An 86,944-nucleotide genomic window follows, 5' to 3' on the forward strand; every position below is an offset into this window, starting at 1 on the left:
GGTTATGCCATTCGGCGCGCGCAGCGCCGCCGGAAGGATGAGCGCCTTGTCACTACCTTTGAAGGTGCGAGGTGACAGACGCTCCGGAGCCATTCACCATTTACGTCGAGATGTGAACTGTGGCAGGCGCTGGCGGTTTGAGCGGCTTTCTTTGCCTACTTTCTTTGCCGCCGCCGCAAAGAAAGTAGGTGCCGCCCCGCACAGGGGCAACCCAGGCATACCGCCGCGAAAACAAGGAAAGGCCAAAGTGGCCAAAGCGGCCAAAGTGGCCAAAGAGGATCAAGCGACGACCCGCTTCCTAAGCCGAGCAGCAGCATGAAGCGCGGGCTTTTCGAAGATCCGATAGAACACCCAGGCAACGGGAATCACGGCCAGCGTGAAGCCGAACGAAGGCCATATCGAAGACTGCAGCTCCGAGCGGAACAATAGCGAGCCGAGCAATACGAAGAGCGGCAAGTGAATGAGATAGAGCGAGTAGCTGAAATCGCCGATCCTGGAGAACAGCGACTGCAGAAAGCCAGGGGAAGCGGGCGCAGGCCGCGCAAGCGCTTTGACGAAATAGCAGGCGAAAGCGCAGGCCCAAAGCTGAAACGCCCCAAACTGCCCGAAGTGAAACGCCACGCAACCGGCGACAGCAAAGAGCGCCGCAGCAGGATAGGCGAACCGAAAGCCAGAAGACCCGCGCAAACGCACTTCGGCGATCCACGCACCGAGCATCCACGAGAACCAGTACGAAGTGAAAACGATGATGTCATGCCGCTCGAGCGTCAACGCGGAAACGACATTGATGAGGGCCACGGCAACGAGCACGACGTTCAACCCAAACCGGCGGCGAGCAGCAAAGAGCAGCGGATACAGCAGGTAGAACTGCACCTCGAGCGAAAGAGTCCAGAGCGCGCCGTTCGAACCATACGTCTTACCAGCCACGCCTTGCAGCGAGAACAGGTTCACGAAGAAATCACGCACCCCGATCTCATTGATCTTGTGGCTCACAGGAAGCAGCGAGAGGCTGACCGAATCCACAGCCAGCGTGAGCAGCAATGCGGCGAGCAGCACCGGATAGATGCGCACGAAGCGGCGCAACCAGAACTGCCGCGCGTCGAGCCGGAAATCGGGGTTCGAGAAGAGCCGCGCGGCGCCGCTGCGGTGAATGCAATAGCCGCTGATGACGAAAAAAATCGGCACGCCCGCCGATCCCCACGCAATCGGGAACGTCAGCCACGCGGCCAGCGTCCCGGGGCTCGCGAGGCTGGCGTGCAGCTGGTGGAACGCGCCCATGCCGATCCAGGTGACCTGGCGGCAATGGAAATAGGCCACCAGCAAGGCCGCAAAGCCGCGCAGGGCTTCGATCAGATGCTCGCCGGCAAGCTCGCGGGCCGCAGCCACCGGCCGCGCTGCAGGAGCAGCAGCGGCGGGCAGGGCGGATGCAGGCGGCATGGCGGTTTGGAGTACGGGATCGCTCATCGGTGTCGGCCGGTCCTTGGGGAGAGTATCCGCCGATCTTAGGGGCGCGCGCGCGAGGGAAGTAAGCAAAAGATTTTCAAAATGTATTCATACGGAAGCGATAAATGGAGAAATAAATGGATTGAAAAACAAAGCGGTTTATTTATCGAATTTGGAATGCTAGTTTGAGCGTGATCGACTATGGTCGCTGGAGAATCCGATGAACCTGCACTTGCTGGCCGGCGTGGCCGTGCTGTTGATACTCGTGGGGGTGTCCGCGTATCGCGAGGCGTTGCGCAACGAGCCCATCCGGCGCGCACGCACGCGCTCCGGCGCATTGCCGCCCGTTGACGAAGCGGAGTAGCCTGCGCCCCGAACAAGACGCGTCATTGACAGAAGACCCGAGCAGGAAATTCATGCCGATCTGCCTGGAATTATCCAGGATGAATGGTAATAATTTCCGGTGTTATGCTGGAATCGCGTAATCCGAATTTATTGGCCTTTTTTTATTCCTTAAAGGGCGCTAAACAATCTTATTCAATACAAGAATCTGCCACGGCAGAACCTCGGGGAAGTCGGCTTGCCTCGCTGCGAGACCGAGACTCAAACGAACGATCTGGGAATGGACATCATGCTGAAAGTAACCAAAGCGGTATTTCCTGTTGCAGGCCTTGGGACGCGCTTCTTGCCCGCCACCAAGGCGAGCCCGAAGGAAATGCTGCCGATCGTCGACAAGCCGCTCATTCAGTACGCGGTGGAAGAGGCGATCGCTGCGGGGATTACCGAAATGATCTTCGTGACCGGTCGCAGCAAGCGCGCGATCGAAGACCATTTCGACAAGTCGTACGAGATCGAATGCGAACTCGAAGCCCGCAACAAGCAAAAGCTGCTCGACGTCGTTCGCAGCATCAAGCCAGCCAATGTGGACTGCTTCTACGTGCGCCAGGCCGAGGCGCTCGGTCTCGGCCACGCCGTGCTGTGCGCGGAAAAGCTCGTGGGCGGCGCGCCGTTCGCCGTGATTCTCGCGGACGACCTGCTCTACAGCCACACGCCGGTCATGAAGCAGCTCGTGAACACGTTCAATCACTATCACAGCTCGGTGGTGGGCGTCGAATCGATCGCGCGTGAAGACAGCGCGTCGTACGGCATCGTCGACGGCCGCGAGTGGGAAGAGGATGTGTTCAAGCTGTCGGGCATCGTCGAAAAGCCGGCGCCGGAAGTCGCGCCGTCGAATCTCGGCGTGGTGGGCCGCTACGTGCTGATGCCCACGATCTTCGAACATCTGCGCGCACTGAAGCCGGGCGCAGGCGGCGAGCTTCAACTCACCGATGGCTTGCAGTCGCTGCTCACCGAAGAACAGGTGCTCGCATACCGCTATATGGGCACGCGTTTCGACTGCGGCAGCAAGCTCGGCTACCTGAAGGCGACGGTGGAGTTCGCGCTGCGCCATCCGGAAGTCAAGGACGAGTTCGAAGCGTATCTGCAAGCGCATCTGCCGGCGGCGCTGCCCGCGGCGGCATAAAACTCCATAGCGGCACAACCACGCTACGGGGTACTTCATGCGCGCGGGCTCGACGCCCGCGCGCGTTTCGCCCATCTCGCATTACCTCCCCAACGTTCCTCCGCGACCTGGCCTTCCCGCGTCGCCGTGACAACTTTGCAATCGTCACCGGTGTATAACGGTTCTGGCGGGCATGCCGAATGCGCGCAGCGCGTCGTTTGCGTTCGTGCCGCGTGGTGGGCCGCTCGTGCGGCGGCCATGCTGCGTGAATATTCCAACGATTTCGTACGGCATTCCGGGCCGGTTTGGCGCGCGGAACTCCCGTCATTCAACGCGTGTCCGAAGACCAGAATCCAGGCACGCGCTTCAAGGAGGAGCAACCGGCCATGACCAGGCACCTACCCGTGGCAGGCAGTGAACATCCCGCGCCCGCCGGCGCGCAGTGCGTCGGCGCTTGCGACCCGGCGGAGCGCTTCAGGGTCGTGCTGATCCTGCGGCGTCAGGCGTCGGCAGAATTTCACGAGCTGGTGGACCGGCTCGCCGCGAACGACCCCGCCGCGCAGCCGGTTTCGCGCGAGGAATACGAGCGGCGCTTTGGCGCCAGCGCTGCCGACAGCGAGCGCGTCAAGCAGTTCGCGAGCGCGCATGGGCTCACCGTGGATCAGGCCGATGCCTCGGCGCGCCGCGTCGTGCTCTCGGGCACGGTGCAGCAGTACAACGCCGCCTTCGGCATCGACCTGCAGCGTTTCGAGCATCAGGTCGGCAAAACCACCCATCACTTTCACCAGCCGAGCGGCCCCCTGCATTTGCCGGAAGACATGCACGAGGTCGTCACCGCGGTGGTGGGGCTCGACAATCGTGCGAAGGCGCAGCCGCACTTTCGCATCATGCCGACGAGTCTGACCAATGCGCCGGCAGACGCGCCGGGCGCACCGGGTGCCTCTATCCGCCCGCCAATCCGCGCCGCGCGAGCGGTGACCAGATCGTTCACGCCGTTGCAGCTCGCGGAGCTATACAGCTTTCCCGCGGGCGACGGCGGCGGCCAATGCATTGCCCTGATCGAAATGGGCGGCGGCTATGACACGGCGGACCTCAGCGCCTATTTCAGCGAGCTGGGCGTGAGCGCGCCGCGCGTGGAAGACGTGTCCGTCGATCAGGCGACGAACGCGCCGACCGGCGACCCCAACGGCCCCGACGCCGAAGTCACGCTCGATGTGGAGATCGCCGGTGCGCTGGCACCCGGGGCGCTCATCGCCGTCTATTTCGCGCCGAACAGCGAGGCGGGCTTCGTCGATGCGGTGAGCGCCGCGCTGCACGACAGCCAGCGTAAGCCTTCAGTCATCTCGATCAGCTGGGGCGCGCCGGAGTCGGTGTGGTCGCAGCAAACGCTCGGCGCGCTGAACGACGCGTTGCAAACGGCCGTCGCGCTCGGCGTGACCGTGTGCACGGCCTCGGGCGACAGCGGCTCGTCGGACGGCGTGAGCGACGGCGCCGATCATGTGGACTTCCCCGCGTCGAGCCCTTACGCACTCGGTTGCGGCGGCACGCACATCGCGGCGTCGAACGGACGCATCTCGCAGGAAACCGTGTGGAGCGAAGGTGATAACGGCGCGACCGGCGGCGGCGTGAGCGCGACGTTCGCGTTGCCGGACTGGCAAAAGGGCCTGCGCGTCGTGCGTGGCAGCGGCGGGGCGGGGGCGCTGGTGCGGCGCGGCGTGCCCGACGTCTCAGCCGACGCCGATCCCGCCACGGGTTACGAAGTGCGCGTGGCGGGCGCGGATACGGTGGTGGGCGGCACGAGCGCCGTCGCGCCGCTGTGGGCGGCGCTGATCGCGCGCATCAACGCGGCGCGCGGCACGCCCGTCGGTTTCGCGAACGCGAAACTCTATGCGCAGCCCGGCGCCTTCAACGACGTGACGAGCGGCAGCAATGGCGACTTCTCGGCGGCGCCGGGCTGGGACGCCTGCACGGGCCTCGGCACGCCGGTGGGCAGCAAGGTGGCAACCGCGCTCGGCTCGGCGTAGGATGAGCGCGGCACGCCGCCGCGACGCGCGCTGAGCACGAGAGGCAAGCGGCGGGCGCGATGCGGGTTGCATGAGAGGTTGCATTCGAAGTCGCATTCACTGTCTCGAACGCGAACACACAGAATGTGGAGACGACATGAACGACGAAGCGCAGTCCACCAAGGGCAACGGCGGCGCTCAAGGGGCCAGCCCCGCGAGCGGCAACGGCAAGCATCGCTCCCAGGCCGATCAGCCTTGCTTCGATCCCACCGCTTACGGCAACGGTCCCGACGACTTCGTCACCGACATGACCGAGAACGCCGCGATCACGCATCACGCGATCCAGATCGGCAAGGAAGTCATCGCCTATACGGCCACGGCGGGTCACCTCGTGACGGTCGATCCGAGCAGTTCGCAGCCCGACGCCAAGATCTTCTACGTGGCGTTCACGAAGGACGGCGTGCAGGCGCAGGACCGTCCCGTCACGTTCTTCTACAACGGCGGCCCGGGCTCGTCTTCCGTGTTCGTGCTGCTCGGCTCGTTCGCGCCCAAGCGCATCAAGACCTCGATGCCGGGCTTCACGCCGCCCGCGCCCTATACGCTCGAAGACAATCCGGACAGCCTGCTCGACAAGAGCGACCTCATCTTCATCAATCCGGTGGGCACGGGCTATTCGGCCGCGATCGCGCCGCATCACAACCGCGACTTCTGGGGCGTGGATCAGGATGCGGATTCGCTCAAGCAGTTCATCAAGCGCTACCTCACGGCGAACGATCGCTGGAATTCGCCGAAGTTTCTCTATGGCGAGTCGTATGGCACGGCGCGCAGTTGCGTGCTGGCCTACCGGCTGCACGAGGACGGCGTGGATCTGAACGGCATCACGCTGCAGTCGTCGATTCTCGATTACACGCAAGCCGGCAATCCGGTGGGCGCGCTGCCCACGGCGGCCGCCGACGCGTGGTACCACAAGCGCCTCGGCATGACGCCCGCGCCGAAGGACTTGCAGGCGTTCGCCGCGCAGGTCGCGCAATTCGCGCGCACCGATTATTTGCAGGCGCTGTCGAAGTTTCCCGATCCGAACGACAAGAGCATTCCGGCCACGCTCAAGACCTTGTCGCAATACACGGGCATCGACACGCAAACGCTGGAGTCGTGGAATCTCGACATCGCCTCGTACGACAGCCATGGCAATTCGCTTTTTCTGATCTCCCTCCTGAAGGACAAGGGCGTGGCGCTCGGCTCGTACGACGGCCGCGTGACCGCCATCGACACGGGCATTGCCGGCAACATCGACCCCAACTCGGGCGGCAACGATCCCACCATGACGGCGGTGAGCGGAGTCTATACGGCGATGTGGAACAGCTATCTGAACGAGCAACTCAAGTTCCGCACGAACTCGTCGTTCACGGACCTGAACGATCAGGCATTCAAGAACTGGAACTTCGGCCATATCGACCCGACGGGTGCGCAAAAGGGCGTGGACGCGCAGGGCAATATCGTGCTTTACACGGCCGGCGATCTCGCGGCGGTGATGGCGCTGAATCCGGATTTGCGCGTGCTCTCGGCAAACGGCTACTACGACTTTGTCACTCCGTTCTACCAGACCGTGATCGACCTGCAGAAGATGCCGCTGCTCGACCAGAAGGTGCGCGATAACCTGAGCGCGCGCTTCTATCCATCGGGGCACATGGTGTATCTCGACGCCGGCTCACGCACGGCGCTCAAGGCCGATGTCGCGAAGCTCTATCAAGTCGCCGTGACGGACCGCCCCGCGGTGGCGCGCATTCGCGCGCTCCAGCGCATGAGCACGATGAGCACCATGCATCATTGAATTTTTTGCCGGCGCCGGCGCCGGCGCACGCATTTGCACGCGGTTATGGCGTGCGCCCCTGCGCCATGGCTTCGAGACACGCGCGCGCGTCGCCCTGCACGAGGCGCGCCGCGCACGCGATCATCAGGTTCTTCGCCAGGCCGAAATCTTCCACCAGATAGCCGCGTTCGCACACGCGCCCTTGCGCGTCGGGTACGGAGGGCACGCGTTCGATGAGCGTGCCTTCGTCGGATGAGTAAGCCCAGATTTCCTTGCCCAGCGCGGCCGCATAGCCGATCTCGAAGGCGGTGCCGGAGTCGGGCTCGCCGGGGCCACGAAAGTCGTTGACGTTTGCCATCACGATATCGGCGGCGCGGATCGATTCGACGTTCGCGCGATAGATCCACGCGGCCTGGCGCGGTCCGTCGAGGTCCGCGGGCGCTTGCGCGTCGAGCGGATAGACGCCTTCGAAGCCGAATTCCGCACACGCGGCGACGAGGCGTGCGCCGTGCTCGAGCGCGTCGCGCCGGAAGACGTCGAAGCCGGCGAGATACACGCGCGGGCGGCGGGGCAGCAGGGTCGAATTCATGGCGCGCGGTCCTCCAGTACAAGGGGGTCGTCGAGACCCCCGGTTCGACGATTCTAGCGCCGGGTCCCGGGCCGGTGAGGTTTCGTCTATCTTCCTGTTGCTTACAGACGATTGACAACATTTGTTGCCTCTCGCTACGATCATCTTCCTGATCGAAGCGCTGCCTTCGCTCGTACCCCTGGTATTTCCCGCATGTTGCGCGATGGTCGATTGTGGCGACAAATGGATGCTTCGACCGCGCAAGATGATCCCCGCAGACGAAGCGAACGACGAGGACCGACCCATGAACCGACTGAAGCGGCTGTCGCCGGCTTGCTGGGCCATCGTGCCGTGCCTCTGTCTGCTGCAGCCCGCGGCCGCGCAGGTCGCGCAGCCTACGCTCGAGAAGATCCGCTCGGCGAATATCATCGCCATTGGTCATCGCGAGACCTCGGTGCCGTTCTCGTACGTGGTCGGCGACCACCAGGTGATCGGCTTTTCGCAGGACATCTGCGACAAGGTCATCGACGCAGTCAAGCTCAGGACGAAGCGCCCGAACTTGCAGGTGCATTTCATTCCCGTCACTTCGCAAAACCGCATTCCGCTCGTGCAGAACGGCACCGTGGACCTCGAATGCGGCGTCACGACGAACCTGAAGGCGCGCCAGGCCCAGGTGAGTTTCTCCGATACGTTCTTCGTCGCGACCACGCGCCTGCTCACGCGCAAGGACTCGCGCATTCACGACTTCGCCGATCTCGCGGGCAAGACGGTGCTCACGAACCAGGGCACGACGTCCGAGCGTATCTTGCGGCGCATGAACATCGACAAGCAGATGAACATGCGCATCATCAGCGCGCGCGATTATGGCGAGGGGCGCGCCACGCTCGAGTCGGGCCGCGCAGTGGCCTACATGATGGACGACGTGCTGCTCGCCGGCACGCGCTCGCTCACGGCGAAGCCTTCCGAATGGGTGATCGTGGGCACGCCGCAATCGTCGGAGGCCTATGCCTTCATGATGCGCAACGGCGACCCTGAGTTCCGGCAGCTCGTGAACGACACCATGGCGGGGCTCATGAAGAATGGCGAAATCAATGCGATGTACGCGAAGTGGTTCGAGAAGCCGGTGCCACCCCAGCGCGTGAATTTCGAGTTTCCGATGAGCGAACAACTGCGCGCGCTCTATGCCGCGCCGAACGACCGCGCCTTCGACTGATTGCCTTGTGCAAGCGCGAACCATGAGATGATCTCGTTCCTGACGCGGCGGACGGCGCGGGCGGCCCATAGGCGCGAGGCTTCCAGCGCGCCTATGCGTCGCGGCCACCGCTGCGCGCAATGAATCAATTAACGGGTAGAAAGCGGAAAAAGGCGGGAGCGGACATGCAGGAAGACGGCAGCGCGGTGGTGATCGTTGGGGCAGGGCACGCGGGCGGCAATGCCGCGGCGCTGCTGCGGCAATATGGGTTTGGCGGCCGCGTGGTGCTGGTCGGCGAAGAACCGGTGCCGCCTTATCACCGGCCGCCGCTCAGCAAGGCGTATTTGAAGGGCGAGGCCGACGTCGAGCGCCTGTGGCTCAAACCGCGCGCGTTTTACGACGAGCAGCGCATCGAACTGAAGCTCGGCGCGAGCGCGCAGTCGCTCGACCGCGCGAGCCGCACGCTCACGCTCGCCGACGGCAGCCAGCTTCAATACGACCAGCTGATTTTCGCCACCGGCTCGACACCGCGCGCGTTGACGGTGCCGGGCCACGATCTCGCGGGCGTGATCGCGTTGCGCTCGCTCGCCGACGCCGACGTGCTGCGCGAGCGCGTGAAGCCGGGCGAGAAGCTCGTGGTGATCGGCGCCGGCTATATCGGCCTCGAAGCGGCCGCGGCGGCGCGCCAGCTCGGCCACGGGGTCACCGTGCTCGAAGCCGCGCCGCGCGTGCTGGGCCGCGTGACGGGCGAGACCGTTTCCACGTTCTATGCGAACGAGCATCGCGCGCAGGGCGTGGAACTGCGCCTGAACGCGAAGATCGAGGCGCTCGTGGGCGAGGGCGGCAAGCTCACCGGCGTGAAGCTGGCGGACGGCGAGATCGTCCCCGCCACGCTCGCGCTGGTCGGCATCGGCATCCTGCCGAACGAGGCGCTCGCGAAAGCGGCGGGCATCACATGCGCCAACGGTATTCAGGTGGACGACGACGCGCGCACGAGCGACCCGGAGGTCTTCGCGATCGGCGATTGCGCGCATCGGCCGCTTGCGCACTATGGCCGCGCGGGGCGACTGGAAAGCGTGCACAACGCGGTGGAGCAGGCGAAGCTCGCGGCCGCCGCGATCGTCGGCAAGCCGCGTCCCGCGTGCGACGCGCCGTGGTTCTGGTCCGATCAGTACGACCTCAAGCTGCAGACGGTGGGCCTGCTCGAAGGCTATGACGAGGCCATCGTGCGCGGCGACCCGGCAGCGCGGCGCTTCGCGGTGTACTACCTGAAGGACCGTGTGCTGCTCGCGGTCGACGCCGTCAATTCGATGCCCGATTTCCTGTGCGGCAAGAAGCTCGTTGGCAAGGGCGTAAAGCTCGATCTCGACGCGCGGCGCGATCCCGCCACCGACATGGGCAAATTCGCAGCGGCGGCACTCGCCTGAGCGGCGAGTCGAACGATGAAGTCAGGGGGCGGCGACGTCCCCGCTATTTTCGCGATCGGGAGACGCTGTGCGCCGGATCAACCTCCGCGCAGCCCGCTCGCCCCATACCTCCCCGCGTCAATCCCGCTCCCGGCGCCCGAGCGCGGCCTCCAGTCCCGTGCTTTCCCCCGCGCTTTGCCCCGCGCTTTGGCCCGCGCTTTGGCCCGTATTGTCACGAGTCTCGGCTAGAATGCGAACGCGGCGCCGCCCATGAAGCGGCTCAATTCGATCAACAAGCCGCTTCAACCGGTGTTCTCGGCCGTCCGAACGCCGCCACTCGAGGAGAGTGACGCAATGGAACAACGCTCCCGTTTTGGGGCGAGCCTGCTGCCGTACCTGCTCGTCGGGCCGCAACTGGCGGTGACCGTGATCTTTTTCCTGTGGCCGGCCGGGGTGGCGCTCCTGCAGTCCACCCAGGCCCAGGACGCCTTCGGCACGTCGTCGGTCTTCGTCGGCTTCGCCAACTTCACGCGGCTCCTGCACGATCCGCTCTATCTGGCCTCGGTCCAGACGACGCTCGTGTTCACGGCGCTCGTCACGTTCGGCGGCCTCGCCATTTCGCTGCTGCTGGCAGCCATGGCGCACCACGTGACGCGCGGCAAGCGCTTTTATCAAATGTTTCTGATCTGGCCGTATGCGGTCGCGCCGGTCATTGCCGCCGTGTTGTGGGGCTTTCTGTTCAACCCGAGCATCGGTCTCGTGACCTTCGCGCTCGCACGCTTCGGCGTGACGTGGAATCACGCGCTCAACCCCGGCCAGGCCATGACGCTCGTTGTGATCGCATCGGTCTGGCAGCAGATCAGCTATAACTTCCTGTTCTTCTATGCGGGCCTGCAGTCGATTCCGCAGTCCCTCTTCGAGGCGGCCGCCATCGACGGCGCGGGTCCCGTGCGGCGCTTCTTCGGCATTGCGTTCCCGCTGCTTTCGCCCACGAGCTTCTTTCTGCTCGTGGTGAACGTGGTCTACGCGCTCTTCGACACCTTCCCCGTGATCGACGCGGCAACGGGCGGCGGGCCTGGCCAAGCCACGCGCACGCTCGTCTACAAGATCTTCGACGAAGGTTTCCGGGGTCTCGACATCGGCAGTTCGGGCGCGCAGTCAGTCGTGCTGATGGTGATCGTGACCGCGCTCACGATCTTCCAGTTCCGCTTTATCGAACGACGGGTGCAGTACTGATGGTCGAGAACCGCAAATACTTCAACCTGTTCTGCCACGTCATGCTGCTGCTCGGTGTGGCGGTGGTGGCCTTTCCCGTGTACGTGGCTTTTTGCGCCGCCACGATGAACGAGAAAGAAGTCTTCTCGGTGCCGCTCTCGCTCGTGCCGGGCACGCATCTGTTCGCGAACATGGCCACCGTGTGGAACGTGGGCACGGGCAGCGCGGCGAGCCCGTTCGGCGTGATGCTCATGAACAGCGTCATCACGGCGCTCGTGATTTCGGTGGGCAAGATCGCCATATCGATCATCTCGGCCTATGCGATCGTGTTTTTCCGCTTTCCGTTCCGGCGTCTCGCGTTCTGGCTGATCTTCGTGACGCTCATGCTGCCCGTGGAAGTGCGCATTTTCCCCACGGTACAGGTCGCGGCCACACTGCATCTTACGAACACTTACGCGGGCCTCACGCTGCCGCTCATCGCTTCGGCCACGGCCACGTTTCTGTTCCGCCAGTTCTTCCTCACGCTGCCCAACGAGCTGATCGAGGCGGCGCGTATCGACGGCGCGGGGCCGCTGCGTTTCTTCTGGGACGTCGTGCTGCCGCTTTCCAAAACGAACATCGCGTCGCTGTTCGTCATTACGTTCATTTACGGCTGGAACCAGTATCTGTGGCCGATTCTCATGTCGAGCACGGCTTCGATGACGACCGCCGTGGTGGGCATCAAGAGCATGATTTCGAGCGGCGACGCAGCGACGCAATGGCATCTCGTGATGTGCGCGACGATGATCGCCATGCTGCCGCCGCTCGTGGTGGTGCTGGCCATGCAGCGCTGGTTCGTGCGCGGCCTCGTGGACGTGGAGAAATAAGCATGAAGGCAATTCGGGGGACGGCATGGCGGCATTGAGCATACGGGGCGTCACGAAGTCTTACGATGGCGCGCAACAGGTGTTGCACGGCATCGACGTGCAGGTGGCGGACGGCGAATTCATGGTGCTCGTCGGCCCGTCGGGCTGCGGGAAGTCCACGCTGCTGCGCATGGTCGCGGGGCTGGAAACGATCACGTCGGGCGAGATCGCCATCGGCGAGAAGGTGGTCAATCGCGTGGAGCCCAAGGATCGCGACATCGCCATGGTGTTCCAGAACTACGCGCTCTATCCGCACATGACGGTCGCGCGCAACATGGGCTACAGCCTCAAGCTGCAGGGGCTCGACCGCTCGACGATCGATTCGCGCGTGGCGGCGGCCGCCGAAATCCTCGAACTGGGCAAGCTGCTCGAGCGCAAGCCGCGCGAGCTTTCGGGCGGCCAGCGTCAGCGCGTGGCGATGGGCCGCGCGATCGTGCGCGAGCCTTCGGTGTTTCTGTTCGACGAACCGCTCTCGAACCTCGACGCGAAGCTGCGCGTGCAGATGCGCCTCGAGATCCAGCGTCTGCATGCGCGTTTGCGTACGACGAGCCTGTACGTCACGCACGACCAGATCGAGGCGATGACGCTTGCGCAGCGCGTGATGGTGCTCAACGGCGGACGCGCGGAGCAGATCGGCACGCCGAGCGAAGTGTACGACCGGCCCGCTTCGATGTTCGTGGCGAGCTTCATCGGCTCGCCGGCCATGAACCTGCTGCGCGGGCGCGTGAGCGACGACGGCCGGCGCTTCGAAGTCGCGGGCAACGGGCCGCATCTGCCGCTCGGCGATGCGCCGGCCTGGCTGCCGAAGGGCGCGGAATGCGTGCTGGGCGTGCGGCCCGAGCATATGCACGCGCGCGGCGCCAACGAGCCGGTCACGCTCGAAGTCGAGACCTGTGAATTGCTCGGCGCGGACAACCTCGCGCACGGCCGCTGGGGCAGCGCGGATGTGGTGGTGCGCCTGCCGCACGAAACGCGGCCCACGCCCGGCGAGCGGCTGGCCGTGCACCCGCCGCCGGCGCGCCTGCACTTCTTCGATCCGGCTACGGGCAAGCGTCTGGGCTAGGCCGCGCCTGCCGGTGCCAACGCCGCGGCCTGCGCGCGAAAGCGGCGCTCGCCACGGCCTCGATTGTCGTAAACTGTCGCATCGCGCGGGCGCAAATGCCGCCCGCGCCATTCGTATCGGCAAGTAACGGCGCGTACCGGCATGTAGCGGTATGTACCGGCACTAAACACGAACAGGCGACATGGCCGCAATTCCTTTTCTCCGCTTCCCCGCCCCATCTGCACAACCCGCGCGTAACCTGTGTCAGGCGCGCCGGAGCCGCGCTTGAGCGCGCGCGAACTGCCCACCGGGCTGATGCTCGTTCACGGCAATCAGCCCGAGCGCATGCGCGACCTGATCGTGAGCTGGATCGGCCAGAACCCGATCGCGCCGCTCGAAAAGGAAATGTTCCTCGTGCAGAGCAACGGCATCGCGCAGTGGCTCAAGCTCGCGTTTGCCGCCGATCCCGAGGAGGGCGGCTGCGGGATCGCGGCGGCGTTCGAAATGTCGCTGCCGTCGCGTTTCCTGTGGCAGGTGTATCGCGCCGTGCTCGGCAACGACGCGGTGCCCGCGGTCTCGCCGTTCGACAAGTCGCGCCTCGTCTGGCGTCTCATGCGCATGCTGCCGGCGCTGCTCGACGAGCCGGGCTACGCGCCACTCAAGCGCTTCATGGCCAACGACGAAGATCAGCGCAAGTGCTTCCAGCTCGCGCAGCGCGTGGCGGATTTGCTCGACCAGTATCAGGTCTACCGCGCGGACTGGCTCGCTGCGTGGGCCGCGAGCGAGGACGTGCTGATCGACGCGCGCAACGCGCGCACGCCGCTGCCCGAGGAGGCGCGCTGGCAGGCTGCGCTCTGGCGCGCGCTGCTCGCGGATGTGGGCGCGCAGGCGCAAGACGGCATCGGCCTGCGCGACACGGGGCGTGCCGCCGTGCACGAAGCGTTCATGGCGCGCGCGCAGTCGTGGCAGGCGGGCGACGCCCGGCCGAAAGGCCTGCCGCGCCGGCTGGTGGTGTTCGGCATTTCGAGCCTCGCACGCCAGTCGGTGGAAGTCCTCGCGGCGCTCGCGCGCTGGAGCCAGGTGTTGATGTGCGTGCATAACCCCTGCATGCACTACTGGGCCGACATCGTCGCCGATCAGGATCTGCTGCGCGCGCGCCACGCGCGCCAGCGCCGCCGCGCGGGTGCACCCGACCGGATCGATGAGGCGCAGTTGCATCTGCATTCGCAGCCGTTGCTCGCGGCCTGGGGCAAGCAGGGACGCGACTTCATCGGCCTGCTCGACGAATACGACAGCGACGAAGCGCGCGAGACTTACACGCCGCATTTCACGCGCATTGGTCAGCGTATCGATCTGTTCGACGGCGAAGACGCGCTCACACTGCTCTCGCAGTTGCAGGACGACATTCGCGATCTGCGTCCGCTTGGCGAGACGCGCGAGCACTGGGAGCCTGTCGATGTGCAGGCGGACGAATCCATTCGCTTTCACGTTGCGCACAGCGCGCAGCGCGAAGTGGAGATCCTGCACGACCGCCTGCTCGCCGCATTTGCGGCAGACCCCACGCTGCGTCCGCGCGACGTAATCGTGATGGTGCCGGACATCGAAGTCTATGCGCCGCATATCCAGGCGGTGTTCGGCCTGCTCGACGGCAGCGACCCGCGCAGCATTCCGTTCAGCGTGGCCGACCGCGCACAGCGCACGTTCGACCCGCTCATCGGCGCGCTGGAAATGCTGCTTTCGCTGCCGTATTCGCGCGTGACGGTGAGCGACGTGCTCGACCTGCTCGAAGTGCCGGCCGTGCGCGCGCGCTTTGGCATCGACGCCGAAGACGTGCCCACGCTGCGCAACTGGATCGACGGCGCGAATATCCGCTGGGGCCTGCATGCGGGCCAGCGTGCGAGCCTCGGGCTCCCCCAGGCCGACGAACTCAGCGCACCCAATAGCTGGGCGTTCGGTCTGCGGCGCATGCTGCTGGGCTACGCCGCGGGCGAGTGTGCGGGCGCCTGGCGCGGCATCGAGCCGTACAGCGAAATCGGTGGGCTCGACGCCGCGTTGCTGGGCCCGCTCACGCGCCTCGTGGATGCGCTCGATCACGCGTGGCGCACGCTGCGCGAAGCGGCCACGGTGGAAGTGTGGTGCGAGCGTCTGCGCGCGTTGAAGGCGGCGTTTTTCGCGGCGCAGGACGAAGACGCCTACACGCTCGACCGCCTCGACGGCGCGCTCGAAACGTGGCGCGAGGCCTGTGATGAAGCCGCGCTCACGCAGACCTTGCCGCTCGCCATCGTCGCGGAGAACTGGCTCGCGGCGCTCGAAGGCGGCGGCCTCTCGCAGCGCTTCTTCGCGGGCGCGGTGACCTTCGCCACGCTCATGCCGATGCGGGCGATTCCGTTCCGGCGCGTGTGCCTGCTCGGCATGAACGACGGCGACTATCCGCGCAGCCGCACGCCGCTCGACTTCGACCTCATGCGCCGCGACTATCGCCCCGGCGACCGCTCGCGCCGCGAAGACGACCGCTATCTGTTCCTCGAAGCGCTGCTTTCGGCGCGCGACCATCTGCATGTTTCGTGGATCGGGCGCAGCGTGACCGACAACACGCCGCGTCCGCCTTCGGTGCTGGTCGGACAGTTGCGCGATCATCTCAAGGCCGGCTGGCGGCTCGAAGGCGACGAAAACGACAACGGCGAAGCGCTGCTCGACGCGTTGACCATCGAGCATCGCCTGCAGCCGTTCAGCCCGGACTATTTTCCGCCGCGGCCGGAAGAGGCGACGCTGTATACGTATGCGCACGAGTGGGGCAAGCCCGCCCAGGTGCGGCCCGCGGCTGAAGCGAACGCCGACGTCCTCGCGCCGACTGAACGCGACGAGCCGCTGTCGATTCGCGAGCTCGGCGAATTTCTGCGCGAGCCGGTTCGCAGCTTCTTCCGGCAGCGTCTGCGCGTGGCTTTCGAAAGCGAGGACGCGGCGAGCGAAAATCACGAGCCCTTCGAGGTGGACGCGTTGCAGGCGTGGCAACTCCAGGGCGAGTTGATCCGCGCGCAGGTTCTGGCAATGGAACGCGGCGAAGACGATCTCGAACCGGCCGCGCTTGCGCGCCTCGAGCGCATGCATCGCAGCGGCGACCTCGCGACCGGCGGCTTTGGCGAGGTGATCGGCGAAGAACTGCTCGCGCCCATGGCCGAGCTGTTCGCCGAATATCGCAAGGCGCTCGCGCGCTGGCCGGAGCCGCTCGAACATCAATACGAAATCCGTCTCGATGCGACGCGGGAAGGCCGCATCGTCTCGCTTGACGACTGGCTCGACGATTTGCGCGCGGGCCCGGACGGCGCGCTCGGCCGCGTGATTCTGGAGCCGGGCACGCTCGTGAAGGACAGCCGCTATCGCAGCGACCGTCTCGTGCCTTATTGGGTCGCGCATGTGGCCGCGCAGATCGCGGCCGGGCCGGTGACCACGGTGATCGTGAGCAAGGTGGGCGTGGTGGAGTTCGCGCCGCTCGACGCGCAGGTTGCGCGCGACTATCTGGTGGCGCTGCTGGCCGCGTGGGACGACGGTGCGCGCCGGCCCTTGCCGCTCCCGGTGAAGACCGCGTTCGCATGGCTGCGCAAGCTGCCTGATCCATTCGACGGCACGCGCGCGATGGTGCCTGCCCAAGCGTGGGAAGCCGCACGCGCGGCCTACGAGGGCAATGGCCGCACGCCCGGCGAGCGCGAGACGAATGCGTATTTGCGCCGAGCCTTCCCCGATTTCGACGCGCTCGTTGCCCACGACGAGTTCATTACGCTCGCCACGACGCTGCTGCTGCCGGTGAGCCGCGCGCCGCTCGCGTCGTCGCGTGCGAAGCGGGCCTCGAGCGAGGCAGGAGAGACGGCATGAATCCGCTCGGGAACATGGACGCCCAAGTCCTGGAGCCACTGCGCTTCCCGCTTTACGGCAGCCGCCTGATCGAAGCGAGCGCAGGCACGGGCAAGACCTTCACGATCGCCATGCTGTACGTGCGCCTCGTGCTGGGGCACGGCGCGCTCAACGCAGCAAGCGACGAAGCGGATTTCGATGACGAGGCGCGCACGTCAGGCCGCGCGCTCACGCCGCCCGAAATTCTCGTCGTGACCTTCACCGACGCGGCCACGAAGGAGTTGCGCGAGCGCATTCGCGCGCGCCTCATCGAAGCCGCCGAATGCTTCCGCGTCGAGCCTGAAGACGTGCCCGAGCGTGAGCCGGGAGAAGACCTGTTGCACGATCTGCGCGAGGACTACGCGCCGGAGCAGTGGCCCGCGTGCGCGCGCCGCCTGCAACTGGCGGCCGAATGGATGGACGAGGCCGCGGTCTCGACGATTCACGGCTGGTGCAATCGCATGCTGAGCGAGCACGCGTTCGACAGCGACAGCCTCTTTTCGCAGACGCTCGAAACCGACCAGACGGAATTGCGCGCCGAAGTCGTGCGCGACTACTGGCGCACCTTCATGGCGCCCCTCGACGCGGCGAGCGCCGCCGAAGTGAGGGCATGGTTCGCGAGTCCCGACGAATTGCACGACGCAATACGCGGGCTGCTCGCGCACGCCGATCTTTTGCCCGACGCATGCGACCCCGGCGCGGCACTGGCAGACGCCCGCCGGCGCGCACGCGACGAACTCGAAACGCTGAAGGCGCCGTGGCGCATCTGGATCGACGAGGTCGAGGCGTTGCTCAACGCGGCGCGGGCCGCGAAACAGTTCGACGCCAGAAAGCTCAATTCGAAGCACAGCGAAACATGGATCGGCAAGCTGCGCGACTGGGCCAACGATCCCGAATCCGCGCATCCCGGTTTCGACGACAAGGCGGCCGTGTGGACGCGCCTCACGCCCGCGGGCCTCGCCGAGATCTGGGTGAAGGGCGATCCGCCCGGGCATGCGGCCTTCGTGGCGATGGAAAGCTTGCGCGAGTCGCTGGCTGCGCCGCCCGCCGCGAAGCAAGACCTGCTGTGCCATGCGGCACGCTGGGTGGCGAAGCGCTTCGAGGAAGAAGAGGCGCGCCGCTCGCAAATGGGCTTCGACGATCTGCTCACGCGGCTGCGCGCGGCGCTGCAGCGCGAGAACGGGCCACGTCTCGCGGAAATCATCCGCAAGCAGTATCCGGTCGCGCTGATCGACGAGTTTCAGGACACCGACCCGGTTCAGTACCAGATCTTCGATGCGGTCTATCGCATCGCCGAACACGACGCCGAAACGGCCATCGTCTTGATCGGCGACCCGAAACAGGCGATCTACGCGTTTCGCGGCGCGGACATCTACACCTACCTGCGTGCGCGTCGTGCCTGCGAGGGGCGGCTCTACACGCTCAAGAAGAATTTCCGCTCGACGCGCGCGATGGTCGAGGCGGTGAATCGTTGCTTCGAGGCGGCGGAATCGCGGCCAGAGGGTAGCGGCGCGTTTTTGTTTCGCAGCCCTGATGGACGCGAAAACGCACTGCCGTTCGTGGCTGCCGATGCGCATGGACGCCCCGAGAGGCTGGTTGCCGCCGGCGCGGCGCTGCCCGCGCTCAACGTCTGGTGGATGCCGCCTGCCGCAGATGGCAAGCCGCTCAGCAAGGGCGCGTATCTCGCGGGCATGGCCGGCAGCTGCGCGACCGAGATGGTGCGCCTGCTCAATCTCGGCCAGGAGCAGGCAGCGGGTTTCTCGGGCGAGCGCGGCATGCGGCCGTTGCAGCCCGCGGACATGGCGGTGCTCGTCAACAACCGCAGCGAGGCGCAGGCGATACGCGAAGCGCTGGCCGCGCGCGGCGTGCGCAGCGTCTATCTGTCGGATCGCGACTCGGTGTACCAGACGCCGCAGGCCGAAGAACTGCGCTTCTGGCTCGCGGCCTGTGCCGAGCCCGACGACGGCCGCCTCGTGCGCACGGCGCTCGCCACCCCCACCCTCGGGCTCGCGTGGGCAGAACTCGACCGGCTCGGGCACGACGAGATCGCGTGGGAGTCGCGCGTGCTGCAGTTCCGCGAGTACCGCGAATGCTGGCGCAGGAAGGGCGTGCTGCCGATGTTGCGCCGCTTGTTCAACGACTTTCACGTGCCGCAGCGCCTGCTTGGCGAAACCGCTGGTGCCGGGCTCAATGGCGAGCGCGCGCTCACGAACCTGCTGCATCTCGCCGAACTGCTGCAACAGGCGAGCACGCAGCTCGATGGCGAGCACGCGCTGATCCGCTATCTCGACGAGCAGCGCGAAGACGAAAGCGCGGGCGGCGGAGGCGACGCGCGCCAGTTGCGTCTGGAAAGCGATGCGGGACTCGTGCAGGTGGTCACGATCCACAAGTCGAAGGGCCTGGAATATCCGCTCGTGTTTTTGCCGTTCGCGTGCGCGCACCGCGCCGTCAAACCCGACGACGTGCCGTTCAAGTGGCACGACGACGAAGGCGAATTGCGCGTCACGCTCGAGGCCGACGCGCGCGTGCTGCGTCAGGCCGATCGCGAGCGCCTCGGCGAAGACCTGCGCAAGCTCTACGTCGCGCTGACGCGCGCGCGTTACGCCACGTGGGTCGGCTATGGGCCGGTGCAGGGCGTCGAGGCGAGCGCGTTCGGGTATCTGCTCGGCGGCGGCGCAGCCATTCCTGCTCAGGAAACCGAAGCATGGCTCGACATGTTGCGCGGCCAGTGCACGGACATTGCCGTCGCGCCCGCTCCCGTAGCGCGCCGCGATCTGCTCTCGCTGCGCGACACCGGCGCCGTGCGCGGTAAGGCGCGCACGCTCGCGCATCGCGAGCGCGAACGCTGGTGGATCGCGAGCTATTCGAGCCTGAAGACGCTCGAAACGTCGATCGGTTCGGGCGTGCCCGTCGAAGCGGACGATGCGCGCGGCGCGCCCGACACGCGCAGCGAGGACGTGTTCCTCGAACTGCTCGACGCGAGCGTGCCGCCTGAAGACGACGATGCATTCGCAAACGCCGGCCAGACGCTCGTCGCACCCGCGCTTGCGCCGATGCACGGGTTCGAACGCGGCGCGGACGCGGGCACGTTTCTGCACGAACTGATGGAATGGGCCGCCAACGAAGGCTTCGCCGAAATCGCGCAGGACGAAGCGCGCGTGCGCGACATGGTCGCGCGGCGCTGCAGCGTGCGCGGCTGGTCGCAGTGGATCGAGACGCTCACGGCGTGGATGCTCGAACTTGTGCGCACGCCGCTGCGTCTGCCCGACATCGACGGCGAGAGCGTGGCGCCCGTGGCGTTCGCGGCGTTCGAACCCGGCGCGTATATGGCCGAACTGGAGTTCTGGGTCACGGCGCATGCCGTCGATACGCTCGCAATCGACGCGCTTGTCACCGAATTCACGCTGGACGGCGAAGCGCGCCCCGCGCTCGACGCCGCGACGCTCAACGGCATGCTCAAGGGCTTCATGGATCTCGTGTTCGAACACGAAGGCCGCTATTACGTGGCCGACTACAAGTCGAACTGGCTCGGCCCCGACGATGCGTCCTACACGCCCGCGAAAATGCGCGCGCAGATCCTGCATTCGCGATACGAACTGCAATACGTGCTCTATCTGTTCGCGCTGCATCGGCTGCTCAAGTCGCGCCTGCCCGATTACGACTACGACCGCCACGTGGGCGGCGCCGTGTATCTGTTCCTGCGCGGCGGCCGCGCCCCGGGACAGGGACTGCATTGCGAGCGGCCGCCACGCGAGCTGATCGAACGACTCGACGCGCTCTTCGCGCGTCGCAACACGCTGGAGGATGTGGCATGACGAGGCGCCGCACGAAAGGGCAGGACGGCCTCACCGGCGATCTGTTCGAGCATCTGGAGATGCCGGACGCCGCGCCGGAACCGAGGCCCGGCGCCGCGCGCGAAACGGCCGGGCAAATGCTCGGCGTGCTCGACAATTGGGTCGAGCGCGGCTGGCTCCGCACGCTCGATGCCGCCTTCGCACGCTTTTTGTGGACGGAAACGCCGCACAGTCCGCCGTTGCTGCTGCTGGCGGCCGCGCTTGCGAGCCATCAGCTTGGGCGTGGTCATGTGTGTCTCGACCTGAAGGCCACGCTGGAAGATCCGGCGTTCGCGTTGTCCCTGCCACCCGACGGGCCGCAAATGCTGGCTGCAGTGCCGGCGCAGCCGCCTGCCGAAGTGCTCGCCGGCGTGACACTCGCGCAATGGCGCGCGGCGCTCGCGTTGCCCGATCTCGTGAGCGAGGAGACACCGATTGCCGACGTGGCACAAGGCAATGCGCCGCTCGTGCTGGCGGGCACACGGCTTTATTTGCGGCGCTACTGGCAATACGAGCAGGACGTGCGCGAGGGCATCGAGCGCCGGCTCACACGCGCGGCACAGCTCGAAGCCGCGTTGCCGCTCGACATCGCACGCGCGGCGCTCGATGCGCTGTTCGCGCCGCGTAACGGCGAGGCACGCGCCAGCCAGGCCGCGCGCGCCGACTGGCAGAAGCTCGCCTGCGCGCTCGCCGCGCGCAGCGCGTTCAGCATCGTCACGGGCGGGCCGGGCACGGGCAAGACGACGACGGTGGTGAGATTGTTGGCACTCCTGCAGACACTCGCGCTCGGCCGTGCAGGGCAGGGAGCGCAAGCCGCGCGGCCCTTGCGCATCCGGCTTGCCGCGCCCACCGGCAAGGCCGCGGCGCGTTTGAACGAATCGATTGCAGGCGCGGTCGAGCGGCTGCCGTTCGATGCGCTGCAGGCGCATGTCGACGCCGTGGCGCTGCGCAACGCGATTCCGACCGTCGTGACGACGCTGCATCGCGTGCTCGGCACGCGGCCCGGCAGCCGGCGTTTCAGGCACGACGCCGCAAATCCGCTGCCCGTGGACGTGCTCGTGATCGACGAGGCCTCGATGGTCGACCTCGAAATGATGGCCGCCGTGCTCGACGCGCTGCCGCCCTCCGCGCGGCTCATCCTGCTGGGCGACAAGGACCAGCTTGCTTCGGTCGAGGCCGGGGCGGTGCTGGGCGAGTTGTGCGACCGCGCGCGGGAGGGGCACTACACGCAGGCGTCGCGCGCGTGGCTCGAAGCGGCCACGGGCGAGCGCATCGACGCGGCCATGCTCGACGCGCACGGTCTGCCGCTCGACCAGGCCATCGCGATGCTGCGCGAGAGCCATCGTTTCGCATCGGAGAGCGGCATCGGCGCGCTGGCCGAACTCGTCAATCTGGGCGATGCAGTGGGAGTCGCGAAGATCTGGTCGCGCGGTTACGAGGATCTCGCGCGCCTCGTGTGTCCCGCCGACGATGACGGCCCGTTGCGCTCGCTGATCGTCGATGGCCGCGTGGGCGAACACGGCGACGCGCATGCGCAGCGCCAGGGCTACCGCCACTACCTCGAAACGATGCGCACGACCCGGCCCGAGCCCGGCGCGACGCCCGAGGCGCTTGCCGGCTGGGCCGCTGGCGTGCTGAAGGCGCACGGCGCGTTTCAGCTGCTATGCGCGCTGCGGCGCGGTCCGTGGGGCGTCGAAGGCCTTAACCGGCGCGTCGCGCGTCTGCTGCACGAAGAAGGGCTCATCGATCCGCACGGCGACTGGTACGCGGGCCGGCCCGTACTCGTCATGCACAACGACTACGAGCTTGGGCTCATGAACGGCGATATCGGCATCGCGCTGGAGCTGCCCGTTGCGGCGGGGGAGCCGCCCGTGTTGCGCGTGGCCTTCCCGGCCGGCGACGGCTCGGGCGGCGTGAAGTGGGTCTCGCCGAGCCGGTTGCAGGGCGTGGAGACGGTGTTCGCGCTCACCGTCCACAAATCGCAGGGCTCGGAGTTCACCCACGCCGCGCTCGTGCTGCCCGACACATACAGCCCCATTCTCACGCGCGAACTCGTCTACACCGGCATTACGCGTGCGCGCTCGTTTCTCACGCTCGCGGTGCCCGAGGGGCGCTCCGTGCTCGATCGCGCCGTGCTCGCCAAAGTGCAGCGCGCCAGCGGCCTCATGGCGGGACTCGCGCGCGACGCTCAGGCTGCGTGAACCTGCGTGAGCGGCCGGCACATAGGCCGAGGGCCGCTTTTGGCGGCCCTCGGCGCGTGCTGCATGCGGCTCGCGGCTTAGACGATCGTGAGCGTCACGTCGATGTTGCCGCGCGTGGCGTTCGAGTACGGGCACACGATATGGGCCTTGTCGACGAGCGCCTGGGCGGCTGCGCGATCCATGCCGGGCAACGAAATCTTCAGTTCGACTTCGATGCCGAAGCCATTCGGAATCTGGCCGATGCCGACATTGCCGGTGATCGAGACATCGGCGGGCAGGGCAATCTTGTCGCGCGCCGAGACGAACTTCATTGCGCCGATGAAGCATGCGCTGTAGCCCGCGGCGAACAGCTGCTCGGGGTTCGTGCCGTCGCCGCCCGCGCCGCCGAGTTCGCGCGGCGTGGTGAGCTTGAGGTCCAGGTTGCTGGCGGGAATGACGGCACGGCCGTCGCGGCCGCCGGTGACGTTGGCTTCGGCGCGGTAGAGGACTTTTTCGATCGACATGACAGGCTCCTTTGAGCAAAGACGGTTCGTTGAAGGTACGGCGGAGTACGGCATTCAATTTACTGATGCAAGGCGACAGCCATGTGCACCAGGGTCCAGCAGAAGAGCGGCGCTTGCGAATTTCCGGTCGTCAGTTTTTGTATTCTATCTATTGCCAGATAGATTTCCGGCCGTCGAAACACGTTCATGATGCTCCTCTTTCTAGCTATCTATCAGAAGATAGAATTCGCGGCCCGATAAAGGGGGCGCTGAGCCGCCCCGTGTTTCAGGCCAGAGTACGTTACTGAGCCACGCGCCACATGGCTTCGACATCTTCGAGGCGCGACTTCGTATGGAACAGCCGGCTCGCCAGGACGCTGCCCTGCAAGGCCGCGAACAACGTACGGGCCGAGCTTTCCGGCTTGCCCCGCACGACCAGCGTGCCTTCTTTCGCGCCTTGAGCCAGCACCTCGGCCAGCCAGCTTTCGTTGGCGCGGAAGAACGCCTGCACAGCGTGACGCACAGTTTCCGGCAGTGATTCGATGTCGGCGGCCAGCATGCCGCACAGACAGATCTGGTTGCCGTCGCCCAGCGTCTTGCCGAAGAGCCGCGTGTACGTAGCGAGCTTTTCGCGCGCCGGCAGCGCCGCGTCGATCGACTGCAATCCCGCCATGACTTCGCCGCTGTACTGGCTCACCGCTTCGAGCACCAGGTCGTCTTTCGACGGGAAGTAATAGTGGATGCTCGACGTTTTCACGCCCACCAGTTCTGACAGGTCGCGGTAGCTGAACCCGTTGTAGCCGCGCAGCATCATGAGGGTGATGGCGTGGTCGAGAACCTGCTCCCGCACTGTCAGCTTCGTGTTCATGGGCTCCAATTTATCTACTGGAAGATAGTTTGTCAAGCGCCTCACGAAATAAATCGCGGGCCGCCGGGCGCGACCTTGTGGCCGCGTCCGGCGGGGCGGCGTCAGATCCCGCGATGCCCGGCGCTGAAAATGAGGCGCAGGCCCAAGGCCCCGATCGCGCCGGCCGCAACGCGGTCGATCCAGCTCTTGGCGCGCAGATAGAGATCGCGCGGACGCTGGCTCGAAAAGCACAGCGCGACGACCGTGTACCAGCCGGTTTCGATCGCGAAGACGAGCGGTGGCAACGCGAAGTAGCACCACAGCGGCGGGTTATGCGGCAGCAGCGCGACGAAGATGCCGCCGTAGGCAATGGCCGTTTTCGGGTTGCTGAGCTGGGTGGTGAGGCCGCTCCAGTACGACTTGCCGGGGCGCTCGCCGGGTGCGGCCGTCCTGCTCACCGTGACGGGCGAGCCCGCGCCGCGCCAGATGCGCGAAGCGATATAGAGCAGATAGGCGCCGCCTGCGATCTTGAGCGCGGCGTACAGCCAGGCCACGGTGGCAAGCAGGGTGTAGAGCCCGGCGAGTGCGATGCCCGCGAAGCAGATCGCACCCGTGCCCATGCCGAGCGCGGTGGCGACGCCGTCGCGGCGCGAGAGACCGATCGAGTTGCGCGCGACGAGCACGAAGCTCGGCCCGGGGCTCATGGCCCCGATCAGGACAGCGAGGAGAATGCTGGCAACGGCGGCGAGGGGAGACATGCTGGCGGCTCCATGCGGGTGGGCATTTCGAACACTAACACGCGCGCAGATGCGCCGCGGGGATTCCTCACTGGCGCCGGGGGATCGTGCCGGCCGCCCGAATAGTGCTTAGTTATCTTGAGCGATTGGGCTTGTCGCGCTCGCGATTCCAGTGGCGCAGCAGCACGCGCGTTTGTTCCGCGATGCTCTCTTTCAGAAAATCGGCCTTCGCCCTGTCGATGTCGTCCCAGCCGAGCATCGAGAGCGTGGAGCGGCGGGCGATGAAGAAAAGCAGAAACTGCCCATACAGGCTGAACATGCGCACCACGGTGAGCGGATCGCGGGCCGGCATGCCGGTAATGCGTTCGAGCAGTTCCACGTTGATGGTGTTCAGCGGCGAGCGCACGCGCTCACGCAGGATTTCCGAGCCGATCTCCGGTTCGCCGCCGCCCTGTTCGCGCGCGAAGAAGAGACGCTGGTCCGGCCCGTGCTGCTTGACGAAGGAACGGTCGGCCACGGCCGACTGGATGTCGATGAAGGCGTCGATCAGCGCTTCGACGTCCGCGTTGTGCTCGAGCGCTTCGCGTGCACGCAGCACGGCCGGCGCGAACGATTGCCACGATTCGTCGGCGATCGACTCCGCGCAGGCGCGATAGAGGCCTTCCTTGTTCTCGAAGTAATACTGCAGCGCCGGCGCGTTCACGCCCGCGCGCGCGGCGATGTCGCGCGTGGAGGCGCCGTCGAAGCCGTGCTGCCCGAACAGGCTGATGGCCGCCTCGATGATCTTGCGACGTGTCTCGTCGCCACGCGCATAGCCTCCGTCGGGCGAGCGTCGCAGTTTCTTACCTTCGCTCATGCATTTCCTTTCGTATCCCTGCGAAATATAACACTTGACACAATTTTTCCAGGTGGAATAATTTTGCCGACTGGAATAAATTGAGAATCAACAACATGTCTACGACTGCAGGCGCGCCCGGACGCGACGCGCCGGACGCCGCCGCTGCACCTGCGCGCAGCGGCGCGAAACGAACCCTTCTGATCCTGCTGGGACTGGCGGCGCTCATCGCCGCTGCGGTGTGGCTGGGCCACTGGTGGGTCGTCGGGCGCTTCATCGAATCCACTGACGACGCCTATCTGCAGGCCGACAGCGTGACGATCGCCCCGAAGGTGAGCGGCTATGTGACGGACGTCTACGTGGCCGACAACCAGGCCGTGAAAATGGGCGACCCGCTCGTGAAGCTCGACGCGCGCCAGTATCAGGTGGCCCTCGACCAGGCGCAGGCCACCGTCGATGCGCGCACAGCGGACATCGAGCATGCGCAGGCGCAGATCGAGCAGCAGCGGGCGAACGTCGCCCAGGCACAGGCGCAGCAGGAAGTCGCCCAGGTGAGCCTGCGCCACGCGAACGACGAAGTGGCGCGCTACGCGCCGCTCGCAGCCACGGGTGCAGAAACGACCGAACGGCTTGCCGAACTGAAGAGCGAACGCGACAAGGCGCAGGCCACGCTCGCCGCCGACGCAGCCGCCGTCACGTCCGCGCGCTCGCAGATCTCGGCGCTGAACGCGCAGCTCTCGCAGGCGCGCGCGCAGCTCGAGGCGGCGCGTGCGAACGCCGCGCAGTCGCAACTCGACCTCGACAATACCGTGGTGAAGAGCGCACTGGCGGGCCGCGTGGGCGACCGGACCGTCCGTGTGGGCCAGTACGTGCAGCCGGGCACGCGCATGCTGACCGTCGTGCCGGTGCAACGCACCTACCTCACGGCGAACTTCAAGGAAACGCAGATCGGCCGCATGCGTGCGGGCCAGCCCGTGGAGCTGCATGTCGACGCGCTGCCTGGCCACACGCTGCACGGCGTGGTGGACAGCTTCTCGCCGGGTACCGGCGCGCAGTTCGCGCTCTTGCCGCCCGAGAACGCCACCGGCAACTTCACGAAGATCGTGCAGCGCGTGCCGGTGCGCATCCGCCTCGATACCGGGCCCGAAACGCGCAGCGTGCTGCTGCCGGGCATGTCGGTGACCGTCGATGTCGACACGCGCTCCGCGCGTGAGGACGACCGCCGTATCGACCAAGAGAACCACCGTGGCTAATACGGCTCGCGCAGCGGTGCCGCATCCGCACGGCGAGCGCGCGAGCGCGGCCGACTGGATCGCCGTCGCGGCGGGTGCGCTGGGCGCATTGATGGCCACGCTCGACATTTCCATCACGAACTCGGCGCTGCCGCAGATCCAGGGGCAGATTGGCGCGACCGGCACCGAGGGTACGTGGATCTCCACGGGCTATCTGATGTCCGAGATCGTGATGATTCCGCTCGCCGCGTGGCTCACGCGGGTGTTCGGACTGCGAAATTTCCTGCTCGCGAACTCGGCGCTCTTCATCGCCTTTTCGATGATGTGCGGCTGGTCGACTACGCTCGGCATGATGATCGCCGGGCGTATCGGCCAAGGCTTCACGGGCGGCGCGATGATTCCGACCGGGCAGACCATCATCCGCACGCGCCTGCCGCTTTCGCAACTGCCCGTGGGCATGACGGTGTTCGGCCTGATCGTGCTGCTCGGCCCGCTGCTCGGGCCCGTGGTGGGCGGCTGGCTGGCGGAGAACATCAGCTGGAGCTGGTGCTTCTTCATCAATTTGCCGGTGTGTCTCGCACTCATCACGCTGCTTATCGTCGGCCTCGAGCCCGACCGGCCGCACTGGGAAGCCTTTCTCAAGGCGGACTGGCTCGGCATTGCCGGACTGGCAGTGGGCCTGAGTTCGCTAACCGTCGTGCTCGAGGAAGGCCAGCGCGAACGCTGGTTCGAGTCGAGCTTCATCGTCACGCTCACGTGGGTCTCGCTCGCGGGCATGGTGCTCATCGCGCTTTCGCAGTTCACCGCGAAAAAGCCGATTCTGCGTCTGTCGCTCATGCGCAATCCGCGCTATGCGAGCGTCATCGTCATCGTGTTTGCAGTCGGCGCCGGGCTTTACGGTATTTCGTATCTGCTGCCGCAGTTTCTGAGCCTCGTCGCCGGCTACAACGCGCAGCAGTCCGGCGCGATCATGCTGCTTTCGGGGCTGCCCGCTTTCCTCGTGATGCCGATTCTGCCGCGCTTGCTAGCCAAGGTGGACTTTCGCATCCTGGTGGTGTCCGGGCTGCTGCTCTTCACGTTGAGTTGCATGCTCGACATTTCGCTCACGGCGCAGAGCGTCGGTCACGATTTCGTCTGGTCGCAGCTCGTACGCGGCGTCGCGCAAATGCTCGCGATGATGCCGCTGAACCAGGCGTCGATGGCGGCGGTGTCGCGCGAAGATTCCGGCGACGCGGCCGGCCTCTACAACATGGCGCGCAATCTGGGCGGCTCGGTGGGTCTTGCGATCATCGGCACGCTCATCGACCGGCGCGAGACGTTCCATACCGCCGTGCTGCGCGAATCGCTCAGCGCCAATTCGATCATCGGCCAGGAGCGCGTGGCCGGGAGCGCGGCCAGCTGGTTCACGCAGACGGGCGACATGGCGCATTCGCAAATGCAGGCGCTCGGCCAGATCGCGGCGCAGATCACGCAGCAATCGATGGTCATCACGTACTCCGAAACATTCTGGGTGCTTGGCATCGCGCTGGCGACGTGCGTGCCGCTCGCGCTCCTGCTCAAGAAGCCGCAGCCTGGCGCACAAACGCCGTCTGGCGGCCACTGAAGATTATCACTGACTCATGACGGCAACCCGTTACTCCCGAATCTCCTACGCCGCGCTGAGCGCGTTCGCGGCCGCCTGCTCGCTGGCCGCCTGCACCGTCGGCCCCGACTATCACGGCGCACCGGCCGTCGCGCCGGAAGCGGCGAACGCCGCTTCGTTCCTGCGCACGCCCGCGCAAGGCGTGACGCCCGCGCGTGCACCGAGCCAATGGTGGCTTGCGCTGAACGACCCGCAACTGAACACGCTGATCGAAGCGGCGCTTGCCCACAATCCCGATGTGCGCGCGGCGCAGGCGCGTCTGCGCGCTTCGCGCGCGCAACTGCAGCAGCAACGCGCCGCCGAACTGCCGAAGGTCGGCGCGAGCGCGGCGGCGATCCGCATGCGTGAGCCCAACCTGGGCGCCTTGACGTCGTCGAGCAGCAGCTCGGGTCAGGGCGGCTCTTCGGGCGGCGGCCCGATCACGTTCTACACGGCGGGCTTCGATGCCTCGTGGGAAATCGACCTGTTCGGCGGCACGCGCCGCGCCGTGGAAGCAGCGAGCGACGAGGCCGATGCCGTGGACGCCGATCTTGCGGATACCCAGGTATCGCTCGCGGCCGAAGTCGCGCAGGCCTATATCGACCTGCGCGACGAGCAGCAGCGCCTGACCATCGCGCAGCGCACGGCGCAACTGCAGCAGGAGATGCTCACGCTCACCGAGCAGCGCCGCGCGGGCGGTACGGCGGCCGAGGTGGACGTGGAGCGGCTCACCACCCAGGTGGAGAACACGCGCTCCACGATTACGCCGCTCGCGGCGCAAGTGGAAATATCGTTGGATCAACTGGCCGTGCTCACCGGCAAGGCGCCCGGCGCGCTGGATGCGGAACTGGCGACGGCGCAGCCGCTGCCCACGCTGCCCGCCAGCGTGCCCGTGAGCGATCCCACCACGATGCTCGCGCAGCGTCCCGATATTCGCGCGGCGGAGCGCCGCCTCGCCTCGAGCAACGCGCAGATCGGCGAGCACGTGGCGGATTTTCTGCCCAAGCTCACGCTGTTCGGCGACCTCGGCTTTACGGCCGCGGAGCCGGGGCACCTGTTCCGCAAGACCAATTTCAGCTGGGTTGGGGCGCCGTATCTGCAGTGGAACGTGTTCGACTTCGGGCGCACGCTGGGCGCGGTGCACGGCGCGCAAGCTTCGCGCGACGAAGCCGAAGCGCATTACGAGAAGGCCGTCCTCGCGGCGTTGCAGGACGCCAACGCGTCGCTCTCGCGCTATGGCTATCAGCGCGAGCATCTGGTGACTTTGCAGAAGGTGCAGGTTTCTGCCGAGCGTTCGGCGACGCTCATGCGCCAGCGCTACCGCGCGGGGGCGTCGAGCCTCGTCGACCTGCTCGACACGCAGCGCACGGAATTCGCCGCGCAGCAGAACGTGGTGTCGGGCCAGGCCGATTTGCTCAAGGACTTCGTGTCGCTGCAGAAGAGCCTCGGTCTCGGCTGGCAGACCACTGCGGCAGCCACGGTCGCGACAGCCGCCCCTCCGGGCTAACCGGGTTCGGCAGGCGCATGCTCGTGCACGGCCGGCTCACGATAGCCGAGCCGCGCCGAGATCGCCGCGCCCGCGCGCTTGAGCAGGGCGATGTAGCGCGCTTTCGTATCCGCGCCGCAGCGCATGGTCGGAAACGAGATCGAGAGGCCGGCGTTGCGGGCGGCAACGGTGCTCCGGGCCTCGCGGCATCGTCAACGGCGGGCGCGGCGGTGGCGAATCCGGCCATCATCGGCGAGATGATTCCGCGTTTCGGACCGCTCGTGCCGGCGGCGACGGCGATGGTCGCCACCGCCTGCCCCGTGACCGCGATCCTCGTGCCGATGCTCGCGTCAGCTGCGTGCCTCGCCGCGTGCCATGCTGGCGAGCACGCCGTCACGGCGAATGAGCGCGTGAAAAAGCGCGGCGCCCAGATGCAACAGCACGGTCGCGTAGAGCGCCATCGCAAGCCATGTATGCGCGGCGCGCAGCCATGCATAGAGCGTGACGTTATGCGGCACGATGGGCGGCAGGTGCACGCCGCCGAACATCACGATGGGATAGCCGCCCGCGGATAGCATCGACCAGCCGATCAGCGGCATGGCGATCATCAACGCATAGAGGACGAGATGCGAGGCGTGCGCGCCGAGGCGCTGCCAGACGGGCAGATCGGCCGGCAGGGGCGGCACGCCGTGCGTGAGCCGCACGGCCAGGCGCAGCAGCACGAGCGCGAGCAGCGCGATGCCCAGCGGCCGGTGGAGCGCGATCAAGGTGTCATGCAGCCTCGAGACGGTCGAGACCATCCCTACGCCGACGAACAGCATCGTAACGATCAGGACTGCCATCGACCAGTGAAGCAGGCGCTGGAGTGCGCTGAAGTGTTGGCCCGGTTGTTTCATGGCTGCGCGTCTCCATGCGTTTGCGTGAGGTTGGCCTCTTCACGCGTGCGTCGATTGAACGAAACGGCATACGCTGCCGAACGGGCGGCGAGCAAGGGGTCGTCCGAAGGCTTCAGGCCGTTGGGCAGGATGGTCGGATCGTAGTTCACGTCGCGGCACATGCCGTTGGCTTGCGGCTCGGCGCGCTGCAAGACCAGCGTGCCGGCGTCGATCTGCTGGCGGTCCGCGGGCCATGACAGCGTGGCGTCGTTCGTGGGGTCGCCCGGTGCGGCGACCGCGAGCACCAGATGCCAGCGTAGCGGTCCTCCGGCGAAACGCGTGGAGAAGTCGTCGGCGAGGAAGTTCGGATTGGCCTTTTCTGCCGCGGTTTGCGGTGCATAAGCCACTTCGGGCACGGTCTGCCAGCGCACGGCGTGCTGGTTGCCCGCGGCATCGGTCGCGATGAACGCGTTGACGCTGTAGAACGCCGTATTCGCGAAACTGGAGGAGGGCGGGTGCGCCTTGAGCCACTGGCGGAACGGCAGCGTTTCCGGGTTCGCCTGGAAGAAGGCGTCGAGCTTCGCGGGATCGGGCTTGCCCGTCGCCGGGTCCGGCTTCGAGGCGACTAGCTGGCTATAGAACTGCTTCGGGGTGCGAACGACGAAGATGGGCACGGAATTCATGCCGGTGCGCCACTGCTCGCCGTCCTGCAGCTGGAACAGCAACGCCATGCTGCGCACGGGCGTGCTCGCGTCCGGCGCGCCGGGGTTGCTGCCGGGAATGGCGAAGCGTCCGATCACGGGTGTGCGTCCTGGCGCGAACACCGCTGCTCGCGAGACCTGCGCGCCGTTGCCGTTGCTTTCGAACCAGCCTTCCACGCAAAGCCCCTTGGCGTGGTTGCGCCGATAGCCCGTGTGGATGCCGTAGTTCGACTCGAACGTATTGATGATATGTGGCGCGGTGATGCGCTTCGGCGTGAGCCAGCCGGCCGTCCATGCAAATGCCGCGCCAGCGCAACCCACCACCACCGCAATGGCCGCGAGCCGGCACGGCACGCAGATCGAGGCGCGGTTCACGGGCGGGCTCCGGTGCGCATGCGCCGCAACGCATGCGAAAGCGAAATGTGTGCGAGTGTATGCATGATGGATCCAGTCGATGGGGTCCGAGGGTCGTTACTGGCGTCAACAACACGTCGCCGCGTTTTATTCCATGCGCGACGCGAATTCGTGCAACCATGCCCGGGCGGTCGTGGTTACCGTGCCGAAAGCGTTGAGCATGCGAGGTGTGCGAAGGAGAGAGCGATGCTGACTGGCGGCTGTTCATGCGGCAAGGTCCGCTACCAGATTTCGGCTGCGCCGGTCGGCAGCACGGTATGCCATTGCGCGGATTGCCGGCGTGCAACAGGTGCGCCGTTCGTCGGCTGGCTCAGCGTGCCGTGGAGTGCGTTCCGGCTCGTTGCGGGCGCAACGAAAACGCATGCGTCGAGTCCGGGTGTCGAGCGCGCGTTCTGCGCCGATTGTGGCACGCCGCTCACATACCGGCACGCGGCGTTCGTGGGCGAGATCGACATCGCGACCGGCACGCTCGATCGTCCCGACGACGCGCCGCCCGACAATCACAGCTGGACCTCGCAAAAGCTGGCCTGGGTGCAGCTCGCGGACGGCTTGCCGCAATATCCGCGTGCGCTTCCCGGACCGTAAGCGGAAAGCGCGCGCGTCTTTAGCGTGCAGCGATCAACGATGCTCGGTCACGAACTTCGTGACGAGATAGGCTTCCATCGCTTCGCTCCCGCCTTCAGAGCCGTAACCCGAATCCTTCACGCCGCCGAACGGCGTTTCCGGCAGGGCGAGGCCGTGGTGGTTGATCGACAGCATGCCGGTTTCCACGTCGTCGGAGAGAGCGGCCGAAGTCGCGCTCGAACGTGTGTAGGCATACGCGGCGAGGCCGTACGGCAGCCGGTTCGCTTCGACGATCGCATCCTTGTAGCTCGAGAAACGCGAGATCGGCGCGATCGGGCCGAACGGCTCTTCGTTCATGATGCGCGCGGAAAGCGGCACGTCGGTGAGCACGGTCGGCGCGAAGAAGTAGCCTTCGCGGCCCACGCGTTCGCCGCCCGTCAGCACCTTCGCGCCCTGTTCGCGCGCGTCGGCGACGAGGCGCTCCATGGCGGCGAGGCGGCGGTCGTTCGCGAGCGGGCCCATTTGCACGCCGTCTTCGAGACCGTTGCCCACCTTGATCGCGCGCGTCGTCGCGACGAAATGCTCGACGAACTCGTCGTATGCGGCGTCCTCCACCATGAAGCGCGTGGGCGAGATGCACACCTGGCCCGCGTTGCGGAACTTGGCGCTCGCGAGCAGCTTGGCGGCGCGCGGCACGTCCGCGTCGGCGAAGACGATGGCGGGGGCGTGGCCGCCCAGTTCCATCGTGGCGCGCTTCATGTGTTCGCCGGCCTTCGAGGCGAGCAGCTTGCCCACCGGCGTCGAGCCCGTGAACGAAATCTTGCGGATCGCCGGATGCGCGATCAGGTACGACGACACTTCCGCGGGCACGCCGAACACGAGGTTCAGCACGCCTGCGGGCAGGCCCGCGTCGGCGAATACCTTCACGAGTTCGGCGCAGCTGGCCGGCGTTTCTTCCGGTCCCTTGAGCACGACGGTACAGCCCGAGGCGAGCGCGGCCGACACCTTGCGCACGGCCTGATTGAGCGGGAAGTTCCAGGGCGTGAACGCGGCGACCGGACCCACCGGCTCGCGCGTGACGATCTGGCGAACGGCGTCAGTACGCGAGGGAATCACGCGGCCATAGGTGCGGCGGCCTTCTTCGGCGAACCAGTCGATCGTGTCGCCGCCCGCGAGCGTTTCGAGCTTCGCTTCGCCAAACGGCTTGCCCTGCTCGCGCGTCATGATCGCGGCGATGTCGTCTGCGCGATCGCGCAGCAATTGCGCGGCGCGGCGCATGAGCTTGCTGCGCTCGAGCGGCGAGACCTTGCGCCATTCGCGGAAGGCGCGCTCGGCCGCGCTGGCCGCATCCGAAAGATCCTGTTCGCTTGCGAGGCTCAGGCGGCCGATTTCCGCTTCGGTCGCGGGGTCGATCACAGCAATCGTCTTCGCGCCGGCGCGCCATGCGCCGTCGATGTAGATCTGGGTGTCGGGATAGGGCTTCACGCTGGAACTCATGATGGGACGATCCTTGTCAACGGTTCAACGACAGGCGCCCGCCTGCGCGCACGGCAATGCGCGCGGCGGGCGCCGGAAAATGCGGAGCGCCCATTGTGCCACTGCTTCGCCGAGGCTGCAGGGCGTGCCATTGTGAAGGGTGCGTTGGCCCCTTTTACCCACACTTTGAGACGCAGTGCATCCGCTGCGCGAGGGCAAAAAAAAACGGCGCCTGAAGGCGCCGCAACCAGAGAAACAGAAAAGCAATCGTCAGACCTTCGTTCTGTGCTGGGCTTCAGCTCAGCTTCGTGACCGGCGCAACGGCCGCCGGATCGCTGATGCTCGGCCGGCCGTTCTCGATGTGTCCGGCGAAGCGCCAGGCAAACGTCGCGTCGTCTCGGCTCGTGACCGTGAGGTCGTACCAGTGATGGCTCGAGGCAAGAACCCAGACTTCGTCGATTTGCGCGCCGGCCGGCACGACGACGTTGCGCTCGTGCGCGCCATAGGCGTTGTCGGTCACGTTCAGGTGCGCGACGCTGCTGCCCGCGTTCGAGAACCTGAGGAAGAGGTTGCCGTTGGCCACGTCGTAATGCGCCGTCACGGCAGGCGCCGGTGCGCGGCCCGACTTGCCCGGACCCGATTGCGCGGCCGTACCCGCAAAGCGGCGCAAGAAGCCGTTCGGGCCATGCACCTCGAACGCATAGACGCCGTTCGTCACGGTGAGGTCCCACGTGTCGTCGAGCGACTTGCCCGCTTCGACCGTATAGCGCCACGGGCCGTCACTGCGGTTCGTGCCGTACACGTAGAAGTGCGCGCCCTGGCGGCCCTTGTTCGCGAACGTGATCGACAGCGTGTTGTTCTGCGCTTCGGCCTTCCCGTTCACATGAAGCTCGTAGGGCAGCGCACGCGCGTAGCGCACGCCGGGCTCCTGCGCGTCGATCGGCAGCGGCGTGGCCGGCACCGTGGGCGCCGAATTGGCCGAGCACTGCTTGTCGGCGAGCGCCATGTAGTTGCTCGTGTCGGGCAGCGTGGGCATCGTGGCGTCGGGCGTGCGGAAGTCGAAGCACGTGGTGAGGTCGCCGCACACCGCGCGGCGCCACGCTGTGATGTTGGGCTCCTGCACACCGAAACGCGCCTCGATGAAGCGGATCACCGACGTGTGGTCGAACACCTGCGAGCAGACGAAGCCGCCCTTGGTCCACGGCGAGACGACCGTCATCGGCACGCGCGGTCCGAGACCATAGGGCAGGCCGTCGGCAGTGTACTTGCCGCCGCGCAGCGGGTTGACCACGTTGTGGATCTCGCCGTCCACGCTCACCGTCGACTTGCCCTGCGCGGACGTCGTGGGCGGCTGCGGCGGCACGATGTGGTCGAAGAAGCCGTCGTTCTCGTCATACATGATGAAGAGCACGGTCTTGCTCCACACATCGGGATTCGAAGTCAGCGCTTCGATGATCTGCGAAGTGTATTCGGCGCCATAGGCCGGGGTGTACTTCGGATGCTCCGAGAACGCCGCGGGGGGCAGCAGCCATGAGACTTGCGGCAAATTGTTCTGGAGTACGTCGTTTTTGAGGTCGGCGATGGTGCGCACCGTTTGCGCGCGCTGGTAGAGCGCCGAGCCGGGTTGCGCGTTGATGAAGTTCGCGAAATTCTGCAGGATGTTCGTGCCGTAGTTGCCGTTCAGCGGGTCGCTGCCGTTCGTGCCCTGCTGGTAGATCTGCCAGGAGATGCCGGCGGCCTGCAGGCGCTCGGGGTAGGTCGTCCACGAAAGCAGTTGATACGTGGGGGGCACGTCGCCGTCCACGAAGTCGTTGTTGTCGAGTAGCGGGCCGCCCATCGTGCCGGTCGGATCGACCATGCCGGTCATGAGATACGAGCGGTTCGGGTGCGTTGGGCCAGGCAGCGAGCAGAAGTAGTTGTCGCACACCGTGAAGGCGTCGGCCAGCGCGTAGTGGAACGGAATGTCCGCGCGAAGGTAATAACCCATCGTCATGTCGGTCTTGTACTGCGGCCACTGGTTGTACAGACCGTTGTTGATTGCGTACTGCGTCGGGTACCACGAGTGGTCGAGGTCGCCCACGCATTGCGCGCTCGTCTTGAACGTGTCGAGGTGGAACGGCAGCACGGGCTTCGTGGCGTCTTCTTTCGACGGCTGGTACCACACCGGCAGGCCGCCCGGCAGCGCAATGGGCAGGCGGTCGTTATAGCCGCGTACGCCGCGCATATGGCCGAAGTAGTGGTCGAACGAACGGTTCTCCTGCATGAACACGACGATGTGCTCGACATCGCGGATCGTGCCGGTGCGCGAATTGGCCGGAATGGCCAGCGCATTGCGGATCGATTCGGGAAGAACGGTCATCGCTGCGGCGGCGGCGCCCGATTGCGCGACGGTCTGCAGGAAACGGCGACGGCTGTTTGACGTCATTGTTGCTCACCTTTCTGCTTGGGTTGGAGTGTCGTGCCCGACGGCGTACTCGCACAAGGGCACGCAGGTGCAATGCTTCAATGGCTGGATGTTGCGGGACTGCTGGAATCGTTGCCGTTGCTGGCCTGGGTCTGCGCGCTGTCTCCCGGCGCGTAGCTCAAGACCGGCGTGACCTGGTCGCTGTCGGCGGCGAGGCTGGCCTGTGCGCCTTGCACGGGGTCGCTCGCGTTGTTCGTGGCGGTGGCCGCGTTCGCGCCGTAAGCGGGTATGGCGCTCGGGTTCGCCGAAGTGTCGGTCGAGGCGTTCGCCGACGCATTCGCCGCCGTGTTCGTGTCGGTCGGCAGCGGCGATATGCGCGCGCTATTCGCCAACGGCGATTGCGATGGCGTTGCGGCGCTCTGGCTTTCCGATGGATCAGCCGTCGACGAAGCTGCCGACGAGCCGTCGCCCGGGCCGCATGCAGCGAGCATGATGGTTGCGAGTACAACGATCGCCGCGGTCGACAGGGTCGTCGACACGCGGTTGGGAAGGCGTATTCTCATGTGCGCATCCGTTCTGTGGGGATGGGTCGCGCACAGTTTCGCCGTCGATGAAGAAAGAATTGTGAAATGCACGAAAACGTTTGCACACGATGAATTTTCTTTGCAAACGTGCCGTGCGATAACCAATCGCTGCCGATCGCCAGTTAACGAAATCCTTTCACTTTCCAGAGCCGGTTTCGTGAGCGGGACGCAGCACGTCGGTCGCGCGATGCGGCATCTCGACTTGCTCGATCAGGAACACTTCGCCGCGCGAGTGCTCCGCGCGCAGCGGCAGGATCGCCTGATAGGCGCTCGAGCGATACCACGCGCGCGCGATCTCGCGGTTCGCGAATTCGATCATGATGAGGTCGCCGGAAAACTTGCCCTCGAGCCGCTCCACGCGTCCTCCGTGAATGATGAAGCGGCCGCCGAAAGGGGCGAGCGTGGCGTCGATCTTCTCCAGATATTCGACGATGGCGGGGCAAGGTTCGACGTCGCGCAGATGGGCAATGGCGTAGGCGGTCATGGCAGGTCTCGTGAGCGTGAAAGGGTGGGGCCACGCTTGCGAGAATAGGGCGCGCCGGGCAGGGAATCGATTACCTGGGAGGTAAAGACCGCGGGAGCGGCGCCTTAGGCTGATGGCGTGCCGCGGAGTAAAATACCCACCATCCGCACTCCGGATCGAGACGCTTTCGTTTTCCGCCACCGCCGCCATGAACCCGTCACCCGAGAATAAACCCGCGCGCAAGCAGCCGCCCACGTGGCTGCTGAACACCCTCACTGCGCTAGTGGGCGTACTCACGCTCGCGCTGGGTATTGGCTGGATCGTCTACAAGTGGGTCGTCGATCTGGAGATTCCGTACTTCGCCATTCCGCTCGTCATGTGCGTGCCGGTGATCGCCGCCGTGGCGTTCCGCAACATCTGGGATTGAGGCGCGCGAGCGCCTCCCTCATCCCCCGAAATCCCGCGGATTTTCAAACGCCGAAGCGCTCCGCGCATGCCGCGCGCACGCGCTCCACAACAGCGCTCCACGCCTCGTTCATACGCTGGCGGAACAGGCGCATCGTGCCCGGATACCACGGCGAGTCTTCGCGCTCGTGCATCCAGCGCCAGTCGAGGTCGTACTGCGGCAGCAGCACCCAGCACGGTTTGCCGAGCGACGCCGTCAGATGCGCCGTGGACGTATCCACGCAAATCACGAGATCGAGCTGCGCGATGATCGCCGCGGTATCGACGAAATCGCGCACGTCGGTGCCAAGGTGCAGCAGCGGCAGGCTCGCGGGCGGATTCTGCGCCTCGTCTTCTCCCTGACCTTTTTGCAGGCTCACGAACTGCACGCCCGGCAGGTTCCAGAGCGGGGCGAGCGCGGCCAGCGAGGGCAGCGAGCGGTGCGCGTCGTTGAAATGCTTCGGATTGCCCTTCCAGATGATGCCGATGCGCGGGCCCGGCGCGAGCGTGGCGAGGCGCGCCCTCCAGTGATCGACGAGCGCGGGCTCGGGCGTATAGATGAGCGGCGCGGGGATGGTCTCCAGCGTCGTGCCCAGGCGATGGGGCACGCTGATCGGGCTCACCCAGTAGTCGAACTGGCCGGCTGCCGCTGCGCCGGCTTCATGGCCCAGCACGGCGTCGATGCCGTCCACGCTGCGAAAGAGCCGCTGCAGGGGCGGCTGGCAGGCGAACGCGACGTGCGTCGCGCCCTGTTCCTTGAGCAGGCGCGCGTAGCGCCCGAATTGCAGCATGTCGCCGAGGCCGTCCTCCTGCCATAGCAGCAGCGATTTGCCGGCGAGCGGCTCGCCCTGCCAGCCGGGACACTGGAGCAGACGTTGCGTCGCGTGATGCACGAAGCCGGGCATGGTGTAGCGGCATTCGTAGCGCGAGAAGCCTTCTTCGAAGCGGCCCATGCTGATGAGTAGCGTGGCGAGGCGGAACTTCGCGTCGCCGTATTCCGGGTTCGCGTCGAGCGCGCGGCGGTAGCCGGCCTCGGCTTCGTCGAGCCGGCCGTATTCCTTGTGCAGGCTCGCGATATTGAAGTGCGCCTCGGCGAAATCGGGCCGCACGGCGATGGCTTCCTGGAGCACGTCGAGCGCTTCGGCGCGGCGCCCCAGCGCCATCAGCACACAGGCGAGATTGTTATACGCCTCGACGCGGCCCGGCAGGCGGCGCAGCGTCTCGCGATACGCCGCTTCGGCCTCGGGCATCCGTTCGAGCGTATGCAGCGCGACGCCGAGGTTGTACTGCGCTTCGGCGTGATTCGGCGCGAGTGCGAGCGTCTGGCGAAAAGCCGTCTCCGCCTCGGGTACGCGCTTGAGGTCGGTGAGCACGCAACCCAGGTTGTTCAGCGCATCGACGAAATTGGGGCGAATCTGCAGCGCGAGGCGCACCGCGAGTTCCGCTTCGGCGAGCTTGCCGGACGCCTTGAGCAGCGTGGCGAGATTGTTGAGCGCCTCCGGATACTGCGGGTGGATCAGCAGGGCCTGGCGAAAAGCTTCGGCGGCTTCGTCGCCGCGTGCCTGATCCCGCAGCAGTGTGCCCAGCGCGTTGTACGCCTTCGCATGACGCGCATTCGCCGCGACGGCGCCGCGAAACGCGCTTTCGGCTTCTGCGTGGCGGCCTTGTCCCTGCAGCAGGAGGCCGAGGTTGTAGTGGGCGTCGGCGTGATCTGGGCGGTCCACGAGCACGGCGCGAAAGGCGGCTTCCGCTTCGGCGTGGCGCGTCTGGCGCTGCAGGACGACGCCCAGGTTGCTGCGTGCGTCGGCGTCGGCGGGCGTGAGGCTCAGCAGCCGTTCATAGAGCGACTGGGCCTGATCGAGGACGCCGAGCGCCGCGAAGAGTGCAGCGAGGCCGCTGTACGCCTGCGCGAAGTCGGGTTTTGCCGCGAGGCAGCGCTGCCACAACGCCTGAGCGCGCGCCGCGTCGCCCGTACCCATGGCGCTCAGGGCCGCGAGATTGAGCGCCGGCGCGAGCGCGGCGTCGTCCATTGCATCGGGTTGGCCGCCGACATGCGGTTCCAGCAACGCGAGTGCGTCGGCGAAGCGGTGCGCTTCGCAATGCGCATTGGCTTCCCGCAGGATGTCGTCGGGGGCGGGCGCGAGGGGCGTCGACATGGTCACAGTGAAAATCGTAAGAGACGGGGCGCGACGCGTGGGCGACACGGACAATGCGGCAGTGTCGAGATTACGACAGCTCGTGCTCAGTCAACGGCGCGAATTGAGCGCATCCGGTGCGCTTATTCGGGCGATAAGCGCACCTGGCCCGCAAAAGCTTGCAGGTGGCTTGCAAAATGGAGCGAGCGCAGGGGTAGGCCGTAAGGGAGCGTTTGGGGCGCTTGCGCGCGCGGAAGGGGAATCGACGCCGTGGGCCGATCTCCCCGGTTGATTCGAATTCCGAACGATTTGCTATCGCGCGCGCCGAAACAGGCCGCGCGCGATGAAATGCATCAGGGCAGCAGTATTTGCCGCCCGACCACCTTGCCCCGCATGAGCGCTTCGAACGCCGCGTTGATTTCCGTGAGCGGCCGCGTGGAGACGGGCGAGGGCTGCATCTTGCCTTCGCGCATCAGCGTCACGAGTTCGCGCAACTCGGGCAGCGTGCCCACGTAGCTGCCCTCGATCCTCAACGGCCGCATCGGGATCACGGGCAGCGAGAGCGTGAGGTCGCCGCCCATCAGCCCGACGATCACCACGTGGCCGCCGCGCGCGCAGGAGTCGAGCGCGAGCTTGACGGTGGGCGTCGCGCCGACGAGGTCGAGCACCGCGCGTGCGCCGCCGCCCGTTGCCGCGATAATTTGCTGCACGACGTCGTCCGCGCGCGCATCGATTGCCGCGAGCGCGCCCGCCGCAAGCGCGGCTTCGCGCTTCGCGGGGTCCACGTCCACGACGATCGCGCCCTGTGCGCCCATCGCCTTGAGCACTTCGAGCGCCATCATACCGAGGCCGCCCGCGCCGATCACGACCACGGGGCCTTCATGGATGCGCGCGCCGAACTTCTTCACCGCCGAATACGTCGTCACGCCCGCGCAGGCGAGCGGCGCGGCCTTGACGGGATCGAGGCCGGCGAGATCCACGAGATAGCGCGGATGCGGCACGATCACGTAATCGGCAAAGCCGCCGTCGCGCAGCACGCCAAGCGATTGCGGCTTCGCGCAGATGTTCTCTTCGCCGCGCTCGCAGGCCGCGCATGCGCCGCAGCCGATCCACGGATGCACCACTACCGACGTGCCCGCCGGGAGCGCTTCCGGTGCGCCTTGCGCGTCGGGGCCGAGCGCCGCAACCTCGCCGCAGATTTCATGACTCGGCGTGAGCGGCAGCTTGATGCCGCGGTCGGCGAGCGAGAGCTTCTTGCCGCCGCCCAGGTCGTAATAGCCCTCCCAGATGTGCAGATCGGAGTGGCACAGGCCCGCGGCCTTCACACGCAGCAATACCTCGGTGCCCTTGGGTTCGGGCACGTCGCGCTCGACCAGTTCGAGCGGCTTGCCGTGATGGATAACGCAGTAACAGCGCATTTGCATCGATGTCTCCGTGAGTGTTGTATACGGCGGCCATGCCCGGCCAGACGATTGCGGCGTCTTTGCATCATAGCCGATGCCGTCTAAATTCGTCCGATCGTTCTATTTTCTGCTGCTGCGCGCTTTGATTTGTCAGAAGGCCGGCATATGCGTTCGGTGCAGATCGTTGCATAGCTAACTATATTGGGTTATCCTGTGTGCATGTTCGATCATTGCCTTTACTTCAACACCACGGCGCTCGCGCGGCGCCTCGAGCGCGAATGGGCGCAAGCCTTCGAGTGCTTCGAGCTCACGCCGCCGCAGGGTTTCATGCTGCGCGCCGTGCTGGAGCGTCCCGGTTTGCCGCAGCGCGAACTGGCCGATCTGCTCTCCATCGCGCGCCCCACGGCCACGCGCGTGCTCGACGGCCTGGAGGCGCGCGGCTACGTTGAGCGCCAGCGCACGGATGGCGACGGCCGCGAAGTGGCGATCGTGCCCACGGCCCAGGCCATCGCGATTCGCGAAGCGCTCAATGCGGCGAGCGCGACGGTCGCGAGCCGCCTGAAGCGCACGCTCGGCGGGGAGGCGTTCGTGGATACGGTGTCGCGTCTGCGCACGGCGCGGGCCACGTTGGGCTGATGTCGGGCTGCAAACGTGCGGCACGCGTCATGCGCCGCCACGCTTCATTCAAAAGGGCATTAAAGAGTAGGGAGTGGCATCATGCGGCGCATTGGCGCTTTCTGTATTTCAACCTGGCTTGCGGCCGCGGTTCTTTTTCTCGGCCGCCATTCGGTGCCGTTGATGGCGCTCAGCGGTGTGATCGTATTCGCCGGCTTCGATCTTTTTCGTCCGGATTCGGGCGACCGGTAAAGCCGTGCTGCGAGCGCCCCGCATGATGCGCGGCGCTCGCGGTCCTTCACATTTACATCTCTTCGGCCCACGACATGTTCTCTCGCGCGAGCAGCGCCGACGATGCCGCCGGCCCGAACGTGCCCGCCGTGTAAGTGCGCGGGCGGTCGTTCAGCTCCTTCCAGCCGTCGAGAATCGGCTCGACCCACGTCCATGCGGCTTCCAGTTCGTCGCGACGCATGAAGTGCGTGAGGCGGCCGCGAATCACGTCGATCAGCAAGCGCTCGTAGGCTTCTGCGCGGCGCTCGGGGATGGCCTGCTGCAGGTCGAGATTCAGGCTCACGGGCAGCATGTTCATGCCGCTGCCCGGCTCCTTCGCGAGCATCTGCAGCTGGATCGACTCCTCCGGCTGCAGCTGGATCACGAGGCGGTTGCCGTAATTGCGCGGGCCGCTCGGGAAGATGGAGAACGGCAGGTCCGCGAATTCGATCACGATTTCCGACTGGCGCTTCTGCATGCGCTTGCCCGTGCGCAGGAAAAACGGCACGTTGGCCCAGCGCCAGTTGTTGATGTGCGCGCGCAGCGCGACGAACGTTTCCGCCTTGCTGTCGGCCGGCACGTTGTCTTCCTGCAGATAACCCTTCACGGGCTGGCCGTCCACGGCGCCTGCCGCGTACTGGCCGCGCACGGTGTCGCGTGCGATATCGGCGAGCGACATGGGGCGCAACGAGCGCAGCACCTTGAGCTTTTCGTCGCGCACGGCGTCCGGGTCGAGCGAGACGGGCGGTTCCATCGCCACGATGCACAGCAGTTGCAGCAGGTGGTTCTGCACCATGTCGCGCAGCGCGCCGGTGTGATCGTAGAAGCCCGCGCGGCTGCCCACGCCCACCGTTTCCGCCACCGTGATCTGCACGCTGCGGATATACGGCGCTTGCCATAGCGGCCCGAAGATCGGGTTGCCGAAGCGCAGCACCATCAGGTTCTGCACCGTTTCCTTGCCCAGATAGTGGTCGATCCGGTAGATCTGCGATTCGGAGAAGTGCCGGCCCACCGATTCGTTGATCTCCTGCGCCGAGGCGAGATCGTGGCCGAGCGGCTTTTCGAGCACCACACGCGAGCTGCCGTCGATCAGGCCGCCCGCCGTGAGGTTGTCGCAAATCGTCGTGAACAGTTCCGGCGAAGTCGAGAGATAGAACACGCGCAGGGCATGCTCGCGCGACGCCGCCTTCAGGTTCGCGTAATTGACGGGGTCGTTCACGTCGATGATCACGTACTGGAACAGGTTCAGGTAGCGGTCCCACGCTTGCGCATCGAACGCTTTCGCGTCGATGAACGGACGCGACTGCTCTTCCATGAACTTGCGATAGTCGTCGATCGTCCAGTTCTTGCGGCCCACGGCAATGATGCGCGTTTCCGGCGGCAGGTTGCCGTGCAGGTGCGCCATGTAGAGCGCGGGCAGCAGTTTGCGCGCGGCCAGGTCGCCTCCGCCGCCGAAAATGATCATGTCGACGGGCTGTTCGGGCAAGGCTTGGGCAGGCTGATTCGTCATGGCAGGTCGGAGGTGACGCGCGCTCGGGCAACGTTGTTGAGCACGACCGCTAGCGCGCGGTTGCAGAACCCGCACCCGGCGCAAGAGCGGGGTGCGGCGAAAACGCTAATGGTGCATGGTTTCGCGCGAGTTTGCACGCATGGCGCGAACGAGCCGTCGCGCGAGACGCCTATCGTCGATAAACCGACCGGCCGTTCATGCATCCATCGCCTGGCAGCGAGCCGATCCTTACCCGAGCCCCGGCACCGCCACGCCGAAGGTCGTGAGCACCAGCACGACATTGAGCGAGAGCACCGCGGCCGCGCCCGCCACGGCTGCCGCAGCCGTGAGCGCGCGGTTGCGATGGGACCCCATCACGTCGCCGCGACCCGTGAACCAGACGAGCGCGGCCATCGGGAACGGCAAGGCGAGGCTCAGCACGACCTGGCTCATGACGAGCGCGTCGGTGGCGTTCACGCCCAGCGCCACCACGACGAAACTCGGCACCATCGTCACCGCGCGGCGCAGCCACAGCGGAATGCGAAAGTTCACGAAGCCTTGCATGATCATCTGCCCCGCAAGCGTGCCGACCACCGAGCTCGAAATGCCCGAGGCGATCAGCGAAACGAGGAAGATGCTGGCGGCTGCCGCGCCCAGCAGCGGCGCGAGCGTGCGGTAGGCGGTCTCGATTTCGGCGACATCCGCGTAGCCCTGGTGGAACGCGCCGGAGGCCATCACCACCATCGCCATGTTGATGAGCCCGGCCACCGAAAGCGCGACCACGACCTCGACGTTAGAAAACTTCACGAGGCGCTTGCGCTCGGCGTCGTTGCGCGCAAGCACACGCGCCTGGGTGAGCCCCGAGTGCAGAAAGAGCGCATGCGGCATGACCGTGGCGCCGATGATGCCCACCGCGATCGTCACGGCTTGCGCGTCGGGCAGGCGTGGCGTGGCGAGGTGGCGCAGCAGGGTCTGCCACTCGATCGGCGTAATGAAAAGCTCCAGAACATAGCAAATGCCGATCACGCCCACGAGCGCGCCGATCAGCAATTCGAGCGGCCGGAAGCCCGCGCGCTGGAGAAACAGCAGCGCATAGGTCACGACAGCCGTGACTGCCATGCCCGCGAGCAGCGGCAGACGAAAGAGCAGCGCAAGGCCGATCGCGCCGCCCAGGAATTCGGCGAGATCGGTGGCCATGGCCGCGATCTCGCTCACGCCCCACATGAGCCACACGAGCGGCGCGGGCAGGCTGTCGCGGCACAGTTCGGCGAGATTGCGTCCCGTGGCGATGCCGAGCTTCGCGGAAAGCCCCTGAAACAGCATGGCGATGACGTTGGCGAGCAGCACGACCCAGAGCAGCGCGTAGCCGTAGCGCGCACCGGCCTGGATGTTGGTAGCGATATTGCCGGGGTCGATATACGCCACCGAGATGACCACGGCCGGACCCGCAAGCGGCAGCAGAAGGGCGACGCCGCGGCGGCGTCCTTCGAGCGCTTCGCGTACCGCGGCGGCCGTGTTGCGTGTGAGGCCGTCGGGGGCGCGCTGCACCTCGTCATCGCGGGCGCGATGATCCATGCAACTTCTCGCGCGGGCCGGGGTCAGAAGACGCAGCCCATCGCTCTGTGGCACGCATCGAGCAGGTGTGAATACGTTGAAAGTGCGTCATCGGAATCGGGCCCTCACGCGTTAAGCAGGCAATCCGCACGACTGTCTTGGCGCTATCTCAGCACAAACCGGCGCGCCGCGCCTTCGCTGCTCTCTTTCCCTTACGAAATGCCTGAATTCCCGATCTTTTCGTTTACACCGGTCCGTATGAAGAAACCGTTCGCGACTGCGCTGCTGATAAGCGGCCTCGCATGGGGCGCGCTCGCCCACGCCGACGACAAGGTCATCGTGCTCGACTCGGGCGAGGCGAAGCTCTCGCTCATCGACCAGGCAAGCCGCACCGTGGTCGGCACCGAGCCCACGGGCAAGGAACCGCACCACCTGATGATCACTCCCGACGGCAAGTCGCTCATCGTCGCCGATTCGGTGTCGAACGACCTGCTGTTCCTCGACCCGCATACGGGTCAGGTGCAAAGCCGCCTGGAAGGGATCGAAGACCCGTACCAGCTCGGCTTTTCGCCCGACCGTAAATGGTTCGTGACCGCGGGCCTGCGACTCGACCGCGTGGACGTCTATCACTACGACGGCAAGAACCTCACGATCGCCAAGCGCATTCCGCTCGGGAAAACGCCGAGCCACATCACGTTCGCCTCCGACAACAAAACGGCATTCGTTACGCTGCAGGACACGGGCGAAGTGGCCGCCATCGACCTGCCGACGCAAACGGTGCTCTGGAAGCTGCAGGTGGGCACCACGCCCGCGGGTCTGTGGATGACGCCGGGCGACAAGTACCTGCTCGTGGGCATGACGGGTGAGGACAACGTGGCCGTGGTGGACTGGCACAACCGCACGGTCGTGAAAAAGATCCAGACCGGCCGCGGCGCGCATAACTTTCGCAATCTGGACGATGGCAAACATATTGCCGTGTCGAATCGCGTCGAGAGCACGATCAGCATTCTCGACTACACGACGCTCACGAAAGTCGCCGACATCACGGGCCTGCGCCCCGGTCCCGACGACATGGAACTTTCGGCGGACAAGCGTTACCTATGGGTGACGTTCCGTTTCGCGAAGCACGTGGGCATCATCGACCTGAACACGCGCAAGCTGATCGACACGATCGCGGTGGGCCGCTCGCCGCATGGCATCTACTTCGCGAACAGCGCGCCGGTGTACGCGCCGAACCCGGACTGATTGAGGAGTCTCGATGCTCGATACGCTGATTTCGCAGGCCGACAACCTCGTTTCGTGGCTGCAGACGCTCGTCTACGTGGACGTGGTGCAGCCGGTCTTCTACAAGGTCGGCCTGATGGGCTACGACGAGGACACCTATGACGCGCTTTACTGGGTGATCGTCGGCGTGCTGCAGATCTGTGCCTCGTATGTGCTGCTGCGCCCGCTCGAAGCGCTGCGGCCCGCGGAAGACTGGGGCGATCGCCGTGCGCTGCGCGCCGACGTCTGGTACACATGGATCGCGAAACTCGGCATTCTGAACATCGCGTTCTTCTTTCTGCTCACGCCCGTGTTCAATCACTGGCAGAGCCTGATGGCGATCCACAACATACCGAACATCGAAGTAGATAGCCTCTGGCCCGGCGTGACCGACAAGCCGATCGTGTCGTTCCTGATCTATCTCGTCGTGCTCGATTTCGCGGGCTACTGGTATCACCGCTGGCAACATCGCTTCGGCGTGTGGTGGGAACTGCACGCCGTGCATCACAGCCAGCAGCAGATGTCGCTGTGGTGCGACGATCGCAATCACTTCCTCGACGATATCGTGCAGGCCGCGTTCTTTGCGGGCATCTCGCTCCTTATCGGCGTGCCGCCCGCGCAGTTCGTCGTGCTCGTGGCCGTGAGCAACTTCATGCAGAGCGTGCAGCACGTGAACGCGCGAATCGACTTCGGCTGGCTGCTCGAGCGCATCGTCGTGAGCCCGGCGTTTCATCGCCGCCATCATGCGATCGGCTATGGCCACGAGGGCACGCGCTACGGCTGCAACTTCGGCGTGCTGTTTCCGTGGTGGGACGTGATGTTCCGCACGGCGTCGTGGAACAAGCAGCATGAGCCGACCGGCATTCGCGACCAGTTGCCCGCGCCGTACGGCCGGGGCGCGAACTATGGCGAAGGGCTGCTCGCGCAGCAGTGGTTCGCGCTCGTGCGCATCGCGCGGCGCCTCGCGGGCAAGGGGTATCCGATGGGGGACGCGGCGCGCTGAGCGTTGCGGTGTTCGTTGGGGTTCCTCGTGCGAGGCGGTCTTCGGGCCGCCTCGTTTCGTTTCAGGACGACGTGTCATGCTGTTTCGGGATGCCGGCGGCGCGCCGGATGCGATAATCGCGCATTCATCCCCCAAACACATGCATGATGCGCGCGTCAAAAGCGCAGTTGGAGAACACCTTGAGCCGTATCGACAATCCGCAGCACGACCAGGAAGTCGGCGTGGCCGACGCCACCCAGGACACGACCCGCATCGACGACACGCGCATCGGCGCCGTGCGCCCGCTCATCTCGCCCGCGCTGCTGCTCGACGAGCTGCCGGTGCCTCAGGAGACGCAAACGCTCGTCGAAACGAGCCGCAGCGAGATCGCGGATGTGCTCGCGCAGCGCGACGACCGGCTCGTGGTGGTGGTGGGCCCATGTTCGATCCACGACCACGACCAGGCGATCGAATACGCGAAGCTGCTCAAGGCGAAGGCCGATACGCTCGAGGACGACCTGCTGATCGTCATGCGCGTGTACTTCGAGAAGCCGCGCACCACGGTGGGCTGGAAGGGCTATATCAACGACCCGCGTCTGGACGGCAGCTTCCGCATCAACGAGGGCCTGCGCGCCGCGCGCCAGTTGCTGCTCGACATCAACGCGCTCGGTCTGCCCACGGCCACGGAATTCCTCGATCTGCTGAGCCCGCAATTCATTGCCGACCTCGTGGCGTGGGGCGCGATCGGCGCGCGCACGACCGAGAGCCAGAGCCACCGGCAGCTCGCCTCGGGCCTCTCGTGCCCGATCGGCTTTAAGAACGGCACCGACGGCGGCGTGCAGGTGGCCGCCGACGCCATCGTCGCGGCGCGCGCGAGCCACGCGTTCATGGGCATGACGAAGATGGGCATGGCCGCGATCTTCGAAACGCGCGGCAACGACGACTGCCACGTGATCCTGCGCGGCGGCAAGAGCGGGCCGAACTACGATGCGGCTTCTGTGGCGGCGTGCTGCGCGTCGCTTGCGAAGGCGGGGCTGCGCGAGCAGGTCATGATCGACTGCTCGCACGCGAACTCGAACAAGGCGCATCAGCGCCAGATCGACGTGGCGCGCGATATCGGCGAGCAACTGGCGGGCGGCGACAAGCGCATCGTCGGCGTGATGATCGAGAGCCATCTGGAAGAGGGGCGCCAGGACCAGAAGCCGGGCGTGCCGCTCAAGCGCGGCGTGTCGATTACCGACGCGTGCATCAGCTGGGCGCAGACGGCGCCGGTGCTCGATGGGCTGGCGCAGGCGGTGCGGGAGCGGCGCAAGGCGGCCTGAGGGCGCTAACGCCCCTTGCGCGAGCCTTTCTTCGCAGACGTTGTTCGCGGCGCCTCCTTGACCGGCGCCGCCACTCCCACACTCGCATTCAGCTGCTCGAGCCACGAAAGCGCATCGGCATAGGCGAGAAATTGCTGCAGATAGCCCGGCGACACTTCTCGCATCAGCGAGAGCGCGCGATGCACGAGGCTGCTCGAATTGAGCGGCCCCGCGTTTCTGGGCACCTGGTCCAGCGACTGCCGCAACTGCTTTTCGGAGCGCACGCGCAGCCACGTTTGCCGGAAGTATTCGACCAGTTCCGGGTCCGGCTCGTGCGGCACGCGCGTCGCCGGTTGAGCGGGTTCCGCGCGCACTAGCGAATCGACGAGGCGGCCCAGCTCGCTTCTCGGCGTATCGCCGTCGAACTGGTGCGTAATTTTCGATGTCTCGCGTGCGAGGTCGTCTGAAAAGGCTTTAAGTAGTTGTGCGAGTCGCGCGTCGAGGAGCCGGCGCGCTTCACCCGCGTGTGCGGCGGCGCGGCGTTCCAGCGCCTCGATGAAGTGAAAGCGCACCGGGTCGAGCTGATCCGCCCCGCGGGCGCGCCAGGCGTCGAGCAGCGCGCGGGCGTCGGACGCAGCGGTTCGTTCGACCTCCAGGCCCGCATCATTGAGCATGCTTGCCCTCGCCGACGGTCGGCCTCGGCACCGGCGCGATCTCCACGCGGCGGTTCTTCGCGCGGCCGGCTTCATCCGTGTTGGCGCTCACCGGCTGCTCGGAGCCGAACGCAGCCGCGAACACCGACGACGCGGGAACGCCCGCGTCGATGAACGAGCGCGTGACCGTCAGCGCGCGTTCGGCCGAAAGCTCCCAGTTGTCGGCGAAGCGGCGGTTGCCTGCGTGCACCTGCTGGTCGTCGGCGAAACCGCTCACCATCAGGATTTCGTCGCGGCTCTTCAGATACGCCGTGAGCGGCCCGGCGAGGCTCTTGAGCAGATCGTGGCCCTGCGGCGTCAACTGGTCCGAGTTCAGCGCGAACAGCACGCTGCCGCTAATGCCGATGCGTCCGTTCACGAGCGTCACGCGCCCCGCCGCGAGCGGGCCCGCGAGCGCCTCTTCGAGCGTCTTGCGGCGCTCGGTTTCGGCCTTGCGCTGTTTCACCTCGTTCGCGAGCCGGCTCGACAGTTCGAGCTGCATGCCGACCACACCCACGAGGATCAGCAGGAACGCGCCCAGCAGCACCGACATCAGGTCGGCGAACGCGGGCCAGACCGGCGCAGCGGGAGCCGCGCCGCCGTCGATTTCGTCGTTCATGCCGCATCCGCTCCGGCTGCGGCGCGCTGGCTCGCGAGCTGCTGCAGGTTCTCGACGATCTGCTTCTGCGACAGCATGCTCAGGTCGATGACCTCACGCGCCTGCGCGACGTAGTAGGCGAGCTGGTCGTCGCTGCGCGCGAGCGACTTGTCGAGCGCGGCTTCGATGCGCTCCAGATGCGCCACGAGCTTGTCGTTCGATTCGCCGAACACGCTCACGGCCGCGCCGAACGCGTCGCCGAGGCTCGCCACTTCCACGGCGCTGCCGCTGACCTGCGCGGCGATCGCGCCGAGCTTGCCGCTCCCGGCTTCGACGCTCGCGCTGAACTGGCCACCCACGCGCTCGAGCAGATCCGACGACGTGGAGACGAGCGCGTCGATCGCCGAGCGCTGCTCGGTGGAGGCGCGGTTCACGGCGTCGAGCAGCGTTTCGAGCGTGGCGAGCAGGCGGTTGCGTTCGTCGAGCATCGCGGTGTCGCGGACCATGCTGTCCGACAGTTTCTGGCGTAGCTCGGCGATGACTTCGGCTGCCGCCTGCGGCGCGGCCGATGCGGCCTGCACGAGGCTGCCGATTTCGGCGATCGTGCTGGCGTTATGGGCCTGCGATTGCGTGGTGATGTCGCTGGCGGCCTGGGCGAGCGTTGCGCAGATTTCCTGCTGACGCTGCGCGGTGGCCGCGCTCGTGGCTTCCCATTGCGTGCGCAATGCAGCCGACATTGCGGCAAGCGACGCGCTCCATGCTTCGAGGCGTTGCTCGTCGCGCGAGGAGATTTCCGCGTGCAGATTCGCTGCGGCCTTCGGCGCGTCGGTGGCGGCATCGACGAGACGATCGATCTCGGCAATCGTCTTGCTCGCCTGCTGCTGCGATTGCGTAGCGATTTCGTTCGCGGTCTGTGCGAGCGTGGCGCAGATTTCCTGCTGACGTTGCGCGGTGGCGGCGCTCGTCGCTTCCCACTCCGCGCGCAACGTGGCGGCCATCGCCGCGAGCGATGCGGTCCATGTTGCGATGCGCTGATCGTCGCGCGCGGAAATTTCCGCGTGCAGGTTTGCTGCGGCCTTCGGCGCTTGCGAGGCGGCATCGACCAAACGATCGATTTCGGCGATCGTCTTGCTGGCGTGCTGCTGCGCTTGCGCGGCGATGTCGTTCGCGGTTTGCGCGAGCGTCGCGCAGATTTCCTGCTGACGCTGCGCCGAAACCGCGCTGGTCGCTTCCCACTCCGTGCGCAAGGTGGCGGCCATTGCCGCGAGCGCGTCGGCCCAGCTCGCGAGCCGCGCTTCGTCGCGCGCGCCGAGCTTCGTCTGCAGGTCCGCATGGGATGCATCGACCGCGCGCAGCAGCGACGCCGAATGCTGCTCGAACGCCGCCGCTGCCGTCGCGAGCGCCTGCTGGTTGCCTGCGGCGAGCTTCTCGCCGGCGCGTTCTTGCTGTTCGAGCGCCGCCTGCCACGCCTGCGACATCGTTCCGGACGCACTTTCGAAGCGCGTCGACACGCCATCGAGCAGGCCCGAGGCACGTTGCTCGAAGCTTGCGTTGAAGCGCTCCAGCGCGCCGCCCAGGTCGGCGGCTAGCGCCTCGTTGGTCTCGCGGTGCTGCGCGAGCGCGCGGTTCCAGATCTCGGCGACGTTCGCCGTCGACGCCTCGAAGCCGCGCGCGAGCCCTTCGAGCTGTTGCTGGACCGCCTGCGTGAGCGCGCCCTGCATCGACGCCGATTCGCGCGCGAGGCCCGCCATGGTCGCTTCGACCACGGGCTGCAGCGCCGCGCCCGCGGCGCGTGCGCTTTCGGCGGCGCTCGACTTGAGCGACTGGCCCACGGAAGCCGCAAGGCGGCTCCAGGCGGCTTCGGCGTTGGCGGCAAAGGCCTGTTGGGTCGCGATCTGCTGTTCGTGCTGCGCGGCGCCCTGGCGTTCGATCAGCGTCATCAGCGCGCCGAGCTTGTCGACCAGCGCGGGCATGGCGTCGGCCTGGCGCTGCAGCAGCTTGAACGAGGCTTCGCGCTGATGGGCCGGCGAGAAGGCGCGCAGCGTCGTCGCGATCTTCACGTCGAGCTGTTGCGCGGCTTCGATGCGGTCACGGCGGCAAAGCGCGGAGAGCAGGCCGAGCATGGCGGAGGTGGCCACACCGGCGATCGAGGTGCCGAACGCGAAGCCGAGGCCGTTCACAGGCGCGGCGAGCGAGGCGCGGATGGCGTCGAGGTCGGTGGCGCTTTCCAGCGCCGCGCCCGTGCCCTTGAGCGTGACGACCATGCCGAGCAGCGTGCCGAGCATGCCGAGCAGCACGAGCAGGCCCGTGAGGTAGGGCGCGAGCGCCGGGCCCGGCAGGGCCACGCGCTCGCCTTCGATACGCGCGCGCACGGCGTTGCGCAGGCCCGGATGCAGCGTGTCGAGCCAGCCCGCGAGGCGCGCGGGCGGCGTGTTCAGTTGCGCGATGGCCTGGGCGAGCGTGGTCGTGGCCTGCTGAAAGCGATAAAGCTCCCAGGCGCCCGTGACATAGCATGCGCCGATCAGCAGCGTGACGGCGCTCGCAAGCGGGTTCGTGACCGCGTAGCCGGCGCCGATCCAGCACACGGCGGCGAGTCCGACGACGAAGACAACAGGTTCAATGCGAAAACGGGACATAGCTCGGGACATAGCGTTTGGGTTAGCTGGTGCGAAGGGCGGCAAGCAGCCCCTCCACCGGTTGAAACCGAATCTCAAGTTCGGCGAGCAACACGCTCTGCATATCTTTGCGAAAGCCGGCGAGCCAGGCGTGAGGCGCGCCGCTTTCTCCGGCGGATTCCAACGCGGCCGCTGCGCGCTGCCGCTCGAAATGCGCGCCGAGCAGCGCGGGCACGCCGGCGAGAAGGCTGCGCTCGCGCGCGCCGAGTGCCTGCTCCATCACGGCGTCCACCGTTGCGAGGCGCGCGAGCGCAGGCGCACGGGCGGCCAGCGTGGCGCGCAGACGGGCGCGCAGCGTGGCGATGTCAGTCTCCATCGCCTGCTGCAGGGCGAGGTAGCGCTGGCGGAAATCCGCGAAATCGGCTTCCACATCGGCAGGCTGGCTGGCGGCCTGCGTGCGTCGTCCGTCGCGCCGCGCAGGCGCGCCTTCGCCCACGATGGCCCTTCTCAGCGTCGCGCGCACGCGCTCGCTCTGGCTTTGTTCGGCAGTGGCGCCCACACGCGTGGCTGGCTCGCCGCCCGGCGTCTGGACGCTCAGCGCCGTCGAAAGCGCGATCGCGTCCGTCCAGCCGAGCCACTGGCTCAGTTGGTCCGAGATCGATTGCCGGGATTCGGGCACTTCGGCGTCGCCGAAGCGGGCAAGTAAGCGAACGAGCGTCGGGCCGCTCAACGCGAGGCGCTGCGGGGCTAGCACTTTTCCACCTGGGCAAAAAACCCGCTAGTTTACACGCCCGCGAGGGGGCGGCCGGCATCGGCCGTCTGCCGGGCGTCTGAATGTGATGGCGCAGCGGGCCATGAAAGCGCGGCGCCCGCGGGCGCGAGGCCGCGCCACACGGGGGCTTCAGGCGCCTGAGCGGTTCAGGCCTTGGCGCTCTCGGCCAGGATCTGCTGGATCGCCTGCTCGAAGGTTTCGACGGGCTGGCCGCCGCTGACCAGATACTGCTGGTTGAAGACGATCGCCGGCACGGACTGGACACCGGCCGCCTGGTATTCGTGCTCTTCTGCATGCACCTCGTCGGCATACTGGCCGCTTTCCAGGACTGCACGCGCTTTATCTGCGTCGAGCCCCACGGACTGCGCCGCCGCGACGAGCACCGCGTGGTCGCTCGTGTCCTTGCCCTCGCCGTGATACGCGCGCAGCAGCGCGAGCTTGAGCGGCAGCTGCTTGCCTTCGATGCCGGCCCAGTGCAGCAGACGATGCGCGTCGAAGGTGTTGTAGATGCGCTCGCGCGGCCCGAACGTGAAGCCGACGCTCGCGCCGCGCTCGCGGATCATGTCCTGCGTCTCGGCGATCTGCTCGGGCGTTCGGCCGTACTTCTTGCCGAGATACTCGAGCACGGATTCGCCGCCCGGGCCCATCTGCGGATTGAGTTCGAAGGGGTGCACGACGATCTGTGCATCGACGGTGTCGCGCAGCCGTTCGAGCGCGAGGTTCAGCGAAGAGAGGCCGATTGCGCACCACGGGCACGCGATGTCGGAGACGAAATCGATTCTGAGCGGTTGTTTCATGGCTTTCCTGATCCGGTTGAACGCCGGGCAACTGAGGCGCGGTGCAGCGGGGGTGCGCAAGCAGCGTGCGCACCCGGCGCGGATGATTCGTCAGTTCATTCGTCCATCATACGGGCTTTGACCTTCTTGCCCTTGACCTTGCCCGCGTTGAGCTTGCGCAGCGCGTCGCGCGCGATGCTGCGCTCCACGGCCACGTAGGTCGAAAAGTCTGTCACGTTGATCTTGCCGATCTGCGAGCCGCTGAAGCCGGCTTCGCCGGTGAGCGCGCCCAGCACGTCGCCGGGGCGGATCTTTTCCTTGCGGCCGCCGAGGATCTGCAGCGTTTCCATCGGCGGCAACAGCGGCTCGTTGCTGGCGGGCTTCAGTTCTGCGAGCGGGCTCCACTCGACTTCGCGCTTGAGCGCCTGCTCGATGCCGCCCACGCGGCCCATCTCGTCCATGCTCGCGAGGCTGAGCGCCCAGCCGTCCTGGTCGGCGCGGCCCGTGCGGCCGATACGGTGCACGTACACCTCCGGGTCGGGCGTGACGTCCACGTTGATCACGGCTTCGAGTTGAGCAATGTCGAGGCCGCGCGCGGCCACGTCGGTCGCCACGAGCACCGAGCAGCTGCGATTGGCGAACTGGATCAGCACCTGGTCGCGCTCGCGCTGGTCGAGCTCGCCATGCAGCGCGAGCGCGTGAAAGCCCTGCGCGCGCAGCACGTCGAGCAGGTCGCGGCATTGCTGCTTGGTGTTGCAGAACGCGAGCGTGCTCACGGGGCGGTAGTGGTTGAGCAGCATGCCCACGGCGTGCAGACGCTCGTCTTCCGTGACTTCATAGAAGCGCTGGCGGATCTTGCTGTCGTCGTGATGCTCTTCGAGCTTGACTTCCTTCGGGTTCCGAAGGAATTGCTGGCTCAGCTTCGTAATGCCTTCGGGGTAGGTCGCCGAGAAGAGCAGCGTCTGGCGCTCCTTGGGGCATTGGCGCGCCACGGTGGCGATGTCGTCGAAAAAGCCCATGTCGAGCATGCGGTCGGCTTCGTCGAGCACGAGCGTATTGAGCGCGCCGAGCGCGAGGTTGCCGCGCTCCAGATGATCCATGATGCGGCCCGGCGTGCCCACGACGATATGCGCGCCGTGTTCGAGGCTCGCCGCCTGCGGGCGCATGGGCGTGCCGCCGCACAGCGTCAGCACCTTGATGTTCTCTTCCGCGCGTGCGAGACGGCGGATTTCCTGCGTGACCTGGTCGGCCAGTTCGCGCGTGGGGCAGAGGATCATGGCCTGCACATCCTGACGTCGCGGGTCGAGGCGCGAGAGCAGCGCGAGCGAGAACGCCGCCGTTTTGCCGCTGCCGGTCTTGGCCTGGGCGATCAGGTCGTGGCCCGCGAAGGCGATGGGCAGGCTCGCGGCCTGGATCGGCGTCATGTCGACGTAGCCGAGGCGCGTGAGGTTCTCGAGTGTGGCGGGTGCGAGCGGCAGCTCGCTGAAGGGCTGGGCTTGCGTAGGAGTGGCTTTGTTTGTCATGACGGGGTCTCGCGCCGGACGGGTGAGGGCGACGCGGCCGTTCGGTAGAAGTGGCGTCGATGCGGGTGGTGCGCTCGCGGTGCGCGCGCGTTCCGGGATTTTAACGGATGCGCGCGCTCGCGCCCGCGCGCGTGCCGCGTGAGGGGCGCCCACGAGCGCCTCAAAGGACGCCGAAAATCATCGGTTTGATAATCGCGATTTCGCGCAATAATAATCGCTGTATATAGCAATAATGCACGCGCGCGATAAGACTATGATCGTGCTCATAAAGTTTCATCGGCCGCGAAGATTTTAATCTCGCGAAATCGCCTGCAATTAATTCACTTTCCACAATAATCGAATTTCCGCGCTGAAGCGGGCGTCGCGTCCTTGCCACACGGCCTATCCCGTCCGATCTGCGCATTACTCCGTATTTCCCATTCGCCACAATGACTTACGGATTATTATTCCGATATTTCCAGATTTAGCAAATAACTGTTACAGCGTTTGCCAAGACGATTTAAAGCCTTTGACACGTAGACTTCGCCCGGGATTGCCGGTGTGGCTCCAATACCCGGAGCCGCGTCAGCGCGGTCTGAATGTCATAAGGAAAGTCATGAAGAATACTTTGATTATCGCGGGCGTCCTCGGCGCATTCGCAGCCTCCGCTCACGCACAAAGCAGCGTTACTCTCTACGGCGCACTGGATGCGGGTATCGTCTACGCGAACAATGCAGGCGGCCACGCCGCATGGAACCAGGGTAGCGGCACCGTCGGCGACACGTACTTCGGCCTGAAGGGCAGCGAAGACCTGGGCGGCGGTCTGCATGCGATCTTCACGTTGGAAAACGGCTTCAACCTGAACAACGGCAAGGACACCGAGAGCGGCACGATGTTCAACCGCCAGGCGTTCGTCGGTCTGCAGAGCGACCGCTTCGGTACGCTGACGCTCGGCCGCCAGTATGACTCGATGGTCGACTACCTGGCACCGCTCTCGGCAACCGGCAGCGGCTACGGCAACAACCTCGCGGCTCACCCGTTCGACAACGACAACCTCGACCACTCGTTCTCGATCAAGAACTCGGTCAAGTACCAGAGCGTCAACTACCAGGGCTTCAAATTTGGCGGCCTGTATGGCTTCAGCAATGACGCCGGCCAGTTCGCGAACAACCGCGCATGGAGCGCAGGCGCATCGTACGGCAACGGCCCGCTGAACTTCTCGGCTGCCTACCTGCAGATCAACAACACGCGCACCGGTAACACGAACGGCGCGAGCTCGGCATCGAACGGCAACAACTTCAACCTGTCGGCTCAAACGCAACGCACGTTCGGCGCAGGCGCGAACTACAACTACGGCCCGGCAACGGTTGGCTTCGTGTGGACGCACACGCAGTACCAGAACCTGATCGCCGGCGGTCAGGGCGGCACGACGTTCTCGATCCCCACGGGCACGAACCTGCACCTCGACAACTTCGAGTTGAACGGCGCCTATGCACTCACGCCGGCTCTCGCCCTGAACGCGTCGTACACGTTCACGGACGGCAAGGTCACGGGTTCGAACGGTTCGGGCGATCCGAAGTGGCACACCGTTTCGCTGACGGCTGACTACTCGCTGTCGAAGCGCACCGACGTCTACGCCGGCGCCGTGTATCAGCACGCTTCGGGCGAACTCGGCGACGCTGGCGCGAACGTTGCGATGATCAACACGCTGTCGCCGTCGACCTCGCAGAACCAGGTCGCCGCAACGGTGGGTCTGCGTCACCGCTTCTAAGCATCGTTGGCTCGCTCCCTCGCGGAGTGACGCAGCGCGGGCACCCGATCGGCCGGTCGGGTCCCGCGCTGCACGCGGGCAAGCTACCCAAGGCCCGCGGTTTCATCCGCTTTCTACCTGAAGCACGACCGGTTCGCGGTGCGTGACGCGCTCATGAGGCGCATCACGGCTGCGAACCGGTTTTCTTTTGTGGCTCAGAATTTCGCAGCCGCAGCCGCCGGTGCTGCGCTCACAGTTGCGGCGACGTCATTCGACACGTCTTCCGACGCCCCACGCACCCGCGAAACCCACAACACCGCCACGCACGTGAGCGCTGCGGCGATCCAGCCGTTCTGCCCGAAGCCGATGATCGCGCCGTGCGCGCCATTCGTGAGCCACTGGCCGCCCAGCCACGCGCCGATGCCGGTGCCGAGCGCCTGCACGGCGCTGTTGGCGCTCAGGAAGGCGCCGCGCCGCGCGGGCTCGGGAATCGTCGTGAGCAATGCCTGCATCGGCACCATGCGGCCCGACATCGAGATCATGAACAGGGCGAAGAACGCCACGAGTGCGAGGAAAGGCAGCGTGGGCAGATGTGTGACGAACAGCACCGGCACGAGCGAAACGAGCGCCATCACGCGGAACACGCGGCGCTTGCCGTAGCGGTCCGCGAGACGGCCCACCGCGCGCGAGGTCACGAACGTCGCCGCGCCGCCCGCCATATAGAGCCACGAAAGCTGCTGCGGCGCGATGCCGTGATTGCCGACGAGCATCGGCGCGATGAACGGGATCACGAGCATATGGCCGGCCATCATCGTGAAGGTCAGTGCAAAGGCCTTCAGGTGACGCGGCAGCGTGAGCAGTCGCCAGAGGTTCGGCAGCACTTGCGCGAGCGGCGTGCGCTGGCCGAGGTGCTCGGTGAGCGAGGGCACGACGCGCGAGCCCGCGAGCCAGATCGCAACCGAGAGCACGACGAGCAGCATGAACGGCGCGCTCCAGCCGTAATGCGCGCCGAGCAGCACGCCGGCCGGCACGCCCGCGATCGCGGCGATGGAGAATGCTGTCATGATGATGCCCGTGGCCGCGCCGCGCCGCGCGGCGGGAATCACGTCGCTCACGATCGCCATCACGATCGAGCCGAGCACGCCGCCGGTGAGACCCGCGAACGCACGCGCGGCGAGCAGCAGATGAAAGTTCGTGGCGAGCGCGCAGGCGAGATTGGAAAGCGCGAAAAGCGCGTAAGTCGCTTGCAGCAGGCGGCGGCGATCGAAGCGGTCGATATACGTCGCAGCAAGGAGTCCTGATAGACCCGAACAGAGCGAATACGCGGAAACGGCCGTCGCGAACGCCGCGGGCGTGATCGCGAACGCGCGCATGATCTGCGGTCCGAGCGGCATCATCACCATGAAATCCATGATGACGGTGAACTGCGTGAGCGCCAGCAGCCAGAGCAGGGTGCGTTCGCGCAGCGATGTGAGAGAAGTGGTCATGTATTGGCTTCGAGCCTGAACGTAAAAAGGCGCGGCAGTATTGCCGCGCCAGCGAGATCGATCAGTCGTCGATCGTTTCGTGGGCCCCCTGCGCGCCGCGGCGCCAGTAGGCGCAAGCGCGAATGCGCTTTTTGTCGACGCCGCGCTCGTTGCACAGATGCGCGCGCACTGCGCGGATCGCCGAGGCTTCGCCGGCAGCCCAGACGTAGCCCTCGCCCGGCGGCAGCCACACTTCGGACACGCCGTCCACGAGCGGGTGCTCCGACTCGCTTTCGTCGCGATAGCACCACGTGGCGTAAAGATCGGCTTCGGTGGGCAACTCGATGCGGGCCGCGCGATTCGCCACTTCGACGACCACGGCTACACGCGCGCCGGCCGGCAGCTCCGTGAGGCGCCGCTGAATGGCGGGCAGCGCCGTTTCGTCGCCGATCAGCAGATGCCAGTCGAAGCCCGTGGGAATCACCATGGAGCCGCGCGGGCCGCCCACGCCGAGATACTGGCCGGCCTGCGCCTGTGCCGCCCATGCCGTTGCCGGGCCGGCTTCGTGCAGCGCGAATTCCAGATCGAGCTCGTTGGTTTGCGTATCGAAGCGGCGCGGCGTGTAATCGCGCGCGGCAGGGCGCTCGACGCCTTCGGGGAACACGATGCCGTCAGGGCCAAAAGTTGGCAGTACTGGCTTTTCTTCACCGGCGGCGGGAAAGAATACCTTGATGTGATCGTCGAACGACGCCGAGACGAAGTCGCTCAGATCACCCGTGAGCGTCACGCGGACGAGCGAGGGCGAGAGCGCCGTGACGCGCGCCACGCGCAACAGTCGGAACTTCAGCGGGTGACGCACACGGACGACTTCGAGGTGGGACGGGTTCTGCATGTATGGCTCCGATGATGTTGGGGTGGCGCGGCGTGGAAGCGGGTTGTCAAATGTCGCTGTTGTCGCTGCCGGTTTCGATTTCCTGGGTGGCGCGCGCAAGAATCGCTGCGATGCGGCGCTGTTCCTCCGGCGCGGCGTCGGTGCGGCGCAGCAGCGCGCGCTTGAGCGCGCGGCGCGCCTCGATCAACTCGCGCACCCAGGCGCTGCCTTCGGCCGGATCTTCGCCGGCCATGGCGCGGCGCATGACTTCCATCTTGCGGCCGAAGTGCGTGAGCTTCGCGAGGATCAGGTCCGCGCGTTCGCGGTTGGCCTCGAGGTACGTGCGGCCTTCGGGCGAAAGCTCGTAGCGCTTGCGGTTGCCTTCGAGCGTCACGCTTACATAGCCCAGTTCCTCGAGGTACGTGAGGGCTGGATAGACCATGCCGGGGCTCGGGCTGTAGAAGCCGTTCGAACGTGCGTCGAGCGCCTTGATGAGTTCGTAGCCGTGGCTCGGGCGCTCGGCGAGCAGCACGAGCAGCATGAGTTGCAGGTCTTCGGACGTGAACTTGCGGCCCCGACCAAAACCGTCGCCGTCGCCGAAACCGCCGAAGCCGCGGCCGAAACCGTCGCCGAAGCGGTCGCCAAAGTCGCCGGGGCCTTCGCCGCCGCGATGGCGGCCCATTGCGTGGCGCAGCGCGTGAAGCGCCTGCATGGCTGGGTGGCGGCCGCCGAAGAAGTCGCGCGGATCGCGCGCGGGATGGCCGTGACGGCCATTCTGACCAAAGTGCGAATGGTGGCGCATAGGGCCTCCTTGTCTGGTGAGTGTCTTAAAACATGTCTTAAGATATATATCGTAAGAGTGTTTGTCAAACAGAATATTTGGGGCTATCGGCGCTTGCGGATTGCCGCAGTGGCCGGCTCGCCATCCGGCGTGGCAGCGTGACGTTCGTTCCCGTTGCCAACCCGAAGGCATTTCGACAGTGGACACGGGAAGGTGAGCGCAACCTGAATCGCGATCTACGCGAGAAGAGCGCTCCTGTGGACTATGAGGACCACATCGGCAACCACTTGTGCTCGCTGATGCGGGGGCATGACATCCTGCTCGACCTCCACTCGTTTCGCAGCAAGGGCGAGCCGTTTATCTTTCTTGGGCCACAGAACAACGATGGCATGTTGGAACTGTTCCACCATGCGGAGGCAGAGGGTTCGTTCGCGGCAGTTTTGGGGCCGTCAATCGTCACTCACGGCTGGCTGGAGATTTACGCGCGCTTTCTCGAGGTGCGTGCACGTCACGGATATCCGCGCGGCCCTGTCTCAGAGGGCCGTGGAACGACCGAGTACATGCGCGCAGTTGGAGGGTTCGGCGTGACGGTCGAGTGCGGAACGCACGACGATCCGAAATCGATAGACATTGCCTATGCTGCGATTGTCAATGCTCTCTCCCCTGGGTATGGGTACATTGCCTGCCCATTTCGACACCTCCCGATAAAAGGTTAGGTGTCCGTTTTCACGGGTAAATCTCGGACTACCGCTCCACGTGGTCCGCAGCAGATTTCGCTTGGCTTCAGTCAATAGCGGCGGAACTCATAAAACCCGCGTTCCTGTCTCGTTCTGTTTCGCCGATACGTTGCCTGTGCTTGCCCTGCGCCCATATTGGCGAGGCGAGCAATTCATGACCCGCTTGGACGCTGTGCTGAATGAATTCTCTGATTCATACCCCAGCGCCCGCGCAATTTCGGCAACGGAGTCACGGGAATGCCTCAGCTTGTCCGCGGCGAGCGTCATTCGCCAGCGCGTCAGATAGTCCATCGGCGAGAGCCCTACGAGTTCCTTGAACTTGAGCGCGAAAGCGGTGCGTGACATGGCCGCTTGGCCGGCCAGGGTCTGCAGGGTCCATTTGGTGCCCGGTGCCTCGTGCATTGCATTGATCACCGCGCGCATGCGCTTGTCGGCGAGAGCGAAAAGCCAGCCGACTCCATCGCTCCGCGCGTTGGAAAGCTGCAGCCGCAACGCCTGCACCAGCACCATTGTGGCCAACTGCTGAGCAATAATGCCTCCCCCCGGTTGCCGCTCGCGCAATTCCTGCCTCATGCGCTCAACACACCATCGCAACGTGGAGAGGCCCGGCTCGTCCCGGACATGGATGATAAGCGGGAGCATGTTCAACAGGAGATCTGCCTGGCCATCGGCCAGCGTGAAATAGCCACCAATGCTCAGAAACTCGCCGCCCTTGTTGTAGGTCACGATACGACCGTCCTGCACGTCCGGTAGGAGCGTGCGGAAATCGATTGCTTCTACAGCCATGTCGCTTGCGATTCGAAAGGGCCTCCCTCTCGCAAGTATGAAGGACTCCCCCGCAATGACTTTCACGGGCTCAGGTTCGCCATCTACGAAGACCCAGCACTGGCCCGAAAGAACAGCGTGAAACTTGATGCCGTCGTGTGGACCGAATCGCACGGCCCAATCTCCGCTCGCATCGAAGCCGCCGGACACATAGCTGCGCAGCTTCAGCAACGACAGTACATCCGATAACGGGTCCGTCATAGACAAATTCTGAACGATTGAATGCTAATTCGGTACTTTAGAACATAGATCGTCCGGGTTCAATGCCGTAGCCTGTCCTGGAAACGAAAGAGGAGGTTTGCGATGCGAGTATTTGTTACTGAGGCGACCGGTTGGGTTGGCTCCGCCGTCGTCCGGGAACTGATTCAATGTGGGCATGAGGTCATCGGTTTGGTTCGCTCAGCAGGGGGCGTCGAGAAGCACGCCGCCGTCGGTGCACGGTCGCTCGTCGGTGCACTCGAGGACACTGAGCGCTTGCGCGAGGGTGCTTCGGAAGCGGATGCGGTGATCCATACGGCCTTTAACCATGACTGGTCCCGGTTCGCCGAGAACAGCCTGGCTGAACGGCGTGCGATCGAGGCAATTGGCGCGACGCTGGAAGGTTCCAGCCGCCCGTCTCTTGTCACATCCGGTGTCGCCTTACTGGCTCCAGGTCGAATCGCGACGGAGTGGGACGTTGCACCTCCTGTCTCCGAAAGTTTCCCTCGGGCATCGGAGGCCGCTGTTTCAGAGCCGATCGTGCGCGGTGTTCGGGCAACCGCGGTACGCCTGGCACCGTCGGTTCACGGTCTGGGCGACCATGGTTTCGTACCGCGTCTGGCCGCGATCGCTCGCGAAAAGGGTGTCTCGGCTTATGTGGGCGAAGGGATCAACCGCTGGCCTGCCGCGCATCGGCTCGATGCTGCCCGTGTCTACCGGCTTGGCCTGGAGAAAGTTCCGGCGGGACCTTTTCATGCAATCGGCGAAACAGGCGTTGCGCTCAAGGACATCACTGAGGCTATAAGCCGTAGCCTGGGCTTACCGCTGGTTTCACCCTCTGCGGAGGAGGCCGCCGCGCATTTCGGATGGTTTGCACCATTCGTGGCAATTGACGCGCCTGCTACAAGTGATTGCACGCGGGCGCTTTTGGGCTGGACGCCTGAGCAAGCTGGCCTCCTCGCCAATCTGACGCAATCCGATTATTTCGGCATCGGATCGGCCGCGTCCTCCCACTGAATTTACACCGAAGGAGCCCGGAATGCGGGTTTTTATCACGGGAGCCACAGGCTTCATAGGCTCTGCTACCGTTCGCAGTCTTGTCGCCGCCGGCCACGACGTTACCGGACTTGTACGCTCGGCGAAGGCCGCCGCTTCGCTGGAAGCCTTGGGGGCTCGAGCTTGCCGCGGGACGATCGAGGACCTCCACGTCCTGCGCCAGGCTGCGGCAACTGCGGATGGCGTCATTCACACCGCCTTCTTTCACGCGCTATCGCAAGCCAGCCTCGGTATTCGTGCGCGCATCGTGTTCGGCGGTCGCCCAACGAATATCGTCGAGCGATTCACGACTGCGGCCGTGGGAGCAGAGCGGCGCGCCATCGAAACATTCGGTGACGCACTGGAAGCAAGAAAAGGCTCGCTAGTCATCGCGTTTCCGACGATGGCGATGGCACAGGGGCGTCGGGCACTTGAAACTGACTCCGCCGATGCCGGTGCGGTGGGCGGGCGCAGGGCGCAATCCGAAAAAGCGGCATTGGATCTCGTCCGGACCGGCGTGAGCGCCACGGTCGTTCGGTTGCCGCCGTCGGTGCATGACGAGACCAGGCTCGGGCTCGTCACGCGGTTGATCGAAATCGCACGGAAGAAGCGGATTTCCGCCTATCCAGGGGATGGAGGCAACAGATGGGCTGCCGTGCACCGGCTCGACGCCTCGCTGCTATTCCGGCTCGCGCTCGAAAGCGGCGAGGCGGGAGCCCGCTATCACGCTGTGGCCGAGGAGGGCATCCCGTTCCGTAACATCGCCGAGGTAATTGGGCGCCATCTTGACATCCAGGTCATGCCTTTGCCAACTGAAGATGCTGCGAAGCATTTTGGTTGGCTGGCGCCCTTCGTCAGCGCAGATAACCCGGTTTCCAGTCAGGCCACACGGGAGCGACTGGGCTGGGAGCCGCGCCATCCGCAGTTGATGACAGACCTTATGGCTTCCTTGCGCGACGTACGTCGTTAACGTCTCTCGTGCTCCGGACACAGCATAGAGGCACCAACCCTTGATTGCCGTGTAGGTGCAAACGACGGGCCGCCGAAACGGGCTCCACAACAACCAGGAGTAGTTCCGATGCGTTTGACCAGAGTGGCGCCGCTAGCCGCGGCTCTTTTCATCGCGTTCGCGCAGTCGGCACAGGCTGAGCGTGTCGACAGCGGCGTGCCGGGGATGCTCTTCGAGCATGACGTCCCTGTGGCCATGAACGATGGCGCAAAGCTGAGCATCAACATCTATCGACCGGACAAGCCCGGTCGTTATCCGGTGCTGATGCTGATGGGCCCTTATGGCAAAGACACCAGCATGGCCGATGCGCCCGCGTACAAGACGTCGTGGACCAAGCTCATCGCGAAGTATCCGGACCTGTGCAAAAAGTCGTCTTGCCGATATATCCGGTTCGAGGCTCCCGATCCGGAGCGCTGGATTCCGAATGGCTATGTCGTTATCCACGCCGACGTGCGGGGCGCCGGCGCATCGCCAGGTGTTCTCGATCCTTTTTCGCCGCGCGAAACGCGAGACTACGCAACGCTGATTACCTGGGCCGCGCATCAGCCATGGAGCACAGGCAAGGTCGGTCTGCTCGGTACATCGTACCAGGCAATCAACCAGTATCAGGTCGCCGCTCTAAAGCCCGAAGGCCTCGCCGCGATCCTTCCCTGGGAAGGCGCCTTCGATCAATATCGCGAGATCGCTTACTACGGCGGCATCCTCAACGTGGCGTGGGAGTTCTGGTGGGAACATCAGGTCGTGCCTAACCAGAACGGTAATGCCGGGACACCGCTGGTCGATTCCATCAGGGGAGGCAAGGACACCGGCTTACCGCTTTCGCAGGAGCGTCTGAAGGACAACCGCATCGATCCCGTCGGAGCCTTCGCCAGACATCCGTTCGACGACGCCTGGTATCACGAGCGCACACCGGACGGGCGCCGCATCACGGTGCCGTTGCTCGACGTCGCCAACTGGACCGACTGGAGCACTCGAGGTTATCTTGCGGCGGACAGCAACCAGAAGTGGCTGCGCATCCAGACCGGCGACCACTTGACGCCCTTCTATTCGGACGAGGCGCTGGCGCTGCAAAAGCGCTTCTTCGATCATTTCCTGAAAGGCATCGACAACGGCTGGGACCAGGAGCCGCGTGTCGCCGTGCAGGTCAGGCGCCCAGACGGCACGACATGGCGAAACGAGACGGCGTGGCCATTGCCTGATACGAACTGGGAGCCCTACTACCTGGACGCAGCGAGCCGGACGATGGATCCGGCGCTCGAAGCCGCGGCGCCAGCTGCGAAATCCTGGCCGGCGTTAGGTGAAGGGCTGACATTTACGACCGCGCCATTTACGAACGAAACGGAGTTCACTGGTCCAATCGCTTTGCGGCTGTGGGTCAGTTCCTCAACGGCAGATATGGACATTTTTGCGGCAGTTCGGCTCCTCGATCCCGACGGCCGTGATGTCACTTTCATGGGAAACAGCGATCCGAACGTACCGCTCGATCTTGGCTATCTGCGGGTCTCGCACCGTGCTGTAGACTTGGCGAAATCCACTGCCTGGCAGCCGGTTCATCCGCACCTTGCTGCCGCGCCGATGACTCCTGGCCAATTGTATCCGGTCGACGTGGAGTTCACGGAGCCGACGAGCATCGTAATTCCCAAGGGGTACCGCGTGGCCCTGACGATCCAGGGGAAGGACTTCGGCTATGGGCCCGGTGCGTCCACCGTGCACGCGAAAGACTACGATCTTCCGGACTACAGCCATTCCGGGCTGTTCTTCGCCGCTCATCCCAATCGCGATCCCGCACTATACGGTGGAACGGACACTGTCGTGACAGGTAGCAAACATGCATCGTACCTGTTGTTGCCTCACATCCCGCCTCGCAGCTGAGTCAATATCGTGGCGGCCTCATTCATTCCATATTTTGCCGTTTTCCTGACCCTGCTCGTCGGTGCATCCCTTTTGATTTCCACCGCGTTGACAGGCGTGCCGACGCTTTCATCAAGAAGATCGGAAGTGGACGACATTGTCGCATTGCTCAAGCATGCGCGGCTGCCAAAGCACGCGTTGATCGTCGATCTTGGAAGCGGGTGGGGCGCGCCCGTCATTGCGTTGGCGCGAGCATTCCCCGAGGCGTCCGTTCAGGGCGTGGAGATATCGTTATTCCCTTATCTCGTATCGCGCCTGAGAACACACCACTTGCCTAACGTGTCGCTGAAATGGGGGAATTTCTTTCATAGCGATCTCGACAAGTCCGATGCAATCGTCTGTTATCTAATGCCGAGCGTTATGGCGAAGCTGGGCGATTTTCTCGACAAGGCTCTCAAGCCAGGAACCTTCATCGTTTCCAACACATTTCTCTTCCGGCAGCGCCGGGTGTCGGCCGTTCGCCGGAGCGGATTACGCGGGACCGTCGCCCTCTACATTTGGCCTGGTCGTCATTGAACGGTCAAAGACGGCGACGTCAGCGCTCGGGTCTGAGATGCACGTTCAAGGCCACGGGGATACTGAAAAACACAGGCATCTTCTTCTTACTGCGCGACTTCAACTTGTCAGTCACGGATCGACACGTCATTCATCCAGGCGACACAGCAACTGAGCCGCCACGATAACGCGTCGTTGGCAACCATTTTCGAACCGGTAAGGAACCGGTAAGTCGTGTTGCTGTAGAGTCACTCCCGCCTTGGACACTGACGTTCCGTGAGCGAAACCTTTGCCTGTTCGACAAATGTTCCTCTTTGGCTGCACTCTCTCCCGGGCGGCGGGGGAAGCAGAAGTGGCCACTAGCCACGCCGATACGGAAAATCTGCTGTTGCTGCCCTAAGGCGACCAGTGCGAATCACGGGGCCTGTGTCATTGAACGCTCGCTTCAACGCCTGGTCAATGCAACAACAGCCCAGATTTTCTGGGCGCCGCTGCATCGTCAGTTGGCAGCGTCATCTCCGCGAGTAGTAAGTGATTCACCCCGGAAACCAGATTCGGCCGAACAATCAGTTCAAGTGAGTTCATTTCATGTCGCGAGTTGCAATCGTTGAAGACTCCGAACGTCTTGCCGATATGGTGCGACAGGCCCTTGCCGGCGTGGGAATCGAGGTCGACCAGTTTCGCAACATCTCCGAGGCGACCTTTGGCCTGCGCAAGGCCGACTACTCGGTGATGATTCTCGATCGAGGCCTACCGGACGGCGACGGACTGTCCTTCCTGAGTGCACTGCGTGCTGCAGGTCAGATGACGCCATGCCTGATACTGACCGCGCGCGATGCCTTGCACGATCGGGTGGACGGTCTTGAGAGTGGCGCGGACGACTACGTGACCAAACCATTCGCTATGAGCGAGCTGGTTGCGCGGGTGCGTACCCTCATGCGCCGGCCAGTGGTGCTGAGAGCGCTTGACGCGTCATTCGCGGACGTTACAGTGGATCCGCGGCAACGCGAGATGTCCTGCGGTGATCTGTCGGTCACGCTCGCGCCCGCCGAACTGCAGATCATGCTTTGTCTGATCGACGCTGCCGGGCGAACGGTTCGGCACTCGGCACTGGAGCATGCCGCATGGGGCCTGGGCGATGCCGTAACACCAAATGCGCTGGAAGTGACCGTGCACCGGTTGCGCAAGAAGCTTGCCTCGATCAATGCAAGGACACGGCTGGTGAATCATCGCGGTGCGGGATTTGCCCTCGAGAAACTCTCCGGGTGACGCCGGTCGCTGGCTGTCATTGACGCTTTGGTGCGGACTGGAAACATCGACGATGTCAGCTTCGCGCTGGTCGCGGCCTCACGAGAACCGGTGCGCTGATTTGCGTTCGCAAGAGTGATACGCGAAGGGGGTTATGTTTTCCATCCGGACGCCAGCGGCAAGCGCACACACGTGAACCGAAAGGTCGACTGCGTCACATCGCCCTCGGAACCCACGATGTAAACATTCCGTCTGCAATCCGTCTCGCGGCATTGCATAGCCGTTCTAAATGGGGGCTTCATGCTCAATCACTGGATCCGCAGTCTGTCAGCGCGGCTGTGGGTAACGACGATAGTCGCACTTGCACTCAGCTTGACTGCGCTCGCTGGCGTGGTTATCTATGTGTTCGATCACTATCCGGAGCAAACGCTGGGGCGACACGAGATGGCGGAGAACGTCCATAGGGTAATGAATGGAATTAGATTCGATAAAGCGGGCCATCCCCGTTCTGTAGACCTTCCTGACAATGAAGCGTGGCTGTTTGAGGTCGTGCCTACCGAGCTCAAATACCGTGTGCTGGACGGCCAGGGTCACGTCCAGCTGGCCTCAACAGGAGCAGAAAAGGATGGCCCCTGGCTGACCGATGACCTTTCTCGAGCCGTCGGCAAAACAGTCCACCTGGATATCAATGGAAGGCGGTTCTCCGTCGCCACGCAGGAGGTGCTGCGGGGACAATCTGTGTTCTATGTTCAGACCGCAACCAGCACACGTTTCATCGAAACGCTGGTCAGTTCAAAGGTCAGGCCGATTCCAGCCACGGTCAGGGTCATTTTCTTCGTTGCGGTCGTGATTTTTGGCCTGACACTGCCCCTTACCATCGGCCGGGTGCTCAAACCTCTGCGGGATGTATCTGAAGCGGCGGCGCAGATAGCGCCTCAAAATCTGAAAACTCGCCTTTCGGCCAATGGCATTCCGACCGAGATCAAGCCGTTGATCAACGCATTTAACAAGGCGCTTGACCGACTGGAGAATGGCTTCAAGGTCCAGCAGCAATTTCTTGCAGCGGCGGCGCATGAGCTCCAAACGCCGCTGACATTGATCCGCGGACAGATCGAGCTGCAGCCGGAGATCAGGCAAAAGGACCTTTTATTCCGCGAGATCGACCTGATGTCGCGGCAGGTTCGACAACTTTTGCATCTTGCCGAAGTCAGCGAGACACAGAATTTCGAATTCGCCGAAGTTAGCACGGCCAATGCTGCGCAGGATGTCGTCGCGTACCTGGCCCGCAAGGCTGATGGCAAGCAGGTGAGGCTGCGTATCGAGGAGTTTGACTCGCTACCGACAATCCGCGCCGACAAAAGCGCGTTGTTTATCCTCATCAAGAACGTTGTCGAAAATGCGATCAATGCGTCGCCAGCCAATGGCACTGTGTTGGTAACGATCAACGGGGTATCGATCGAGATATGTGATGAGGGTCCAGGCATACGGGTGGACTATCTTCCGTTTCTGTTCGAGCGGTTTTGGCGTGCCCCCGATGCAAGTCATGATGGCGCTGGTTTGGGGCTGGCAATATGCAAGGAAATTGCGCTGGCGCATGACTGGCGGTTGACAGTGCGCTCTCTTTCGATTGGGACCCGATTCACCGTTTGGTTATGAGCGAATTCCGCTGGAAACCGGCGTAACGGTGCGGGGTAATGGCGCCAGGTAAAACGCGGATTCGAACAGTTTCAAGATTGCGTTTTTTCCCCGCCTTTTTGGCAATCGCATTTTCGCTGCTTTCAGGCATCGTTGCTGGCGCTCAGCACTAGACGAGTGGTGCGGAGATGACCGCGTGGCATTCGGCACATTCGAGGCTGTTATGGCGGGTGACCAGGGCAACCGTCCGAGTCGAGCCAGTTTCTGCCGACCGCATTGGGCAGTGGCCGACATCGAGAGCAGGAAAAATGCTTCACCGGTTGCCGCGCTGATCTGCTTGGCTCGGCGTCGCAACTTGCTCAAGTGATGCTTGACGAGTATTCGCTCACGCCGGTCCGGTCGTCCAAACAAGAGGCGCGCTGGAATGATGCGATGGATGCTCGAATACGCCTGCGGACAACGGGCATCCCACCGCCTGTCGAAGTTACCAAAGGAGGCCACTTACGTTGACTGATCGGTAAGTATCCGGTAAGCGATTCCTGGCAACAATGCGCGTCAACTACTCCCTAAGCTTCAATCCATGAAAGGCAGCACCCTGACGACGATACGTGCGAATGTTGCGCTTCTCTCGATATCGACAAGTATTGCCATGGTCCCGTGCTTCGGATTTGCGGCGATATCTGACCTCCTTGGTGACGGTATGCCGGACTGGTGGTGGCAGGCATGCACTGCTGCCGTCACTCTGGTCATCATGGCGATGTTCAGATGGGGCGCCAGACGCGCTTTCGATGCCGCAGTTCGTGCGAGGAAGGTCGGGCCGGAAAATGAAGCCGACCACGCGGTCTACGTCCCGGATGACTGTCGTTGTGCCTGGCTCGTTCAGCTGCATTTGGAGTTGCATGGAAGGCGCTGTACAGACTGACTCGCACGTATACAGGAAAGGCCGACACACGATCTTTACCGTGCCGGGTCACGAATCTTCATCGCCCGCGCAAGGCAATAGGAACGAGACGATAAAACGGACTGCCGTTCAGCGGCTCCTGTTCATTCTTGCCTACGAATTGGTTACGAAGTCAGTCGTGGCCCGGGTGCACTGGCAAATACCATTCCGGGCGATCACGTACAGATAACGCTGGCCAGCTTGAGACACTGCTTGGATGGTTTTTCATTTTTCCGGAATTACGGCTGGCCACGAGACACATTGTCTGCCTTCTGTATACCCGTTACCGGAAATGCTAGCGGCCGATACGGATCGCAGAACGCGCCTTATTACCCGTTTTTTTTCGCATTTTCACCGAGGACGTCTTTCGCAATTGGAAACGGTGCTTTGCAGATTGCGCATGGCACGGAACACGGCAGGACTCCGGCCGCTTGAGCTATTGCGCGGCGTGAAGCAGGCGCCGTCGCGCATCGTGACGACACCGGCAATCCTGACGTCGATTCCGACTGGCCGGTTGCCAGTGTACGGGCCAATCAAGCTCGTACCCGCTGTGGATCAAAACGAACCACTCGCACGCGGGTCGGCAGAGCGTTATGTCGCGGGGTACGCCAAGCACCCCGCGGCTCTTGTGTAGCGAATGGAACGGCCGGACTACAGCACCACGCTTAAATATCGATTCCTCGTGCGGGGCGGATTCAAGTTAACTGCCGCAAAGCGATGACCATCGTTGGCGTTTCTATCTTTCTCATCGCCTTTTTTATCGCCTCCTCCCCAGGGGTCCGGCAAATCCACGTTCGCACTTTTCATTGGTCGTTCTATCACTCGGCTTCCGTGTTCTGACCGGAGCGCCTGCTCGCGCAGTCAACATCTTTCGTCTAGTAAGTGATGAGTAAGTCGGCCCGTCCTACAGTCGCTTCCGTCTTGGCAATCCACTTGAGGAATGACAATGAGAAAAACGATCTTGCGTAAACGACTGTTGCTGTTGGCTATCGCATCAGCCTTTCTGTCTTCAGGCGCGGCGTGGGCAAATGGTGTCAGCGCGGAGCCACCCGAAGCGGAAGACAGCGGCTTCACCGTACTCAGCAACGCGACGAACGTGACACATTGGGGTCTGGGTGCCGCAGTAGGAATCGAGTCGTCGCCCTATAGGGGAGACAGTACTCGCGTCGCACCGATACCGCTGATTTCCTTCGATAACAAATGGCTGCACGCCTTCGGCACCAATGTCGATTTTAAGGTCGGTAAGTGGAGCAACGTGACCTTCACGCTGCGCGGCAAGTTCGACGTCTTCGGTGGCTACAAGGGTTCCGACGCGCCGATCCTTAATGGAATGGAGGATCGAAACGGTACATTCTGGTACGGTCCGGCACTCGCATGGAAAACCGCGTTCGGTACACTGTCAGCTGACTATCTGCTTGGGGGCAACAAGGGGCAGATGGTCGACCTTCAATACAGTAAGTCGTTCGACCTCGGGCACTGGTCGATAGAACCGCACGCGGGCTTCGATTGGCTGAGCAGCAAATACGTCAATTACTATTATGGCGTGCGACCGTCCGAGGTCCGGGTGGGACGCCCCGAATACGCAGGTAAGGCCGCCTACAACTCGTCGATCGGCACGCAGGTCAACTACAGTTTCACGTCCCATCAAATGGTAAGTTTCGATGTAGGCGTATCACACCTCAGCAGTGGTATTACTGACAGCCCGATCGTGGGAAGACGGTACATTCCAACGTTCAAGATCGGCTACCTATACCAATTCAAATGAGCATATCCGACGAAACAAACCGCCGCGCTCGCCATTGCAACCAGTCGCAATTTATTTCCGAGGGAAACTTCGGCTGCTTCTTTCGAACGGCGCGAGGAGATCATGGGAGTCCCGGCCGGGCAACGCGCAATTTACCGCTTTACTGGTCTGGAACATGGCATGTATCTGCGCCGCTATTGGAGCAGTGCATGCATTGGTTGCACAATGAAGCCGCGATGTACGCCAAGCGATTGCCGGCGGATTACGCGCTGGGAACACGAGTCGGTACTAGAAGCCGCGCAGCGAAGACTGGACAGAATGCCGAATGCGATGACAACGCGAAGGCGGACTGTTGAGCACGTGTTTGGGACGTTCAAACACTGGATGGGCTACACGCACTTCCTGACTCGCCGGTTTGCCAATGTGAGTACCGAAATGAGCCTGCATGTGCTGGCATACAACCTCAAGCGCGTAATAGCGATACCATGAGGCTGGTGGGTGCGTGAAGCACCCAAGGTTCCTCGTATAAGCTGGCGTGGTCTGCAGCGAGGCATCGAAATTACGCCAGCATTCCTGGTCTACCGATGGGTTGCGAGAAGGCAGCATGGAATATGCGCCCGCGGACTCCGTGTTTCGCGTTTCCACACAGCCTCGACCCACAACGGCCGTCCGAACTCGCGTCACAACGATGGCGGCTTTCGCATAAGGAGCGGTCACCACCGAGCTGTTCCCGAGCGGCCAGCGATAAATAGATCAACCGGAAACCGCTGGCGACCTCGGGATACAGACGGTGAAGCTTGTCCCGTGCTCGGTCGATTCAACACCGATAGTTCCGTCATGCGCTGTGGCAATGCGCCTGCAGATGTAGAGGCCAAGGCCCATGCCTGCAGCAGTCCCCTCCCGATTGTGAAGGCTCGCCCTTGTCATCGGATCAAACAGCGTAGGCAGGGCGCTTTCCGGTATCGGATTGCCTTCGTTCGAGACAACGACAGTCACGTGTCCATCGTGACCGGCAGCTTCGACGGCCACCTCGCCCGATCCATAGCGCACGCCGTTCACCAGCAGGTTGACGACCAGTTGCCCGATACGGGTTCCATCCCACGTGCCTCGCAGGTCGCCTGCGAAACGCGGCCGAATGACTGCGTTGGGGTAGGAGGCGCGCACCTCATCCACCGCATCGCTGCAGATGCGCCCCATATCCTGTGGAGAGATACTGACCGGCAACATGCCACCCAGCCTGCCGCGTGTGAAAACGAGAAGGTCGTCAATCATCTCTTTCATGCGCATTGAGCTGCGTTGTACGTTCGCCGCAGCTCTCAGACTGGTTGGAGACAATTCGTTGTCATGCAGCAGAAGTTGCGCTGAGTTCAGGATCGCGCCAAGGGGTGAGCGCAGGTCGTGTGCAAGCACGCCGGCAAAAAGGTCCCCAATGCGCCTCGTCTGTTGCGCATACCGCCGTACCGATTCGCTGAGCATCTGATCAATGGCCTCATTGAACCGGATCATTTCCTGAAAAGCCTCGGCACCGCCGGGCGAATTTATCTGCCAGCGGCGCAGCACTGTGGCGCGCAGCGCACGGAACTCCGCCACCACGTCGTTGATCCCGAATCCGTGTGCAAGGCGCTCTTCCGCGTGCAGATAAGCCACTTGATCGAACCCGGATTCCGAGCTGCCTCCACTATGACGCGACTTGGCTTCCTGCTGCGCCGCACTTTGCATGCTGCGCATATCGGCCGCAATGCCTGCTAGGATTTGGGCGGCTGAATCACGTAACTGGCTCTCGGACAGGTGAGTGCCCTCATGGCTGATCGCAAGGGCGTATGTGGCCCAGTCGTCTATCAGTCCCTCCAGATCGGTTTCAATGAAGTCCGTCAGGCTCATTTGACCTCCATTGGGTACGCGAGTTGCTATTTCCTCTATGGCATTAGAGGCGACGCGGCCAGCTCAATGGTCACGTTGTCGACCCTATTGAGCTCAATGCATCAACCATGCCCGCTTTGAATGCCGTCGCAACTTGAAACCGCGCGCTGGACAGTGCGCAACCTCCCCCCCCGACGACTGCGTGCGTCGCGTTCTGGTCGTGGATGATTACGGTCCCGGTGCCGAGGCCGTTTCCGCCTCGCTCACGGAGGCAGGATACGAGGTTCGATTTGTGCTTGATGGTCTGGCCGCACTGGAAACCGTCAGGTCGTGGATCCCCCAAATCGCGTTGTTGGACATCAACATGCCTGAGATGGACGGGTACGCGGTTGGCGACGCCTGCGCGCGGAAGATCTGACGCGGCAAACGAGCATTGTAGCTTTTACTGCCTTGGATGAACCTACCACGCGTCGGTCGGGCGTCGGTGCGGGCTTCGATGCATACTGCCAGAAAGGCGCCGCGCCAGGCCCTCTGTTGCGCCTGCTTGAGACGCTCGCTCACTAGACCGGTGTTGTGGTCGACCTTGTAATCGTCGGCCACCGGGGAGAACTTCTGACACCTTTGTATAAAACCACGTTGACACCCTGTCAGCGACGTCCCGGCTGCCGTATGCTTAGCCGCGAACAGGAGAGGGCCATGACTCAAAAGGCGCGAGAGCTTTATCGGAGCGCGAACGGTGACCGTTGGTCGCTCGTCCACGAATACGATTCTGGCCGGGTTTTCGTCCGACATGAGCCCAACCTCTCGTCAGGTGGCCGGCCGTCAGACATCTCAATTGGCGACTTCCTTGTTCGAGATGGCGAAGGGCCGGAGCATAGCGAACTTCTGCGCCTGATCGGGAAACTGGTGGAGACGCCAGCCGATTACTAGCGCTTACTGAGGACGAGGCGTTCTCGAATGGCCAATTCGCGGCGCATGCGTCAAACTGCTGGAGACTATCGAGTCGATATTCGGTGCTGATGCGCAAGACGGGGCCCAGGAATAGCTCTGTCTGAATCCGGTCTACACGGACAGAGGCGCACATAAAATGAAACGATGCATGAATCGCCCGCTGAGTATCATCGGTGTCTCGCTGTGCTCCTGACAACCGCTTTTGCTGCTTACGGACCTGATGCTCGACTAATGACCGTACTCAACATCAACATCACGAGCGCTGAGTGCATTGGGTCGGGAAACAAATATGGAATCAGTCCACGGGACCGAGTAACACGTCGATTGCAGCTTGACCGGCGATTTCGGCTACCAGATAGGCCCATCGCTCAGTAAAAGGGCCATTGCGCAACGGGATGCGGCCTCCCCGCGCGCCGAGCACTTCGAGGTTTGTGGCGCCTTTTATCTGAAAGGTCACGTCAAAGGTGTCCTCATCAGCAGCCGGAGTCAGTTCGACCTGAATCTCGAAGCCGCGGTACGCGATCGTTCGGTGCATGAAAGCCTCCCTTTCGTCATCGGAGCCTAACATGAGTCACCATTGGACGGCTTATGCAACTATTGGGCTAGGTAGTCACGCATGCGCCACCATACGCTCGTCAAAATCTGCTTATCGGGACGTTCAGGACCGCAACTACCAATATGGTCAATCAATGCGCCTCGATTGTCGGTGATCCACGCGAATGTGCCGAACCTCCGCAAGTGGCCGTTACTGCCTTGGCAATGAGCGTATGCTTTCCACGCCTCACGAGGGACCCATCGGCAGCGCGCGACCCGAAAGGGAATTTCACATTTCTCCTGTAGCTGCCACTCCCAACCGGCCAACTCTGTCAGCTTTCCGCGTGGCGACACTCCACATCAGTTGATTTTCACGCCGGGACCAAGCTAGGCGCGTATGCTGGGAATGCCAACTTGTCACGTAACGCACCAGGAGCAATACCATGGCCAAGAGTCAATTACGCAGCACTCGCGAAGCGAAAAAGCCCAAGCAGCCCAGGAAGCCGTCAGTGCCGGCAAAGCCGTTCAGCACGGTTCATTCGCCGGCTGCGAACGAAGTTGTCGCCAAGTAAAGGACGTAATCGCTGGGCCGCGGACAGGTGGTCCAGTGGACACACGTAACTTGTAACGTTCAACGCTGACATCTGCGCGTTGAAAGCGCAAACCGCTTCGGGGGGCGCATCATGATCCATCACAACGCAGACCCCACTTTTCGCGGGCTTCCGCTCACGGCCGAGCAAGATTCGGAAATCCGTCACTACGTGAACAGGAAGGCCAAGCTGGGCAAGCCATGGAATACTCCCGAACTGCGCGGGATGCTTGAGGACATGCTGCTGCCGCCAAGTACCGACGACGACAGCCAGAGCGATATCTCGGGCGACGCGTCGACCGCCGCAGAGCGCGCAGCCGCGTTCGTCGATCAGGACATGGAACCAATTGAGGCGTATGAGGAATTGCATGCCGCGATGGAAGCCGAAAGCATGAAAGGCGATCGGCACTAGAGCGAGCGCTCCGCGCAGGTTGAGCGGTTAAATCGGTCCATCAAAGGCGTGAGCGAAGGACGACACATGGCACTCAGCCTTTCCAACCGCAGCCGCAGCAATGATGTGGGCCGGCATGGCGTGTGGTTCTCGGGATAAGCATGTGCAAAGGCAGATCTTACGGCTGTGGCGGCCAGGACCTTTTCAATTGTTTCCGTGACGCGCCCCGTTGAGCAGATCGGTTACGGGACTCAGAAGCTGTCCCGGCCCTCGCCATTGCCTGCCGTTCGTGTCGCGCCCGCCGAAGCAAGCTTTCATCCTCGCGGTCAATGGCGGTTGTCGGACGCGAAGCCGACATCCACACGTCCGCCTAACAATGGTTGCGAGTGACGCCTACTGGCCCGGCTACTGCCTGATGCGTCTTGCATCGAACGGCAGCACGTCATCGCTTCGCGAGCGGCTGGGTGCGACCCACAACGGACCTTCGGCAAAGCGCAAAGCGGACATTCGGAGATACCGCCATCTATGTAGTCCGTCCCTCGGCCGGGGCAAGCGTTAGCATGAGACGAATCGGAACCTCTCGGTCTTCATGCTTCAATTCAAGCATCAAATCCGTCGTCGGCAGCTTCCAAATGGTGAGACGGATAGCATCTCTCCCGTGCGGAAACTCGTCCCCAGCACCCAGATCCTCGGTCGCTGTTTCATTTGCAACACCTCCGCTGCTCACGCAGGTTGTAGTGTGTTGCATCGACCGGTTGAATCCGCCGCCATGAACGGTCAGTCGACATCCGCGCGTAGATCTTCAACAATTTTCGCTGTCGGCCGCGTTGGCAACAACAGTCCACCACGATGAATCTGAGAGCTCTTGGCCCCGATGAACGAGCGCTCATTGAGCATATGCTTCATGAGGTCTCGCAGGAAAACTCGTTCCGAGATTTGCTCTCGAACTGCCTGGTCGAAGATCTGAGCGATGGCGGAATGGGTAGCATTCGGTTCGATTCGCAGAATAAGGGGAGCGCCGTCTCGGCGATGACCTTTGCCAGATGGCATTTCTAGATTCGGATGGCGTTGCCATCCTCGCGACCTTGTCTTTGGACAACTTTGGTCAGTTGTTCGAGCTCGTCCTGTGGAAGATCGATTTTTCGCCAATTCTACGATTCCCGCCGGTTCACTAATCGCGGCAATCCGTCGAGCCGAAGCGTAGGATCGGCTCCCGCTGGCGAAGAACGGACCGTTAGCGGCGCTGCGTGGATGACTAGCAATGCGGGCCCCAGTAATTTTTACCGAGGCATTGAGCCGGCAGTCGCCGGATTTACCACCTAAACGGTGACTCTTTGGTAAAATTATTTCCTATATGCGGTGCGCATATAAATTATTGGAAATGCGTCTCAAGGACTGATTTTATTGAATATTGTTTCTAGCCGACCTTTCTGGCATCCCGTAAAATCCCGCTCGAGCATATTAAGCGCAGTGAACAACACGAAGAGGCAGTATGGGTGCGCGGGACTTAATCGGGGCGTTGACCGGTGGGCTGCTACAAAGCGACCGCCTGCTGAAACTGGATAATCCGCTTGGCAGTGACCTGCTACTGCCTCAGCGGGTCCTGGGTTATTCACGCATTGGCCGTCATTTTGAATTCACGGCCGATGTTGTTTCGCCCTCCGACGCCATCGAACTCAAGAAGCTGATTGCGCAGCCGGTAGCGCTGTGGATCCAGCAGAGCGACAAGTCCTACCTGCCTCATCACGGTTACGTACACACCGCACGCCGGCTCGGCTCGGACGGCGGGTTGACCAACTACCAGATCGCCTTTGCGTCATGGATGCACTTCCTGCGCTTTCGCAAGGATGCACGAATCTGGCAGGACAAGCCGGCCGACGCGATCCTCACAGATGTCTTCAACATGCATCCGCAGGCTCAAGGTGCTTTTCGCTTTGCATTCAGCAAGCCCCTTCCTGCTCGCTCATTTTGCATACAGTATGAAGACGACTGGAATTTCGTTCATCGCGTCATGGAGGGCGAAGGCCTGTTCGGCTATTTCGAGCAGGCGAGCGATGGCAAGTCGCACACGCTCGTGGTCGTAGACGATATTTACCACCTTCCGGCGCTCTCACCGCAAACGGTTGAGTTTTACCGGGCGGGCATCAGCAGAGAGGCGGATGCATTGGCGCAGTGGTCCTGCACGCGCACGCTGCAAAGCTCAATGCTGACCACCCGCACCTTTGATTACAAGAGCCCCGCCTCGCCTGCCAATCCGAAGGGCACGAACGTTTCCACGCTTCCTAACCAGGGTGACCTGCCGCAGCAGACCGAAGTGTATGAATACACCGGAGCCTATACCTATAGCGACCAGGTTAGAGGCGATGCGCTATCGAAGATCCGCATGGAAGAGTGGGAATCCCGCGCCAAGCGCTTTGTGGGTACAGGCGGCGTGCGTCGCATGGATGCGGGCCACTGGTTTGAGCTGGATAATCATCCGTGGCACGCCATCGACAGTGCGCAGAACCGGCAGTTCGCCGCAATCGGAACCACGTGGTTTATCGAAAACAATCTGCCCGTTTCGAGTCGGACCGCAGACTATCCCCATAGCCTCAAGGGCGAAATGGCGAAGATACGGACGGACTATGCTGCCGAGGAAAGCCTTAAAGTCACTTATGCTGACGGCAGCGAAGGATTCTTTCTCGTTGAGTTTGAAGCCCAACGCAGGATCGTGCCCTACCGCAGTCCGCTTGAGCACCGCAAACCAGCGATGCATCTGCAAACGGCGATCGCGGTCGGCCCGGCAAGCGAAGAGGTCTACACCGACTCGTTGAACCGTATCAAGGTGCGATTCCACTGGGACCGGCTCAACGACGGCGACGATCGAGCGTCGTGCTGGGTGCGGGTTGCCATGTCCGATACGGGCGCTGGATACGGCAGCGTGCATGTGCCACGGGTCGGCGAAGAAGTCCTGATCAACTGGGTTGACGGCGATTGTGACAGGCCCGTGGTTACAGGGAAGGTCTACAACGGCCAGACGCAACCGCACTGGCATTCCAACGGCTTACTCTCCGGCTACAAATCGAAGGAATATCAGGGCAGCGGCTATAACCAGATGGTGCTTGACGACTCGACGGGCCAGAACCGGCTTCAACTTTACTCGTCGAGCACGAATGCCCAGCTACAACTGGGTTACCTCATCGACCAGTCCGGCAACACGAGAGGGAGTTACCTGGGCAGCGGCTTTGACCTGAAGTCTGACGCATTTGGAGCAGTGCGCGCGGGTCAAGGCCTTTATGTCACCACCCACCCCGCGGCCAGCCAGCCGCTCGATGCTCGCGACTCCACTTCGCAGCTTGTGAATTCGAAAAGCGTGCTGGAGGCGATGTCAGGCGCCAGCACGGCACATCAGGCAGGAAGCCTGAACGACGGCTACGATTCACTCAAAATGTTCACGGACGCGACGCAGAACAGCGTATCCGGTTCATCATCGGGCGGAAAAACGGCGGGCGGTGGAACAGGCAACGCCAACGCATTCAAGGGACCAGTCATGCTGTTCGGTAGCCCGGCAGGCATCGCGCTGTCCACGCAGAAGTCTGTTCATATCGCGAGTGATGCCCAGACCAATATCGTCAGCGGCCAGAGCACGCATATCGCAACCGGAAAATCGCTGATTGCAAGTGTTTCGGAGAGGCTGAGCCTCTTTGTGCAGAGTGCGGGGATGAAGCTCTTTGCTGCGAAGGGCATGGTGGAAGTCCAGGCGCACTCGGACAACATCGAACTCACTGCTCAAAAAGCTGTAAAGCTGCTCTCAGTAACGGATAACATTGAGGCGGCGGCAAAGCAGGAAATCCTGTTGACATCTGGAGGTGCGTATATCCGCATCAAGGATGGAAACATCGAGATTCACGCACCCGGCAAGATTGACATCAAGGGCGGCCAGCATTCATTCAGCGGCCCCACCGCTCAAGGGTACGTGCTGCCCGGATTGCCAAATTCTGGTGCGGCGTCTCGCTACCACGAGCAATTCCGTTTGCTCGACGATGATGAGACCACTCCGCTGCCGCACACACGTTACGAGATTGAGAGTGAATCCGGTAAGAAATGGTCCGGGTACAGCGACGGTGAAGGACTGACTCAGCATGTTTATACGGACGAGCCAGAGAGCCTTTCTCTAACCATCTATAAGCTGGTGGACGATAATGACTCAACCGAAGAAGCATAAGCATCACATCCGACACGTGAAGCATGCATCGACAACATCTGCGAACGACAAATCGCTTGTCAAGGTCGTGATTCAGAACGATGCGGGCGAATGGGTTCGTCCGGCGACAGGCGATAAGTTCTATATCGACGCGATACCGAAATTCCCATCGATTTTTTTTGAGATCAAGACGGATGCCTCTCCGCCCTATCAATGGAAATGGACCATTGCGTGGGATGCGCAGGTTAGCGGTCTACGCGAAAGCGCGAAGCGCGGAAAGAAGTTAAAGACATTTACTGCTAATGGCACCTTCACGAGCAACGACAAGTCATGGCAGGCAAATCTCGACAACAAGATCGTTGGAGGTAAGTTGTCCGTCGAGGTCACGGCGGGTGGCTCGGAGTTCCGGCGCACTGTGTTCGTCTTAGGAAAGAATCCCACCAAAGAAGACGTGGTGGCCTTCGTGTCGACACTTCCCGACACCATCGGTTTCGACAAGGTCATCGATCAGGAGAGTCATTTCAAGCACTTCATTAACGCTGACAATGAACCTGTGGTCGCGGGCGATTCCGGCTATGGGCTAACACAGATGACTAATCCGGCGCCAAACTACGAACAAGTCTGGAACTGGAAGGAAAACGTTAAGGTCGGCGTGACGTTGTTCCAGGACAAGCAAGCAAAGGCAAAAGTGCTCCTCAAGGCGCATCCGTACACTCAGGAGCAGTTATCACGCGAGACTTTCGGGTTGTGGAACGGCAGCAAGTATTACGAATGGAACCCTCAAACGCAGGCATGGGACCGCAGTGGTGACATCATGTGCGACCCGTCCACCTCAAACATTGGTTGGGACATGTCAAACTCGGCAAACGCTGGGCAGACTTCCGATCAATTGCACGAACGCGACAAAGAAACTTACAGGAAAATGAAGGCTGGGCGTGATAAAGATCACGTCTGGCTCTACTCTGGGATTTGCTATGCGGATCACATTGCCGGGAATTAAACAATTTACCTTTCTGGTGGCGTTAGGTGTAGGTAGCGCCAGCGCACTTGCGAAAGTTCCTCCACCCGCGCAAATTGACCTTGAAGGTGGTCGTTTGGTGCAACAGAAAGAGAACCGCCTTTTTACGGTCGACGCCGGGAAGCACAAGATATTGCCCATTCAAGTGCCAACTGCTCTCAGTCGAGCCCTTAAGAAGTCTTCGAGCATTGGCTTTCCGGCCGACCACTCGCGCTTGATAGACGGGAAGGAATACATTCTCGTCGTTGTAAATCAGTCGTCTAGTACCAATCCCTCGGGGTACTGCGGTGCGGGTGAGGAAGGAACTCTCTACGCACTGGAATTGCACGGGAGTTCTGCGGTGCCGCGCTTTGCCTTGCAGGTACAGAGTTGTCTCAAAGATCTCGAATTGGCAAGTGATTCCAATCAAAAGTCGGAATATTTGGCAATTTCGTGGAAAGAGGCACCAGTAGGCATCCAGGTACGCTGGGACGTTTATGGAGACAAGAGTGATGTTTCGCGCTTCTACAAATACCAGGGCGGCCAGTTTATAGAGGCGACCCAGTGATTTTTGCTGTGAGACGGACGCCATCTTTGGGTCGAGTAGCCGATGAAGTGTCTCCGGACACGGACTCAAATGCTGCAAGCTGGCACCAGTGTGTGTTTCGTGGGCTTAAGCGACTTTGGCGCAGTCCAATATCCACCTGGTGATTGCCGAGTGGCCGTTGTTGAGAGGGCTGCGGGTCCCCTATGGGTCGGTTATGCCTGTTCCATGAGACGTGGACCGGGGGCGAGCGGCGTGCCCGGTCGTGGGACGCAGTGCGGCCAACAGCGGACCTTCGACATCGTGACCAAGATCGGCGACAATCGTCGCCAACCAAGAATGTGAACTATGCTTTTTCGCTCACTATTTCAATCGACCGGCTCGAAACAAGCTGCGCAGCAGCAGACCTGTTCTATTCATAGAACCGTCGATTGCAAGCGGTTTGCGCACCCGGAATTCCAGATCCAGGTCGCAAACGATGCAATCCCCGCTCAGGACATCAGTTGGCTGCTACGCTTCCTTGAGCAGCGTGTCGCAGATGGCGAGCGATTCCGCGTGGGCGAGACTCTACAAATCGGCTGGATGCTAACGATGCTCGATGCAGGGGCGGCCGACACTCTGCGCATCACGGAACCCGATATGAAGGAGATTCCGATCAAGTTCATCGACTCCGTCAACAACACGCTGATGCACCTGCGCAATCAGAAAGACGTGGTCGAAAGCGTCGCCATGGATCTGCAACCTGACTTTCCGTTGCTACGGCAAAGTGCAGTTGTGCACGCCGGATACAAGAGCGCATGTCGCGTGCTGCTGACTCGCGATCCTGCTCATGAAACAGATTCTGGCTGGTCGCTCACAGAATTGAATGATGAAGACGGTTCTCAGAATCCCGCGCAATTCATCAGAATTTCGCTCTATCAATTGGGCGTAGATAGGCCCGATTTGATCAAATTCTTTGCCTTGCCGCCGGGGCTGCAAGTTGCCGTCAATGATCCGCAGATTCACGTGATAGGACCGGAAGGCGAGATGCAACCAATACCCGGCTCGTATCTTGAAGCGTTGAATAATCGCCGCCTACAGCGTCACAGCGGGTGATTTGGGGAAGCTGCGCCGTCCGCTTCGGATCGGTTGTGCCTGTTGCGTCAGGCTTGGGTCGCGGGCGAGCGGCGTGCCCGGTCGTAGGGTGCAGTGCGGCCAGTTTCAGTCACTCGACATTGATACCGAAATCGTCAACAATTTTCCCTGCAGGCTCTGAATAAAGGTGAGAGTTTTCTGGAGTCCTCTGCTTCGGACTGGTCCGATTGTATGCCTCGTCTGGAAAATATATCGTTTAACGACTATGCCCTGGGTGCGCCGTCCCGTCGTACTGTCTGCCCCCCGCCGCGCGTGGAGGCCCATGCTCGGAACCCTGGCGGTCGGCTTGGGTCCGCTGATCCTCCTGTTGGTCTTGGCGCTGCTCACACGCAACGCCTACGGCGCGCCATACCGGATAGTGCGCGTCCTGCAGATCACTGGCGGCCTCGCAGGTGGTGTCGCCGCCGTTCCCCTATTGCGCGATATGCCGTGGCGCAGAGGGGACGGCCCCCTGAGCCGCCTGCTAGGGAGCATCGCGTTCGGCGCGATTTCGGGTTGGTTGATTGCTGGCCTGTCATTCGACCTGCTGGCGCGCCAGACAGCCACACAGGTCCGCATCGCGCTGGTACCCTACGCGGTGACCAGCGGCTGGAAAAATTGTGGTTACGGTGTAGCCTTCTACGACAATGCCTTGCAAGCCCGGCTTACGGTATGCGGCCCGCACTGGCACCTGCCTCAGCAGCCGGGTACCGGCACGCTGCGTGTGACCGAGACCACGGGCCGGTGGGGGGTCGTCCTTAATCAGGTGAGCGTGGAGGCGCACCCGTGAGCCCCTTCTTTGCGCGGCCGAGAGGCCTACCCATGATCATCATCGATCGGCGTTGTACTGTTCCGTGGCGCGAGAAATTCCACCTGTGCGGCGGGGGGCGGCCATAAACGGCCGTTCGACACCGCCGCCCTGATCGTGGACAATCCTGTTCGCCGCACTCGCCGATACCAGCCGATCTTTCTGCAACTCGCAGCGAAAACCTGACGGAGTCTTGTGTGGCATGCGCACAATGTAAGGACCTTTGCGTTCGGTATGCAATCAGACATCCTCGTGAGCTACGCAAAGCGATACAAATCGCCGCGGAGAACATCGCGGACGGAACGCTCGGTGAAGTAAATCCCGACACTCCTCGGCTCTCCGTTTCGTTTGCCGACCTCGCAGAGGGAGCCAAGTGGGGCGACCATGTCAAGTACCATTTTCGCTGCATGCATTGCAACGAATCTTTTTGGCTGCACGCGGAAACGTATCATGGTAGCGGTGGGTACTGGGAGCCGAAAGACCCAGCGTCGACACGCGAAAACATCATCAATTAGCCGCGAACGGCCATGACACGCCGACCGGACATTCCAACGCGAGAGACGCTCTGAGAACAGTCGTTCGGTCGATTTCTTAAGTTTCACGCTCGGTTGCCGTAGAACTGGTGTGATCGCTGTATGTCCAGGTGACGGCGGGCTGTCCAGCGTGCCCGGTGAGATGATGACCTATCGGGCGATAGTGGGTCCGCTCGCTAGGAAATACAAGCAGCGGCATGCTGACGACGAACTTTCCGTAATCAAATTCAAATCAAACAATGGTTGAAGAGACCCACAACGAAGTAATCGCACTCCACGCCGACTATGCGGCGCCAGCCGGTTTTTGGCGGAGAACCGCTGCGTTCGCAATCGACGGTATCGTTCTCGGTCTTATCGGAATGGCGGTGATTGCGGTCAGCTTCGAGTGGCTGGCTCGTATTGGCGAGTGGGCCAGGTTGATCGGATTCGCGCTCGGCTCGCTGTATTTCATATCCATGGAAGGCACGAGCGGTCGGTGTCAGTCACTCGGCAAACACCTGCTGAAAATTAAGGTGACGAGCATTACGCCGGATGGCCTGGTGCCGCTCACTCCGATTCAGGCATGGCTGCGATATTCGATCATCGCGGTGCCGGTTGTTCTCGGCGGCATGGGTTTCGTGGACACGCCCGCGATGCGACAAGGAACGTCGTTGCTGGCGATTGCCAATTCAACGGTGGTCTTTCTATGGGAAATGGTACTTGTTTATCTGCTGGTCTTTAACAAGCCAAGCCGCCGGTCGTTGCACGACATGGCGTTCTCCACAGCCGTAGTGCGTGTTGATGCACACGCCAGTCCGAATGCGCCGGTGCGGCGCACTCACTGGATTGCGATGGGTGTTATCGGTTCGCTGGTGGTGGTGGGCAGCGCCGTTTTGCGGCACCGGTTTGATGTGGCACTTTCCGGCTTGCAGGAAATTCAGCGGGCGGTCGCAGACGTTCCGGGTGTGCGGCAAAGCTCTGTGTCGGACATGCATCGGGTGGGAGCCACCTCGTCATCCACCACCCAGACGATTATCACTGCGGCTGTGACCACACCGGCGTTGCAAACGGAGGCAGAGGCCATTGAGATAGTCCGTGCCGCGTTTGCCGTGGCGCCTGCGCTAGCCAATCAGGACGCCGTTACGGTGGTCATGGTCCGTAGTGCAGAGCTGGGTATTGCCAGGTGGCGGTGGCAAACCGTACAGAACTGGCCGGGTCACGAATGGGCGGCCCGGATAAAGCTGCATCCTCGCCCCTGAGCGGGACGCTTTCGCCATTCGCGCAGACCCCACGGCTCACTGGAGAAAGTCTCCTCGGGCCGGCGCCTCATATGCAAAACGCGACCAATTATTGCCCCCCCAACGTAATGGGACACTTGGTCGTGGAACTGCCGCACCGCGAGGATGTGATCTGTGGCTGCTCTAGTTGGTATGCAGCCCGCGAGCCATCAATCTAGTGAGTGTCGGCATCGGGTCGACCTATGCCTTTTGCATGACGGTGCGTGCGCGAGACAATCGCCCGCACTCCACGTGAGACTCTCCGGCCAGGGACAGAGGTGGCCGCGCAAAATCAGACAGCGGGATAAGTGGAACGGCCGGGGCCTGAGCCAGCGATAATGCAGGCAAAGGAACCGAGGAAATGACGAAACGAACCCGACGCACGCACTCAGCGGCGTTCA

69 protein-coding genes and 4 pseudogenes are annotated in these 86,944 nt (G+C 63.7%); 44 read left to right on the forward strand and 29 right to left on the reverse strand.

Annotation, left to right across the window (positions count from 1 at the left end; translation table 11 throughout):
* Positions 1-319 (forward strand): annotated as a pseudogene (locus tag AB4Y43_RS27025) (hypothetical protein); the annotation flags it as partial.
* Here AB4Y43_RS27025 and AB4Y43_RS27030 read toward each other — a convergent pair.
* On the reverse strand, positions 280-1,464 hold the full coding sequence (locus AB4Y43_RS27030) for an acyltransferase family protein (RefSeq protein WP_368729196.1): 1,185 nt from the start codon (positions 1,462-1,464) through the stop codon (positions 280-282). The pseudogene AB4Y43_RS27025 and the gene AB4Y43_RS27030 sit on opposite strands and share 40 nt — an antisense overlap.
* A 199-nt stretch (positions 1,465-1,663) precedes the next feature.
* Here AB4Y43_RS27030 and AB4Y43_RS27035 point away from each other — a divergent pair, with 199 nt between their 5' ends.
* The 4 genes from AB4Y43_RS27035 (at position 1,664) to AB4Y43_RS27050 (ending at position 6,778) form a co-directional block, all read left to right on the forward strand.
* Positions 1,664-1,807, forward strand: a complete 144-nt coding sequence (locus AB4Y43_RS27035) for a hypothetical protein (protein WP_165979327.1) — start codon at positions 1,664-1,666, stop codon at positions 1,805-1,807.
* A 267-nt stretch (positions 1,808-2,074) separates the two neighbouring features.
* A complete protein-coding gene (gene galU / locus AB4Y43_RS27040) occupies positions 2,075-2,965 on the forward strand; it encodes a UTP--glucose-1-phosphate uridylyltransferase GalU (protein ID WP_069266176.1) in 891 nt (296 codons plus the stop codon).
* 365 nt (positions 2,966-3,330) lie between these two features.
* A complete protein-coding gene (locus AB4Y43_RS27045; RefSeq protein ID WP_368729197.1) occupies positions 3,331-4,968 on the forward strand; it encodes a protease pro-enzyme activation domain-containing protein in 1,638 nt (545 codons plus the stop codon).
* Between the two features lie 136 nt (positions 4,969-5,104).
* The gene (locus tag AB4Y43_RS27050) at positions 5,105-6,778 is read left to right on the forward strand and encodes a S10 family peptidase (RefSeq protein WP_368729198.1); all 1,674 of its coding nucleotides are present in this window, start codon (positions 5,105-5,107) and stop codon (positions 6,776-6,778) included.
* A gap of 43 nt (positions 6,779-6,821) precedes the next feature.
* On the opposite strand, the gene AB4Y43_RS27055 is transcribed toward AB4Y43_RS27050, so the two are convergent.
* The gene (locus tag AB4Y43_RS27055) at positions 6,822-7,346 is read right to left on the reverse strand and encodes a nucleoside 2-deoxyribosyltransferase (RefSeq protein WP_069266034.1); all 525 of its coding nucleotides are present in this window, start codon (positions 7,344-7,346) and stop codon (positions 6,822-6,824) included.
* A 283-nt stretch (positions 7,347-7,629) separates the two neighbouring features.
* Here AB4Y43_RS27055 and AB4Y43_RS27060 point away from each other — a divergent pair, with 283 nt between their 5' ends.
* From AB4Y43_RS27060 to recD, 8 genes are all read left to right on the forward strand, one after another.
* Positions 7,630-8,538, forward strand: a complete 909-nt coding sequence (locus tag AB4Y43_RS27060; protein ID WP_368604746.1) for a glutamate/aspartate ABC transporter substrate-binding protein — start codon at positions 7,630-7,632, stop codon at positions 8,536-8,538.
* Between the two features lie 164 nt (positions 8,539-8,702).
* Positions 8,703-9,944: an NAD(P)/FAD-dependent oxidoreductase gene (locus AB4Y43_RS27065; protein ID WP_368729199.1), complete on the forward strand. Its 1,242-nt coding sequence runs from the start codon at positions 8,703-8,705 to the stop codon at positions 9,942-9,944.
* Between the two features lie 333 nt (positions 9,945-10,277).
* Positions 10,278-11,159: a sn-glycerol-3-phosphate ABC transporter permease UgpA gene (gene ugpA, locus AB4Y43_RS27070; protein WP_368729200.1), complete on the forward strand. Its 882-nt coding sequence runs from the start codon at positions 10,278-10,280 to the stop codon at positions 11,157-11,159.
* A complete protein-coding gene (gene ugpE / locus AB4Y43_RS27075; protein ID WP_069266032.1) occupies positions 11,159-12,004 on the forward strand; it encodes a sn-glycerol-3-phosphate ABC transporter permease UgpE in 846 nt (281 codons plus the stop codon). Before ugpA ends, ugpE begins: the two co-directional genes overlap by 1 nt.
* A 25-nt stretch (positions 12,005-12,029) precedes the next feature.
* Complete coding sequence (locus AB4Y43_RS27080) at positions 12,030-13,106, forward strand: sn-glycerol-3-phosphate import ATP-binding protein UgpC (RefSeq protein ID WP_368729201.1); 1,077 nt, start codon at positions 12,030-12,032, stop codon at positions 13,104-13,106.
* A 264-nt stretch (positions 13,107-13,370) separates the two neighbouring features.
* On the forward strand, positions 13,371-16,955 hold the full coding sequence (gene recC / locus AB4Y43_RS27085; protein ID WP_368729202.1) for an exodeoxyribonuclease V subunit gamma: 3,585 nt from the start codon (positions 13,371-13,373) through the stop codon (positions 16,953-16,955).
* Positions 16,952-20,788 carry an exodeoxyribonuclease V subunit beta gene (gene recB / locus AB4Y43_RS27090; protein ID WP_368729203.1) on the forward strand — a complete coding sequence of 1,279 codons (3,837 nt, stop codon included), beginning with the start codon at positions 16,952-16,954 and terminating at the stop codon, positions 20,786-20,788. Before recC ends, recB begins: the two co-directional genes overlap by 4 nt.
* Positions 20,785-23,007, forward strand: a complete 2,223-nt coding sequence (recD, locus tag AB4Y43_RS27095; protein ID WP_368729204.1) for an exodeoxyribonuclease V subunit alpha — start codon at positions 20,785-20,787, stop codon at positions 23,005-23,007. Before recB ends, recD begins: the two co-directional genes overlap by 4 nt.
* A 77-nt stretch (positions 23,008-23,084) precedes the next feature.
* On the opposite strand, the gene AB4Y43_RS27100 is transcribed toward recD, so the two are convergent.
* From AB4Y43_RS27100 to AB4Y43_RS27115, 4 genes are all read right to left on the reverse strand, one after another.
* A complete protein-coding gene (locus AB4Y43_RS27100) occupies positions 23,085-23,510 on the reverse strand; it encodes an organic hydroperoxide resistance protein (protein WP_069266029.1) in 426 nt (141 codons plus the stop codon).
* A 280-nt stretch (positions 23,511-23,790) separates the two neighbouring features.
* Positions 23,791-24,357: a TetR/AcrR family transcriptional regulator gene (locus AB4Y43_RS27105; RefSeq protein ID WP_069266028.1), complete on the reverse strand. Its 567-nt coding sequence runs from the start codon at positions 24,355-24,357 to the stop codon at positions 23,791-23,793.
* 101 nt (positions 24,358-24,458) lie between these two features.
* Positions 24,459-25,094 (reverse strand): LysE family translocator, encoded by a 636-nt coding sequence (locus AB4Y43_RS27110; RefSeq protein WP_069266027.1) that lies wholly within the window; start codon positions 25,092-25,094, stop codon positions 24,459-24,461.
* Positions 25,095-25,206: 112 nt separating this feature from the next.
* Positions 25,207-25,929: a CerR family C-terminal domain-containing protein gene (locus AB4Y43_RS27115; protein WP_069266026.1), complete on the reverse strand. Its 723-nt coding sequence runs from the start codon at positions 25,927-25,929 to the stop codon at positions 25,207-25,209.
* A gap of 95 nt (positions 25,930-26,024) precedes the next feature.
* Between AB4Y43_RS27115 and AB4Y43_RS27120 the strand changes: the two genes are divergently transcribed.
* The 3 genes from AB4Y43_RS27120 to AB4Y43_RS27130 are packed head-to-tail and all read left to right on the forward strand — an operon-like array spanning position 26,025 to position 30,268.
* On the forward strand, positions 26,025-27,161 hold the full coding sequence (locus AB4Y43_RS27120; protein WP_368685129.1) for an HlyD family secretion protein: 1,137 nt from the start codon (positions 26,025-26,027) through the stop codon (positions 27,159-27,161).
* Complete coding sequence (locus AB4Y43_RS27125) at positions 27,097-28,743, forward strand: MDR family MFS transporter (protein WP_368729205.1); 1,647 nt, start codon at positions 27,097-27,099, stop codon at positions 28,741-28,743. Before AB4Y43_RS27120 ends, AB4Y43_RS27125 begins: the two co-directional genes overlap by 65 nt.
* Before the next feature lie 16 nt (positions 28,744-28,759).
* Entirely contained in the window at positions 28,760-30,268 is a 1,509-nt protein-coding gene (locus tag AB4Y43_RS27130; protein WP_368729206.1) for an efflux transporter outer membrane subunit, read from the forward strand.
* Here AB4Y43_RS27130 and AB4Y43_RS27135 read toward each other — a convergent pair.
* Positions 30,265-30,420, reverse strand: a pseudogene (locus AB4Y43_RS27135) (DNA-binding transcriptional regulator KdgR); the annotation flags it as partial. The gene AB4Y43_RS27130 and the pseudogene AB4Y43_RS27135 overlap by 4 nt on opposite strands.
* On the opposite strand from AB4Y43_RS27135, the pseudogene AB4Y43_RS27140 reads away from it, so the two are divergent.
* A pseudogene (locus tag AB4Y43_RS27140) lies at positions 30,421-30,594 on the forward strand (2-keto-3-deoxygluconate permease); the annotation flags it as partial.
* Between the two features lie 3 nt (positions 30,595-30,597).
* Here the strand turns inward: AB4Y43_RS27140 and AB4Y43_RS27145 are convergent.
* On the reverse strand, positions 30,598-31,143 hold the full coding sequence (locus AB4Y43_RS27145) for a cytochrome b (RefSeq protein ID WP_368729207.1): 546 nt from the start codon (positions 31,141-31,143) through the stop codon (positions 30,598-30,600).
* On the reverse strand, positions 31,140-32,198 hold the full coding sequence (locus AB4Y43_RS27150; protein WP_368685133.1) for a catalase family peroxidase: 1,059 nt from the start codon (positions 32,196-32,198) through the stop codon (positions 31,140-31,142). Before AB4Y43_RS27150 ends, AB4Y43_RS27145 begins: the two co-directional genes overlap by 4 nt.
* A gap of 225 nt (positions 32,199-32,423) precedes the next feature.
* Between AB4Y43_RS27150 and AB4Y43_RS27155 the strand changes: the two genes are divergently transcribed.
* Positions 32,424-32,822, forward strand: coding sequence for a GFA family protein (locus AB4Y43_RS27155; protein ID WP_069266020.1), 399 nt, complete (start codon positions 32,424-32,426; stop codon positions 32,820-32,822).
* Between the two features lie 33 nt (positions 32,823-32,855).
* On the opposite strand, the gene AB4Y43_RS27160 is transcribed toward AB4Y43_RS27155, so the two are convergent.
* The 4 genes from AB4Y43_RS27160 to AB4Y43_RS27175 form a co-directional block, all read right to left on the reverse strand.
* A complete protein-coding gene (locus AB4Y43_RS27160) occupies positions 32,856-34,298 on the reverse strand; it encodes an NAD-dependent succinate-semialdehyde dehydrogenase (protein WP_368729208.1) in 1,443 nt (480 codons plus the stop codon).
* 274 nt (positions 34,299-34,572) lie between these two features.
* Positions 34,573-36,702 carry a phosphocholine-specific phospholipase C gene (locus AB4Y43_RS27165; protein WP_069266018.1) on the reverse strand — a complete coding sequence of 710 codons (2,130 nt, stop codon included), beginning with the start codon at positions 36,700-36,702 and terminating at the stop codon, positions 34,573-34,575.
* 77 nt (positions 36,703-36,779) lie between these two features.
* A complete protein-coding gene (locus tag AB4Y43_RS27170) occupies positions 36,780-37,244 on the reverse strand; it encodes a hypothetical protein (protein WP_368729209.1) in 465 nt (154 codons plus the stop codon).
* 157 nt (positions 37,245-37,401) lie between these two features.
* Positions 37,402-37,749: a DUF1330 domain-containing protein gene (locus AB4Y43_RS27175; RefSeq protein ID WP_368729210.1), complete on the reverse strand. Its 348-nt coding sequence runs from the start codon at positions 37,747-37,749 to the stop codon at positions 37,402-37,404.
* 187 nt (positions 37,750-37,936) lie between these two features.
* On the opposite strand from AB4Y43_RS27175, the gene AB4Y43_RS27180 reads away from it, so the two are divergent.
* Positions 37,937-38,155, forward strand: coding sequence for a hypothetical protein (locus tag AB4Y43_RS27180; RefSeq protein WP_028206128.1), 219 nt, complete (start codon positions 37,937-37,939; stop codon positions 38,153-38,155).
* A 43-nt stretch (positions 38,156-38,198) separates the two neighbouring features.
* Here the strand turns inward: AB4Y43_RS27180 and AB4Y43_RS27185 are convergent, their stop codons facing one another.
* Together AB4Y43_RS27185 and AB4Y43_RS27190 are read right to left on the reverse strand one after the other, a co-directional pair.
* Positions 38,199-40,328, reverse strand: a complete 2,130-nt coding sequence (locus AB4Y43_RS27185; protein ID WP_368729211.1) for a tetratricopeptide repeat protein — start codon at positions 40,326-40,328, stop codon at positions 38,199-38,201.
* A 332-nt stretch (positions 40,329-40,660) separates the two neighbouring features.
* Entirely contained in the window at positions 40,661-41,725 is a 1,065-nt protein-coding gene (locus tag AB4Y43_RS27190; RefSeq protein ID WP_368729229.1) for an alcohol dehydrogenase, read from the reverse strand.
* 204 nt (positions 41,726-41,929) lie between these two features.
* Here AB4Y43_RS27190 and AB4Y43_RS27195 point away from each other — a divergent pair, with 204 nt between their 5' ends.
* Entirely contained in the window at positions 41,930-42,346 is a 417-nt protein-coding gene (locus AB4Y43_RS27195; protein ID WP_133180547.1) for a MarR family winged helix-turn-helix transcriptional regulator, read from the forward strand.
* 81 nt (positions 42,347-42,427) lie between these two features.
* Positions 42,428-42,577 (forward strand): hypothetical protein, encoded by a 150-nt coding sequence (locus tag AB4Y43_RS27200; RefSeq protein ID WP_176732918.1) that lies wholly within the window; start codon positions 42,428-42,430, stop codon positions 42,575-42,577.
* 52 nt (positions 42,578-42,629) lie between these two features.
* On the opposite strand, the gene zwf is transcribed toward AB4Y43_RS27200, so the two are convergent.
* Positions 42,630-44,105: a glucose-6-phosphate dehydrogenase gene (gene zwf / locus AB4Y43_RS27205; RefSeq protein ID WP_069266013.1), complete on the reverse strand. Its 1,476-nt coding sequence runs from the start codon at positions 44,103-44,105 to the stop codon at positions 42,630-42,632.
* A 228-nt stretch (positions 44,106-44,333) separates the two neighbouring features.
* Positions 44,334-45,659, reverse strand: a complete 1,326-nt coding sequence (locus AB4Y43_RS27210) for an Nramp family divalent metal transporter (RefSeq protein ID WP_368685139.1) — start codon at positions 45,657-45,659, stop codon at positions 44,334-44,336.
* Positions 45,660-45,896: 237 nt separating this feature from the next.
* Here AB4Y43_RS27210 and AB4Y43_RS27215 point away from each other — a divergent pair, with 237 nt between their 5' ends.
* From AB4Y43_RS27215 to AB4Y43_RS27225, 3 genes are all read left to right on the forward strand, one after another.
* Entirely contained in the window at positions 45,897-46,883 is a 987-nt protein-coding gene (locus AB4Y43_RS27215; protein ID WP_342950169.1) for a beta-propeller fold lactonase family protein, read from the forward strand.
* Between the two features lie 13 nt (positions 46,884-46,896).
* On the forward strand, positions 46,897-47,904 hold the full coding sequence (locus AB4Y43_RS27220; RefSeq protein WP_342950168.1) for a sterol desaturase family protein: 1,008 nt from the start codon (positions 46,897-46,899) through the stop codon (positions 47,902-47,904).
* A 179-nt stretch (positions 47,905-48,083) separates the two neighbouring features.
* Positions 48,084-49,205 carry a 3-deoxy-7-phosphoheptulonate synthase gene (locus AB4Y43_RS27225; protein ID WP_368685141.1) on the forward strand — a complete coding sequence of 374 codons (1,122 nt, stop codon included), beginning with the start codon at positions 48,084-48,086 and terminating at the stop codon, positions 49,203-49,205.
* Positions 49,206-49,210: 5 nt separating this feature from the next.
* On the opposite strand, the gene AB4Y43_RS27230 is transcribed toward AB4Y43_RS27225, so the two are convergent.
* From AB4Y43_RS27230 to dbpA, 6 genes are all read right to left on the reverse strand, one after another.
* On the reverse strand, positions 49,211-49,858 hold the full coding sequence (locus AB4Y43_RS27230; protein ID WP_368729212.1) for a DUF2894 domain-containing protein: 648 nt from the start codon (positions 49,856-49,858) through the stop codon (positions 49,211-49,213).
* Positions 49,848-50,495: an OmpA family protein gene (locus AB4Y43_RS27235; protein WP_069266008.1), complete on the reverse strand. Its 648-nt coding sequence runs from the start codon at positions 50,493-50,495 to the stop codon at positions 49,848-49,850. Before AB4Y43_RS27235 ends, AB4Y43_RS27230 begins: the two co-directional genes overlap by 11 nt.
* A complete protein-coding gene (locus AB4Y43_RS27240) occupies positions 50,492-53,110 on the reverse strand; it encodes a DUF802 domain-containing protein (protein WP_368729213.1) in 2,619 nt (872 codons plus the stop codon). The genes AB4Y43_RS27235 and AB4Y43_RS27240 overlap by 4 nt, the downstream gene beginning before the upstream one ends.
* A gap of 22 nt (positions 53,111-53,132) precedes the next feature.
* The gene (locus AB4Y43_RS27245) at positions 53,133-53,843 is read right to left on the reverse strand and encodes a DUF3348 domain-containing protein (protein WP_368729214.1); all 711 of its coding nucleotides are present in this window, start codon (positions 53,841-53,843) and stop codon (positions 53,133-53,135) included.
* 164 nt (positions 53,844-54,007) lie between these two features.
* Complete coding sequence (locus tag AB4Y43_RS27250) at positions 54,008-54,658, reverse strand: DsbA family oxidoreductase (protein ID WP_069266005.1); 651 nt, start codon at positions 54,656-54,658, stop codon at positions 54,008-54,010.
* 95 nt (positions 54,659-54,753) lie between these two features.
* Positions 54,754-56,160, reverse strand: a complete 1,407-nt coding sequence (gene dbpA / locus AB4Y43_RS27255; protein ID WP_069266004.1) for an ATP-dependent RNA helicase DbpA — start codon at positions 56,158-56,160, stop codon at positions 54,754-54,756.
* Positions 56,161-56,755: 595 nt separating this feature from the next.
* On the opposite strand from dbpA, the gene AB4Y43_RS27260 reads away from it, so the two are divergent.
* Positions 56,756-57,910 (forward strand): porin, encoded by a 1,155-nt coding sequence (locus AB4Y43_RS27260; RefSeq protein WP_069266003.1) that lies wholly within the window; start codon positions 56,756-56,758, stop codon positions 57,908-57,910.
* Positions 57,911-58,104: 194 nt separating this feature from the next.
* On the opposite strand, the gene AB4Y43_RS27265 is transcribed toward AB4Y43_RS27260, so the two are convergent.
* The 3 genes from AB4Y43_RS27265 to AB4Y43_RS27275 all read right to left on the reverse strand — a co-directional run bounded on the left by AB4Y43_RS27265 (position 58,105) and on the right by AB4Y43_RS27275 (position 60,938).
* A complete protein-coding gene (locus AB4Y43_RS27265) occupies positions 58,105-59,376 on the reverse strand; it encodes an MFS transporter (protein WP_368729215.1) in 1,272 nt (423 codons plus the stop codon).
* 61 nt (positions 59,377-59,437) lie between these two features.
* Entirely contained in the window at positions 59,438-60,247 is an 810-nt protein-coding gene (locus AB4Y43_RS27270; protein ID WP_368729216.1) for a siderophore-interacting protein, read from the reverse strand.
* A gap of 46 nt (positions 60,248-60,293) precedes the next feature.
* Entirely contained in the window at positions 60,294-60,938 is a 645-nt protein-coding gene (locus AB4Y43_RS27275) for a PadR family transcriptional regulator (protein WP_256095117.1), read from the reverse strand.
* A 227-nt stretch (positions 60,939-61,165) separates the two neighbouring features.
* Here AB4Y43_RS27275 and AB4Y43_RS27280 point away from each other — a divergent pair, with 227 nt between their 5' ends.
* Complete coding sequence (locus AB4Y43_RS27280) at positions 61,166-61,723, forward strand: succinylglutamate desuccinylase/aspartoacylase family protein (protein ID WP_368729217.1); 558 nt, start codon at positions 61,166-61,168, stop codon at positions 61,721-61,723.
* An 87-nt stretch (positions 61,724-61,810) separates the two neighbouring features.
* Here AB4Y43_RS27280 and AB4Y43_RS27285 read toward each other — a convergent pair whose 3' ends face one another.
* Positions 61,811-62,770, reverse strand: coding sequence for an AraC family transcriptional regulator (locus AB4Y43_RS27285; protein WP_368729218.1), 960 nt, complete (start codon positions 62,768-62,770; stop codon positions 61,811-61,813).
* A 102-nt stretch (positions 62,771-62,872) separates the two neighbouring features.
* On the opposite strand from AB4Y43_RS27285, the gene AB4Y43_RS27290 reads away from it, so the two are divergent.
* From AB4Y43_RS27290 to AB4Y43_RS27325, 8 genes and pseudogenes are all read left to right on the forward strand, one after another.
* On the forward strand, positions 62,873-63,784 hold the full coding sequence (locus AB4Y43_RS27290; RefSeq protein ID WP_368729219.1) for an SDR family oxidoreductase: 912 nt from the start codon (positions 62,873-62,875) through the stop codon (positions 63,782-63,784).
* A 22-nt stretch (positions 63,785-63,806) separates the two neighbouring features.
* Positions 63,807-64,772, forward strand: a complete 966-nt coding sequence (locus AB4Y43_RS27295; RefSeq protein ID WP_368729220.1) for an SDR family oxidoreductase — start codon at positions 63,807-63,809, stop codon at positions 64,770-64,772.
* Between the two features lie 108 nt (positions 64,773-64,880).
* Entirely contained in the window at positions 64,881-66,683 is a 1,803-nt protein-coding gene (locus tag AB4Y43_RS27300) for a CocE/NonD family hydrolase (protein WP_368729221.1), read from the forward strand.
* 9 nt (positions 66,684-66,692) lie between these two features.
* On the forward strand, positions 66,693-67,238 hold the full coding sequence (locus tag AB4Y43_RS27305; RefSeq protein ID WP_368617807.1) for a methyltransferase: 546 nt from the start codon (positions 66,693-66,695) through the stop codon (positions 67,236-67,238).
* A gap of 567 nt (positions 67,239-67,805) precedes the next feature.
* Complete coding sequence (locus tag AB4Y43_RS27310) at positions 67,806-68,486, forward strand: response regulator transcription factor (protein WP_342950154.1); 681 nt, start codon at positions 67,806-67,808, stop codon at positions 68,484-68,486.
* A gap of 279 nt (positions 68,487-68,765) precedes the next feature.
* On the forward strand, positions 68,766-70,121 hold the full coding sequence (locus AB4Y43_RS27315) for a sensor histidine kinase (RefSeq protein ID WP_368729222.1): 1,356 nt from the start codon (positions 68,766-68,768) through the stop codon (positions 70,119-70,121).
* A 1,865-nt stretch (positions 70,122-71,986) separates the two neighbouring features.
* Positions 71,987-72,805, forward strand: coding sequence for a MipA/OmpV family protein (locus AB4Y43_RS27320; RefSeq protein ID WP_368729223.1), 819 nt, complete (start codon positions 71,987-71,989; stop codon positions 72,803-72,805).
* 111 nt (positions 72,806-72,916) lie between these two features.
* Positions 72,917-73,273 (forward strand): annotated as a pseudogene (locus tag AB4Y43_RS27325) (transposase); the annotation flags it as partial.
* A gap of 264 nt (positions 73,274-73,537) precedes the next feature.
* Here the strand turns inward: AB4Y43_RS27325 and AB4Y43_RS27330 are convergent.
* Positions 73,538-74,665 (reverse strand): ATP-binding protein, encoded by a 1,128-nt coding sequence (locus tag AB4Y43_RS27330; protein ID WP_368729224.1) that lies wholly within the window; start codon positions 74,663-74,665, stop codon positions 73,538-73,540.
* Between the two features lie 199 nt (positions 74,666-74,864).
* Here AB4Y43_RS27330 and AB4Y43_RS27335 point away from each other — a divergent pair, with 199 nt between their 5' ends.
* Both AB4Y43_RS27335 and AB4Y43_RS27340 read left to right on the forward strand, forming a co-directional pair.
* Positions 74,865-75,062, forward strand: coding sequence for a response regulator (locus tag AB4Y43_RS27335; RefSeq protein WP_368729225.1), 198 nt, complete (start codon positions 74,865-74,867; stop codon positions 75,060-75,062).
* Positions 75,063-75,340: 278 nt separating this feature from the next.
* Positions 75,341-75,574: a hypothetical protein gene (locus AB4Y43_RS27340; RefSeq protein ID WP_069262046.1), complete on the forward strand. Its 234-nt coding sequence runs from the start codon at positions 75,341-75,343 to the stop codon at positions 75,572-75,574.
* A gap of 316 nt (positions 75,575-75,890) precedes the next feature.
* On the opposite strand, the gene AB4Y43_RS27345 is transcribed toward AB4Y43_RS27340, so the two are convergent.
* Positions 75,891-76,130 carry a hypothetical protein gene (locus tag AB4Y43_RS27345; protein WP_069262402.1) on the reverse strand — a complete coding sequence of 80 codons (240 nt, stop codon included), beginning with the start codon at positions 76,128-76,130 and terminating at the stop codon, positions 75,891-75,893.
* 442 nt (positions 76,131-76,572) lie between these two features.
* On the opposite strand from AB4Y43_RS27345, the gene AB4Y43_RS27350 reads away from it, so the two are divergent.
* The 8 genes from AB4Y43_RS27350 to AB4Y43_RS27385 all read left to right on the forward strand — a co-directional run bounded on the left by AB4Y43_RS27350 (position 76,573) and on the right by AB4Y43_RS27385 (position 86,525).
* Positions 76,573-76,701, forward strand: coding sequence for a hypothetical protein (locus AB4Y43_RS27350; RefSeq protein ID WP_256094484.1), 129 nt, complete (start codon positions 76,573-76,575; stop codon positions 76,699-76,701).
* Positions 76,702-76,812: 111 nt separating this feature from the next.
* Positions 76,813-77,130, forward strand: coding sequence for a hypothetical protein (locus AB4Y43_RS27355; RefSeq protein WP_069262045.1), 318 nt, complete (start codon positions 76,813-76,815; stop codon positions 77,128-77,130).
* Positions 77,131-78,601: 1,471 nt separating this feature from the next.
* Positions 78,602-81,313, forward strand: coding sequence for a type VI secretion system Vgr family protein (locus AB4Y43_RS27360; RefSeq protein WP_368729226.1), 2,712 nt, complete (start codon positions 78,602-78,604; stop codon positions 81,311-81,313).
* A complete protein-coding gene (locus AB4Y43_RS27365) occupies positions 81,291-82,292 on the forward strand; it encodes a hypothetical protein (protein ID WP_368690162.1) in 1,002 nt (333 codons plus the stop codon). Before AB4Y43_RS27360 ends, AB4Y43_RS27365 begins: the two co-directional genes overlap by 23 nt.
* Positions 82,267-82,857: a hypothetical protein gene (locus tag AB4Y43_RS27370; protein ID WP_342950149.1), complete on the forward strand. Its 591-nt coding sequence runs from the start codon at positions 82,267-82,269 to the stop codon at positions 82,855-82,857. Before AB4Y43_RS27365 ends, AB4Y43_RS27370 begins: the two co-directional genes overlap by 26 nt.
* Positions 82,858-83,181: 324 nt before the next feature.
* Complete coding sequence (locus AB4Y43_RS27375) at positions 83,182-83,928, forward strand: hypothetical protein (protein WP_368729227.1); 747 nt, start codon at positions 83,182-83,184, stop codon at positions 83,926-83,928.
* Between the two features lie 301 nt (positions 83,929-84,229).
* Positions 84,230-84,736 (forward strand): hypothetical protein, encoded by a 507-nt coding sequence (locus AB4Y43_RS27380; protein WP_342950147.1) that lies wholly within the window; start codon positions 84,230-84,232, stop codon positions 84,734-84,736.
* Positions 84,737-85,526: 790 nt separating this feature from the next.
* The gene (locus AB4Y43_RS27385; RefSeq protein WP_368729228.1) at positions 85,527-86,525 is read left to right on the forward strand and encodes an RDD family protein; all 999 of its coding nucleotides are present in this window, start codon (positions 85,527-85,529) and stop codon (positions 86,523-86,525) included.
* Positions 86,526-86,944 lie beyond the last annotated feature (419 nt).

The sequence above is a fragment of the Paraburkholderia sp. BR10872 genome (assembly GCF_040965835.1).
Lineage (GTDB): Bacteria > Pseudomonadota > Gammaproteobacteria > Burkholderiales > Burkholderiaceae > Paraburkholderia > Paraburkholderia nodosa_A.

Excerpts from the sequence above, each read along its gene's own strand:
- AB4Y43_RS27030 (WP_368729196.1), bottom strand. The coding sequence starts at position 1,464 with ATGAGCGATCCCGTACTCCAAACCGCCATGCCGCCTGCATCCGCCCTG.
- AB4Y43_RS27035 (WP_165979327.1), top strand. The coding sequence starts at position 1,664 with ATGAACCTGCACTTGCTGGCCGGCGTGGCCGTGCTGTTGATACTCGTG.
- galU (WP_069266176.1), top strand. The coding sequence starts at position 2,075 with ATGCTGAAAGTAACCAAAGCGGTATTTCCTGTTGCAGGCCTTGGGACG.
- AB4Y43_RS27045 (WP_368729197.1), top strand. The coding sequence starts at position 3,331 with ATGACCAGGCACCTACCCGTGGCAGGCAGTGAACATCCCGCGCCCGCC.
- AB4Y43_RS27050 (WP_368729198.1), top strand. The coding sequence starts at position 5,105 with ATGAACGACGAAGCGCAGTCCACCAAGGGCAACGGCGGCGCTCAAGGG.
- AB4Y43_RS27055 (WP_069266034.1), bottom strand. The coding sequence starts at position 7,346 with ATGAATTCGACCCTGCTGCCCCGCCGCCCGCGCGTGTATCTCGCCGGC.
- AB4Y43_RS27060 (WP_368604746.1), top strand. The coding sequence starts at position 7,630 with ATGAACCGACTGAAGCGGCTGTCGCCGGCTTGCTGGGCCATCGTGCCG.
- AB4Y43_RS27065 (WP_368729199.1), top strand. The coding sequence starts at position 8,703 with ATGCAGGAAGACGGCAGCGCGGTGGTGATCGTTGGGGCAGGGCACGCG.
- ugpA (WP_368729200.1), top strand. The coding sequence starts at position 10,278 with ATGGAACAACGCTCCCGTTTTGGGGCGAGCCTGCTGCCGTACCTGCTC.
- ugpE (WP_069266032.1), top strand. The coding sequence starts at position 11,159 with ATGGTCGAGAACCGCAAATACTTCAACCTGTTCTGCCACGTCATGCTG.
- AB4Y43_RS27080 (WP_368729201.1), top strand. The coding sequence starts at position 12,030 with ATGGCGGCATTGAGCATACGGGGCGTCACGAAGTCTTACGATGGCGCG.
- recB (WP_368729203.1), top strand. The coding sequence starts at position 16,952 with ATGAATCCGCTCGGGAACATGGACGCCCAAGTCCTGGAGCCACTGCGC.
- recD (WP_368729204.1), top strand. The coding sequence starts at position 20,785 with ATGACGAGGCGCCGCACGAAAGGGCAGGACGGCCTCACCGGCGATCTG.
- AB4Y43_RS27100 (WP_069266029.1), bottom strand. The coding sequence starts at position 23,510 with ATGTCGATCGAAAAAGTCCTCTACCGCGCCGAAGCCAACGTCACCGGC.
- AB4Y43_RS27105 (WP_069266028.1), bottom strand. The coding sequence starts at position 24,357 with ATGAACACGAAGCTGACAGTGCGGGAGCAGGTTCTCGACCACGCCATC.
- AB4Y43_RS27110 (WP_069266027.1), bottom strand. The coding sequence starts at position 25,094 with ATGTCTCCCCTCGCCGCCGTTGCCAGCATTCTCCTCGCTGTCCTGATC.
- AB4Y43_RS27115 (WP_069266026.1), bottom strand. The coding sequence starts at position 25,929 with ATGAGCGAAGGTAAGAAACTGCGACGCTCGCCCGACGGAGGCTATGCG.
- AB4Y43_RS27120 (WP_368685129.1), top strand. The coding sequence starts at position 26,025 with ATGTCTACGACTGCAGGCGCGCCCGGACGCGACGCGCCGGACGCCGCC.
- AB4Y43_RS27125 (WP_368729205.1), top strand. The coding sequence starts at position 27,097 with ATGTCGACACGCGCTCCGCGCGTGAGGACGACCGCCGTATCGACCAAG.
- AB4Y43_RS27130 (WP_368729206.1), top strand. The coding sequence starts at position 28,760 with ATGACGGCAACCCGTTACTCCCGAATCTCCTACGCCGCGCTGAGCGCG.
- AB4Y43_RS27145 (WP_368729207.1), bottom strand. The coding sequence starts at position 31,143 with ATGAAACAACCGGGCCAACACTTCAGCGCACTCCAGCGCCTGCTTCAC.
- AB4Y43_RS27155 (WP_069266020.1), top strand. The coding sequence starts at position 32,424 with ATGCTGACTGGCGGCTGTTCATGCGGCAAGGTCCGCTACCAGATTTCG.
- AB4Y43_RS27160 (WP_368729208.1), bottom strand. The coding sequence starts at position 34,298 with ATGAGTTCCAGCGTGAAGCCCTATCCCGACACCCAGATCTACATCGAC.
- AB4Y43_RS27165 (WP_069266018.1), bottom strand. The coding sequence starts at position 36,702 with ATGACGTCAAACAGCCGTCGCCGTTTCCTGCAGACCGTCGCGCAATCG.
- AB4Y43_RS27170 (WP_368729209.1), bottom strand. The coding sequence starts at position 37,244 with ATGAGAATACGCCTTCCCAACCGCGTGTCGACGACCCTGTCGACCGCG.
- AB4Y43_RS27175 (WP_368729210.1), bottom strand. The coding sequence starts at position 37,749 with ATGACCGCCTACGCCATTGCCCATCTGCGCGACGTCGAACCTTGCCCC.
- AB4Y43_RS27180 (WP_028206128.1), top strand. The coding sequence starts at position 37,937 with ATGAACCCGTCACCCGAGAATAAACCCGCGCGCAAGCAGCCGCCCACG.
- AB4Y43_RS27185 (WP_368729211.1), bottom strand. The coding sequence starts at position 40,328 with ATGTCGACGCCCCTCGCGCCCGCCCCCGACGACATCCTGCGGGAAGCC.
- AB4Y43_RS27190 (WP_368729229.1), bottom strand. The coding sequence starts at position 41,725 with ATGCGCTGTTACTGCGTTATCCATCACGGCAAGCCGCTCGAACTGGTC.
- AB4Y43_RS27195 (WP_133180547.1), top strand. The coding sequence starts at position 41,930 with ATGTTCGATCATTGCCTTTACTTCAACACCACGGCGCTCGCGCGGCGC.
- AB4Y43_RS27200 (WP_176732918.1), top strand. The coding sequence starts at position 42,428 with ATGCGGCGCATTGGCGCTTTCTGTATTTCAACCTGGCTTGCGGCCGCG.
- zwf (WP_069266013.1), bottom strand. The coding sequence starts at position 44,105 with ATGACGAATCAGCCTGCCCAAGCCTTGCCCGAACAGCCCGTCGACATG.
- AB4Y43_RS27210 (WP_368685139.1), bottom strand. The coding sequence starts at position 45,659 with ATGGATCATCGCGCCCGCGATGACGAGGTGCAGCGCGCCCCCGACGGC.
- AB4Y43_RS27215 (WP_342950169.1), top strand. The coding sequence starts at position 45,897 with ATGAAGAAACCGTTCGCGACTGCGCTGCTGATAAGCGGCCTCGCATGG.
- AB4Y43_RS27220 (WP_342950168.1), top strand. The coding sequence starts at position 46,897 with ATGCTCGATACGCTGATTTCGCAGGCCGACAACCTCGTTTCGTGGCTG.
- AB4Y43_RS27230 (WP_368729212.1), bottom strand. The coding sequence starts at position 49,858 with ATGCTCAATGATGCGGGCCTGGAGGTCGAACGAACCGCTGCGTCCGAC.
- AB4Y43_RS27235 (WP_069266008.1), bottom strand. The coding sequence starts at position 50,495 with ATGAACGACGAAATCGACGGCGGCGCGGCTCCCGCTGCGCCGGTCTGG.
- AB4Y43_RS27240 (WP_368729213.1), bottom strand. The coding sequence starts at position 53,110 with ATGTCCCGTTTTCGCATTGAACCTGTTGTCTTCGTCGTCGGACTCGCC.
- AB4Y43_RS27250 (WP_069266005.1), bottom strand. The coding sequence starts at position 54,658 with ATGAAACAACCGCTCAGAATCGATTTCGTCTCCGACATCGCGTGCCCG.
- dbpA (WP_069266004.1), bottom strand. The coding sequence starts at position 56,160 with ATGACAAACAAAGCCACTCCTACGCAAGCCCAGCCCTTCAGCGAGCTG.
- AB4Y43_RS27260 (WP_069266003.1), top strand. The coding sequence starts at position 56,756 with ATGAAGAATACTTTGATTATCGCGGGCGTCCTCGGCGCATTCGCAGCC.
- AB4Y43_RS27265 (WP_368729215.1), bottom strand. The coding sequence starts at position 59,376 with ATGACCACTTCTCTCACATCGCTGCGCGAACGCACCCTGCTCTGGCTG.
- AB4Y43_RS27270 (WP_368729216.1), bottom strand. The coding sequence starts at position 60,247 with ATGCAGAACCCGTCCCACCTCGAAGTCGTCCGTGTGCGTCACCCGCTG.
- AB4Y43_RS27275 (WP_256095117.1), bottom strand. The coding sequence starts at position 60,938 with ATGCAGGCGCTTCACGCGCTGCGCCACGCAATGGGCCGCCATCGCGGC.
- AB4Y43_RS27285 (WP_368729218.1), bottom strand. The coding sequence starts at position 62,770 with ATGACGGACCCGTTATCGGATGTACTGTCGTTGCTGAAGCTGCGCAGC.
- AB4Y43_RS27290 (WP_368729219.1), top strand. The coding sequence starts at position 62,873 with ATGCGAGTATTTGTTACTGAGGCGACCGGTTGGGTTGGCTCCGCCGTC.
- AB4Y43_RS27295 (WP_368729220.1), top strand. The coding sequence starts at position 63,807 with ATGCGGGTTTTTATCACGGGAGCCACAGGCTTCATAGGCTCTGCTACC.
- AB4Y43_RS27300 (WP_368729221.1), top strand. The coding sequence starts at position 64,881 with ATGCGTTTGACCAGAGTGGCGCCGCTAGCCGCGGCTCTTTTCATCGCG.
- AB4Y43_RS27310 (WP_342950154.1), top strand. The coding sequence starts at position 67,806 with ATGTCGCGAGTTGCAATCGTTGAAGACTCCGAACGTCTTGCCGATATG.
- AB4Y43_RS27315 (WP_368729222.1), top strand. The coding sequence starts at position 68,766 with ATGCTCAATCACTGGATCCGCAGTCTGTCAGCGCGGCTGTGGGTAACG.
- AB4Y43_RS27320 (WP_368729223.1), top strand. The coding sequence starts at position 71,987 with ATGAGAAAAACGATCTTGCGTAAACGACTGTTGCTGTTGGCTATCGCA.
- AB4Y43_RS27330 (WP_368729224.1), bottom strand. The coding sequence starts at position 74,665 with ATGAGCCTGACGGACTTCATTGAAACCGATCTGGAGGGACTGATAGAC.
- AB4Y43_RS27340 (WP_069262046.1), top strand. The coding sequence starts at position 75,341 with ATGACTCAAAAGGCGCGAGAGCTTTATCGGAGCGCGAACGGTGACCGT.
- AB4Y43_RS27345 (WP_069262402.1), bottom strand. The coding sequence starts at position 76,130 with ATGCACCGAACGATCGCGTACCGCGGCTTCGAGATTCAGGTCGAACTG.
- AB4Y43_RS27350 (WP_256094484.1), top strand. The coding sequence starts at position 76,573 with ATGGCCAAGAGTCAATTACGCAGCACTCGCGAAGCGAAAAAGCCCAAG.
- AB4Y43_RS27355 (WP_069262045.1), top strand. The coding sequence starts at position 76,813 with ATGATCCATCACAACGCAGACCCCACTTTTCGCGGGCTTCCGCTCACG.
- AB4Y43_RS27360 (WP_368729226.1), top strand. The coding sequence starts at position 78,602 with ATGGGTGCGCGGGACTTAATCGGGGCGTTGACCGGTGGGCTGCTACAA.
- AB4Y43_RS27365 (WP_368690162.1), top strand. The coding sequence starts at position 81,291 with ATGACTCAACCGAAGAAGCATAAGCATCACATCCGACACGTGAAGCAT.
- AB4Y43_RS27370 (WP_342950149.1), top strand. The coding sequence starts at position 82,267 with ATGCGGATCACATTGCCGGGAATTAAACAATTTACCTTTCTGGTGGCG.
- AB4Y43_RS27375 (WP_368729227.1), top strand. The coding sequence starts at position 83,182 with ATGCTTTTTCGCTCACTATTTCAATCGACCGGCTCGAAACAAGCTGCG.
- AB4Y43_RS27380 (WP_342950147.1), top strand. The coding sequence starts at position 84,230 with ATGCTCGGAACCCTGGCGGTCGGCTTGGGTCCGCTGATCCTCCTGTTG.
- AB4Y43_RS27385 (WP_368729228.1), top strand. The coding sequence starts at position 85,527 with ATGGTTGAAGAGACCCACAACGAAGTAATCGCACTCCACGCCGACTAT.